Raw genomic sequence first — 115,343 nt, 5'->3', positions numbered from 1 at the left:
AATTATTTACATGTGATACTATTTGAGTATCAAACCCAACATGGTCATCAATTTTAAATGAAATTGGCACATACCATAACTGCTTAGATTGTGTTTTAAAACCTGCTTTTAATCTCACAAAATCCTTTTCTGTTGTTAAAACGATGTCCTTTTGTTTCAATAGTTCCATTTCCGAAGTAGAAAACTCATGATGATCTTTAAAATTTAAATGTTCAAAATCTATTGACTTCGACTTTAAATACTCTAAAAACGGCAACGGATTAGCAATACCAGTAACCACAGTTATTTTTTCACCTTCAAATTGTTTTAGTGTTGATGCTTCATTTAAACTGAAAACAGTTTCAGAATACGAAATCGAACTAAAATAAACCTCCTGCTCTTTCAAAGGTTGAAGCTTTTTCTTAATGATTTCTTTTTCCGAAGATGATAAACTCACTGGACATTTTGTGACCAATATAATTTGTGCACGTTTAGCGCCAGATCTAGGCTCTCTAAGATTTCCTGTAGGTAAAACGATATCATCACTATATAAATCGTTATAACTCGTCAACAGGATATTAAAACTCGCTTTTACTTTTCTATGCTGAAAAGCGTCGTCTAAAAGAATAACGTCTGGCTGTTTTAATTTCAAAAGCTGCTCAATCCCATGTTGTCTATTTGCATCAACACTTACCGTAACATCTTTAAATTTACTATAAAACTGAAACGGTTCATCTCCTATCGATGTTGCAGTAGCCTTCTCATTTGCAATAATAAATCCAGAAGTCTCTCGCTTATAACCACGACTTAATGTTGCAACTTCAAATTGCGTTTTCAACAAACATATCAAATACTCAATCGTAGGTGTTTTTCCTGTACCACCTGTACTTAAATTACCAACACAAATAACCGGAAGTGAATAAGATTTAGAAGATTTCCAACCCAAATCATAGCATTTATTTCGTAGCCAAGTCACGAAATAGTAAATAGGAACGATTGGAAAAAGTATTTTTCTGAGTAGCTTCATTAGAACGAAGTTAATGAACTCATTTATATTTTTTGAATTATGGTGAAAATTAGCATTTTTTTTACCAATTGAAAAAGTTTAAATGAGTTCAATCATTTATATTTGTTTTTAAACTCAACACAAAAAATCATATGGTAGTTCAAGATGTCATAAATCACTTAGAAGCTTTAGCGCCTTTATATTATGCCGAAGATTTTGATAACGTTGGATTGCTCGTTGGTGATATAAACACAACGGTTTCTGGTGTTTTAGTAACTCTAGACACTATAGAATCTGTCGTAGATGAAGCCATTGAGAAAAATTGCAACCTTATCGTAAGTTTTCATCCTATCATTTTTAAAGGTTTAAAATCGCTTACTGGAAAAGATTATGTGGAGAGAACCGTTTTAAAAGCCATAAAAAACGATATAGCAATTTATGCTATTCACACGGCTTTAGACAATGCAATTAAAGGTGTAAACGATATTATTTGCAACACACTTGGTTTAGAAAACAAGAAAATACTAATTCCGCAAAAAGGCACTATAAAAAAATTAACGACTTATGTTCCCCTCGGAAATGCAAACACTCTAAGATCTCAACTTTTTAAAGCTGGTGCTGGCAACATTGGCAATTATGACAACTGTAGTTTTAATACAGAAGGTGTTGGAACATACAGAGGAAATGAAAATTCTAATCCAACCCTTGGCAAAAAAGGAGAGCTACATGAAGAGAAAGAGATTCAAATCTCTGTAACTTTTAATACACATATTGAGTCAAAATTACTCAAAACACTTTTTGAACATCATCCTTATGAAGAAGTAGCTTTTGAAGTCACTACACTAGATAATTATAATCAAAATATAGGCATGGGAATGGTTGGAGAACTTAAGAATGCTCAAGACACGGTGAAATTCTTAGCATTTGTAAAAGAAAAAATGAATGTACCCTTTATTAAACATTCCGAAATTTCAAAAAATAAAATAAAAAAAGTTGCAGTTCTTGGAGGCTCTGGAAGTTTTGCTATTTCTGCTGCCAAACGAGCAGGAGCAGATGTTTTTATAACTGCCGACTTAAAATATCATGATTTCTTTTCCGCAGAAAAAGAGATAATTCTGGCAGATATAGGACATTATGAAAGTGAACAGTTCACAAAAAACTTTTTAGTTGAGTATCTCTCAAAAAAAATCACTAATTTTGCAGTCGTTTTATCAACGACGAATTCAAATCCGGTAAAGTATTTATAATTATGGCAAAAAAAGCTGAAGCATCTGTAGAAGATAGATTAAGAGCATTGTATGATTTACAATTAATCGACTCAAGAGTGGATGAAATAAGAAACGTTAGAGGAGAACTTCCTTTGGAGGTTCAAGATTTAGAAGATGAAGTTGAAGGTTTAAATACAAGACTTGAAAAACTATCTGTAAACCTTGATTTAATTGATGATCAAATTAAATCAAAAAAGAACTTAATGGAAGAAGCGAAAGCTTTAATTAAGAAATATAGTGAGCAACAAAAAAATGTTAGAAATAACAGAGAATTTAACTCTTTAACTAAAGAAGTTGAATTTCAAGAATTAGAAATTCAATTGGCTGAAAAGCATATTAAAGAATTTAAAGTTCAAATTGATCAGAAAAAAGTTGTTATCGATGAGACTAAAGGTCGTCTTAAAGATCGTAAAACACACTTAAAGCACAAGCGTAGTGAGTTAGATGCTATCTTAGCTGAAACGCAAAAAGAAGAAGAAGCATTATTAAAGAAATCTGAAGATTTTCAAAAGAAATTAGATGACCGTTTAGTAAAAGCTTACTTACGAATTAGAAATAATGTAAAAAACGGATTAGCTGTTGTACCAATTGAAAGAGGTGCAGCTGGTGGTTCTTTCTTTACAATTCCACCACAAGTTCAAGTAGAAATTGGTTCTCGTAAAAAAGTCATTACAGATGAACATAGTGGAAGAATTCTTGTTGATGCTCAATTAGCAGAAGAAGAAAGAACTAAAATGGAAAAAATGTTTGCAAAACTGTAAGACATTAAAACATATTTCTTAAAAGCCTTTATCTCATTGATAAAGGCTTTTTTATTTTAGTAAAACTTTCACATTTTAATTTTTAAGGTTTATTAGTTTTAAACGACTATTTGAAAAAGAAAAACAATCTATGAAAAATATAATACCCACTTTAGCCATTGCACTTTTATTTAGTTGTCAAAATAATGCCCAAACTAATGACAAACAACAAGCTGTCATTAATGCAGACCCAATAGAAGTCCCTATAAAAAACGGAAAAGCTAAAGCCTACTTTGCAAGTGGTTGTTTTTGGTGTGTAGAAGCTGTTTTTGAAAGCGTTAAAGGTGTTGACGAATCTATAAGTGGTTATGCAGGCGGACATACAAAAAACCCAACTTATGAAACTAACAGTTATGGTCGCATAAAAGACCATGCAGAAGCTGTAGAAATCATATACGATCCTAAAGTAGTAAGTTTTGAAACATTGGTTGATGTATATTTTGCATCACAAAACCCAACACAAGTCAATGGTCAAGGTCCTGATAAAGGGTACCAATATCGTTCAATCATTTTTTATCAAAATGACGCTCAGAAAAAAATCATTGAAGAAAAAAAGGCTGCTCTAACTAAACAATTAAATGCCACTATAGCTGCAGAGGTATATCCTTTTCAAAAATTCTGGGTTGGAGAAGATTATCACCAAAACTATGAACGCCTTCATCCAAACCAAAGCTATATTAGAAATGTTTCTATCCCAAGATTAAATAGGTTTAAAGCAAAAATGCCAGAAGTACTTAAAAATAATCATTAAAGCTTAGTTGCCTTAATTTCAAAAATCAAAGGATATAATTTATCTTTAGTAACATAATTGCCAGATGTAGTTTCTACTAGATTTGGTAATACGTTATAAGGACTTTCGTCATATTCATTTAAATAGTCTATTTGTAATCCGGCTTCAACGAGTGCATTGATGACTTCACTCAAACCGTGATTCCAGCCATATTCTTTAGTTATCATTTTTGAGTTTTGGTCTGCATAAGTACCTTCATATTCTTCATAAATAGCGTCATCTTGCATGTAACCGTATCTCATAATAGGTGTATCGTCTAGGTAATCAAACATCCAAACTATAGGATGAAACTCTGCCATATAAAACGTACCTCCTTTTTTTAAACGTTCTGAAATCATTTTTCCCCAAGGTTTTAAATCAGGTAACCAACCAATCACACCATAACTTGTAAAAACAATATCAAAAGTATCTTTTACATGTTGCGAAGTATCAAGCACATTGCAACGAATAAAATCGGCATCTAAATTCAACTCTTCATTTAAAGACTTGGCTAAAGCAATCCCTTCATCACTCAAATCCACTCCAACACACTGTGCTCCCATTCTGCTCCAACTCAATGTATCCTGACCAAAATGACATTGTAAATGTAACAAAGATTTCCCTTTCACATCGCCAAGTGCTTTGAGTTCATATGACATTAACGATGATTTTCCATTTTTAAATTCTTCTAAATCATACATCTCACTTTTAGAGTGAACTTTCACTTTTTCATTCCAAGTTTCTCTATTAACTTCAAAATAATCTTTGCTCATAACTTTATATTTAAAACTCTAAAGTAATAATATCTTCGGAAACATGAAGACTTTCATACCTTTGCAAAAAAAACAAATGACACGATTACTAACTACCATTTGCTTCATTACACTTTTGGTATCTTGCAAATCTGATTCTAAAGACCAGAATAATGTAACAAATCCAATTTCCGAAGAGAAAAATAACACATCCCAAGAAGAAGAAAAATTGACTGTTGCCCAAGAAATTGGTTTTGCATACGGACTAGAAAACTGGGTTGAAGTAACGCAAGTTGATTTCACTTTCAATGTCGATAATGATGGGAAACATTTTGAACGTTCATGGAGTTGGAATCCAAAAACCGACGATGTAAAATTAACTTCAGGCAAAGACATTATTACATATAATAGAAAATCTTTGGATAGTGTATCATTACAAGCAGATAAAAGCTTCATCAACGATAAATTCTGGCTTTTGGCACCTTATCAAATTGTTTGGGATGAAGGGACAACAATTTCTGAGTTAACAAAAGAAATCGCACCTATAAGCAAAACTGAACTCAACAAAATCACCGTATTATACGCTAATGAAGGTGGCTACACACCAGGTGATGCATACGATTTTTATTTTGACAAAAGACACGAAGTAAAAGAATGGATCTTTAGAAAAGGAAACTCAAAAGAACCTACTATGATTACTACTTTTGAAAACTATGCCCATTTTAACGGAATCAAAATTGCAAAAGATCACATCAAACCACAAGGCAACTGGAAACTCTATTTTACTAATATCACTGTAAAATAAGCAACGCTTAAAAAAGTATTAAAATTGGCCGTTTTTTGTAATTAAAACATCCAAATATAGACTTACAGACGTATATATGATATAAAGAATATTCCGCATTATGCGTCTATATATATTCAAAGCGCTTCATCTACTTAGTTGAAGCGCTTTATTTTTTTTGTGAAACTCTTTTTAATCTTTATTAAAAAGTTTAGTTAAGCTTATCACGTTGAAGAACGGGATCTTATTTTTTTATAGATTTAAGCAACTGGTTTATTCAAATAAAAATACACTTTCATCACTTTAATTCCTCATTAATAATCCTTATTTTTATACACATATTCTAAAATCATAAGACATTGTCCAACTATAAATTAGGTCAAGAATTTGCACAACAATTAGACCAAAATGATGAGCTTTCAGTATACAGAACCCAGTTTCATATGCCAAAAGACGCAAACGGAAACGAACTCATCTACATGACAGGAAACTCTTTAGGTCTCCAGCCAAAAATCACAAAAGACTACATAAATCAAGAATTAGAAGATTGGGCAAATCTTGGTGTAGATGGTCATACACATGGTAAAAACCCATGGTTACATTATCACGAATTTCTCACCAAAAACATGGCTAATATTGTTGGTGCTAAACCAATAGAAGTTGTTGTGATGAATTCCCTCACAGCAAATCTTCATTTTATGATGGTGAGCTTTTACAAACCAACACCTAAGCGCTATAAAATTTTAATAGAAGCAGATGCTTTTCCTAGTGATAAATATGCTGTAGAATCGCAATTGCGTCATCATGGTTATGACGATAAAGAAGGTTTAATTCTTTGGAAAGCTCGCGAAGGCGAAGAATTAGCGAACTACGAAGATTTAGAAAACATCTTACAAGAACATGGTGACGAGATTGCTCTTGTCATGATTGGTGGTGTTAATTATTACACAGGTCAGTTTTTTGATTTAAAACGGATTGCAACACTTGGTCACAAACATGGTTGTGTTGTAGGTTTTGATTGTGCACATGGCGCAGGAAATGTAAAACTAAACCTTCACGATAGTGGAGCAGATTTTGCAGTTTGGTGCAGTTACAAATATTTAAACTCTGGACCAGGAAGTTTATCTGGCGCATTTGTTCATGAACGTCATGCACACAATAAATATCTAAACCGTTTTACGGGTTGGTGGTCACACAATAAGCAAACACGTTTTAGAATGCGTGATGATTTTGATCAATTACCAGGAGCAGAAGGTTGGCAACTTAGTAATCCGCCAATATTATCTATGGCAGCAATAAGAGCATCATTAGATGTCTTTGAAAAAGCCGGATTTGATAAACTTTGCGAAAAATCGAAACAACTAACTGGTTACTTTGAGTTTTTAATAAACGAATTAAACAACTCAGATATAAAAATCATAACACCTAGCAATCCAAAAGAACGTGGATGCCAACTCTCTATACAAGTTCAAAATGCAGATAAAAGCCTACATGACAAACTTACAGAAGCAGGAATTATAACAGATTGGAGAGAACCTGACGTCATTAGATGCGCTCCTGTCCCACTCTATAATTCATTTATGGATGTGTATGAATTTGTAGAACGATTGAAGAAGGTATTAGCAGTAAGCAGAAAATAAAAATCACATTGGGAACAACAAAAAAATCGAAAGAGTTCATCTCCCAAATCAATTCGGAGAATTGAAAACAGGTAAAACCACCTCGTCTTCATTCTAATAAGTGAGAATGAATCCACTCCTCCTTGATACTGAAACAAGTTCAGCACAACAGGAGGTGAATTAAAAATATCGCAATGACAAATAACATATGAGTAACAAAAAACAAAACATACTAATAATAGGTGCAGGACTCTGCGGAAGCCTCCTCGCATTACGACTAGGCCAAAGAGGTTACAACGTCACAGTGTATGAAATGCGTCCTGATTTACGTAAAACGGATATTTCCGCAGGAAGATCAATAAACTTAGCATTTTCAGATCGTGGAAATAAAGCGATCAAACTCGTTGGTTTAGAACAAAAAGTCAATGAACTTTGTATTCCTATGAATGGGAGAATGCTTCACGATAGAGAAGGCAATACGTTTTTATCAAATTATAGTGGTCGCGATTACGAGTATATCAATTCAATTTCTAGAGGCGAACTCAATAGCCTACTTTTAACCGAAGCCGAAAAACATGATAATGTTACGATCTATTTTAATAAAAAATGTAAGTCGGTAGATTTTGAAAACACTACAGCGCTTTTTCAAGATTATTCAACAAAAGATGAATTTGTAGAAGATGCAGATTGTATCATCGCAACAGATGGTGCAGGCTCTGCATTGCGTAAAAGTTATTACTTAGGTAAGAAATTCTTATTTAGTTTTTCTCAAGAATATTTAACTCATGGTTATAAGGAACTTTCTATTTTACCTTCGGAAACTGGAGACTACAAAACCTATAAAAATGCATTGCACATTTGGCCAAGAGGAGACTTTATGGTCATTGCGCTTCCAAATTTAGATGGCAGTTTTACAGTCACCTTATTTTTAAGTTATGAGGAAGGCGAATACAATTTCAACAACCTTACAACTCCAGAAATTGTAACCGAATTTTTCCAGAAGGAATTTCCTGATGCTTTAGAGTTGATGCCTAATTTAGTTGAAGACTTTTTTGAAAACCCAACAGCTCCCTTAGGCACAGTAAAATGTTCACCTTGGCATTATAAGGGAAACACCTTGTTGATGGGAGATTCTGCGCATGCAATTGTGCCATTTTACGGACAAGGGATGAACGCATCCTTTGAAGATGTTGTAGAGTTTGATCAGGTTCTAGATTCGCATAAAGATGCCGATTGGGAAACCATTTTTACAGCATACGAAAAAACGAGAAAAAAAGACACAGACGCTATAGCAGATTTAGCGATAGATAATTTTCATGAAATGAAAGACCATGTTGGTCAAGCCATTTTTCAAGAAAAACGAAAAATTGAAATGGCTTTAGAAAAGGAATTTCCTGAAGACTACTCCTCAAAATATAGTTTAGTTACCTTTAATGAAGACATAGGTTACAGAGAAGCGATGTTAAGAGGTAGAGCACAAGATAAAGCCATATTAAACATGTTAGCAGATGGAGTGATTTCTACTGAAGATGATATAAAAGATATTTTAGACAAAGTAAAAACAGAAACCGAAGCTATTTTAGAAGACGATAAAATTGCAGGACTGCGTTAATTTGTCATTCCTACTTTAACAGGAATAACAGAAAAATTAATTTATGAGATCCTGAATCAAGTTCAGGATGACAAAAAATAAAAAAATAATGAACGAAGGAACTAAAGTAACACCAAGAGGAGCCTATCCACACGTTAAACAAGTTGGCGATTTCATTTTCGTTTCAGGCACAAGTTCTCGTAGAGCAGACAACACCATTGCAGGTGTTGACATCATTGACGAGATGGGTACAAAACGTCTTGATGCTGAAGTACAAACTCGAGAAGTCTTAAAAAATATTGATACCAATCTTAAAAAAGTTGGAGCAAGCATAAAAGACGTCGTAGATGTGACTTCTTTTTTAGTAAACATGAATGATTTTGCAGGTTACAATAAAGCATATGCTGAGTTTTTTGATAAAGCAACAGGACCTACAAGAACAACAGTAGCAGTGCACCAATTACCACATCCAGATTTAGTGGTTGAGATTAAAGTGATGGCTTATAAGAAACAAAATAATTGATTAAATTTTTCAGACATATTCGCAAATCACTACTTTCTGAAAACAAATTCAGTAAATACCTACTTTATGCTATTGGAGAAATTATTCTTGTGTTTATTGGGATTGCAATGGCATTGCAGTTTAATAACTGGAATGAAACTAAAAAAATAAAAGAAAAAGAGCAACAAATTTTAACAGAGATAATTTCAGATTTAGAGTACACTTTAGAAGATTTAGATAGAGTCGTTAATACAAGAACAAACAATTTAAAAAGAACAATTAATTCTATTCAAACATTAATTAACGTTTTAGAAACAGATAAACCTTATCATGATTCTCTAGCATATCATTTTAGAGCTTCAAACGCATACGATGAGATTGATTTTAAAACCAGTGGTTATCAGTCGTTAGTTTCAATAGGCACAGACCTTATTGAAGACCCAGAACTTCGTTCAGCAATTGGAAAATTTCATACCTCATCTATAAACGACACTAAAGGTGGTTTTCAAGAAATTCATTTAGATTTCTACAGCTATATGTTAGACTATTACAGAAAAAAATTTACGTCAGTTTTTGATGAAAATTCTGTAGACAAATTAGTGCCCAATGATTTTGAAGCTTTAAAAAAAGACAAAGAATACATACAATCATTAAAAACCTTTTTGGGAGTAAACTTGCCTTATCTAGAAACCCTAAATAGGGTTACCACTGAAGCAAAGCAATTAAAAAAAGACATAGAAAATTATTTACCAAAGTGAATATAAAAAACTGCATCAATAGAATTTCACTCAACTCTTTAAACAATGATTAAATTTTTTAGACATGTTCGTAAATCTTTAATCGAAGACAACAAAATGAGCAAATACTTTAAATACGCTATTGGAGAAATCATTCTTGTCATTATTGGAATTCTGATGGCACTTCAAATCAATAACTGGAACGAAAATAGAAAAACCAAGCTCGATTTACACAACTCAATTTATGCAATGGTGAATGAACTGAATGAAAATATTCAATTTATGACCACAGAAAAAAACAATTTCCAAAATCGCGTAGATGGACTACAGAGAATTTTAGGTAATTCTGAAAGTGAAAATGATCTAAAATTTATGCTCAACTATTTTGCTCTAGATCTGAACTCCAAATCGTTTTCGAAAGTTTTTGAATTAATAAAAGAAAACAAACAGCTACAGTTTATTGACAATAAAGACTTGATTAAAAAAATAAATCAGTTTTACGAATACACATTACCAGACATGGAAGAATATACAAGTTGGCATGATGGCTTTGTAAGCAATAATATTGATCCTTACATATTAGAAAATATCCCTATTAAAAAAAATGGTGTTGAGCCTAGTATAGCAAAACGTCTATTAACAGAAGTAAAATTTAAAAATATTTTGTCCTACCAAAAGATATTTTATCAAGATTATATAGACTTCAATACAAGCAACATCAATGAAGCTGAGATATTAAAAAATGCAATTGAGTCTTATTTAGAAGAAATAAATTATGATCAAACTCAGTAAACATTAAATTAAAAATTACATCAAATAACCTTTAACTTGTCGTCAAGTAATAAAAGTTCAAATATGAACATTCAAAACTACATCAACGGAAATTTCCTTAATCCAATCCAAGACAATTGGATAGATAATTACAACCCTTCAAACGGTAAAATTTACGGACAAATTCCAGACTCAACCACTGAAGATGTTGAGAACGCATATATCGCAGCAAAGTATGCTTTTCCTAATTGGTCTCAAACCACTTTAGAAGAACGTAGTAGGATTCTCATTAAAATTTCCGAATTACTAGAAGCTAATTTACAGCGTTTTGCAGAAGCCGAAAGTAAAGATAATGGTAAACCAATCTCTTTAGCAAAGGCGGTTGATATCCCAAGAGCAGCGAGTAATTTTCGTTTCTTCGGAAATGCAATCACTCAATTTGCTAGTGAATCTCATGAAAGCGTTGGCCAACAAGCCATAAATTACACTTTGCGTCAACCTATTGGAGTTGTAGGCTGTATTTCTCCTTGGAACCTTCCACTCTATTTATTTACTTGGAAAATTGCTCCTGCGCTTGCTGCAGGAAATTGTGTTGTTGCAAAACCTAGCGAAGTTACACCAGTGACAGCTTACCTTTTAGGTGAAATTTGTAATGAAGCTGGCTTACCAAAAGGCGTTTTAAATATTGTTCATGGTCTTGGTGGCTCAACTGGTCAAGCAATTATTGAACATCCAGATATCAAAGCCATTTCATTCACAGGTGGAACAGCAACAGGAGCACATATTGCTAAAGTAGCAGCACCAATGTTTAAAAAATTATCTTTAGAATTAGGTGGTAAAAACCCAAACATCATTTTTGCAGATTGTGATTATGATGATATGTTAGCAACAACGGTTCGTTCTTCATTTGCTAATCAAGGTCAGATTTGTCTCTGCGGAAGTCGGATTTTTGTAGAACAGTCTATTTACAATAAATTTAAATCTGATTTCGTCGGAAAAGTAAAAGCCTTAAAAGTTGGTCATCCATCTGAAAAAGACACCAATATTGGAGCCTTGGTCTCTAAACCACATTTAGAAAAAGTAAAAGAATACATCCAAATCGCAAAAGACGAAAACGGAACCGTTTTATGTGGCGGAAATGAAGTTACGATAACAGATTATGAAAACGGATATTATTTAGAACCAACCGTTATAGAAGTACAAAGTGATGAGTGTAGAGTGAACCAAGAAGAGATTTTTGGACCAGTAGTTACCATTATGCCATTTACTGATGAAGATCAAGTATTACAAATGGCAAACAAAGTCAAATACGGACTCTCTGCAACCCTCTGGACAAACGACCTCAAACGCACCATGCGAATGAGCAACCAATTACAAGCAGGAATTGTTTGGGTAAACACGTGGATGATGCGAGATTTACGCACGCCTTTTGGAGGTGTAAAAGCTTCTGGAGTTGGACGTGAAGGTGGTTTTGAAGCCTTACGCTTTTTTACTGAGGCTAAAAATGTTTGTATTAAATATTAATAAAAAGAACCTAGAGTATAGATAAAAGAAAATAAACGTATTCGAACCTTCTATTTTCTATATTATTTTCTCTTACATCTCAAAAATATGAATCTAGAACTAAACAACAAACACGCATTAGTTTGCGGAAGCACAGCAGGAATAGGAAAAGCAACAGCTTTAGCATTAGCAGAAGAAGGCGCAATAATCACTTTAATCGCAAGAAACGAAGAGAAACTTAAAGCAACACTTGCTGAGTTACCTCAGCATAGAAACCACGATTATATTGTTGCTGATTTTTCTAAACCTATGGAATTGAAAGCAAAAGTAGAAGCTTACATAAAAGCTAATCATGGTTTTCATATTTTAGTAAACAATACAGGTGGACCAAAAGGAGGACCAGTTTTTTCTGCTGAAATCGACGAGTTTGAAAATGCGTTTACGCAACATTTAAAATGTAATCATGTGTTGGCACAAGCGGTTGTTCCGTTTATGAAAAGTGAAGGTTATGGTCGTATTATCAATGTGATTTCAACATCGGTTAAGCAACCTTTAGATGGATTAGGTGTAAGTAATACTATTAGAGGTGCTGTTGCCAATTGGAGCAAAACTTTGGCTAATGAACTTGGACAATTTGGAATTACAGTAAACAATGTGCTTCCTGGAGCAACTGGAACAGATCGTTTAGCAGAAATTATTAAAAACAAATCGGCTAAATCTGGAAACACAGAAGAAGAATCTGCAAATGCTATGAAAAGTGCAGTACCTGCAAAACGTTTTGCAAAACCAGAAGAATTGGCTGATGCTATCACATTTTTAGCGAGTGAGCGTGCTGGATATATAAATGGTATTAATTTACCCGTTGATGGAGGAAGAACAAAGAGTTTGTAAACATCAAAAAAATATAATTGAAAGCCTTTTGTCATCCTGAACTTGATTCTGGATCTCATTAAAGAAGATTCTTCATTAAGTGCGGAATGACAGATGCCGAAAATTCATTTATTATTCTTAATTTTATTGAATTGACGAATTTGCGTTAAGGATTGCAACGACATCCTTTTTTTGCTGCCATATATGGCAAAAAAAGATATAGTGAAAAGCCTGACCCTTTTTAGGGTAACGCCCAAAATATTAAACTATGAGTAAATTATTTCCGCCTATAAATTTTAAAGCTTGGATTGAAGAAAATCGTCATTTATTAAAACCACCTGTTGGAAATAAAGTGGTTTGGAAAGATGGTGATTTTATAGTTATGGTCGTTGGTGGACCCAACAATAGAAAAGACTATCACTATAACGAAACGCCAGAATTTTTCTATCAAGTGGAAGGCGATATGGTTCTAAAAGTGATTGATAAAGGCACTCCTAAAGACATTCATATCAAAGAAGGTGACATCTTTTTATTACCTCCTAAAGTACCGCATTCTCCTCAACGTGGCGCAAATACTGTTGGTTTGGTAATTGAATATCCAAGAGAAAAAGGTGTACAAGATGCGTTACTATGGTTTTGCGAAAATTGCACAACTAAATTATACGAGGAGGATTTTACTGTGAAAAATATTGAAACTGATATGCCAAAAATATTTGATAAATATTATGGAGATCAAGATAAACGTACTTGTCCAAATTGTGGTGAAATTATGCAACCGCCTCAAAAAGTGCAGATTGAGTAAGCTGTTAGCTGTTAGCTGTTAGCTGTTAGCTGTTAGCTGTTAGCTGTTAGCTGTTAGCGAAAATAAATTAACATTGGGATAATAGTTAAACATTATAAACATTCATGTCCCAAATCAATTCGGAGAATTGAACGCCAAGGCGAAGAATAGATAAAGAAAAGTTCCGAGAACAGGAGAATAATGTTCGACGCGGAATTTTCAAATCGGTTTTCAGTTTAAAAAACCGCAAAATTCCTTGGCTTGGTCTTGATTTTTTGGTTCGTTTTGCATCAAGGCAAAATGAACAGAAATTAATATAAACAACTAAATATTGCTACGTCTAAAGGCTGGCAATTACGCACACATGGAAAAACGTAAACTTAGAATAAATGGTCACTCTCACTTACTTCCTTATCCTGAGGAAATCCCACAATTTATGCAAGATAAAGGGATTTTTTGGGTTGATAAAGACAGGAAGTTTATGCTTCAAAAAGATTGGAATCGTCCTATTACTGATTCTAGTTTTTTCTTAAATGAAAAACTAGCTTGGATGGAACGTTTTAAAATTGACCATGCCGTTGTTCTCAATTTATCACAACTTTACGGAAATGGTTTACGTGTTGAAGAAATGAAGCAAGCATTACGTTTTCAGAATGATTTTAACGCTAAAGTACAACGAGAAAACCCTAGTAAGTTCACCTGTGGTTTTGTGGTACATCCTGGTTTTGTAAGAGGTGCTTGTTGGGAAATTGAGCGTTGTGTTGAAGAGTTAGGCATGCAACTCCTATGTTTACCAACCCATTATATGGATACTATTGGTACTTGGCGTTGTATTTTTGATGAGGAAAATGAACCAATTTTCGAATTAGCTAATAAATATAATTTAGCAGTTGAGATTCATCCTTATGATGGTGAGAAATTTATCAAATTAGAAAATACATCATGGCGTTTTCATCTCATATGGATGCTAGCACAATGTGCAGATGCTTATCACTTTTTAACTTTAAATGGTTATCAAGATAAATATCCAAATATGCGTACTTGCTTTGCTCATGGCGGACAATTAGCACAAATAAATTTAGGACGACGTATTCAAGGTTTTGATGGGAGACCAGATTTATTTGAAGGCAAAAGTCACCCAAGAAAAGCGGTTGGTCATAAAAACATATTTTTTGATACTTTAGTTCATGATACAGGTGGTTTAGAATTACTGATAAGAAATCAAGGTTCAAAACAAGTATTAATGGGACTGGATGACCCTTATCCTTTAGGTGAAATGGAAAGCGAAAAACAATCATCTTATCCTGGTAAAATATTAGACTTAGCAATTGAGCGTAAAATTATTACAGAAACCGAACGTGATGCGATCTGGGAAGACAATGTAATACAATGGCTCTGTGGTGATGACCAAGCAGCTAAAGATAAATTAGTAAAACGTATATTGGGATAATGAAAAAAGATTCCTTTTGGGATAGCTTTACAAATTACATGAAATTTAGAGCCATTGTTCCAGTTATTATTTTAATAGTATTGGCCATTGCTCTTATAGCTAAAACTCTATTTAATAAAATTATAGGTTAAACATTCTTTATGTACTTTTTACCTGAAAAACTAGATGATTATGTTGTTGCTCATTCTGAAGAAGAACCTGAGTTATTACAACAACTTACAAGAGAAACATATCAAAAGATATTGCAACCAATTATGCTTAGTGGACCATACCAAGGTCGTGTATTAAGTATGATTTCAAAGTTAATTCGTCCAAAAACTATTTTAGAACTTGGCACTTTTACTGGTTATGCAACACTATGCTTAGCTGAAGGATTACAAAGTGATGGAGAAATACACACTATTGATGTCAATGAAGAATTAGAAGATTTTCAGCGCAAATATTTTGATAAATCTGGATACGGATTACAAATCTATCAACATTTAGGAAGTGCTTTGGATATCATCCCTAAGCTTAATCAAACTTTTGATTTAGTATTTATTGATGCTGATAAGCCTAATTATGTTAACTACTTTAATTTAATCATTGATAAACTAAATCCTGGAGGTATTATTCTATCTGATAATGTATTATGGTATGGAAAAGTCATTGAACCTTTAGACGAGAAAGACAATTCTACAAAAGCAGTTTTAGAATTTAATACGCTATTAAAAAATGATAAGCGCATTGAAACAGTTTTACTTCCAATTAGAGACGGTCTTACAATTAGCAGAAAAATTTAATTCTAAGATACTTTTTCTAATTTAAAATCTGGAGTTTTTTTGTTTGATATAGCTCTCTGAATATGCTGAGAAATCGTTTGAAAAAACTCGTAGTTATCAAATGGCTTCGTAATTATATCATCATAACCAATAATTTTATAATCCACCTTTACTTGTTCAATATCTGCAGCTGTAAGTGCTATAATTGGTGTTTGAGTATCAAACTCACGAATAGCTTTTGTTGATTCATTACCACCCATTATTGGCATATTAATATCCATTAAGATCAAATCAAAACCTCCATCTTTATGAGCCTCTAAAGCTTCTTGTCCGTTTTTAGCAATCACACATTCATAATTTTCACGTTGCAATAAGTTTTGAGTTACGATTTGGTTAATCTTATTATCTTCTGCAACTAAAATTTTATATTTTTTGTTTAACGAGATTGCTTCACCTTTAGCTTTTGTAGTTTTTATAATTACAGTTTTTGTATCTCTATCTATATCAAAAGTTAAATCAAAACTAAATGTAGACCCCAAATCTATTTCACTCTCTACTTCTAACTGACTACCAAATAATTCTACAAGGTTCTTTGTAATTGGCAATCCTAAACCTGTGCCTTGATAATTTGTATTATTATTTTCATCTAATTGAGAAAAGTTTTCAAAAATCATTTTCTGTTTTTCTTTCGCAATTCCAGGACCATTATCTTCAATTTCAAAATGTAGGCTTACTTTATCATTAATGATATTTATTAGCTTCACTCTAACATCAATTTTTCCGTCTTCAGTAAATTTAATACTGTTGCCAATTAAATTAATAAGTACTTGAGATAATCTAACATTATCACATTTTATAAATTCTGGAATGTTCTTATCAACTGTAATTTGAATTTGATTATTTGTTTCTTCTAATCTATAATCAAAAGAATTAACTAAATTTTCAAGAAGAACTCTAATGTTTACTGAGACATTTTTAAGTTCTATTTTTTTAGACTCTATTTTACCAATCTGTAAAATATCATTTACAAGATTTAATAAATAATCTCCCGAATATTTTAAAGATTTGAGGAACTTACTATCTTTTTCACTTAAGTCATTATTTTTTAAAAGTAATGATGTTAAGCCAACAACACCATATAAAGGTGTTCTTAATTCATGAGTGACATTAGAAATAAAGTTACTTTTTAACTCAGAAGATTTTTCAGCATTATTCTTCGCTATTTCTAATTGTTCATTTTTAGCTTTAAGAATAGTACTTAACTTGCTTTTAGAATTATAACTCTTATACGTTGTTATTAAAGACACAAACAACAATATTAAAATGATTGATATAATGTAATTTATATTTTGAATTTTATTAGAAGCTTCTACTTGACGTAATCTATCACTATTTGCTATCTGTGCTGCATTTTTATAGTTTTCAATAGAAAACTTTGATTGCATAATCAGATTTTGAGTTGTTTTTTGCTCATTGAAAAACTCATCTTTATAATTATTATGAGTCAATAACGCATTGTATGCTTGACTGTCTTTTTCAAGCAACATGTATGTTGTTGAAAGATCTTTATAAATCTCAGTTAAAAGAGCATTTTTATCTTTAATATCTATTGAATTTCGGTTTTCTAACAATTTAGCAGCTTCTTCAAATTTAATACTTGCTGTACTGTATAATTCTTTAGCTACAAAGTATTTTCCTTGAACAGATTTCAATTTAGCAGTATAATAACCTTGATCAATAATATTATTTAGGTTCTCTTCTGCTCTCGATAAATAGATATGTGCTTGTCTAATATTATTAATATCTAAATATAATTGGGACAAGCTAATTCTAGTTTCAAATAATATTAGGTCTCTCTGATCAGTATTAAATTGATCACGAACATTGTCTTTATTTGCATATTTTAAAGCTTCTGTAAAATAGGGTATCGCAGCTGTAGGAGGCTCTTTATCCATTAATATTTTACCCAAATTCAAATTAGAACTAGCAATAAAATAATTATCTCCTATTTTTTCTGATACTGAAATAACATTTAAAAAACTTTCTTTAGCCTTATTTGGTTCATTCATGAAATCGTAAATTTTACCTAAAGTAAAATTAGCTTCAGAATTACCATAAATATCACCTACAGAGTCTGATAGTTTAATTGCTTGATTAAACAAATTGAAGGATTGTGCGATGTCATTATCATTATAATGACTTAAAGCTATAGAGTTTAAACTATCAATTTTATTGATAATTGCTCTTTCTGTTTGACTGAATGACAGGAGGGAACAAAACAGAAAACAGATGTGTAGGTTTGTTTTCATATTTGGTTTATGCTTATTTGGGATTACTAATGTATTCGTTACACTTTAACATGTGTTAATATTATCGTCTAAAAACCAATTTTTCAGGTTGAAACATCAAATCCACAAACAAATATCGTTAAAATACACCTTTAAACTAATTTATAAACCAGTAATTTTCAAAATAATTCTTAGTTAAAACTCTCAAAAGAAGATAAATACATAAATTTTGAACTATTATTACAATTGATTAAATACTCAAAATAAGAGCATACAATTGAATAAAAAAATGCAAATAAAAAATCCTCTCCATATCATGAAGAGGATTTTTAAATCAAAGACTATTTAATATTTATTGTACTGCTTGCCAAGCATCTATATTACCATAACCAAAATTACTATTTTTATAAGGATAGAATTCTGCAGATTGTTTCAATCTATTTAAAACTTGTGTTCTACTCCAACTAGGATGTCTTGCCCAAACTAGTGCAGCAATACCAGCTGTGGTTGCTGTTGCAACAGATGATCCTCCTGTATAACGTCTATCTCCATTATAAAACCCTAAAACTGGAGGCGCTTTACTCGTATTATTGTCACCTTCCATAATGATTGTGAAGTCTATCTTACTACCACTATGGCACGTTTCACAACGATCATAATTGCTACCATCATCAACTCCAGTTACAGCAACAGTTTCACTCATTGTTGCTGGAAAAATCACTCCAAAACCATTTGTAAAACTTGTTGAAGTACCTCCTGCAGCAAAGATTAGCTTATTTTTACTGTAAGCATATCTAACTGCATCTTTAATATTACCAATTGACCATATATAACCAATAGACATTGAAATAATTTTCACATCACTCCTATTACCTAATTGAGTTAAGGCTTTAGAAACACCTTTACGTTCATGATAATCATTTAGTAAAACATCTTCTGTAGCTCTATAAGCAACTAAATTAGAATTATAAGCAACACCTACTGGCATGCTATTATCATTTCTAGGAGAAGCCATTGTTGAAGCCATAGCTGTACCATGACCACATTTATCATGTGGACCATCATAATTACTTGACCACCACCAATTAGAATCTATGAATGTGCCATATTTTTGAACATAACGACCAGAAGAATACCCATCATTAAATCCAGATGAATTTAATAAGGTTTGTGAAGCAGAAACTCCAGTATCAATTAACCCAATAGTTACTCCAGACCCTGTAGTTAATCCCCAAGCTTGTTGAATATTGTGTTCATCAAAATTCCAAGATACTTGAGCATTGTTAGGACTTATAGTACTATAATGTGATGAATTTATATAATCTCCATTTTTATCACAGCCAGAACTTGAACGAGCATTTCCTTCATTATAAGTAAATAAGTTATACCCATTTGGCTCTAAATATCGAATACCATCACTTTTCCTTAAGGCTATGATTGTTTCAATATTTTCAACACCAACATCAATAACAGTTAAAATGTCTTGTTCAACAATTTTGAGATCACTTTTATCAATTTTCTCATTTTCTAAAACTAAACTTAGTATGCTATTTTTTTTAGCCTCTAATTCTGGATCTCTTGATTCACTAAAACTTTGACCTTCGTCACCATAGCCTATAGTCAATACATTTTGACCATGTACAACTGCGCTCCATAAAAAATGAGCATCTTCTTTACTCCAATCAAAATCACCAGTGGCTCTTATAGTTTCACTGATCCGATTATTGATTTCTTGGACTGTTAATGGGGCTTTAGGAAATTGAATCTCTTGAGATTCTGTTTCAATTATAGCATCTTCTTTAGAACAAGATACCATGGTAATTGCAAGAAGTAGCAATACCTTTAAGTACATTTTTTTCATTTAATATGATTTAGAATGGTTATTAATACTAAATGAACTTTAAAAAACTGTGTAAAATTTGTTTCTATTTCCTTTATATATCAATATAAAAAATAAGCGTAACTAAAGCTATGCATAGATTTTCTATCTCATCTAAAGAAAATATAATTCAAATTTATAACTCAACATTTTGAAATTCATTTAGTATGATTTTCTAAATATATTAAATTATTAAAAAATAATCGCAGTCAAATCTACCATTTTATCAAAATAAGTAGTTAAAATATAGGAATATTACAATTTAGGGCCTCTACTCACAGAACCAGTAAAGTCTTCTAAGTCGTCTTTGACTTTGTTGATTTCTTTTTTGATGTCTTTGGTAACATCTGTATCAATACCTTGTTTTTCTGCAGTTTTAGAAATCTCAGATTTAATATCACTTGTTGCATCTCTAAGCATACGCATTCCTTTACCCATACCACGAGCAATTTCTGGAATTTTATCTGCACCAAAAACCATAACCACGATGAGGAGTATAAATATCACCTCTGGAGTACCAATGAATAAAAATGTTGCTAACTGTATCACGATGCAAATATAACGAGTTGTTTACTATTAGTGATTATATTTTTTTATTTCTTGAGCTTGTCATGCTTTTTTCTTTTGATATAAACAAAATTTTGTAGGTGTTTAGACTGAAAAGAGCCGATATTTCTATCAGCTCTTTTGTTTTCAATACAGGCAATCATTACCCTTTTATTTTATTTTTGAATTTATCAAAATCACTTTCTTTAACTTCTTTTGGCCAAGAGTTATTTGATGTATCAATATCTGCAGTTTCTAATTTAGGATCAACTGTTATAGCTACAATTTCTTTTTCTGAAGCGATTGCTTTACTCACTTCATTATCATTAAATCTCCAAATTTGTGCTGGATAAGTTTCAGTTTTTGTTGTACCATCTGCATATGTAAATTCTACAATGATTGGCATCACTAAACCACCTGGTTTTTCAAATGTAATGTTATAGAAATACTTTGGTTGTTTGATTGTTTTACGTTCTTCCGCAGAAAAATTATCCATCATATATTCTTTTAAAGTAGGAGAATTATCAGCAGATGTACCTTGACGTAACTTTTCATCAAATTCATCACTACCTTCTTCAACAAGATAGACCCAATTTAAATCTTCTAAACTGCGATTATTAGTTGCCGCATAGTTTTTAGCATATTGGTTTGGTACTGATGACACATAATATTTTTTCACATCTTTTAATCCGATGTCAACCCAATCTGTAGTATAAAACCATCCTCTCCAATACCAATCTAAGTCAAATGCTGATGCATCTTCCATGGTACGGAAAAAATCTTCAGGTGTTGGGTGCTTAAACATCCAACGATGTGTATATTCTTTAAAGGCGTAATCAAACAACTCACGTCCCATTACCGTTTCTCTCAATATATTTAATGCAGTCGCTGGTTTTCCGTAGGCATTATTACCAAATTGATAGGTATTTAAACCCTTTGTCATAATTGGAGCAATACGATCTTGGTTTCCACCCATATATCTTGTGATATTCTTAGCTGGACCACGACGTGACGGATATGTTGCATCTCCTGTTGACAATGCATCAGGATACCACTCACCAAAATCCTGCTCAGCAACATACTGCATAAAAGTATTTAAACCTTCATCCATCCAAGTCCATTGACGCTCATCACTATTTACGATCATTGGGAAGAAGTTATGCCCTACTTCATGAATAATCACACTCATCATACCATATTTTGTACGATCGTCATATTTTCCATTCTCGTCTGGTCGTCCATAGTTCCAACAAATCATTGGATACTCCATTCCTTGACGTTTTGCATGTACCGAAATAGCTTTATGGTAAGGATAATCAAACGTCATACGAGAATACGTTTTTAATGTACTTGCTACTGCTTTTGTTGACCATTGTTCCCATAATGGGTTTCCTTCTTTAGAATATAACGATACAGCCATAACGTCTCGATCACCAAGCTTAACAGCCATCATATCCCAAATATATTTTCTTGAAGTTGCGAATCCAAAATCTCTTACGTTCTCAGCATAGAGCTTCCACGTGTTTTTCTTTTTAGAACGTCCTTTTTCTCTAATCTCTGCTTCTGCTTGTGTTGATATTACGACAGGTTCATCAAACGATTTTTTTGCTTTTTCGTAGCGTTTCATCATTTCGCTAGAAAACACGTCTTTTCTGTTCATTAATTTTCCTGTACCATCTAAAAGGTGATCTGCAGGAACTGTGATGTTCACTTCAAAATTTCCGAATGGTAATGCAAATTCATCTCGTCCCCAAAACTGAGAATTTTGCCAACCTTCTACATCATTATAGACTGCCATTCTTGGATAGAACTGAGCGATCACGTAATTTCTATTTCCGTCAGGAAATAATTCATAACCAGAACGTCCACCATCTGTAACATGATTATTAATTTGGTACCACCATTTGATGTTAAAAGAGAATTTATCTCCTGTTTTCATTGCTTTAGGCAGATCAACACGCATCATGGTTTGATTAATCGTGTGTGATAACGCTTTACCGTCTGTACTGGTAACACTTTCTATATTAAATCCTCCATCAAAACTTTCACTCATGTAAGATGATGCGAATCTACTAGCAGATTGTGCAGGTGTTATACGACTTGTATTAATGTCTTTTGAGGGTGAATCTTTTTGTCTCACATTTTGATCCAACTGAACCCATAAATATGTTAATTCATCTGGAGAATTGTTTGTGTATGTAATGGTTTCATAACCACTTAAAACCGCAGTTTCATCATTAATTTCAAGGTCCATTTTATAATCTGCTTGCTGTTGATAGTAAGCAGGTCCTGGCGCTCCAGATCCTGTTCTAAACATATTAGGCGTTGCAAATTCATCATAAAGTTGTTTAAACTTGTTTTGATTAGTGTGACCAGGCTTTCGTACTTCTTGCTCTTGAGCCACTACATTTAAAGATATAAATGCAATTGATAAACAAAGGAATTTTAGTATTCTCATAGCTATAATTAAAAGGGGAATTTATTTAAAATTTAAGTGTTGATTTTTATCTTCTGTAGTAAATATTAAGTTACTTGCTTTAGAATTTATTTTTGTCTTTACGACGTTTTTTTGCTTCGGAAATAGATCAAATAGAACCGTATTGCTAATTTCAATAGTATTAATAGCATCTACATTTTCAATTTCTAAGTAACACGCAACTTGATCGTTCTCATAGTCTTTACCAATAAAAATAAAAGAGACTTCTTTGGTATTGATTTTAATTTTAAGTTTTTGCTTTAAATACGTTTTTATAAAGTCATCAACTGTTGATTTTTCATCAATTGCAGTTAAATTTATGTCTTTATCAAAACGCTCTTGTAAGGTTAACTCAAGGTCATCAACATCTATTCTTGTAATTATCTGAACAGATTTTTTCTCCTTAACATATTCTATTTGTGTTACACTCACATAATATTTATGAGCAACAGATATAAAAAATGGGAAAATAATAGCTAATAAAGTGACCTTTATAGAATTCATATCAATCAATAAGCTGTAAATGTAGCTATTTCGTGAAAATTTTAATTCTTAAAAAATGTTAATTAATCCTAAATTACTAATCTTGAGATTCTATACCTTCATTAGGATTCATATAGAGCTTTTGCAATAGAAACTCATAGATTTCGAAATTATTATCTGTTTTACAAAGCGCTTCAAATTTAGGATCTTCGGCTACGTAATAGAAAAATTCGGTTTTTAGATGCTCTTCTATCTCGTAATCTTCAAAAAGCATTTTTGAAAATTCAGATTTAACTTTGTTCATACACTCTGTTTGCTCTTCTAACTTTACTGCATTTTTTAGCATTTTAGTTCGACCAGAAATCTTATTCAATATTTTATGAATATTAATGCCAATAAATAATGGAGCAATAACAATACTCTTCCCTGCATCTGCTTCATATAGTTTTCGTTCTTTTTGAGTTTTAGGTTTTCCCGTGTAACCAGGAATTCCAACATCATAAAAATTAATGTCACGTTTAGCATCACTATTTCCAATATCTAAGAGTAAATCTCCGGTTAAGACTTTACCCACAATCACCTCATCTAATTCATTTACTCTGTCTTCTAGTTGTATAGAAAGAAAGTCTAGTTTTAAAATAGTTTCAGTTATAATAATATTTTGGGGTATGTATTGTATACTAGAAATAAGAATAGTATCATTTAATCTTGCTGGCACAACAAACTGGCCTTTATCGTTAGTAATTGTAAATTCTTGAGCAGTGATATTGAGAATATGAATGCTCCCAAGATCTGAACTTGCAGTCACCTGACCTTTTAAATCAATAGTTTGTGCATCACAGAAGACGCAATTTAAAAGTATGAAACCTAATGTTAATATGTCTTTAATCGTTTTCAAGGTGTAGTTTGAAGGCTTCTAATTTGTCTTTTAAAAACTGTAGCGTAATCATATCATTACCTAAATCATATATATCTTTAAAAGTAGGATCATCTCCACAAAATAAAAAATATTCATTTTGCATTATTTCGCTATACATATCATCTTCAAAAATTAACTTAGAATATTTGGCTTTAGCTTCTTCAATAGCAATTGCTAACTCTTCTCTTGCAATTTGCGTTTTTAATTGTTTGGTGCGACCACTAATCCAGTTTAATAATGGGTTTAAAGGCACGATTCCGCCTCCTGTTTGTGCTTCATACAAACGTCTTTCTGTTTGCGTCTTTTTTGGACCTGTATAACCAGGAATACCTAAGTCATAAAAATTCATCTCTCTTTTAGCATCACTATTTTCAATATCTGTCATCAAACTTCCGGTTAACACCTTACCTACTACAACTTCATCTAGTACGTTAATGTTTTCTTCAAGATTAATAGTTACCGCTTTAGTCTGCATTATAATATCTGTAATCAAAATTTCTTTTGGCACATATTGAACTCCTGAAATCACTAGCGTATCATTGATTTTTGCTGGAATCGTAAACTCTCCTAAACTGTTAGTAATTGTAAATTTACTTGCTGTTTTGTTGATAACATGAATCCTATCAAGATCGCCATCTGCAATAATCTTTCCATTGACATCTTTGGTTTGAGCTAATATTTCCGAAGAAAAAACAATAATTAAAAAAAGAAGAAAACACTTAATTCTTATCACTATTCATTTTTAAAAATTCTTTACTCTTTGTATTTAGAACCTCTAAAAACTCTAATTCTTTACCGTAGTTTAAATGAGAGTAATCAAAATCTACATCATCTTGTACAAATCTTATAAACTCTTCAACTCGATGCTCAGGAATATTAAAATTATCTATGATAAACTCAGATCCAAAGTAATATTTAATGGCACTTACGGGAACATCTGGCACACCTGCAGTCTTTTTGTCTTTAACTTTAGACCTAAATAAAGGCAATAATAATTGATCAACAACATTTACAATATTTAAGCCATTAACCATTGTTGTAGACTGTGAGTGCATCGTTTTATTTTCAATCCCAGAACGTGGATCATCTACAAACTCATACTCATCACTTTTTTTAATCCCGAAGTAAAGCGCATCTAATTTTGGATTAAACGTTTTTACTGTAGCGACATCTTTATCTAACTCGCCAGACAATCCTTTAGTTAAAACCAATATTTCATCAAGCTTATTAATTTCTTCAATTAAAAAAACGCGCAAACGTTTAGATTGCATGATGGCTTCTGTAATTTTTAAATCAAAGTTTTGATATTGTAAGGCTCTAAATTCTATGAGGTCATTTAAACCAATCTCAATCGTAAATTCGCCAATTTCATTTGTAATCACACCTTTGTTTGTGGTAGTATTAAATACTGTAATCGCATCTACATCCTGACCTTCTACAATGATTTTACCATCAACTTTTATGCGTTTAGATATTTGTGAAGTCATCGTAAATGACACAGAAAGCAAAAGTAATAGTAGTAGTTTTTTCATAGTTTTTAGTTTAGATATGTAAATAAAAGATTTGAAACCTTAATTTTGTAATAAAGCCTTTTTAAACTTTTGTTAAATTAAGTTTTATACTATTTACCAATTAAAATTACAATAATAAAATGCGTCTTTTTACTTTATATTTTAGTTAAAAAAGAAACCGTAACTTAAGCTATGCTTTAATTTTCAATTTCATCTAAAGAAAAAATTCATCGTTTTTTTTACAATAATTTTAAATGATAACTGGTATTACATAAATTTACAAAAAATCGCCACCAATGAGAAATATTATTATAGCAAGTACATCAACAATTCATGGAGGAGAATCACTAGATTATTTATTGGATGAACTTCGTGTTTTTTTTAAACATACTTCGGAAATTTTATTCATCCCATACGCAAGACCTAGTGGAATAACTCACGATGAATATACTGCCAAAGCAAACGTCGCTTTTAATAAAATTGATAAAAAAGTCATTGGTATTCATGAGTTTGAAAATCCAAAAGAAGCTATAAAAAACGCCAAAGGAATTTTTACTGGAGGCGGAAACACCTTTGTTTTAGTCAATCAACTCTACAAAAACGATTTAATTGACACCATAAAAACCGAAGTTAAAAATGGAACGCCATACCTTGGCACAAGTGCAGGGAGCAATATTTGCGGACTCACAATGAACACGACCAACGATATGCCAATTGTGTATCCTCCAAGTTTTAAAACTCTTGGGTTTGTACCTTTTAATATTAATCCGCATTATTTAGATCCAGATCCTACTAGTAAACACATGGGAGAAACACGCGAAACTAGAATTAAAGAGTTTCATAAATTTAACACACAACCTGTTGTTGGCATTAGAGAAGGAAGTTGGTTAGAAGTAAAAGGGGATGCCATAACTTTAAAAGGCACTTTAGATGCTCGTATTTTTGAATATGATAAAGCTCCTTATGAGATTGAGACAGGAAGTTTATTGAGTGGATTGAAATAAAAGATATAAGTCAAATTGATAAAATCATTCTATAAACTCTTAAAACAAATTGAACATAGACCAGCATTGTATACTGGTCAAAGCACATTAAAAAGTTTACACACATATTTAAGTGGCTACAAACAAGCATTAATAGATAATAATCTGACTCAATATGATGACCAACATGATCCATTCTTCGATTGGGTTGCAAATAAGTTAGGATTTTATGAATCTACAGCTGGATGGGCAAACATGATTTTAGCAGTAACCATTGGTTTAGATTCAAAACGTGTTGATTGGAATAACTTCGACTCCAAAGTCACAAGAGAACAACATGAATTGTCATTTAAGAAGTTTTATGAATTACTTGAAGAATATATTAATGAGTAAATACATCCATAAAAAAAGCCTCATCTATTAAGATAAGGCTTTAAGAGCGAGAGACCAGGTTCGAACTGGCGACATTCAGCTTGGAAGGCTGACGCTCTACCAACTGAGCTACTCTCGCATTCTGGGCGCAAATATAAAATAACTTTACACTTTTACAAACCCTCACGCAGATTTAAATTAAAACTTCTTTAAAAAATGATAGCCTAAAGCTCCAAAGCCTTTATTATAGTAAAATTTATGTGAAACGTTCATTTAATAATTCTTCGGAAACGTTATAACTCGTAAGCTCTTGCACCAAAGGAATAATCTCATTAATTCGAGATTTTTCGAGAATCTGAAATTGGAATGACATCACTATTAATTTCGAGTGAAGATAAATAATTTTGATTAAGTTTGATTCGTTCAATCACTAAGTACGCTGAGAACCTAACAAAGCTGGCACACATTGTGTAATTATAAAACTATCATGAAAAGACGTAAATTTTTAAAAGGCACTTTAGCATTTGGATTGGGATTGGCCATATTTCCGCAGCTATCATTTCAAGGCTCTAATTCTGCTATATTATATGATGAATTAATTGGCAAAGGTAACCCAGACTTATATGGAAATGGTTACAAATTGCGACGAGAAGCTTATGATTCGTTTTTGGAAATGAGTAAAGAAGCACTAAAAAGTGACATTATAATACAAGTTGTGTCTAGTTATAGAAGCTTTGCGCATCAAAATAGAATTTGGGAACGTAAGTACAAACAAAATATTAATAACGGATTAAGTCCTCAAGAAAGCATAAAAAAGATCATAGAATACTCAACCATACCAGGAACATCAAGACATCATTGGGCAACAGATATTGATCTAATAGATGGAAATGTATCGCAACCTAGTAATGTTTTAAATCCTAAGCATTTTGATGGCAATGGTTGTTTTTCAAAATTTAAAATCTGGATGGATGAACATGCAAATACCTTTGGTTTCTATTTAGTGTACACAAACGAAGCTAATAGAAAAGGTTTTAAATATGAGCCTTGGCATTATAGCTATAAACCATTGTCGCAAGGCTATTTACAAGCCTATCAAAAGCTTGATTTGAGAGATATTATCATTTCTGAGCAATTAATAGGGTGTGATCATTTTTCCGAAGAATTCATAACAAATTACCAACACGAAAATATTTTGGATATAAATCCAGAACTTTTGTAAATTTATAAACACTAATTATCACAATCATGAGAGGAAAGAATTTCAAAATAAGACTACTTATAGGTGCTGCAATCGCCTTGTTTTTTATTGTAAAACGATGTAGTCAAAGGGAAGAAAACCCATATACAGGACGTATGCAAACCATATCTATGACGTCTACTGAAGAAATTAATATTGGTCTTGCGAGTGCTCCAAAAATGGCACAACAGCATGGTGGATTACATCCTAACAACCAATATCAAGCTATGGTTGATGATATTGGTAACAAACTAGTTAACAATAGTATTGCCAGAGAAACACCGTATAAATATGAGTTTCATCTATTAGCAGATCCCAATACGATAAATGCTTTCGCTTTACCTGGCGGACAAGTTTTTATCACCTATGCATTATTTTCTAAACTAGAAAACGAAGATCAACTCGCAGGTGTTTTAGGTCATGAAATTGGTCACGTTCTTGGACGTCATAGTGCAGAGCGTATTGCAGAAAGTGAATACTGGCAAGGTCTAGCTACAGCAGGTTCTGTTGGAGCAGATGCAGGAGGTTTAGTAAGTGGTATTGGTCAAAATACGTTATTAACCAATGGTCGTGATGATGAATTAGAAAGTGATGATTTGGGCGTTAAATTTATGCTTAAAGCTGGTTTTGACCCAGAAGAAATGATTGGTGTCATGGAAATCTTAAAAGCTGCAGCTGGCCCAAATCGTGTACCAGAAATGCAAAGTACCCATCCAGATCCAGAAAATAGAATAGAAAAAATTAGAGAATCTATCCAAAAATATAAAAACGCATCCTAATAAGATGCGTTTTAAACTAACTAACTCAAATAATTGCTTCTTAATTGAAGCTTTTTTTGTTAAGAATCTAAACCTTTAATATAGGCTAAAGCGTCTTTTGCATTAGAAGCTTCAGCATATTTTTGTGCTGTCATACCTTTTGCAGACTTCACGTCTAGTTTAGCTCCTTTTTCTACTAACAGTTTTAAAATATCTAATCTATTGTACTTTGCTGCATACATAGCTGGTGTTAAACCATTAGATTTTTTGTTGACGTCTTGACCTAACTCAATAAGTTTTGTAACTGTTTCTAAATCTCCTTTTACGATAGAGATGCAAAATGGGTCAACTGCTCTTTTTGTTACAGTTTCATAAGTTGAAGTTGTTACAATGTCATTTGTAGCATGTAAGGTTGTAAATGAAAACCCTAATGCGATTGCGATAATTACTGCTGATTTTTTCATGATGAAAGATTTTTAAATTAATTGATTGTTTTTTGATTTTGAACTAGTTTACCTGAGTTCATATTTAAAAGACGACATAAAACTCAAAGTGTTACACAAAAAAATTTTAATAACATTTATTTAACTGTTTACTTACAAATGTGTTAATAGTTTCTTAAACAAATACTTACAAGTAAAATCAGGTTAATTACAAGACTATTAATTATTACTTTATCATATTTTGTAATCTTAATTTATAGATAAGAACTATTAAACTTTTATCTTTGATTCACATAAAACTCTTATAATGAACAAGAAAGTTATTTTAATGATTCTTGATGGTTGGGGAATGTCTCCTGACCCAAAAGTCTCTGCTATTGACAACGCACAAACACCTTTTATAGACTCACTCTATCACAAATATTCTCATGCCACTTTAAGAACCGATGGCTTACACGTAGGTTTACCTGAAGGACAAATGGGAAATAGCGAAGTTGGACACATGAATCTTGGAGCTGGTCGTATTGTGTATCAAGATTTAGTGAAAATTAATCTAGCGGTTAAAAATGACACATTAAAGGATGAGCAAACACTTATTGATGCCTTCCAATACGCAAAAGACAATAATAAACCTGTTCATTTTTTAGGTCTTGTAAGTGATGGAGGCGTTCACTCTCATATCAATCATTTATTTGGTTTGGTGGATGCTGCTAATAACTTCGGAATAAAAAACTCTTACGTTCATGCTTTTACAGATGGTAGAGATGTTGATCCTAAATCTGGATTTGGATTTATTTCATCCCTTGAAACTCACATCCAAAACACGAATACTAAGTTAGCAACTGTTTCTGGACGCTATTATGCAATGGATAGAGATAAACGTTGGGAACGTATCAAATTTGTATATGATGCTTTGGTAAATGGTCAAGGTGAACAGTCTAAAAATTTGACACAAAGTATAGAGAACAACTACAAAAATGGTATAACCGATGAGTTCATTAAACCTATCATTAAAGTTGGTGATGATAATCAACCGCTTGCAAAAATAAAAGATGGCGATGTGGTTATATTTTTTAACTTTAGAACAGATCGTGGTCGAGAATTAACTGAAGCATTAACACAAACCGACTTTCATGAGCAAAACATGCACAAGTTAGATTTACATTATGTGACTCTAACTAACTATGATGCTTCTTATAAAGGAATTAAAACGGTATTTGATAAAGATAATCTTACCGATACACTTGGTGAGGTATTAGAACGAAACAATAAAACCCAAATTAGAATTGCAGAAACTGAAAAATATCCTCACGTCACATTTTTCTTTTCTGGTGGACGAGAAAAACCATTTAAAGGTGAAACCAGATTATTAAGAAATTCTCCAAAAGTAGCCACATACGATTTAAAACCAGAAATGAGTGCTTTTGAATTAACAGATGCGCTAGTTCCCGAACTTAAAAAAGGAGATGTAGATTTTGTTTGTTTAAATTTTGCAAATGGAGATATGGTTGGTCATACAGGAGTTATGGAAGCTGCAATAAAAGCTTGTGAAGCTGTTGACACTTGTGTAAAACAAGTTATTGAAACTGCTTTAGATAATAATTATACAACTATCTTAATTGCAGATCATGGTAACTGCGAGACTATGATAAATCCCGATGGATCTCCTAATACAGCGCATACAACTAATCCTGTTCCTGTGATTTTAATTGATAACGAAAAGCTAACAATTAAAGATGGTATTTTAGGTGATATTGCTCCAACGATTTTAAAACTTATGGGTATTGAACAGCCAAAAGCGATGACGCAACACGCTTTGGTCTAAATACTATCTAAAAATTGTATTTTTGCACCTAACAAAAACTCACTAATGAATTTTCAAGATAAACTTGTCATAGCCATTGATTTTGATGGAACTATAGTTGAAGATGCTTATCCTAAAATAGGCAAGCCTCGTATTTTTGCATTTGAAACTATGAAACGTCTCCAACAAGATGGTCATAGAATCATTCTTTGGACCTACAGATGTGGTTCTAAACTAGAAGAAGCTGTCGCTTTTTGTAAAGAAAATGACATTACATTTTATGCAGTAAATCAAAGTTTTCCTGAGGAGCAATATGACAATTCTGTGAGTAGAAAAATCTATGCAGATATTTACATAGATGATAGAAACATTGGTGGCATCTTAGGTTGGGGTGAAGTATATCAACTTATCACTAACGAAGAACCAAACATGAATATTCCAAAACAAAAAAAGGGATTCTTTTCATTTTTAAAGAAATAACATGATAATAGTTAAAACAAAAGAAGAAATTGAGTTAATGCGCCAAAGCGCACTCGTAGTTTCTAAAACTTTAGGTATGCTTGCAAAAGAAACCAAAGAAGGTGTGACAACAATGCAATTAGATAAACTCGCTGAAGATTTCATAAGAGCTCAAGGTGCATTACCTGGCTTTTTAGGATTGTATGATTGTCCGTCAACATTATTATGCAGTGTTAATGAAGCTGTAGTTCATGGATTACCAACAGAAACACCACTCAAAAATGGAGACATCGTTTCTATAGATTGTGGTGCATTAATGAATGGTTTCTATGGAGATCATGCCTATACTTTTGAAATTGGAGAAGTTGCACCCGAAACTAAGAAACTAGTACAAATAACCAAAGAGTCCTTATACGTTGGAATAAGAGAATTTAAAGTTGGTAACCGTGTTGGTGATGTTGGTTTTGCAATACAACAATATTGTGAAGCACAAGGTTATGGTGTAGTTAGAGAACTTGTTGGTCATGGATTAGGTCGTAAAATGCACGAAGATCCCGAAATGCCAAACTATGGTCGTAGAGGTCGTGGTAAAAAATTTATTGATGGTATGGTCGTGGCAATTGAGCCAATGATTAATGGTGGTACACACAAAGTAAGACAACTCAAAGATGGTTGGACTATCGTTACTCAAGATGGTAAACCTAGTGTGCACTTTGAACATGATATCGCTCTAATAGACGGTAAACCAGAAATTTTATCTACGTTTGATTACATACATGAAGCTCTTGGTATTACAAGTGATGAGGAAGCTGAATTTAAAAATCATGTACCATCTCATACCTAGTTTAAAAACCCTTGAAAAAGCTCTTTAAGTTTATTCTAAATACAATACCAAGACCTTTACTTATAAGGTTAAGTTATTTTGCTCGACCTATTCTAGTATTTTTTTTAAGAGGAGATAAGTTTACAGATCCAATTGACGGCAAGAGTTTTAAATCGTTTTTACCTTATGGCTACGGAAATCAGCGTAATAACGTCCTATCGCCTTCTACATTAAGTTTAGAGCGTCATAGATTGTTATGGTTATACTTACAAAATGAAACTAATTTTTTGTCTTCGGAAATTTTAACTGATAGGAAAAAAGTGCTTCACTTTGCACCAGAACAGTGTTTTTTGAAACGTTTTAGAGCACTTAAACATATAGATTATACTACAACAGATTTACTCTCTCCAATTGCAGATGTAAAAGCAGATATCTGCAATTTACCTTTTGAAGATAATAGCTATGATATTATTTTTTGCAATCATGTTTTAGAGCATATTCCTGATGACACTAAAGCCATGCAAGAACTATATCGTGTTATGAAACCAGGAGGTGTAGGAGTTTTTCAAATTCCACAAGATTTATCAAGAGCAGAAACCTTTGAAGATAATAGCATTACAGATCAAAAAGAGCGCGCAAAAATATTCGGTCAATATGATCATGTTCGTGTCTATGGTCGTGATTATTTTGATAAACTTCGAAGTGTAGGTTTTAAAGTTGACGAAGTGGATTATACTTCTAAACTTTCCGAAGAAAACATTGAAAAATATTGTTTAGCAAAAGGTGAGATTTTACCTGTGGTTTATAAATAGAACAACGACTATAATGACACAACAAATTATAATTGCTACAGGCGCCTTTTTTGGTATGTTATCTGTAATATTTGGTGCTTTTGGAGCTCATGCTTTAAAGAAAATCTTATCTAACGATCAATTACATAGTTTTGAAGTTGGTGTTAAATATCAAATGTATCATGCTATAGTATTACTCGCTATAGGTTTTAACTCGTACAGTATAAGCTCAGTAATTTATTGGTGTTTTACCATAGGAATTGTATTATTCTCTTTTAGTATTTACGGTTTAATCTTATCTGATGCTAAAGGGAAAAAATTGCGTTTTTTAGGCCCTATTACTCCAATTGGTGGTTTGCTTTTGGTTGTTGGCTGGTTACTATTACTAATTAATGCTTTATAAAATTTAGATTGTATTTTGAGTAGATGTTTCCGAAGTAAAACAAAAAAAAGCCGAGCTAAATCTAATTTTAGAACGACTTTTTATAACAACTGATTAATAGCATTTATTGGACACCATCAGTTTTAAAAAGTCACAAAATTATTCAGGAAAATTATTCAAATTTAAAGTCTCTAACGCATTGTTATCATTTTCAAAAATGATATATACTTTTAGTTCAGTGTGTGATTTTAAAAACTCGGTCACTTTATCGATTCCCATAGCTTGAAACGCAGTTGCATAAGCATCTGCAATCATACATTCTTTTGCAATTACAGATACACTCAAAATATTCGTTTTTGAAGGATAACCAGTTTTAGTATTGATAATATGTGCATAACGATTTCCATTCTCATCAATTTTAAACTTCCTGTAAGTTCCTGAGGTTGCCATAGCTTCATCTTTTAAACTTATAGCTTTATAAACAGATTGTTCGCCATCAAAACGAGGCTCATCTAAACCTACTCGCCATGCCGATTTTTTATCAATATTTTCACCTTTTGCTCTAATCTCTCCTCCTATTTCTACTAGATAATTTTCTATTGACTTACTTTCAAGAAATTCTCCTATGACATCTACTCCATAACCTTTTGCTATGGCATTAAATTCTAGATAGGTATCTAAAGGTTTATTAATTTTGAAACCATCTTTATAAGGAGCGATTTGAACTTTCTGAAATCCTACATTTAACATTAAGTTATTTATCGTAACACTATCTGTTAAAAACTTATTTTTATCTGCTCCAAAACTCCAAGCATTTACAACATTACCAATTGTAGGATCAAATGCACCTTGCGTAACAGCAAATACGTTTCTTGATGCTCGAAATACTTTATTAAAATGTTGGTCTAAAATCACATCTTCATTTCGATTTAATTTTGAAATATCAGAATCTGGAATATACGTGGACATTGATTGATTTACGATAGTAAACAAACTATCAAATTGCTTGGTGTAGTCGATTTCCGAAGCATAAATAACAGAATAGGATGTACCAAAAACTGGTCCAGATAGAGTTGTGTTACTGTTTTGACTGCCTGCCTTTTTCTCATTTTCACATGAGATAGCTATAAGTAGAATCGCAATTATTAAAAGTCGTTTCATTTAATTTAGATTGTGTTCTAAAACTTGTATTCCGTTGTATTCTATAAGATACTCTTCGTTTAAATAAATGGGTAGATCTTCACCATTTGGGTTCCCCAATCCAACTCCTGCGTATAATACTTTTGCGTCTTTTTCAAAGGCATGTTTTTTGAAAGTTTCCATCCAAATAACATCATAATTATTAGGGTTTTCTGGAAGTTTCACTGCTCTCACAATCACAAAAAAGTACTGACTATTTTTATCAATACACACAAATTGTGGATGTTTTTTCAGCTTACTATTAATTGCTATAAACTCAAAACCACGTTTTTCTAAATCTTTTCCAACATGGTTCATTGCCAAGTTGTGAAGTTCTTGTTTTGTTAAGATTTTACTCATGTTGCAAAGATACGAAGTTGAGTTCAAAATCTTCCGAAGAAAAAATTATGATGACATATTTCTAATGTATCGATGTACTAGTAAATAATCATAAATCATTATAGATGAAAAAGCATTTTTACATTTTAACACTACTCTTATTGGTTTTTAATTGTACTTCGGAAAATGATAGTAATGATCCAAATAATCTTAATCCATGTCCATTTTCGGTCACTATTTCATAAAATCGAAAGGATGACACATCTCTTGAATGGACAGAATTTATTGATATTGATGATGATGATGATGATGCAATAACTTCTAGATTAGGTAAAGCCCAAATCATTTTAACATTTGGAGATAATTAGAAACTTAGACTTTTAATAAAAAATAATTTAAACTATATAGTTATGAACTCAAAAATTATACCTCTTGCAATTACAGTAATTGGAGCTCTATGCTTTGGTGGTAGTTTCTTTTTATCTAATTCTTCGTCTGGAGATTTAGATGTAGAAATAGACAAAACTGCTTTTATAATGCCTGCTGTACATCGAGTGTATGCCAATGAAGATGCACTTAATGGTAAGTACTATCTTTTTAAAGCTAAAATCACTAATAATAGCGATGCAACTTTAGAAGATGTAACTGTTAAATATCGTATACCAGATTATATCGATTGGACAGAACTCACCGTTTCTGGAGAGATGTTTCCTGGTCAAACAATAGTCATCCCATGTTATCCGAAATTTAAAGATGAGATTACTCAAAAAACGACAGAATCTATTGAAAAAACAGAAATAGAAATCACTTGGGATGGTGCAGATGAAGATGATATCATTGAAGAAGAATTTTCTTTTAAACTCACCAATAGGAACGAATACGTTTATACAGGAATCAAAAAAGAAGAAATTAGTACAGGAGCAGATTTATTTGATAATGATGATTTGTTAGCGTGTTTTGTTACTCCAAATGATCCAATTGTGAAGTATTACACTCAAAACCTTCAGGAAAAGCTAATGAAAGGTGAGCAAGCAACTGTTAGCAAAGACCCAAAAGATGGTGTGAAATTTCTAGGTGGCATCTATGAAGCTACAGTAAAATCTCACATGGTATATAGTGGTACAAAAGGCATCCCACAATCGACTGAAGATATTAGCTCTATCGTACAACAAGTAAGATTACCTAGAGAAGTTATTACAGGTAATACTGGACTGTGTATTGAGTTAAGTTGTTTCTATGCTAGTGTATTATCTGCTGCAGGAATAGATCCTATTATTTATTTAATTCCTGGTCATGCATATCCTGGATTTAAAATGAATGGTCAATATTTTGCTATTGAAGCGACAGGAATTGGTGGTGAAAGCATAGGAGGTGTTTCTTCCGTAGAAAAAGCTTTTGAACAAGGCCAAAAACAGTTACAAGAATTTATACAACGTAAAAATGCTGGTGATTCTCGTTATGTTGCTGTAGATATCCATGCTTTAAATCAAGATGGTGCAACTGCGATGGATTTAAAAGACAATGACTTTATGCGTAAAAAAGTAGATGATATTGTTGCATCATGGTCTGGAGGCAAGCCTGTTAGAACTATAGATAACAACAGACAGAAAAACAATGACATCACGATACCAAATACACCTTTGGTTGCTAACAACACATTGTCATTTCCAGTGCCAAGTGGTTGGTCAACAATGATGCGTCCTGTACCTCAAATACCAATTCTTACTGCTCAAGTAGTAGCACCAGATCAATTAACAACAGTTAGTATTTATGATATTCCTGTTGCTAATTCACAGCAAGCGCTGTCTACTCTTAATCAATATTTTCTTGGATTTGGGTTAGAAATGCAATATCAAATTAACGGTAATTCTATATCTGGCCAAACGTTTTCTATGGATGGCGTTTTTAATTGGGTAGGAAAAACGATTAGAGTAAATAACGGAATTAGAATTGTTGCGGTTGGAGCTCCAGATTATGCCTATAATCAAAACTCAAATATTATAAACCAAGTGTACAATAGCATTAGATAATTAAAAAATAGCAATATGAAAACGATAACAACTTTTATAATAGTCATTGCAATGTCATGGATTGGACATTCACAGCAATTAAGTCAAAAAATTGAAATGAAACTTGATGAAATAGGCAACGCAACTCTTAATATTTCATCGACAATGAATGCATCTCAATGGCAACAGTGGAATGGCACTTATGGTTCAAATCCTTCGGCATTAAAAAGAGACATGGAACGCAGTATGCCAGCTTTTATAGTTGATGACTTTAAATTAGAGAAAGATGATATGAACCGTTCATTTAACTTGAGCTTAAAAGCCTTTGGTGTTTGTAAAATTGATAAACGTGGACGATGGATTATGGATACAGACAAAAAAGAGGTGCAATTGACAGAGCTTAGTGATCGCAAATATATGATTGTTGCTAGTCCACCAGAATTTGGAGGCAATTTGCAACAAACTACTATTATTGAGTTTCCTGAAACTGCCAATAATATTAAGGTTGATAAGGATTCCTTCGGAAAAACAATATTTGAATTTAAAATGGATAATCCTTCTTCTTCATTTAATCTATTGCGTTGGTCCGGACTAGCACTAATGATTGTTGGTGGAGGATGGTTAGGAAAAAATGCATTAGCAAAATAGTTTTGATGACATAATTTAAATAAAACGATGCTAAAGTAATAAAGGTAGTTTGACGTTTAAAACTTGATTTAATAGTGTAGTATTTGTAGAAAAACAAAATAGTCGTATATTCCTGTTGACTAGCTATTAACATGAGGGAAGCCTATAATATTGATCACCAACTACAACTTATAACCGCTATTAAAGACAATAATTCTATTGCTTTGAAAGCGTTCTACACGTCTAATTATCCAAAAATAGAAGCACTAATTTTAAAAAATAGTGGTTCGCAAGATCATGCTAAAGACATTTATCAAGATGCGTTTATCAGCATGTGGAATAACATAAGAAATGAGTCTTTTGTACCTCAAAATGATACAGCTTTGCAAGGTTATTTATATCAAATCGCAAAGAATAAATGGATGGATGTTTTACGATCAAAACGTTTTAAAACTACACAATCGTTAACTGAAGAACGTACATTATTTTTAAAACAAGATGACACTATTGAAGATGACGATCATGACAAAAAATTAAACATAACAATGACTGCTTTTAAGGACTTAGGTCAGCCTTGTAAAGATTTATTAAAGACCTTTTATTTTGATAAGAAATCATTACGAGAAATCGCTTCAGATTTAAACATTGAAGAGACTTCTGTTCGTAACAAAAAGTACAGATGTATGGAAAAATTAAGAGCAACTGTATTAGCCTTTAAATCATAAAAATTGAAAAATAATAGCAACATATCACAAGAATTATTAGAAACCATTGAGCGTTACTACAAAGGAACAATGCCTAAAGATGAACGTACTTCTTTTGAATTAAAACTTGCCGAAGATCAAGAGTTCAAAGTATTAGTTGAAGACATCAAAACTTTAATTTTAGGTATTGAAAACCAATCTCTAAAAGAACAACTGGACGTTTTTCATGAGGATTTGCCTAAAAAGATTTCCGTAGAAAAAAGAAGAGTTGGCGCTTTTCCACATTTAGGAAAATATGCAGCAGCTGCAGCTATTTTATTAGCAATAGCTTTTTTATGGGTTTATAGTGTACCTCAAAACGAACGTTTATATGCTAAATATTTCACTCCAGATCCTGGTTTACCAACTGTAATGAGTAGCAATTCTAATTTTGAATTTTATGATGCTATGGTAAATTATAAGCAAGGTGAGTATAAAATGGCTATTGATAAATGGGACGTTTTAAAAACAAAAACTCCAAATAATGATACACTTAATTACTTTTTAGGTGTGGCGCATTTGGCTAACAAAAATGAAACAACTGCTATTGATTTATTAAAACAAGTAACTCAAAATTCTAATTTCGCTTTATCTGATGAAGCCTTTTATTATTTAGGTTTAGCTCAATTAAAACAAGGCAACATAGATGATGCCAAAAAGAATTTAAAACATTCTAAAACAGATAACAGTAAAGCCCTTTTATCTAAACTTAACGATTAAAAATACTTATTAGTTAATGTGTTGATTATGAAACAATTTAAACATTGTATTAGGATAGCTATATCTATATCTATGCTTATCGGGTTACATTTAAAGGGATCCTCTCAAAATAATGAGATCTCTAAAACTAACGTATTAGACTCACTGATAGCTAAAAAAGAATTTATTAAAGCCGAAGCTGTACTTGTAAAAAACATCAAGCAACTAAAACAAAAAGAACACTTTCAAGAGCTTACTAGTTACATCTACTATGTTGGAAAAATTAGTTTGAATCTCGATGGTAAGGATACAGCTGTAAAAAAAACAAAGGACTTTGCGAATAGCATTACCGAAGCTACAGACTCCTTAACAGTTTCCAGACAAAAACATCTTATTTTGTCTAGATTTTATGCTCATTTACGTGATTACAGAAGCGCTTCAGAAGAAAACATGTTAGCGCTTGAAGACACAAATAAAATGACTGATGCGACTGGAGATTTATTCGGGATAATTCATCATAATTTAAGTATTGATTTTAGGCGTTTAGGAGAGATAAAAAAAGCAACATGGCACAGTAAAAAATCACTTGAATACTACTTATCATACCCTAAAACCGACAAAATTAAAATTTTAGATGCTTATAATTCTTTAGGAGGCAGAATGTGGGATATCTATAAAATAGATAGCGCTTTATACTATTTTAAAAAAGGAGACAAAATAATTGATGACCTTGAGAAAACTCCTATGAATACTTATTATCATAAAGCAAAAACACAATCTAATATTAGTTCAATCTATTCGCTTCTAGGTCAACCAACAGAAGCATTAAACTACAATGAAAAAGCCATAAAAAATTACATGAATTTTATTAGAGCTGATTCAAAAGGAAATGATTTTTACAAAGAAGAAGCTCGACTATTCTTATTTATGACCATTGAAAATTATGCAGATGACTTTACTAAGCAAGGTAATTACAAAAAAGCAAAAGATTTAATAGAATATGTTTATGAGCAAAAGCTAAAATTTTTACCTGCAAATGATACCGAAATCGCATATACAAGTTTGCAATTAGGTCATATTTATTTACAATTAAAAGACTATAAAATTGCTGAAGATTTATTTGATAAAGGTTTAGAGATTTACACTAACAATGAGCAAAAGAATGATTTAGGAATCGCAGATGCTTACTTTTATAAAGGTAAAGTAAACGATTTTTATAAAAACATAAATCTCGCTAGGGAGTATTATGAAAAAAGTAAACGGTATTATGAAAAAGTCTTTGGGGATGATTACGATGAATTTTATCTAAATGCCATGTTAACCTACTCTAACTTTTATTCAAAAAATGGGTATACAGATAAAGCCATTGAAATAGCTAAACAAACGTACACATATGTTGTAAATAACCAAGGCGAAACAACCACTTTAGAATACTCACAATTGGTAAACTTAGCAAATATTTATTATGATTCTAAAAACTATAGTGAAGCTTCAATTCAAATACATAAAGCCTTAGATTTAATAGAGAACTCAAATTCTTCACAATCAAACAAATTAAATGCTTTAAATGTTAGTTTAAAAAAACCAATGGCTTTATTGCTTAAATCTAAGGTAGAACTACAATTACAAACTAAGAAAGATTCTATATTTCTAAAAGAACAATATTTAAATCTTAAAGAAGCAATTTCCATTTTAGAACAACAAAAAACTATTGTAACAGAAGATCAAAATGTATCAATAATTGTAGAAGATAACAACCAGTTATTTGAGTTTTCAAAGAAAATCACCTTAATGCTCTACAAAGAAACTAAAAACCCTAAATACTTAAACGACATATTAAGTCTTCATGAATCTAAACTTTACAATAAAATAAGGCAACAACTTAATATAAAATCTAACTTTTCTTCTACCAATATTCCTAATGAAGTTATAGAACAAGAAAAACAGTTAAAAGAGGCTCTCAATTCTGCATTAAAAATTGAAAACGGTTTAGAATCTTTCTTTAAAGCAAATACAGATTGGACTCATTTTCTAGAGACCATTAAAATAAATTACCCAAAGTATTACGCTTTAAGATATGCTTCAATATCAAAGTCCATAAGTGATTTCAATTCAGATTTCCCTAAAAATACATCTGTAATACGATATGTATTTATAGATGATTTATTGTATGCTTTTAATATAGAAAAAGACAAAATCAAAGTACATGATATCGATGTTGTGGCATTAAATAAAATATTAATAGCTAAAGAAAATGAAACAGGACTTATTGAAAATAACTTGAATTCTAACCATCACTTATACCAAATATTATGGCAACCATTTGCAGATGAAATCACTAATGAAAATTTAATTATTGTACCAGATGGCGAACTATTTAATTTAAGTTTTGAAGTCTTAACTCCTACTAAAACAAAAACATTTAAAGATTTAGCTCAACATAGTTTACTTAATACATACAACATATCATACAATTACAGCTTACTACTAATTAACAAAAACAAAACACCAAAATTCTTCGAAAACAATTTTATAGCTTTTTCACCAGAGTTCAATGATCAAATGAAATCCAATTACAAAACTGCCATTACAGATTCGGTATTTCTAGATAAAACATATTTAACATTATTACCTCAACCTTTTAGTAAAGACCTAGCACAATCCTCATCTAAAATTTTTAACGGCACATCTTTTATTAACGAAACTGCCTCTAAACAAGTATTTTCAAAAGAAGCCAAGGAGCATAAAATTATTCATATTGGTACACATGCAGAATCTAATAACGTATCTCCAGAATTATCGCGACTCATATTTGCAAAAACTATAAATGATACTATTTCTTCGGAAGACAATTCGCTTTATACCTATGAAATCTATAACCAAAATTTAGCGTCTAACTTAGCAATTCTCACAGCTTGCGAAACTGGAAAACCAACATATCAAGCTGGTGAAGGTATGATCTCATTGGCACATGCATTTAATTATGCAGGAAGCGAAAGTATCTTAACGAGCTTATGGAAAATAGATGAAAAATCAAGTGCTGAAATTACAGCACACTTTTATGGTTATCTCAAAAATGGCTTGGCTAAAGATGAAGCCTTACGCAAAGCCAAATTAGATTATTTAGCTACAGCACAAGGCAGAACGTTAGCTCCTCAATATTGGGCTGGTTTGGTGTTAATTGGAGATACTAATCCTATCGAGTTAGATAGTTCTTCTAACTTAATCTTCTGGTTAAGCATTTCTGCTGTGTTCCTAATTTTATTGGTAGTTATAATAAGAAAAAAACGTAAGGCATAAAAAAGAGTTTTCAGTGAACTGAAAACTCCTTTTTAAAAATAAACCTGCATTAAAATTCCCTAAAAATTAATAGCAATCAAGCTTATTAACTAATCATCGAGATACATTTAAAATGTGAGCATAAAAAAACCATCATTTTCATGATGGTTATATTTTACTATCTCTTTTTAGTTAGAAATCATAACTTTTTTAATAATGGTTTGATTTGATGTTTTGTTATTAATATTTAAAAAATACATACCAGATGTTAAGTTGCTCGTTTTAATCACTGTATCTGTAGATGTAAACTCGCCTTTTTTAACAGTTTGACCTAATTGATTGATCAAATTCCATTCTGCATCAAGCGTATATTCAGTTTTTATATGTAATACATCTTTAGCTGGATTAGGGTAAATGCTTAACATTTCCAAAGCGATAAAATCATCATCACTCAACGTAGCTCCAGGACCAAGAAGGTAGATGGATTCATCTTTTATTTCTACGGAAAAGATAACGAAATTACCACCATATTCTGCTGCAATAGTTTCTGGTAAATTACTAGTATTAAGCGACGTAGAAGATAGAATTTCAAATACGGCATCATTAGCTGGTAAATAGCCTAAAATCACATTAAAATCGCCATCAATAACAGCATTACTTTGTACGACTACTCTATCATATTGTGTACCAACGGTTGGTCCATCAATCTCAATATTAATGGTTGCATCTGCTCCTGTAGTGAGATTTCCTGCAATAGTCAAAATACCTGGAGAACTGCCTGGAGACATTTCAGAATTAACGATAAAACCATCTGGCAAATCAATACTACCACTACCTCCAATATTAGAAAAAGGACCTTGAATGTAACTTTGATTTATTGCCAATGTTCCTATTTCACTAATAATATCTGAATTATTAGTGAGACCTGTTAAATCTATTGTTGAAGTACCTGTGCCAGCTGTTTTTGTAATACCGTTAACACCTTGAATATTAAATAAATGATTTGTTCCGCTATCATAACCTATCGTAATATTATCTGCATTAATATTATAATTGACAAAATTAAAAATTCTAATTCTACCATTATTGATATTCAAATTACCTTGATTGTGATCTATATTTGATTGAAATGCCCAAATCTCAAAGTCATCTTCCATTTCTTTTAAACCTGGACCATCTAAAACTAAACTACCATAATTAATTAATAGCGATTGCACATTGGTATCTTGTTTAGAAATCTCTCCTGCATTCCAAATTATTGTTCCACCAATATTATTATTTATTGAAGAGTACATTGACAAATCTCCATTAATAATTAGTGTATTTCCACCTCCAACTATAATTTCTTTTGCACTTGTTGTTCCTGCTCCATTAGTATATACGATATCTCCAGCTCCAGGCATATTGATATACACAATATCATTTGCTGTTGGAACACCAAAAGGATCCCAATTTGAAGGATTATCCCAAGCACCATTACCTGCTTCGCCATCCCAAGATTTAGCAGACGAGTAATTAACATCTGTTACTGTGTAATAAATACCATCTGCTTCACATTCTACACCAAATGAAACTTCAATACCACCAGCTTGATTTTCTGGCACAAAAACGGTTGTTGCTGTACCACATGAACCTTGAGCACCTTCAATAAGTTGAAATGAATCTCCAATTTGAGGTCCAAAACCATTCATGTAAATAGTCATAAAACCGTTAAAATAATAATTCTCACCACAACTAATTTTGTCAAATATGCTAATTTCATTGATTGACAATTCAATTGTACTTGTAACATCTACAATAAAATCACCAGATAGAGAAATATCGCCTTGAGCAAAGAGCGTCGCAAAATTTCTAAGTTCTAATGTACCGTAAGTATCAAATGACGTCCCTTGATAATAGACAAAGCCACCATCAATTAAAATATCATCTCCAAATTGAGGCACATCAAAATAAGACCAATTATAGGGATCTTCCCAACTGTAACCATCACCATTACCAGTAAATTCGTTTTGCGTAAGAGCAGTCATTGAGACACAAAAAAGTGTCATAATAAGTAAAATTCGTTTCATAATTAATAGCATTTATATGTTTGTATATAGCTACATCGAAACGATTTTAAAATGTGAGCAAGGTTTTAGAAATTATTTAAATCGCACAAACTTTGCACGATCAAACGTATAATTAGAAACAGGAATCACAGCATCATTTTCTAATTCATACCAAGGTGAAATTGTAGCGTCTTCTAGATTTTTAACTAAATGCACACTTTGAGCAGGTGTATTGCCTTGAAATAACACATACAGTTTATCACCATGCTCATTTACAACTTCATCACCTATCATTACAATATGGCCTGGAGAACCACCTTTAATAAGCATATCTCCTATTTGTAAATCATTAGCGTCTATAGATTGGAGTTCATTATAAAGAGATAATGTACCTGAATACATGTAGATTAAATTAAGGTATTTGTAGAAGTTTTCTTCGGAATGACTTGCGCTTGCGGTTTTATGAAAGCTTACTTTATTGCCATTAATTTTTGGTCGATAACCTTCAGCATATTTTTGCCATGAGCAATAATGTCCAGACGTAAAATTGAAGCCTATTTCGTCTTTTCGGTTATTTTCCCAAAGGTATTCACTTCTAATTCTAATGAGTGCATCTGCACATTGTTGCAATCCGTTTTTTGGCACTGGGATTTCTAAAATCCCAATGTGACCTCCTTGCCAGAAATATTCAGAATTATCATAATTTATAATTTTACTACCAAAAGATTTCAGTTTATAGTTCCGAAGATAATCTTCATAACTCCCTTTTTCATAAATAACACGTTTATACCCTTCTGGAATATTAACTCTAGACGCTATTGTTACACTATCTTTATTTATAAGGTTTGGAGTTTCTATACTTGCTTTGACACTATTTACTGCTTTTTTCACAGGTTTAAACTGAAATACTAATACTACAAGTGATGATAAAATTAGGAGGACAAGTACGGTTTTCTTCATAATTAGAATAACGCAAAAACTAATGATTTTCGTATTTAGACTTTTAATTAAAGCTCGTTATTATAAGATTTTTTAATCAATTCTGCCTTACTATTAATTTCTAACGCTTTGTAGATATTTTTAATATGACTACGAACTGTGTCAAGGGACACAAACAAATCATTGGCAATCATTTTATAACTTTTACCGTCTACGATACCAGCAACAATATCCTTTTGCCTTGGTGTCAATACATCACTGTGATTGTGTTTTGGCGCAAAACTGTTTATAATTTTTCGAGCAATTGAAGGTGACATATAGGATCCTCCATTATTAACGACTTCTACAGCTTCAAGAATTTTTTTGAGTGGTGTTTTTTTAGATAAATAAGAACATGCTCCAGCACACAACGCTTTATAAATACTATCATGATCTTCAAATGTGGTTAACATGATGATATCTACTTTTGGTAGTTCGTTTAAGATAAGCGGAATGCCTTTTATTCCAGACATTCCTAATAAATTTATATCCAGAAGTATAATGTCTGGCACGTTTTCCGAAGACAAAATAACTTTAATAAAATCTTCTACTGAAGCCGAAATTTGCAAACAATCTATATGAGGTTGCGCATCAAAGAAGTCGTTCAGACTTTCCTGAATCAATTTATCATCTTCTATAATTGCTAACTTTATGGTATTCATGTTTGACATAATCGTTCCCATGTAAAGTTAAAACAATTATGTAGCTTGGGCAATCACATTAAAATGTGGTTTTAAAATTGAAATGGTAAATGTAGCTGTACTCCAAATCCATTTTCTTTTTGAAAATCCAAATTTCCTTTTAATTTTTCGGCACGCATTGCCATATTAGACAATCCCAAACCAGTGGATTTGTAGGAGTCTTTTTCACTTCCATTATCTTTAATAACTATTTGACATCCCTTTGCTTGATTACTAATGGTAATGTTAACATTTGAAGCGTCAGAATGTCGCAACACATTAGTTATCGCCTCTTTATAAATTAAAAATATATTTTGTTTGGTTTGCGCTGGCAATTTTTTGTTAGGATTTTTAATATTAGAACTATCTATTTGAAAAGAAATTTCTTTTGGTAATAACAACTCTTCTGCAAGTTCATGCATGCGCTCAATTAAATCTTTAATTGTTTCTCTTCTACTATCAATACTCCAAACCAAATCACGCATTTGTGAAATGGCATTTCTACTAATACCTGCAATTTTTTGAAGTTTAAATTTATCACTTTCGCTAGCATTAATTTCCATGAGTTCGGTTTGCATCGCAAGACCAGAAAGCAATGAACCAACATCATCGTGTAAATCGCTTGAAATTTTAGTACGCAATCGCTCCATGGCCAACGCTTGTTGAAACCGATATCTAAAAATGGAATACATCACAGCTATTATAGCTAACATAACAAGCAATATAAACCACCACTTTTTATAAAATATTTGACGCACTTCAATTGGAATCGATAATATTGAGGCGCTTTCATTCCCATGAGAATCTGTCCCTTTGACTTTTAATACATAATCACCTGCTGGCAATTGGTTATACCTAATTGATGAAGTATTACCTTGATAAAACCATCGGTCTTCTAAACCTTCTAATTTTGTGCTGTAGGTGTTTTTGTTATTCTGAAAATAGCTTGGCATTGTCCAGTTGATCTCAAAATACTGATCGTAAGGGGATGCTATAAACTCCTTTAATTCTGTTTGAGCATAATCATTAACATAACTTTGCTTTGTAATACTGTTATATCCAGAAATTCCTAAAACCTGAATATCTGGTGGTCTTACAGATTCTTGAAGCATTATAGGATTGAAAACGTTAATACCATTCATACCACCAAAATAATACAAGCCTTGGCTATCCTTAAAAAAGGATGAATAATTAAATTCGTTGTGTGATAAACCATCTTCGGTATAAAAATTCTGAAATTCCTTGGTTGTTTTATTAAACAATGACAATCCGTTATAGGTGCTAATCCATAGTTTATCATCTCCATCTGGTATAATACTAACTACGTTATCATCTGATAAACCTTCGGTTTTGGTATAACTTGTTAACGTCTTTCCATCTGCCGCAATATGTTTTAGTCCGCCTCCATAAGTGCCAACCCATAAACTGCCATCAACATCCTCTTCAAGGCATAATACAGGATGCTTACCAAATTGAGGTGTTGAACTCATATTATATGATTTCAATATATTTCCGTTAAGGTCAATCTTTAATACACCATCATTTCTTGTTCCTATCCAAACGTGATTTTGATCTTTGTTTTCTTCAAAAAACATAAGATTCCTGATGTTATCATTTTCTGATAAATTATTAAAAACAGAATAGCTTTGTTGAGTTATAGGATTAAAAACAGTTAAATACTCTAAAGTAAAACCAAACAATAAACGTCCATCACTTAATTTCAATAGCGCATTTGGTCCATGAATATTATTTTTATTATTAAACTGGTCATAAATTTGAGTAACTCCTGTTTTTAAGTCTATTTCACAAATACCATTACCTATAGCATACGCATGAGTTTTTGCATTATTAGTAACCAAAAAACTTGCATCGTACTTTAATGAAAGAGGGGTTCCTGATTTGGTTTTTAACGACAAGGAATCTATCTGACCGTTTTTGGTTTTATACCACAATTGATGTTTGTTCTCACAGAGTGAAAATATGCGTTGATTAGCATCTTCAAAAATTCCACGCATTGAATTTCCCCAACCATCATTTTTTGATTTAAAAAAAGTTAAAAATAACTGTTTCTGAGTTTTTACCTTAAATAAACCATTGTCTGTAGCTATCCAAAGCAAACTATTTTTATCTATATATAGATTTTTAATTTTAGAATAGTCTAGTTTAGATTTCAACAAGTTTGTATAATCTGTGAAATTACCTTCAGTATCCATACGATACAACGCATCATCGCCTGCAAACCAAATATTTCCTTCATCATCTTCTATAGCGCGACGTATAATCTCGCTTGTTTCAAAAATAATTTTAGAGATTTTTTCATCTGCATTGAAAATATAAATTCCACCACTTGATGGCGGGAAATAGTATTGTATGTTGTTGCGATCAAAAAAATGTTGCACATAATGTATAAAGTCACCATTCCAATCGTAGGTATCCAACACATGATGTTCTAATAATTTGCCTTCAGGTGTATATTTATTTGTACCTCTTGTAGTTGTCCACCAAACAAATCCTTTGCCATCAAAAGTTAAGTTGTTAAAAATGTATTTATATCTATCAACCGAAGCAATGAGATTAAATTTTCCGTTTTCAAATTTTTTCAAATACAGTTTTGACAAATTCTTTTCCACCTTCCAATAGTCATCGGTTACTATCCAAATAGTCTTGTCTGGCGCTTTATAAATATCTAGAACACGCTCTTCTACATTATGTTTTTCATTATAGGATATAATAGAATCTTTAGTGATTTTAAGTTGAAATAATTTGTCATTTGCTAAGTACCATATCGAATTGTCAACATCATCATAAAGCATATTTGATGTTATAAAATCTTCTTCAAGAAAAAAGGGATTTTGAGCATTACTAGTGTATGCCTTAAACTGATGACCATCATATCGGTTGAGACCCTGTGTGGTACCAAACCACATCAATCCTTTTTGGTCTTGGATAATATTAGACACATCTCTAAACAAGAGACCATCTTCGGTAGTAAGAATATCTATTTGAGATGGATTTTGGGTATAGACACTGTAGCATACCAAGAGCACGCACATTTGCATAACAAAAGTAGACAGTGATTTAATAAGTTCCAATTGAAATTAAATTAATAGCTGTCTCAAATATACAAAAAGTTAGATGCCAATACCACATCAACATGTGATTGACAATTAGTGATTACAATCTTAACTTAGCTAAAGTTAAATAACACACTTTTTATAGGTGTTTTATTAGACGAATTCCTTTCTCCCTAGAATTGAATTTTTTTTAATTGACATGATTAATAGCAACTCATATAACAGATTTCATTATTGCAATGGATTTGAAACATAGCAATGATTATCAATATATAATTATATCAATTTTTAAAATCAATTTTCATGAAAAAAATAGGCGTTATTGGTGGTTCTGGTTTTATAGGAAGCCATATTACCAAACAGTTTTTAGACAATGGATATGAAGTCAAGGTCTCTACTAGAGATTTATCAAATCTTAAAAATTACCAACATTTAAGTGAGTTGAATAATGCAGAAAACTTAAGTTTTTACGAGTTAGATGTTACAGATAAAAGCCGATTAGAAAACTTTGTAAAAGATTGTGATATTGTTATTCATTCAGGAACTCCTTTTCAGTTAGATGTAGAGGATCCGCAAAGAGATTTGTTTGAACCTACAATAAAAGGAACAGAGAATTTCCTAGAGGTTATTCAAAATTCATCACAAGTAAAAAAGGTGGTACTTATTGCTTCAGTTGCTGCTTGGAACACTAATTTCCCTTTACCAGCAGGACATAAATCTGCATCAGATCAATTTAGCGAAAATGATACGCCTTTTACAAGTGAAGACAGTCATCCTTATGCACAAGCTAAATTTATTGCTAACCAAACGGTCAACGATTTTATTAAAAAACACCCAAATCTAGACACAGAAATCGTAAGTGTTTCTCCAGTTATGGTTATGGGTAAATCACTTTCAAAAAGAGAAGATTCTACATCAACAGGTATCCAATTTTTGTTCAAAAATAAGATTGCGCCAAATCCTTTTATTCAAATGTTTTATGATGAAGATGTTACTATGGCAATTGTAAATGTAAAGGATGTAGCAATTAGCGTTTATAAAGCGGCTACAATTTCTGGATTGCATGGCAAAAATTATTTGTTGTCTAGTGAAACGTATCCAGTATCTGATGTGACCTTGATGTTAAATAATGAGTTGCCAAAGCATGCGGCAGAAATCATATATCAAAACCAATTAGCAGAACGACAATTGGGTGTTCCGTTTCAATCTGTACAATCCACTTTAAAAGAATACAACACATAAATATTAAATCATGAAAAACGAATTAAAAAAATGGTCAAAACCTGAATTGAAGATTTATATCCTTTTGCTCTGTGCAAAGATAGATCAAGAGGAATCTGAAGAGGAAATCGCTTTAATTAAGTCTAAAACTGATATAGAAACCTTCAACAACATATACAATGAATTTTGTTGTGATGAAGAAGATGGTTGTTTCGAGAAGATAGAAGATGCGATCAACGAACATGAATATTCACCAATAGAAATTCATGAACTTAAAAAAGAAATTCTGGCTGTCTTCCATGCTGACCACAAATTTGGAGCAAGAGAACAGTACTTAGAAAAAGTATTTGATAATATTTTATACTGAAATTTTAAAGATTCAAAATATTTAAAACAACCAACATGAGTAAATCAAATAACAATAACACAATTGGCAAAACCGCTTTAATAGCCTTATCAATACTTACAGGCTTATTGATATGTTATTACGTCATCAAAAGTGCATTCCCAATGCTAATACCAACCGAAGAAGTTTACGGATCGTATTACTTCACTAGAGTATTTTGGGTGTTTCCTCATATTGTTTTAGGCATCGTCGCTACTATTATTGGACCTTTTCAATTTATACCAAAAATTCGAAATAAATATTTAAAAATACATCGACAATTAGGACGTATTTATATCATATCTACAGTTTTATCAGGAATATCTGGTATGTATATGGCAGCTACTTCTGGTGTTAATTTACCATATACAGTTGGTTTATTTGTGTTAGGTGCCGTTTGGTCAACATCTTCAATATTGGCATTGATATCAATAAAAAATAAAAAAGTGAACTTACATAAAGATTGGATGATTCGTAGTTATGTGATCACATTTGCTTTCGTCACATTTAGGTTTGTAGAAGATATTTTACACGCATTGGAAGTTGGAACTGACGAAGAAATCTTAGTCTTAATGAGTTGGGCATGTTGGGCAATTCCATTATTTATTGCTGAGGTTTTTATACAAGGAAGAAAGATTAATAACAAATAAACACTAAACAAAATGAACACATCAAAAATTTTCACTCTTCTACTAATATTTATTATTTCTACATCATTTTTTAATTGTGAAGAAAAAGTCAAAACAGAAATCACAAAAGAAAAACCTGACACTACTGAACATAAACAAGTAAATGAAACACCAGAATACTTCCTACTTCGTCCAGAAGTTGAAAAAGCCTATGGTTATTCTCATGCAGTAAAAATTGGTAATTCAATTAAGGTTTCTGGAGCTGTTAGTATGGATGACGAAGGCAATCCAACTGCTGTTGGTGATTTTGAACAGCAAATGAAAAATTGCTATTCAGATTTAGATAAAGTTCTAAAACATTACGGATGCACTTTTGACGATGTTGTGGTAGAAAATGTATTTACAACAGATATGTCTAAATTTTTAGAGTTTGCTGGTTACCGAACTGAAATCTATAAAAAGCAATTCCCAACGGGTTCTTGGCTTGGAGTGACAGAATTAGCTGTTCCAGAATTTATGATAGAGATAGAATTGGAAGTACATAAAAGCAATTAAAATCTAAAAAATAAAAAGTATGAATTTTTCGAATAAAAATGACAAACATAAAACAGAAAACAAAAACTCTGTAGGTATACCAAATAAATTATTAGTCACACTTGTTCTAGTGTTTATGATAAACTTGGTGTGTATTGGTCAAAACAAAAACATCGATAACAATATCATCTACAAAACTGGAAATCCAGCAGATTGGCCAGCTGAATTAGATGCGGTAATTGCAGCACCAGATAATCATAATATTCTATTAGAAAATGACCAAGTGCGAGTTTTAGAAGTTACTTTGGCACCAGGAGAAGTAGAAAAGTTACATCATCACAAATGGCCAAGCACGCTTTATATACAAGAAGCTGGCGATTTTATAGATTCTGATGGCGAAGGCAATATTATTTTTGATTCTCGTAAACTACCTGAGCCTTTACCAATGCCTTTTGTCATGTATAAAAACCCAGAAGCACCACATACAGTGACTAATTTAAGTAAAACTGCAACGATAAGACTTATTAGAGTTGAAATGAAAACCGCAACAACTAATCAAAATTCTCAAATCATTGACGGACTTTACAAAGCCTTTGAAAAAGGTGATATTCCTGCAGCACTTGGAGCAATGGATGAAAATATCGTTTGGAATGAAGCCGAAGGAAATGCACTTGCAAGTGGCAACCCTTATATTGGTCCAGATGCCGTTTTAAATGGTGTCTTTGCAAAACTACCAAATGACTTTGATAATTTTAGGTTAGAAAATATTGTTTTAACCGAAATGAGCAACAACCAAGTACTCGCCACATTACGTTATAAAGCGACTTCTAAACACAATGGTAAAAAATTGGATGCTCAAGTGGCTCATTTATGGACGGTTTCTAACGGAAAAATTACAGCATTCCAACAATATGTAGACACCAAACAGCTTGATGAAATGATGAAAAAATAAATAATTTCACAAAAGTTAACTCTTAAAAAGGTTGACTTTTTTTTAAGTTTTAAACCAATGATTAAATTCTTTAGACATATTCGTAGAAGTGTCATTTCCGAAGGAAAAACAAAAAAGTATCTGCTTTATGCTATTGGCGAAATTATCCTTGTGGTTATTGGTATTCTCATAGCCTTACAAATTAACAATTGGAATGAGGATAAAAAAAATTCTAAACAGGAAAAGGAAATTTTATCGCAATTATTGTCTGAGTATGAAAGCAACTTTAAACAAATAGAAACTAAAATAAGTTTAAGAAATGGTATGATGAAATCTTGTTTTACCCTTCTAAATTACATTCAAAACCGTCGAGAAAATTTAAGTGTTGATAGTATTGATTATCACTTATCTAATATTCTACTAAGACCTACTTTTGATCCTCAATTGGGTGTTAGTAATGAACTCATAAACTCTGGTAAACTTTATTTACTTAAAAACTCTACATTACGAAATAGGCTATCATCATATTCAAGTTTTTTAGAGGAACTTAAGGAAGAAGAAGACGTTTTATTACAAATTACCGAAGAACAATTCTTCCCTTTCTTAATAAAGCACTATCAAATTGGTGGTATAAGTAAACAATTTTTATTTGATGACAACTTAAGGTCGAAACTAATAATTGGTGATAAGCTAGGTGATTTTTCGGAAATTAAGAAGTATTTCAAATCAGACGGAAATTTTGACACTCTTTTAGCGCATCCAGATTTTGAAGATGAAGTCATTAGAATCTTAGGACTAACGCCTTACACTAACGAGCAAGCTATTGGTGTTAAAGATAAAACTGCTGAAATTATTCAACTCATTAAATCTGAAAAGAAGAAAGACCAATGATTAAATTCTTTAGACATATTCGTAGAAGTTATATTTCCGAAGGAAAAACAAAAAAGTATCTGCTTTATGCCATTGGCGAAATCATTCTCGTAGTTATTGGTATTTTAATTGCCTTGCAGATTAACAATTGGAATGAAAACAAAAAAGGAAAACAATTAGAAGATAGTTTCTTTAGTAATATTCTTTTAGATCTCGAAAAAGACGAGCAAAAACTGAATTATTATAAAAAATTCCATACCCAAAGAATGACACTTTTAGACACGTTGTTGACCTACGTAAGAAATCCACAAAACAAAATGGGTATCGAAAAATTTGGAATGTATATAGAACCGCTCTACTATAACGAAAATGCAACTAACTATTCTGCTACGTTTGAGTCTGCTAAAACCTTGGGAGCTTTTAACTCTTTTAATAAAAAAGAATTACTAAAAAGTTTGGCGCAATACTACGCAGATTTCATATTAATTAAGGCGCAATTCGATTCATCACGACGCTTTGTAGAAAGTCAGTTAGAGCCTTTCATGGCAACGATACCAGAAAGTTATATCACAACAAATACTGGAAATCTGGTAATACAAGAAGAAGATGTTCAAGGTTTTTATGACAAAATAGCTGCAATTAAAGATACTCGTAACCTTACTATAGATTATGAAAGCTTAATGCAAGATCCAAGATTTGAAAATTATCTTATTGGTGATATGGGAAGAACTTCTAATACCTTAGGAAAAATAGGACAAAGACTTACAGCTTTAAAGCAGATTAAAAAACAACTGACTGATAATGATTAAATTTTTCAGACATATTAGAAAAACCATGGTAAAAGAAAACAAGACAAAAAAGTATCTGCTTTATGCCAGTGGCGAAATCATCCTCGTTGTTATTGGGATTTTAATTGCATTGCAGATTAACAATTGGAATGAGAACAGAAAGAATAGAAGTTTAGAACATATATTTATATCGAGACTTCTGGATGATATTAAGGAGGAGGAATCATTCATTCTAACTTATATTGATTACAATAACAAAGTTAGGGATTTCACAAAAAGAGTTAATGAGCATTTTATAAATCCAGAATTAGCTCTTAAGACACCCAAACAAAGTCTGATTGATTTTTACCAAGCCAGTCAATATTCTGATGTTAGACAGACAGCTTCAACTTACAAAGAACTTAACACTTCTGGACAAATAAATCTCATAAGGAATGACGATTTAAGAACAGCCTTAATCAGTTTTTACGAATTAGATTGGTCAAACTCGAACATCTTTAACCATCCAAAAAAATACAGAGAAAATTTAAGAAGCCTTATGCCAAGTGACATTCAAAATAAAATTAGAGCAAATTGTGGTGACATATACATTAAAACAAAAAGTAGTATCGCTGTTAAACTACCAAATAATTGTCAAATAGAGCTTAATGATGACATTGCTAAAATTGCATTAAAAAATTTATTAAATGATTCTGAACTTAAAAAAAATCTGAATTTTCTTATTGGAAACATACATTCAAAACTTGGATTAGTAAAAAACATTAAAGGAAAATTAAAAGAATTAAAGATTGAATTAGAAGAAAATAAGCAATGATAAAGTTCTTAGACATATTCGTAAAAGTGTTATTTCCGAAGGAAAAACAAAAAAGTATTTACTTTATGCTATTGGTGAAATCATTCTCGTAGTTATTGGAATTTTAATTGCATTACAGATAAATAATTGGAATGAAAATAGAAAAGCAAATGCAGAGTTACAGCAGATAAAACAAAATCTAGTTCAGGAATTTGAAGCTAATCGCGAAGCATTAAAAAGCACGTTGGGTCAAGTGTTATTTACAAAAGATGGAAGTTTAGAGAATCTATCACATATAGGTTTAAAAGACACTTCGTTTTCTGAACAACAAATCAATATAATGATTGAAAAGGCATTATACTTTCCGACTTGGAAACCAAGTAATTTCACAATGAATGAGCTAAAAAATACGGGAAAGCTCTCATTGCTGAAAAACGAAAACTTAAAGCAATTACTTTTTGAATGGGAAACTGAAATAGAAAAGATTGAAGAGTGGAATCGAAGGGTTGAAAAAAGCTCGCAAGATATTATAGATTACATAAAGTTAAAGGGTTCATTACGAAACCTAAATTTCAAAAGAATTAAAACGAAGCCATCAAATTTAGACATTAATAATAGGGATTTATTGCATGACATAACCTTTGAAAATCTATTAGATGAAAAAGCATTATATTCTCAATTTATGGAAAGTCAACTTAAAAACACCAGTGTTATAATTGAAAACATTATAAGAGAGACGATAAGCCAATGATTAATTTTTTTAGACACATAAGACAATCAATGATAAAAGAAAACAAGACAACTAAATATTTACTCTATGCCATTGGTGAAATCATACTTGTGGTTATTGGGATTATAATTATGCTTCAAATTAATAATTAGAATGAACAACACAATGAAATAAAAACAGAAAAGCAATACGTTTCAGGATTAGTTGAAAATCTTAAAACTGAGTAATACAATAACAAAAAACGCCATCCCAAAACTCAAATTATTAATCTATGATACTAATGAAATCATTATCTTGCGCGAAAATGATTTGAATGAAAATTAGTATTTTAATTCTCACAATATTACTTATAAGTTGTAAAAATCAAAACACATTACCAGACCCTCTAGAAGCTGGCTGGAATAATGAAGCTGTATGTGAAGTGGTTGAAGACAATGATAATTTAAGGGTTCTAAAATGTACTTTTGCACCTAATGTAGGTCATGAGAAGCATTATCATAATCCGCATTTTGGTTTTACACTAGCAGGAAGTAAATTTAGAATAAAAGATACCACAGGAACCAGAGAAGTTAATGTCCCAACCGGTTATAGCTTTAGTAACGCTGAAATTTCAACTCACGAAGTACTCAATATTGGAGATAGTACAGCAGTCTTTTTAATTATGGAATACAAATAACGCTATGGACGGATTTAACATTATAATGGTTATTGCCATAATCCTTTTTGCACGATTAGGTGTGAGACTAGTGACTGGTTATATTAAAATGAAAAAGGAAGACAAAAAAGATGCTGAAGAAGATGTATAAATCTGTTACAACAAGATTTTAGTTAAAACACAAAAACCAACTCTAATTGAGTTGGTTTTTGTGTTTTATATGACTTAAATATATTAGTAATATGTATACTCATATCGAGTCGCTTGTCCAGAAGTACCATCTGCATCTGTATAGGTACGTTCTAAAGATGTTGGAAAATTACTTGAATTAAACTCGTAGCTATAGGCAATTGTTCCGATTAATTCATCTGTTTCTGCATTATACTCATTAGCAGTATTGATATTATTAATCGTTGAAAAACCATATAATTTTCTAAACGCATCAGGCTTAATATTAGCATATGAATGATTCTTATCATCATAAGTATACGTCAAATAACTAGGCGTCCAGAAGTAATCACTATTCTCGTAGCGAATCATATTTCCGTTAGCATCATATTCTAATTCTTCAGTGTTTGAAAAACTTGATACATCTTCACAAGTATTAAATTCTGCATCTTCTTCATAATAATGAGTAAACATACTTACGTATTGCGAGCTGTTATATTCAAACTCAATTTTATCTACTTCAGGATCATCAAATGATGATGTTTCATTATCATACGTAATATCTTGACATATACCAACTATGACATTATTTTCATATTCTAGATAATCCACTTCTGTTCTAATATCGTTGAATGGATCTGTTTTTACTTCAGTAAACGAGATCATTCTATCATTAGAATCATAATCAAACGTTGTAATTGTCATACCATAAATAGTCACAGATGTCAATTTTGTTACATTTCCGAGTGTATTATATTCGTAATCAAATTGTTCGTCAACAGTTCCTGCTGCTGTTAATTTTGTAACTGTTTTAATAAGTGTTCCGCTTCCACCTCCTCCTGGTGAACCTCCATCACTACTATCATCTGATGAGCAAGAAAAAACAGCAAGTGCTAGGGCAATTATAAGTACATGTTTCATAAAGTAAATTAAGTTAAATTTTAACAAATATAGACTAATGATTGAATAAGACAAATACTACAAAATAAATCTTTGTTTTGCCTTAAATCAAAAAACCAACTCATATTGAGTTGGCTTTTTCTTTTTATAATTATTTGAAGTCTATCCTCCAAAGTCATCAAATCTAATGTGCTCATCTGGTATCCCAAAATCTTCACCCATTTTTTGTACCGCTTGGTTCATTAATGGAGGACCACAGAAATATAATTCGATATCTTCTGGTGCTTCATGCTTAGATAGGTATTGATCTATTACAACTTGGTGAATAAACCCTGTAAAACCATCTCCTGATTCATCATTAATATCTGATTTAACTTTCCAATTATCTTGTTCCATTGGTTCTGATAAGGCCAAATAGAATTTAAAGTTTGGAAAATCTTTTTCTAAAGCTCTAAAGTAATGGATATAGAATAACTCTGCTTTAGAACGTCCACCATACCAATATGTTACTTTACGATTCGTTTTTAAGGTTCTAAATAACTCATATAAATGAGAACGCATAGGTGCCATTCCTGCTCCACCACCAACGTATAACATTTCACTATCAGACTCATTAATGAAGAATTCTCCATAAGGTCCAGAAATAGTTACTTTGTCACCAATTTTTTGGTTGAAAATATAAGATGAAGCAACTCCAGGATTTACATCCATCCAACCGCCTTTAGCGCGATCAAAAGGTGGTGTTGCGACACGTACATTAAGCATAATTTTTCTTCCTTCGGCAGGATATGAAGCCATAGAATAAGCTCTTTCAACTAGTTCTTCGTTCTTCATTACTAAAGGCCATAAACCAAACTTCTCCCAGTCTGCTTTAAATTTATCTGGTTCTCCAGGATGATCTTCTGGGTGAGCTGAAACATCCATATCAGAATACTTAATTTCACAATTAGGTATTTCAATTTGAATATATCCACCAGCTTTATAGTTCATATCCTCAGGGATTTCAACTACAAATTCTTTAATAAACGTTGCTACGTTATAATTTGAAACTACAGTTGCTTCCCATTTCTTGATACCAAATACTTCTTCAGGTATGGTAATTTCCATGTCCTGCTTTACTTTCACTTGGCAAGATAAACGAGCACCTTGTGCTAATTCTTTTCTACTAAAATGAGGTGTTTCTGTTGGTAATGCTTCACCACCACCAGAAAGGACGTGACATTCACATTGAATACATGTTCCACCACCACCACAAGCAGATGGTAAGAATATTTTTTCTGCTCCTAAAGTAGATAGTAATGTACTTCCTGATGCAACTTCTATTTCACGTTCACCATTAATCTTAATCTTTACTGGACCAGATGGTGATAATTTTTGTTTTACAAACAATAACAAACTAACAAGTATCAATGTTACAAGTAAAAACGCTGCTACTGTTGCTAAAACTGTTCCTAATGTTCCTGCTGCTAAAATCATACTACTCTTCTCTTTTAGTGTTATTAGCTAATTCTGAATTATTATCAGTTGATTTTACTTGAACTTCAACTGTTTTTTCTTCTGTTGTTTCTTCATCACCACCAGTTAACATACCTCCAAAACTCATAAATCCGATAGCCATTAAACCTGTAATAATAAACGTAATTCCTAAACCTCTTAATGCAGGTGGTACATTAGAATATCTAATTTTCTCACGAATAGCTGCAATAGCTAAAATAGCTAAGAACCACCCTATACCAGAACCTATCCCGTAAGTTGTAGCCAATCCTAAAGTTGCAATTTCTCTAGATTGCATAAACAATGAACCACCAAGAATGGCACAGTTTACAGCAATTAATGGTAAGAAAATCCCAAGAGAATTATATAATGAAGGAGAAAACTTTTCTACTACTATTTCTACTAATTGTACCATCGTTGCAATAGTTGCAATAAACATGATAAATGATAGGAAACTTAAATCATAATCTACATATTCAGCTCCTAGCCAAGATAAGGCACCTGGTTGTAACACATATTGATCTAATAACCAGTTTAGAGGTACTGTAATTGCTAATACAAATATTACAGCAGCACCAAGACCTACTGCAGTAGATACTTTTTTAGATACAGCAAGGTAAGAACACATCCCAAGGAACGTGGCAAACACCATGTTGTCTATAAATATTGATTTGAAAAATAATTCTAAATGTTCCATATTTTTATATCTTCAGTTTGCAGTTATCAGCATATTATCAAATAAGTACTGATTTACTGCACACTAATTTTTAGTCTTCTATTAAGTCTTTATTTCTACTACGTTGAACCCAAATAATGATTCCTACTACTATTAATGCCATTGGTGATAATAACATAAACCCGTTATTTTCATAACCAAAAGCATATAAACCTGTAGGTCCAGTTTCTGGACTACCAATTGGATCTCCTAATACCTGAATACCTAATAATGTTCCAGATCCTAATAGTTCTCTAAAGAATCCTACTATAATAAGTATAACTGCATATCCTAAAGCGTTACCAATACCATCTAAAAATGATCTCCATGGTCCATTACCTAAAGCAAAAGCTTCAAAACGTCCCATAATGATACAGTTGGTAATAATTAACCCAACAAATACAGATAGTGTTTTACTTAATTCATAAGCAAAAGCTTTTAGTACTAAATCCACAATAATTACTAAAGTTGCAACAACAATTAATTGCACGATAATTCTAATTTTTGAAGGAATTATATTTCTCATTAAAGAGATTACTACGTTACCAACACCTAATACAAATAATACAGATATTGACATTACTATAGAAGCTTCGAGCTCTGCAGTAATTGCTAAAGCAGAACAGATACCTAATACTTGAATAGTAATTGGGTTATTATCTGCTAATGGATCTTTTATTAGAGCTGCGTCTTTTTTTGAAAGTAGTCCCATATTAGTTAGCTTGTTTTTTTAAGTTATCAAAATAAGGCTTATAAAGTTTCAAGTCACTTTTAATCATTGCTGAAACTCCATCACCAGTAATAGTAGCACCTGCAATAGCATCTACTTCATTATCAGTTTTATCATTATTTACAGGATCTGCATTTCCTTTAGCAACTGTGATACCTTTAAAAGCACCAGACTCAGTTAACAAATGCTCACCGTAGAAATCATCCATAAAGTAACGTTGCTTGATATTAGCTCCTAAACCAGGTGTTTCTCCTTTATGGTCAAAATATGCGCCTTGTACAACCATGTTTTCATCAATAGCAACATATCCCCAAATCGCATCCCAAAGTCCTTTTCCGTAAATTGGAGCGACATACACTGTTTTGCCTTCTTTATTTTTACCAATAAATAAAGGTAATTTTCTAGCTTGACCACTTTTAGCATTTGATTTTTGCTTTTTTACATCAATCAAATAAGGCTCTTGTCCGTTATTAGCATCCATATACTCTTGTCTGGTCAATTGACTTGTTATCTTACCATTTTCAACTTCGAGTACCATTTGCTCAGAAACATTATCTAAAAACAATTTAGGAGCTTCTTCCGTAGATACAAAAACCGCACTACTCTCATCATTATTATTTACACCCATTGCATAGAGAATATTTTGTTGTTTCTCCAAACGTTGGTTTTCAGCGATTGTAGGTTTTAAAGATGACGCTAAGTATGCCAACAATGAACCAACAACTAATACCATTACTATGGCAAATATTATGGTGTATGAATTTTTATCTGTTCTCTTTTCCATCGTTAAGCAGTTTTAACTTTTAGACGTTTTAATCTTTTCTTTACATTTCCTTGTACCACATAGTGATCTATTGTTGGTGCAAACACATTCATTAATAGAATGGCTAACATCACACCTTCTGGATATGCTGGATTAAATACACGAATCATAATTGAAATAAATCCAACTAAAAATCCATAAATCCATTTTCCTTTATTGGTTTGTGAAGCTGTCACAGGATCTGTAGCCATAAACACAGTACCAAAAGCAAAACCACCAATAAGTAAGTGATGCCAAAATTCTGTACTCATTAATCCGTAAAACTTACTAGATTCTGTAATCCATCCAGAACTCACAACAGCATTAAATATTAATCCCATTGCTAAAGCTCCTAATACAGAAGATAACATGATTCTCCAACTTCCTATCTTAGTAAAGATTAAGAATACACCTGCAAGTAATATTAACAGTACTGAAGTTTCTCCAACTGAACCAGGAATTAGACCATAAAACATATCCATGATGTCATATCCTACTTCTTTATTTTGTGCTAAACTACCTAAAATAGTTTCTCCAGAAATAGCATCTAAATTTTCTCCAGCTGCAATTGCTTTATCTCTAGCTACTGCACCATGAACCCAAACTTTATCTCCAGACATCCATGTTGGATAAGCGAAGAATAAAAAGGCTCTAATAGTTAATGCTGGATTTAAAATATTCATTCCTGTACCACCAAAAACCTCTTTACCAATTACTACACCAAATGCTACAGCTACTGCAAGCATCCATAATGGCGTGTCAATTGGCACGATTAAAGGCACTAACATTCCTGTTACTAAATATCCTTCTTCTACTTCGTGTTTATTTTTCATAGCAAAGAGAATCTCAATTGCTAAACCTACTCCATAGGATACGATTACTAGTGGAAGCACTTTCCAGAAACCAACCATAAAGTTATCCATAGTCCAAAAGGTTGAATCTAAACTAAAGAAACCTCCTGTTGCTTGTTGAATTTCTCCAAAAGCTAAGTGATGTTGATAACCAGCGTTAAACATACCAAAAAGCAAACATGGTATCATTGCCATGATCACAATATTCATTGTACGTTTTAAATCATCGGCTGCTTTAATGTGAGTTCCATTGTGAGTGGTCTCATTAGGTAAGTATAAAAACGTGTGTATTGCTGAAAATGCAGGCAACCACTTTTTGTCCTTATTCTTTTCTCTAAAATTATGTAAGTTATTTTTTAAACCCATCTTTTATTTGTTTCATTTTACTTCGGAAATAGGACAATTTTGAAGTCTCGTCTATTTCCGTAGAAAATTTAATAATTATCCAATTTCTTTAAGCATTAAGTCTAATCCTTTTCTAATAATATCTTGATGTGGTTGTTTAGACACACAAATAAATTCTGTTAATGCGAAATCTTCTGGTGCAACTTCGTACATTCCTAAAGCTTCCATTTCATCTAAATCTTCATATTTACAAGCTTTAAGAATTTGCATTGGATAAATATCTAATGGAAATACTTTTTCATAAGATCCTGTAACTACAAAAGCACGATGCTCACCATTAGTATTGGTGTTTAATGCATATTTTTTGTTTGGGTTCAACCATGAAAATGTTAATGCTCTAGATGTCGAAATTTTATTAAAAACTGGTTTGTTCCAACCAAAAAATTCGTAATCATCACCTTCAGGAATTATTGAGATAAGGTTGTCATAAAAACCTAAACTTCCATCTGGTTTTAACTGTTTTCCTGACAGCACATTTCCGGAGATAATACGATCATTCCCATCTTTATCAACACCATTATCATAAACCATAGTAGCAACTTCACTACCAATAATCGTTTTGAAATATCTTGGTTTTTTCACTGAAGATCCTGCAAGCGCAACAATACGCTCTGCATTAAATTTACCAGTAAGCAACAATTCTCCAATAATCACTAGATCTTGTGCATTAACCGTCCAAACTGTTTCTCCTTTATTAACAGGATCTAATTTGTTGATATGTGTACCAACATTACCTGCTGGATGTGGTCCAGATACGTTATGAATTGTAGCGTCATTCATATTTGCTAATGGAGAGTTGTTAGACCCAACACCAATATGAACTTGGCCTTCTGTTAATTTTGATAAAGCAGATACTGCTGCTTGTAACGCTTCCTCTTTTCCTGTAAGTACAAAATCTAAATCTGCAGCCAATGGCGCAGTAGAAATACCAGAAATAAAAATCGCTTTTGGAGATTTCTCTGGGTTTGCAATCACATCATAAGGTCTTTGCTTTATAAAAGCCCAACATCCTGAAGCTAACAAATGTGCTTTAGTTGTTGCTGCATCAGAATTCATGTCAAATTTCCCAAAGTCTTTATGAGACTGAGGTTTATCTGCTTGAATTTTAATAGCATCAATACGACGTCTTGGTCCTCTTTGAACTTCAATTATTTCTCCAGAAACAGGTGAAACAAATTTCATAGCTTCTACATCCTTATTATGAAAAAGTATATCTCCTGCTTTTACACGAGTACCTTCTTTGGCAATAAGTTTTGGAATAACGCTATGAAAATCTTCAGGTCTGATAGTGCAGAAATTACTTATAATAGCTTGTTCTACTGTTTTATCAGCTTCGCCTACAAGTTTTATATCCAGACCTTTTTTAATCTTAATGTCTTTTGACATACGCTTTATATTGAAATTAGTTGTCTAAAAATCGGTGCAAAAATACGAATAAATTGAGTAATATGATAATGAGGTTTTTTAAGTTTATTATTTTTAAGGATTCTAAATAAGTGAAACAATATTAAGGCATAGATTTTGTTTATCTTTACGTATCAAACTATGATTAATGATTAAGAATATCTATTTTTTTCTACTAGCGACTTTAATTTCTGTTCAAGGTTTTTCTCAAACTGCAGAAATCAATCCACCAGATTATATAAAAACTGTCACTTTTAAAAGTCGCACCTCTTCTCAAGGTCAATTACCTATCATTCGTTTAGGTGAAGCTTTTAATTTAGAATTTGATGTGCTCTCAACAGATGAACCAGATTTTTATTATACGATTGAACATTATAATTATGATTGGACACAATCTAATCTGGTTAAAATGGAATACATGAAAGGCTTTGATAATTATAGAATTGTCAATTATGAAAACTCATTTAATGCGTATCAACTCTATTCTCATTATAATTTACAAATCCCAAATGAGCAAACTCGTGGTTTAACAAAATCTGGAAACTATATTATCTCTATATATAATGAAGATGAAGAGATTGTTTTTACTAGAAAATTTATGATTTACAAAGAGCAAGTAACCGTTGGTGTAGCTGTAAAACGTCTTAGAGATGTAAAACATATTGAAAGCAAGCAAAGTGTTGATATTGTTATTAATTCTGGAAGTTTAAATTTAAACAACCCAAAACAAAACGTTAAGACATTAATTATTCAAAACAATAACCTCAACACTGCCATTACAAATGTGAAACCTCAATACACCATTGGTAAAGAGCTCATTTATAAATACACGAACGAGACCGCATTTTGGGCCAGTAATGAATACCGGTTTTTTGAAACTAAAGATGTACGTGGTGCAAATGTTGGTGTTCAGTTTATTGATTTAAAAGACATCTACGAAAGTTATCTATATATTAATAGTCCACGAGACAAGAGACCATATACCTACAATCCAGATATTAATGGTAACTTTTTAATCACTGCATTAGACACCGAAAACGTTAATATAGAAGCAGATTATACTAATGTTCATTTTGCATTACGTCAACCACAATTAACAGATGGCAGCTCTATTTATGTCTACGGAAATTTTAACAACTACGCACTCAACGACCAAAACAAACTCACTTTTGATACCTCTGAAAGGCTTTACCAAACCACAATAAAGCTCAAACAAGGTTTTTACAACTACAAATATGTTGTTGTTGATGCTAAAGGACATTTAGATGAAGGTAGAATTAGTGGTAATTTTTGGCAAACCGAAAACAACTACAAAGTGCTTGTGTATTATAGAGATTTAGGAGCTCGTTATGATGAACTTATAGGATTTGGAGAAGCATCATCGGTAAATATTTCTAATTAATCTTTAACGATTAACTCCTTAAACGTATCATAAGTCAATTCTCTTTCAATAAAAGATTGAGAGGTTTCATCAAAAGACACACAATTCTCAATTGGTTTTGCATACAAGTGTAAACTCATAGATGCACCTTGACTACTATTTTTTAATTTATGAAATCCAATTTTATCATTCATGAATGTGAGTTGATTTGGCTTTATGTTACGAGCACCAACTTCACGCAAATACTGGTTAGCATCTAAAGTAAAATAAATTTCTTCCATTTCCCCTTCTAATAAATACACCCAACAGTCCTCACCATCATGACCATGAACAGCTGTTTCTTGTCCTTGATCCCAACACAATAAGATAAGTTCAAAATTTTCATCTCTAAATAAACAATTTCTTGTGTAGCTTTTGCTAGACCAACTCTCAAAAGGTGAAAAATCTATGGTTTCAAAATCAAAAGCATTTAGAATAGCGTTGTAATCTTCAATAGAAGATTGCGACAATAATTGTATTAAATTTTGAATGGTCTCAGAAGATTTCAATAGATATAATTGATTTTTAAAGGGATTATAATAATTTGTCGAGAAAATAAGGATAAATTTACAAAAGCCAAAATTAAAGAATTACGTTAACACATGCTTAAAGATCTTAAATTGTTCTCAGAACTTGTGGAATATCTCATTTCCGAAGAAAAAAACAATCCTGTTGCTACGCCAATTGACACGACATCTTTATATGAAACATTAGATCTTAGTTTAAATGACGATCCAATTATTGACGAAGATTTTACAAAGACATTAAAAGACATCATAAAAAGCACGCCAAAAACGGCTTCCACTTCCTTTTTTAACCAATTATTTGGTGGTCGAATTGACAGAGCTACGCTTGGTGATTTATTGGCAGTGATGCTCAATAATAGTATGTACACTTATAAAGTTGCAGGTCCACAGGTTGGTATTGAAAAAATCATTCTCAAAACCATTTGTGAGATGATTGACTATCCAGAAACTGCAGATGGCACCTTTGCTCCAGGAGGCTCAATGAGTAATTACATGGCTGTTTTGATGGCTAGAGACAACTACAATCCTAAAGCTAGAAATGAAGGTGTCACAAATAAAATGACTCTTTACACGTCTCAAGCTTCACACTACTCCATCGCTAAAAACGCATCGTTTATTGGTGTTGGTAGAAATCAAGTAAGAGCTATAAAAACAAATGACAAAGGCGAAATGCTGGCAACAGATTTAGACCAGCAAATCTCTAAAGATATTGAACAAGGTTACCAACCATTTTTTGTAAACGCAACTGCAGGCACAACAGTTTTAGGTGCTTTTGACAATGTCATACAAATTAGCAAAATATGTAAAAAACATGATGTGTGGCTGCATTTGGATGGTGCATATTGTGGTGCAGTAATTTTTAGTGATGACTACAAACATTTAGTAAAAGGGATAGAACACACCAATTCTTTTAGCGTCAATGCTCACAAAATGTTAGGCACACCTCTTGGTTGTTCTATTATTGTAACGAGAGATAAAAAACATTTATACCAATCGTTCTCCAATGAGGCAGAATACCTATATCAAACAAACGATGATGATTTTAACTTAGGAAAAACCTCTTTACAATGCGGTCGTAGAAATGACGCGTTGAAACTGTGGACCTTATGGAAATCTGTTGGAAATAAAGGACTAAAAACCATCGTAAACCATCAATTTAATATGGCCAATGTTGCAAGAAATTATATCAATCAACATCCAGATTACACCTTATATAGTTTTGATAATTCTATTTCTGTGTGTTTTAATTACAAAAACATACCTGCTAATAAATTATGTACAGGTTTATATGAAAATGCGGAACTAATGGTTGGTTTCGGAAATTTTAAAAATCAAGAATTTGTACGAATGGTTACCATTAATAGCCTTTTACAAGAAAAAGATATCATCAACTTCTTTACTAGAATCGAAAAATTTGCGAGCTCATCCGATTTTTAAAACAATTTATCGATAGTAGACTCTAAAAGTGTTAAAAATTTGCATTATTCTGAAAAAGTAGCCATTTTAGTAGAAAAATTACCCTATTTTTGTAGGCTATTGCTCAAATTGAATGGTACAACAAGTTACAAGTGGAATTAAAATATCTGTCGAAACATCTTTCGAAGGCACATTTTATAAAAATTATAAAGTGCATTTCGCCTTTGGTTATAAAGTAACGATAGAAAACCAAAGTAAAGATTCTGTTCAATTAAATTCTAGACATTGGAAAATCCTTGACGCTTTAAATAATGAAGAAATTGTTGATGGTGAAGGTGTCATTGGTAAGAAACCAGTTTTAAAACCTGGCGAATCTCACACCTATAATTCTGGTTGTCTTTTAACATCTCCTTTTGGTGCTATGCAAGGTCATTATAATATGATAAACTTCACAAACACCAATAAATTTAAGGTGATTATTCCTTCTTTTAAATTGAGTGCTCCTTTTGCTCTAAACTAGTAAGCTCAGTTCAAAATTTGATTGTATTTCTTTGTAGTTTCTAAAAAGATTTAGTCCATTATATTCAAACTGAATAACAATTATTAGGGTGTTCTCAGATTAGAACCTTCAAACACTTTTAAGTAGTTAAATTTATAGACAACATTATGCTGTTCAATTTTAAAAAACAGACAGTTAGAATCATGGCAAAACGTATAATCTTGTTGGGTATCAAATCCTGATCTTGAAATTTCATAGATACCATCTACATCAATAGTTCCGTAGGGAGAAATTCGCCTGTAACGATATTGAGTAGCATGATTAATGTTGTGCAACTCAAACCACGCTCCAGAACCAATTCCTGGCAACCATTGCGCATTAGAACTTAGCATGTCTAATGACTTAGGATGCAGGTTCCCAATTAAATTTGGTTCATACGATTTTAAACGATCTAAAAAACAACGTAAATTCTCAGATTTTGGAGAGCCTTTAAATTTTGATATATCACCTTTCTCACTAATACAATACGCTCGTTTTTCAGTATCAGAAAGCAACACATTGCCTACAGTACTTGGTGTAAACCATTTCGATTTAATTAATTTTTTACGTATCCTATCATCAGTCACCGAAGCAATTAAGGTCTCAGTCACAAAACGTGAACAATTGCTAGTCTCTTTCTGAAACACTGCATACTTAACGAAATATTGTTCTTGTAATGTATTAATATAAGCTTTAGCTTTTTGGTAGTTTACTGTCTTACATACTGACGCAACCAATTTACCTTCACCATGCGTCAACCTAGAATTGGTTGCTAAAAACTTTAGAATGTCATCAAGGTTTTTAATGTTGTTATTTTCAATTTGAGCACGTAAAGGAAAGTCTAATTCAAAATCTGTTTGCTTACTTCTAACTCTTCCGCTAGACATTGGCGACACATAACGTCCAAAATCATAATATTCTAAAACACCAGTATCTTTATCAATAAGAACTAAAGCTGCATGACCAGCACGCACATACCCTTTTTTACCAATACCAATATACCTCAAATAAGACAAAAACCGTTCATCAGGAATTTTGACAATCGTGTCAGGATAAGCTAAGCTAATTATAATACCGCTATTCATACGAGATTTAAAGTTGACTTTGTCTATTTTACAAAGGGCAACTTACAAAAAATTACTCATTTTTTTAACCTTGTTTTAATACTTGGCAATTCATTAGTCGCCAAAAAATCGTAACTTTGCAGCTTCAAAATAATAACCAAATTATAAATATATATTAAGATGGGAAAAGGATTTTTCAATGTACCAGTAGCTATAAATGAACCTGTTAAATCGTATGCTCCAGGATCTCCTGAGCGTGATGCAGTTTTAAAAGCTTATAAAAAAATGTTTAATGAGACTATTGATGTACCAATGTATATCAATGGAAAAGATGTAAAGACAGGAAACACAAAAACCATGTCTGCACCTCACGATCATCAACATGTTGTTGGAACTTACCATTTAGCCGAAAAGTCTAATATCGACGATGCTATTGCTACAGCTTTAGAAGCACGAAAAGAATGGTCTCAATTACCTTGGGAACAACGTGCAGGTATTTTCTTGAAAGCTGCCGAGCTAATCGCTGGTCCTTACAGAGCAAAAATAAATGCAGCAACTATGATTGCGCAATCTAAAACGGTTCATCAAGCAGAAATTGATGCGTCTTGTGAGTTGATAGATTTTTTAAGATTCAACGTACAATTCATGACAGACATTTATCATGAGCAACCAGATAGTACAAGTGATGCATGGAATAGATTAGAATATCGTCCGTTAGAAGGATTCGTATATGCTGTTACACCATTTAATTTTACTGCTATTGCCGGAAACCTTCCTGCTTGTATGGCAATGATGGGTAATGTTGTTGTTTGGAAACCTAGTGATAGTCAGATATTTTCAGCAAAAATCATTATGGATGTTTTTAAAGAGGCTGGAGTTCCTGATGGAGTTATTAATGTTGTATTTGGTGACCCAGTAATGATTACAGATACAATAATGGATAGTCCAGATTTTTCTGGATTACATTTCACAGGTTCGACTTACATCTTTAAAGAACTTTGGAAAAAAATTGGAAATAACATTCACAACTACAAAACATATCCAAGAATAGTTGGAGAAACTGGTGGTAAAGATTTTATTGTAGCTCATAAAAGCGCAAACCCAATTCAAGTAGCAACTGCTATTTCTAGAGGTGCTTTTGAATTTCAAGGTCAAAAATGTAGTGCAGCCTCAAGAGCATACGTTCCTTCAAATATGTGGGACACTGTAAAGAAACGTGTTATAGAAGATGTGAAGTCTTTTAAAATGGGTTCTCCAGAAGATTTAAGTAACTTTATCACTGCAGTAATTCATGAAGAATCTTTTGATAAATTGGCAAAGTTTATTGACCAAGCTAAAAAAGATAACGATGCCGAAATTATCGTTGGTGGAAATTACGACAAAAGCAAAGGATACTTTATTGAGCCTACAGTTATTGTAACAAGTAATCCTAAGTACACAACAATGTGTACAGAATTATTTGGACCTGTAATGACGATTTACGTTTATGATGAAGACAACTATTCTGAAACATTAAAACTCGTAGATAAAACAAGTGAATACGCATTAACAGGAGCCATTTTATCAACAGATAGATACGCTATACAGGAAGCTACAAAAGCATTACAAAACTGTGCTGGAAACTTCTATATTAATGATAAACCAACAGGAGCAGTTGTTGGTCAACAACCATTTGGAGGCGCAAGAGCTTCTGGAACAAATGACAAAGCAGGAAGTGCTCTTAACTTATTACGTTGGGTATCTCCTAGAATGATAAAAGAAACATTTGTAACTCCTACAGATTATCGTTATCCGTTTTTAGGTTAATTGATAACTAATTTATTTAAAAATCCTCAAACTTAACAGTTTGAGGATTTTTTTTGCCTTTCAACCTAAAACATTAAATAACATATAATTAACTAAATCAAACTTTGTATATTGTTAACCAATATTATTTAAATTAATCCACTATGAAAAAACATTACATTTTACTTTTATTAGTATTCCCTTTTCTAATTCAAGCTCAAACTGTTGAGTTTGAATCCACACTTACAGCTGATTTATCTGGCTATGCTGGAATTCCTCAATTTGCAGGTTTAGGTGAGTATGAAATATTTTTAGACACAGATAATGGTGTTCTTGACAAACCAATAATTCTGTTAGATGGTTTTGATCCAGGAGATACGAGAACCATACCTGGTATCTACAGTTTATTAGATTTTAATGGCACTAGTGGTGCACAAAATCTTGCAGACCTTGTAAGAGCAGAAGGCTTTGACCTTGTCATTTTAAACTTTCCTCAGTATTTTAAGTTAGCAGATAACTCATTGTTAAATATTGATGATGCTACAGATGTTAACTTAGACTTAGTTATTGACGAAGCAGATTATCCAGGAAGTACTTTGGTTGATGGTGGTGCAGACTTTATGGAACGTAATGCAATGCTATTAGTCGATTTAATTAACACACTAAACACAGACAAAGTTGGTGATGAAGACTTGGTTATAATTGGCCCAAGTATGGGTGGATTAATTTCTAGATTTGCATTAAACTATATGGAAGCGAATTCTCAAGACCACGAAACAAGACTTTGGATTTCTTTTGATTCTCCACATCTTGGAGCTAATGTTCCTCTAGGATTTCAACATCAATTTAATTTTCTAGCATTTGGGTTAGGTGACGACTTAAATATTGTTGAATTACAACCAATCGTTAACGGACTTTTAAAATCTCCAGCTGCAAGACAATTGCTAATAGATCATTTTGAATCACATTTAGCTTCTGGTAGTGATGTAGAATTTGATCCTACAAAACTGTTACCTGAATCACATCCTTACAGAGCAACTTTCCTAGGAAACATAGGAGGATATCCTCAAAACACGCGTAATGTATCTATGATTAATGGTAGTGGTATTGGTACACCTTATCAATCTACTGCTAGCACACCTGTAACTCCAGGATTTGTTGTTATTGCCGACACGTTTGATGTTCCCGACTCACCATTGCCAACGACAGCTCAAATAGGTATCAATTTGACACCTGCAACCGTAGACAATAGTCAACTAATAAGTAAAATATTAGTACAAGTTAATTTCTTCGGAACTATAGACCTTGTTGATGTAGAAGTAAATGCTCAAGCACCTTCTTTTTCTGATGGTGTTGATGCCGCTTCTGGTGGGCTTTTTGACCTTGGTGGATTTACTGAAGATCTAGGAACAGAAGGATTAATTGGAGACTTTTTAACCGCAATACAACTTGATAAATTTAGCTTTATTCCTTCTGTAAGTGGTATGGCATTAGAGATTACTAATAGCGAAGTTGATTGGTATCATGATATCAATTTAGGAACTCCTGGAAGCTCTGGAGACACAACCAATAATACACCATTTGTAAATTGGTATATGCCAGATGATAATGAAAATCATGTAGAGTTAACAGAGCAAAATGTGGCTTTCGCTTTAAGTGAAATTATGCCAGAAACATTATCTAATGTTGACTTTGAAAATTTTGCTACTCTTAAAATTGAGAAAAACCCAATTGATAACGAGTTAACTATACTAAGTAATAAGGTTGTTGACAATGCTACAATTTCATTAGTTGACATCACAGGTAAAATGGTATATCAATCTATTCAAACTTTAGATAGACGATTAACTGTACCATTACATTTAGATTCTGGGATGTACATACTTAATATTGAAACACAAAATAACCTTAAATATAGAACTAAGGTTATTGTGAGGTAAATCACATTTAATTATAAATCATAAAAAAGAGACTGGAATTATTCTAGTCTCTTTTTTTTTCTGAAATGTTCTATTCTGAAATAGGCCTACTCTAAAACTCAAGGATACTAAAACTAATACAATTAATCTAGGTTAAACGTGCCTTAAAGAATTACTATCATTTATTAACTAGCAACCATTTAACCTAAGTGTAATCAACAAAAAGAAGATAAGCTACGTTAGGTTAACTTTAATCTAATCACGACAATTGATAAACACAATCTTTTCTAAAAATAAGAATTGGTTAGAACGAAGAACTTTCAGCAAAATTCAAAATAAGAACATAAAAAAAACCTGAACTATATCAATATAGTTCAGGTTTTTAAATATTTATTTTAATCCTTTAATAATCTGTTAAGATTAATTAGAATTAGATATTAGTCAAAATCTTTAACTTCTCCTAAATCTGCTTTTTGAACATTTAATACTTTATTATCAGTTCCCACTACAAAAGCAACAAGCTCTAAATTAGCAGTATTTTGAACACTTGCCGGAACGGTTACAGAATAATTAGCAACAAAAGTACTTCCTGTAGCTGCATCAGCAAAAGGTATAGGATCACCATATACATCTGTAAATGTTGTTCTAGCAGTATTATCATGTACAAAATCCTGTATAGGATTTCCTTGTTGGTAATAAGGACTAGAAGGATCTCCATTGTAAAAATTAATTTGAGGATATACTAATCCATCTTCTAATAGATACACTACAATTCTGTTTTCTGAAGTGATTTTTAAATCATAATGTACTTTTACTTCAGCAGTTATTGTATTACCAGAAATAGATGAGCTTATTGCTAGTCCCATATTTTGTCTATTATTTAATAAAGCTGCTGGTTGAGCTGTAGATTCATTCCAATTAATGGTTCTATTAACTCTTCCTGAAGGAAAACCAGTAATATTAAAAGTATTTAATAAAGAAGTAATATTTGGAAATGGCATATCATTATCATCATGTAATGCTACAGGTATAATGTTACTATTTGATGCAACTGCTTGTTCTAAAGCGTATGCCAATCTAGGGCAATATTGACACCAAGTACCAGTATAATCTTCAACCATTACTTTAGTAGTATGTGTTGACTCAACAGCTTTTAATTCAATCGTATTAGATGTTAATGTGCTTCCGTCTTCTAATTCATAAGTTGCTACAACATTATAAGTTCCAGGATTTGCAAAAGTAACTGGGTTTGTTACTACTCCTGTATCTGCAGTTAATGTTGAATTAACAGTGACTTCGTTACCTAAATTTGTAACTACCAATAATGATGCTTGACCATCATCATACCAAAAAGAATCGGTAGTAGATGACAATGTTATAGAAGTTGGTACTGGTATTGGTTGTACAGTAATTGTAGTTGTACTTGTTAAACCACCACTTGTTGCAGTAACCTCAAAGCTACCTGCAGTACTAAATGCATAAGGATTAGAAATTACAGTTCCTCCAACTTTTAACTCAGAACTTGTTGTTACATTAGCTCCTAAATTGTTTGTCACTGTAAAAGTAACAGATTCTCCCGCAAAAACAGTAGAAGGATTTCCAGTTACTGTTATTGAAGATGCAGCACCTCCATCATCTGAGCCTCCACAAGCAAAAGCAAAAACCACAAAGGTTACTACTGCTAATTGTTTTAAAATACTTTTAATTTTCATTTCGGAATGTTTTTTGATTTAGTTAATTTAAAGTCAGACTGTCTCACCTTTTTTTTAATAGCCAGCAATTTATGATTTTATTCTTAAAATTTTTAAGAATAAAACACTAATTTTAACAAATAATTAAAAATCCACCTAATGAAACAACTTCTCTATTTACTACTATTTACTTTGAGTTTTAATCTTTCAGCTCAAGAAAATTTACCTACCGCAGAAATCAAAACCTTAGACGGTAACACCACAACACTAGAAAAAATAAGCAAAGACAACGACCTAATCGTAGTTTCTCTTTGGGCAACTTGGTGTGTACCTTGTAAAAACGAATTAGATGCAATAAGCGAAGTCTATGTTGATTGGCAAGACGAAACTGATGTTAAATTATACGCGATTTCTGTAGACGACTCTAGAACAGTTAGTCGAGTAAAACCTTTAGTAAATGGAAAAGCATGGGATTTTACCATATTATTAGATACAAATAACGATTTAAAAAGAGAATTAGGAGCAGCTACAGTTCCACTCACATTAATAATTAAGAACGGCAAAATTGTTTACAGACATTCAGGATACACTCCAGGCTCTGAAGACGAACTTTTTGAAGAAATCAAAAAACACTCCTAAACCTAACTCTAATCTAATCAACCCTTAACATGAAAAAAACTACGGTTTTATTTTTGCTAATACTTCCTATATTAAGTTTTGCACAAGAAACAGAAAACGAAAAAAAAACTAAATTTGATCAATTTTTAAATAACTTAACAGGTAGTTTTGAGACTAATGCTCAATGGTATGTTAATGATGATGTTTTAGGAGACTTTAGTGATCCTATTCCAGAATTTGACTTAGAAAACAAACATTTAAGAGCAAATAGTTATTTAAGATTAGATTATAATTTTTTAAAGAACTTCACAATTGGCTTACAAGTAGAAAGCTATGAACCTTTACCCTTATTAAGTTACTTTCCAGAATACAAAGGAACAGAGTTATCTAATTATTACATCAATTTTAGAAATGAGAAACTAGATATTACAGCAGGTCATTTTTATGAGCAATTTGGTAGTGGTTTATTATTAAGGGCTTTTGAAGAAAGACAATTAGGACTAAATAATGCTTTAAGAGGTGGACGTATAAAATACATGCCAACCAACTACTTAAATTTTACAGCCTTATATGGAAAGAACAGAATTGGTTTTGAACATTCTGAAGGCGATGTATTTGGCTTAGATGCTAATGTAGATTTAAAAGAAGTATTAGATATTGAAAGCTTATCTAGATTTAACTTTGGAGCAAGTTACGTTGGTAAGAGTGAAGATTTCACGCCTCCTATTGATGAGTTTGACCCAGAAAACACGTTTGACGACAGCGACTTTCCAGAATTAATTAATTCTTTTGCATTTAGATTTGATGTTGACTTTGGTAAATTATTTGTAAACACAGAATATTCTTTAAAAGGCAAAGACATCTCTTATACGTCTGCATCTGTAGGTCAACCTGAAATTATAGAAGGCAAATATTTTGATGGTAGTGCATTATTGTTCACCACAGGATATACAGTTAAAGGTTTTGGAATTTCTAGTACGTTTAGACGATTAGAAAATATGGCGTTTTTCTCTGATAGAAATTTAGTAAAACCAGGAAATAACCCTTTTGGAATGGGTAGTATTAACTTCACTCCTGCTTTAACCAAACAGCAAGATTACTCATTGTCTAATATTTATTTATATCAAGCACAAGCACCTCTTACTATTCAAAATTATGGAGGACAAGCTGGAGAAATTGGCGGACAAGTAGATATGTATTATTCTTTTAAAAAGGGATCAACAATTGGCGGTAAATATGGTACAAAATTAACAATGAACATGTCGTACTGGTCACTTTTAGACGCTACTTTTGACCAAGACAATTCGGCTTACACTAGTGAGTTTTTAAAATTTGGTGAGAAGCTTTACAGAGATATTAATTTTGAAGTTAAGAAAAAGTGGTCAAAAGACTGGAGCACTGTATTCTTTTACCAAAACCTGTCAATAAACAAAAACTTAGCCATTGAAGGATCTTATATTCCTGATGATAAACAAATAAAATCTAATATCATTGTTGCAGAAGCTACAAGGAAATTTAGCAAAGGACGATCAGTGCGACTCGAATTACAACATTTATCAACTAAAGAAGATAGAAAAAATTGGGCAGGAGGTACATTAGAATATGTTGTAAATCGAAACCTATCTTTTTACGCAGCAGATATTTATAATTATGGTAACGATATTGACGAAGAGCAACTACACTACTATAATTTTGGAGGAAGTTACACAAAAGGAGCAACTAGAGTAGCACTTAACTACGGTAGACAACGTGGAGGATTATTTTGCGTTGGAGGTGTATGTAGAATTGTACCAGAAAACGTAGGTTTATCTTTAAACTTAACAACAGCATTCTAATTGATAACAACATAAAATCAAAAAAGCTTCATGAGATTCATGAAGCTTTTTTTATCCGCGATATTTTATTGGTAAATGCACCACCTTTTTAGTCTCAAAGAATTCTTCTTTAAAATAATCTTCAAGATTATAAATTGTTGCTGTTTGGTATGGTTGTAATTCTTCAGTAAGATCTCCACCTTTGAGGTATAAAATACCGTTTTTAAGCTCGTGTTTTTGAGTTTTTGCAATTTTACCTTTTACCCAATGAACAAAAGTTGGCATTGCAGCCACTGCTCTACTTACTATAAAATCAAACTGCTCATCAATCTCCTCTACTCTACTATGTGTTGTCTTAACATTTGTGAGACCTAAACCTTCAACAACTTCATTAACAACCTTTAATTTTTTAGCAATACTATCCACCAAATGAAATTGACATTCTGGATGTAAAATAGCTAATGGTATTCCTGGAAAACCACCACCTGTTCCAACATCTAAAATATTAGAACCAGGTTTAAACCTAATCACTTTAGCAATACCCAAAGAATGTAATACATGACGCAAATACAACTCGTCAATATCTTTACGAGAGACCACATTAATTTTTAAATTCCAGTCTTTATAAAGGTCTTCTAATTTTTTAAACTGAAGGATTTGTTCTTCGGTTAAATCAGGAAAATAATGTTGGATTAGCTTCATTTTTTAAGATTTTGACAAAAGTATGTATTTTTAAGTGGATATTTTTAAGATTTAATTATACTTCACACAGCTTTTATTATTTATCTTTGTAAGTAATATGAAAATGTGATTTATCACGTTATATTGAAAATTAATAGCATGAGTAAACAAACTTTAACCTTCTCTAGAACAGATTCTGCAAAATTCTTCAGAACACTAAACAAACGTGTTAATGACTATTTTAAAGAAAATAATATAAAAAAAACAGGAAACTGGAAGCTTTACATCAAAGCTATAGTAATGTTCACATTGTTACTTGGTCCTTTAGTGCTCTTATTGACAGTTGAACTACCTATTTGGTTACAAATCATCAGTATGATGGTTATTGGTATTGGTATGGCAGGTGTTGGTATGAATGTTATGCACGATGCTAATCATGGTTCTTTTTCTAGTAAAAAATGGGTAAATAAATTAATGGGAAGCAGCATACATATATTAGCTGGTAACGATTATAACTGGAAAGTACAACATAATGTATTACACCACACATATACTAATATTCAAGGACACGATGAAGACATTGATGCTGGAAGAATAATTCGTTTTTCTAAACACTCTAAATGGTTGAAAATTCATCAATATCAAAAATATTATGCCTTCTTATTATATGGTTTGTTAACTGTAAATTGGGCAATCACAACAGATTTTAAACAAACGTATCAATATCTTAAAAGAAAACTCTCTTATGGAGAATTTCCTAATCCTGCTACACAATGGACTAAATTAATTATAGGTAAAATACTATATTATTCTATTTGGGTAGTATTACCTATAGCTTTAGGTTACGCTTGGTGGCAAGTTTTAATAGGATTTCTAATTATGCATTATACAGCTGGTATTATTTTAAGTGTCGTTTTTCAATTAGCACATGTGATGCCAAATACCGAAATGCCTTTACCAGACGAAAATGGTACCATGAAAAATACTTGGGCTATACATCAATTATTTACCACATCTAATTTTTCTCCTAAAAGCTGGATAGTAGAATTTTACACTGGAGGATTAAATAGACAAGTAGAACACCATTTATTCTCAAATATAAGTCATGTTCATTATAAAAATATTGCAAAAATTGTAAGAGAAACAGCTCACGAGTTCAGTTTACCTTATAACGAATACAATTCTATTTGGACAGCTATTGGAGAGCATTACCAACAACTAAAAGAATTAGGTAAAAAGCCTAGCATGGCTTAATACAATTTCTAGCTTAAAATCAACTAATCACATACAATGACACAACTTTCAGAGAGAGTTCTCAACATGGCAACATCTGCAACATTAGCAATGGCTGCCAAAACTAGAGAGCTAAAAGCAGAAGGAAAAGATATTATTGGCTTAAGCCTGGGAGAACCAGACTTCAATACACCTGATTACATTAAAGACGCAGCTATTCAAGCAATACATGACAACTATAATTCATACACTCCTGTTGATGGTTATGTAGAATTAAAAGATGCCATAATCAACAAATTTAAACGAGATAACCATCTTAATTATAAGCACTCGCAAATAGTAGTATCTACAGGAGCTAAACAATCATTAGCCAATATTGCTGCGGTTATGCTTAATAAAGGAGATGAAGTAATTTTACCTTGTCCATATTGGGTGAGTTATAGTGACATCGTTAAACTTAACGAAGGTGTTCCTGTAGAAGTAAAAACATCTATAGAAAACGATTTTAAACTCACACCTCAACAATTAGAAGCTGCAATCACACCAAAAACGAAAATGATTTGGTATAGCTCTCCTTGTAACCCAAGTGGATCAGTTTACAGTAAAGACGAGTTAAGAGCATTAGCAGATGTACTTCAAAAACACCCAAATATTGTAGTTGTTTCAGATGAAATTTATGAGCATATCAATTTTATTGGTGGTCATGCAAGTATGGCGCAATTTGATGATATGTTTGATAGAACTGTAACGGTTAATGGTGTTTCAAAAGCCTTTGCTATGACAGGTTGGAGAATTGGATATATTGGAGCTCCCGAAACTATTGCAAGAGCTTGTACTAAAATGCAAGGTCAAATTACAAGTGGTGCAAATTGTATTGCACAACGCGCTGTAATTACGGCTTTAAATGAGTCGCCATCTCGAGTACAATTCATGATTGATGAGTTTAAAGTAAGACGAGAATTAATTCTTGGTTTATTGAGCGACATCGAAGGATTTAAAACAAACGTACCAGAAGGTGCATTTTATGTGTTTCCTGATGTGTCGCATTTCTTCGGAAAAACGCTCAAAGGACAAAAAATAGAAAATGCTACCGATTTTTCGCTCTATTTATTAGAACATGCAAATGTAGCAACTGTAACAGGTGTTGCTTTTGGTAATCCAGACTGTATTCGTATTTCTTATGCAGCATCGCAAGAACAAATTATTGAAGCGATAAAGAGGATTAAAGATGCTGTGAGTTAAACAGACATACAATCTAAAAACTATAATAAGACCTTTCAGAAATTAAAAATCTGAAAGGTCTTTTCTTTTCATCCATACTGGATTCTATAAAACCAATACAAAACAATTGATCCTACAATAATCCCAATAATTATTTTCTTGATGAGTAGTCGTCTATTTCCTCTTTTCGTTTTTATTCTAATACGTCTCAAAACATGAGGTGATACTTTAGGCATAACATATTGTTTATACCCTAAAGGTTTACTAGAGACTCCATTCATTTTTGTAAATGGTTTGCGTTTTCCGTTTTTTAATAATTTTCTATTATTATTAATTGTAGTATTCATTGATCCTATTGAGCTCATAATATCTTTTTTTTATGCCGAAATATCTTCCAGCAGTCCAACCGTTAAAATTGAAGTATATCAAACCTTTCGAGATAAAAAATATGCCGAAAACGTATTGAATAAAAATGTAAAAGATAATATGAGGAAACGCTCAGTAATATCAGTTAAAAAGGTCATTTATAGTCTAACTATAATATAAAGCCAAGAACTATGGCAAAAACAGACAATTTTAAAAGTGTTTCGATACTTGAAGTGAATTGATATTGTCTGCCTTTTATGCGTTGCTTAATACCAAAGATTGATTTTGAATTTGCATGATGTAAATTACATGCTACAATAGACTTGTAATTAGAATTTAATAAACCTTGAGGTCTAACAAATTCGGTTTCTAATCTAGGTTTAGGTGAAGGCTCTAATTTTTGTGATGTTAATACTAATTCCATGATTGATTGATTTAATTGGTTATACAAATAAGACGCACATTCAAACAAAATGTTACAAGCTATTCATTTTATAACCCCTTAAAAACCAATGTGAAATTCTCGAAATACCTATAAATATTAATATTTCCGAAGAAAAAATATTTTAAAAAAAAATTAAAATCTTATCTATTTCTCCAGAAAAAAGGAGTCAATAAAATCAAAACTGTGAAGAGTTCTAAACGACCAATAAGCATCAAAAATGCAGACCACCATTTTCCTAAAGCTGGCAACTCAGCATAATTATTAACTGGCCCAAAATTACCTAGAGCAGGACCAACATTACCCAAACTTGAAGCCGATAAACCAATTGCAGATTCAAAATCTATATGCATCATAGAAAACACCAATGCGCCAACTATAAAAGATAACATATATAGAATAAAGAATCCCAAAATATTAAATACAATGTCTCCATTTACCGCTTTTTTATTATAACGAACAGGCAATATAGCATTTGGATGTAATGCACGTTTAAATTCTAGAAATCCATTTTTTATCATAATCATGTGACGCACAACTTTTACTCCACCTGATGTACTTCCTGCTGAACCTCCTAAAAACATGAGCCCAAAAAAGAACACAACCAAAAATGGTGTCCATAATGTGAAATCTGCAGTGACAAAACCAGTGGTTGTTATCACAGAAATTACTTGAAAAAGTGCATGTCTAAAAGATGCTTCGGCTTTTCCTAAAACCATAGGATGATCAATTGTTGAGATTGAGAAATCTGCTCTAAAGTAGATAATAAAAGCAGCGATAATTGTAAATAATGCTATGAATTTAAAATACAATTTAAACTCTTCATCGAAGATTGCTTTCTGTATTTTCCCTTTGAAAGCAAAGTAACTTAGTACAAAGTTTGTTCCTGCTAAAAACATAAATACGATGATAATATATTGTATTACCGGTTGTCCGTTCCAGTAGGCTACACTTGCGTTTTTGGTTGAAAACCCACCAGTTGACAACGTACAGAGTGAATGATTTATAGCATCAAAAAATGTCATTCCCGCAACTTGAAGCAAAATAGTTTCGGCTGCTGTATAACCAAAATAGATAAGCCAAAGACGTTTTGCAGTATCTGTAATTCTAGGATGTAATTTATCTGCGTTAGGTCCTGGAGCTTCAGCTGCAAAAAGCTGCATACCTCCAATCCCTAGTAATGGTAAAATAGCAATGGCAAGAACGATAATTCCCATACCACCAATCCAATGTGTCATACTACGCCAAAACAAAATCCCTTTTGGTATGGCCTCAATATCATTTAAAATAGTAGATCCTGTTGTCGTATAACCAGACATCGTTTCAAAAAACGCATTTGTAAATCCAGGAATAGATCCAGAAATTAAATAAGGTAATGTACCAGTCAATGTCATGACAATCCAACCAAAAGCTACTACAAGATAACCATCTCTTTTATTGAGAACTTTTTTATGCTTTTTAGTTGAAAACATTAAAGCAACACCCATCAAAACAACGATAAGACCCGAAGACAAGAGTTCTAATGTTACGCCATCTTCATAAATAAGACTTATGATAGTAGACAATAACATGAATCCTCCATTGAAAAGACATAACAACCCGAAAAAATGAAAAATGATTTTGTAGTTAAGTTTCATGTGTTCGTTTATAATTTTTATTAAAAGTCACATGGTTCATTCAAAGAAAATTTATCTTTATCCTTACAAATATAGAATGAATGGTTCATATGGTCGTTAATAATTTTTTTTGATGGTCATAAGAAACATTCAAAGAATAGGCAAATAGATCATTTATAATATGGATTGAATGTTTCATGTCTTAAAATTAGAAAAAGAAACGTTCTACTTGAGTTATAGATCTAGGTAAAGAACATACAACGACCTTATCTCCCATTTGGATCTGAAAATCTCCTAACGGAATAAGTCCAACATCATCACGAATCACACCTCCAATAATTGCTGATCGTGGAAAATCTAAATCTTTAATTTTCTTTTTGGTAATTTTAGATTGAGAATTAACATCAAACTCCAATAACTCGGCATTCATATTGGTTAGTTTAGTCATCGCAACAACTTCACCACGTCTTATGTATCTAAATATATTATTTGCTGCAAGAAGTTTTTTGTTGATTAACGTATCAATACCTATAGATTGAGATAATTGATAGTAATCCATATTTTCAACCAATGCGATTGTTTTTTTAACGCCTTTTGATTTTGCTACAAGGCAGGACATGATATTGGTTTCAGAATTTCCTGTAACCGAAATAAACGCATCCATACCTGAAATATTTTCTTCATCAAGCAACTCTACATTTCTACCATCACCATTTATCACTAAAGCGTTTGATAAATCATCTGCACATTCAAAAGCAACTTCACTATCTTTTTCTATAAGCTTAACTCTAAATTTACTTTCGCAAAGGTCCTTGGCTGTTTTATAGCCAATTTTACTTCCGCCTAAAATCATGATATTTTTAAGCTCTGTTTTTACTTTTCCCGAAAGTTCAAATAACTCTTCATCACCACCTTTAGAGGTCATAAAAACAACTTTATCACCTTCTTTGAACTCTGTATCTCCTCTAGGAATAATTGTATATTGAGTCCCAAAACGTTGTATAGCTATAGGTAAAAAGTGTAACTCTGGAAACACTTCTGCAGCTTCTCTTACCGTTTTACCTACAAAACTTGCAGTTCTTGATAATCGCAAACTAAGCATCGTTAGCTTGCCTTCTTCAAATTCATAGGTATCATTAAATCCATATTGATTTAGAAGTAATTCTATTTCTGAGGCTGCTAAAATTTCTGGTGAGATTAATTCATCAATTCCAAATTTTGCAAATCCTATATCGTCCGTTTCATCTAAAAATTCAGAATTTGATATTCGAGCAATGGTTTGTTTGGCTCCTAATTGTTTTGCAAGTACACAAGCTGTAATGTTTGTAGTTTCCGAAGATGTTACAGCGATAAATAAAGCAGCTGTATTAATTCTAGCATCTCTTAAAATTGCAATTGAAGTCACATCACCTTTAATAACTCTAATATCTAAGTGATCGCTTGCATAAGCTAAACTATTTTTGTCTGTATCGATTAATGTAATCTCTTGAGACTCGTATGATAAAAGCTTAGCTAAATGAAATCCTACTTCACCAGCACCTGCAATAATTATTTTCATAGAAAATTGTATTCAAAAAAAATATAAACCTGAGTTCGATCTAAGGTTGCAAATATACTACTTTATTATGTCATTGATATCCTTGTAAATTAATGCAGATATTATTTTAAGCTATTTGATTTAAGTATATTTGCAAAAAAAGAAATGTCCTCAAAAGTAACTCCATACAAGGATAGTGATTTGAATAAAAAGCAACAAGTCGCTCAAATGTTTGATAATATATCAAAAGAATACGATGGTTTAAATCGTGTTATTTCTTTTGGAATAGACATCAAGTGGCGAAATAAAGTTGTTGATATTGTATCGAAAACTAATCCTGAACGTATTTTAGACATTGCAACAGGAACTGGCGATTTAGCCATTAGCCTTGCAAAAACTAATGCTAAAGAAATCATTGGATTAGACATTAGTGATGGGATGTTAGAAGTGGGTAGACAAAAAATAAAACATAAAAATTTAGACAACCTCATCTCTATGGTTGTTGGAGATTCTGAAGACTTACCTTTTGAAGACAATAGCTTTGATGCCATTACTGTTGCTTTTGGTGTTAGAAATTTTGAAACGCTAGAAAAAGGACTTGCAGAAATTCTTAGAGTCTTAAAACCTAACGGAACATTTGTCATCCTAGAAACTTCTGTACCTACAAAAACACCTTTTAAACAAGGTTATAAATTCTATACAAAATATGTGATGTCAACGATTGGAAAACTCTTTTCAAAAGACCAATCTGCTTACTCATATTTATGTGAATCTGCATCTGTTTTTCCTTATGGTGAGGTTTTAAACAATATTTTACGTAAAATTGGGTTTATTAACGTGCAAGACAATCCTCAAACTTTAGGTGTTGCAACAATTTATACAGCATCTAAAGCGTAAACGTTTTAAAGTCATTATCGTAATTTATGAAGAGAGTACTTATCATTTTAACTTTATTAATAGCATCGCAAACTGCATTTGCTCAACTTTTTAGTAAAGAAAAAATAAAGAATATTGAAAATTTTGATAAACAAAGAGTGTCTTGGGGTTTTTACCTTGGACTCAATAGTTATGATTATCAATTTAATTACGAACAAGACAAACCAGATATATTAGTAGAAACCAGTATGGGATTTAGTGTTGGTTTAGTATCTAACCTAAGGCTTAACGACTATTTTGATCTGCGTTTTGAGCCTGGTTTATTTATAACCACAAGAAATTTGCAATATGATCCTGCTTATTTTGCAGGTTTAGAATCTACAAATTCTGATTTATTACGTGAAGTCAAATCTACCTATGTTCATTTTCCTTTATTACTAAAAGTATCAACCAAACGATTTAATAATATTAAACCTTTTATTATTGGCGGATTTTCTATGGCTTTAAACTTATCTAGTAACGAAGAAAACCCAGATGATAATGCTGCTGGACAATTTAGAACTAAGAAAAACGTGTTGTTTTATGAGTTAGGCTTTGGAGTAGATTTATACAATCAATGGTTTAAATTCACACCTTCTATTCGTGGTGTATTTGCTCTAAATGATGAATTAGTGAGAGATGAAGATCCTAATAGTCCTTGGACAAGTAATGTAACGACTATGAAAACGCGTGGTGTTTTCTTGAACTTTACGTTTCAGTAATTTTAGTTTTCAGTCTCAGTCTCAGTCTCAGTTCTTACTCACACTTACAAAAAGCGCACTACTAGACACAAATTAATAGTTCACAAATCGTTCTCTTTTTTTCTTCGGAAAGTTGAAACCTTCAAGTTTTAGCAATAACAAACTATTATAGCTTACCAGTTAAATACTTTAAAGTACAATGACATAACAATTCTCTTTTCAGAAAAATGACAACTGCGACTGTAACTGAAAACTAATACTTAAAAAACATAAATCAACCGCTTTGCCTTTCTAAATTAAAGACCAAAACTGAGACTGAGACTGAGACTGAAAACTATTCCCTTTTAAACTCACTCAATACAATTGAAGTCGCAGTGGCTACATTTAAACTTTCTGTTGCTTTTAAATCTCCAAATCGTGGAATACATAGTTTTTTAGTAACTAATTTTTCAATCTCTTCAGAAATGCCGTTTGCTTCATTACCCATAACAATGATTCCTTTGTCTGGTAATGTTTCAGAATATATGTTGTTTCCATCCATAAATGTTCCGAAGACATCATTTTTATAATCACTTAAATACGCTTGTAAATCAACATACTGAATATCAATTCTAGCTAACGATCCCATAGTTGCCTGTACCACTTTAGAATTATAACAATCTACGGTTGCATTACTACAAACCAATTTTTTAATTCCAAACCAATCGCAAAGTCTTATGATAGTCCCTAAGTTTCCTGGATCACGAACATCGTCCAAGGCTAAAATCAATCCGTTGGGTTCTACATGTTTTTTCTTCGGAATATAAAATACAGCAAGAGCCCTATTTGGAGATTTTAAATTACTGATCTTTTGAAGTTCTTTTTCTGAAATAATTATTGTTTCTGCATTAAAAATAGCTTCCGTAGAAAATAATAGATGTAGTTTAAAACTTGAGTTTAAAAACTCATTAATGCCTTTTATGCCTTCAACAACAAATAATTGTTCCTGCTGTCTAAACTTTTTTTGACTTAGGCTCGTAATTAATTTTATATGACTCTTGGTTAGCATTAAATGGTGTGTATTTTTGTGATTTTATTACTAAAATACAAAGTAATACTTTTTTGGCTTATTATTTGTTATCCTAACATCTTTAGAAGATAATAAAATCAGTAAATTTGGATAGATTTTAAATGCAAACATCCACACCTTTGAAATATACCGTTTTAAGACTATTAATCTTTAGTTTGATATGCACGACATTCTCATGCGATGTTATGAAGCGTGTTAAAAAAGATGAGCACTTATTAGTAAATAATACGGTCTTAGTGAATGAAAAAACCACATCTACAGAGACTATAGAAAATCTACAATATCAAAAACCTAACGGCACACTTTTAGGAATCCCGTTACGTATCCATATTTATAATTTAGCGAGACCAAATATAGATTCTATTTTAAAAGCTAAAGTATTAGACAATCCACGAAAAGTGGCTTGGAAAACAAAATTACTTTCAGAAAAACAGTTTTACAGAGAATTGCAATCTAGAAAAAACTTCAATAATTGGCTTAAAAAAACTGGAGAAGCTCCTACAATTTATAATGAGACCAAAGCAGAAAAAACAGCTCTAGCTCTTAAAAAATATTATTTTAGTAAAGGATGGTTTGATGTAGAAACGTCTTTTGACACGAAAAAAGACAGCTCTCAAAAAGCAAGAGTTACTTATAATGTTAAAACAGGTAAGCCTTATATTTTAGATTCGATGAAATCTAGTATTAAAACACCTGCAATAGACTCATTATATAATTCTAAATTAAAAAAAGGTTCTTTAATCGCAACAGGACAGCAATATGATGAAACAAATTATGCTAATGAACGTGACAGACTAACAACGTTGCTTAGAAATTCTGGGTATTATTATTTTGGTCAAGACTATATCACCTTTGATATTGACACTGTTCGCACTAAAAGAAAAATAAATACCGATTTAATCATTGCCAATAGAGCAATAAGAAATGAAGATTCTGTAGCTCGCATCCCTTTTAAGGTCTATAAAATAAAAGATGTTAATATTTATACAGATTATAAAAATGAATATAGAGACTCTACAATCACAGATTCTGTAACATTTAAAAACTACAATTTATACAGTTATAATAAATTAAAATACAGACCAAAAGCTATTACAGATGCCGTTTTTATTACTAAAGACGATGTATTTAAAGATATAGACAGAACGAGAACGTATCGTTATTTAAGCGAGTTACAAGCATTTAGATATCCAAGAATTGACTACATCCCAAACGAGCAAGACTCGACATTAACTGCTAATGTGTATCTTATTCCGAAGAAAAAATTTGAGCTCACTAGTAGTTTTGAGGTGTTTAAAAGTAATATCCAACAAGTTGGTTTTTCTTTTAATGCTGGACTGTTAATTAGAAATATTTTTAGAGGTGCCGAAACTTTAGAAATCTCAGGAATTGGTTCTATTGGAGCTTCTGACGATGCTTCAAACACTAAAGATCAGTTTTTTGATATCAATGAGCTTGGTGGAAATATACGACTAAGTATCCCTCGATTTTTCCTTCCGTTTAAAACAGAAAAAATAGTTCCAAAATACATGTCACCAAGTACTAGATTTAATTTAAGTGCTACTAGTCAACGTAATATTGGATTAGACAAGCAAGCGTTTACAGGATCTTTAAATTACAATTGGTATCCATCGAGTAAAGTCACCAATAGTTTTGATTTATTAAATGTACAGTATGTAAAAAATCTTAATGTTGGTAATTATTTTGGTGTCTATCAAAATTCATTTTCAAGTTTAAATACGATAGCTCAAAATCTTGGAGTCATTGGTGAAGATGAAGAGCTGAGTGAAAGCGGCTCATTTGCTCCTGCAGATCTATTTATAGAAAATGTGGTAAGTGGTAATACCTCACTCTCACCAACAGATGATGATTATATCACAGTTAACAACATTAAACAACGTAAAGACCGACTTACAGAAGACAACCTTATTTTCTCATCAAGCTTTAATTTTGTAAAAAACAGGCGAGAAAATTTATTTGATAAAAACTTCTCTATTGTCAGATTACGATTAGAACTTGCAGGAAACTTGCTATCTAATCTATCAAATGTTTTTGGTCTTGAAAAAAATCAAGATGATAAATATGAAGTATTTGGTGTCCCATTTTCACAATATGTAAAAGCAGAAGTTGATTACGTAAAGCACTGGGATTTAGGTCGTAAAAATGAATTTGCTGTACGTAGTTATCTTGGAATTGCTATTCCTTATGGCAATTCAGAAAATATACCATTTGCTAAGAGTTTCTTTGCAGGTGGACCAAATGATATTAGAGCTTGGACTGCCTATAATTTGGGACCAGGAAGTTCATTATCAACAAATGAATTTAACGAAGCGAATTTAAAAATTACGCTGAGTGCAGAACAACGTTTCAATCTATTAGGACGTTTTAATGGTGCAGTGTTTGTTGATGCAGGTAACATTTGGAATGTATTTGACAATGTAGAAGACGAAGCAGCAACATTTGATGGGTTTTCTTCTTTAAAAGATATTGCTGTAGGCTCTGGTTTTGGAATTCGTTATGACTTTAGCTTCTTCGTATTAAGAGGCGATATTGGTTTTAAAACATATGATCCTTCTAGAACTTTGGGAGATCGTTGGTTTAAAGATTATAACTTTGGTAATGCCGTTTATAACATTGGAGTCAACTACCCTTTTTAACACCATTAGTTCTACATTTTTTTTCTCTTGTACTGAGCCTAATCAAAGTATCAAAAACGATAACGTTTGCGTAAATTTCTATGCCATGAAACTCTTAAAAACATCTGATTTTATGCAAAAATTACGTACTTTTGAAACTTAACATTCAACTAAAATAATCATGGGTCACAACATAAAACCAGGAGTTGCAACAGGAAAAGAAGTTCAAGCAATTTTTAAACTAGCAAAAGAAAAAGGGTTTGCTTTACCAGCAGTTAACGTTATTGGTTCTAATACCATTAATGCCGTTTTAGAAACAGCAAAAGCATTAAACGCACCAGTAATTATTCAATTTTCAAATGGTGGTGCTCAATTTAACGCAGGTAAAGGGTTAAGTAACGAAAACCAAAAAGCAGCCATTGCTGGTTCTATTGCAGGAGCAAAACACATTCACTTAATGGCAGAAGCTTATGGTGTTCCCGTAATTTTACATACAGACCATTGTGCCAAAAAATTATTACCTTGGATTGACGGTTTACTAGATGCTAGTGAGCAACATTTCAAAGAGACTGGTAAGTCACTTTACAGTTCTCACATGATTGATCTTTCCGAAGAACCAATAGAAGAAAATATAGAAATTTGCAAAACGTATCTCGAACGTATGAGCAAAATGGGAATGACTTTAGAAATAGAATTAGGTATCACAGGTGGTGAAGAAGATGGTGTAGATAATAGTGATGTTGATGAGTCTAAATTATACACACAACCAGAAGAAGTTGCTTACGCTTATGAAGAATTAAGTAAAATAAGTGATCAGTTTACTATTGCTGCTGCTTTTGGAAATGTTCATGGTGTTTACAAGCCAGGAAATGTGAAATTGACACCAAAAATTCTTAAAAATTCTCAAGAGTTTTTATCTAAAAAACACAATTTACCACACAACCATATTGATTTTGTATTTCATGGTGGATCTGGTTCTACAGAAGAAGAAATCCAAGAAGCAATTGGTTACGGAGTGATTAAAATGAATATCGATACAGATATGCAATATGCATTTATGAGTGGTATTCGTGATTACATGGGAGAAAAGAGCGAGTATTTAAAAACGCAGTTAGGCTCACCAGACGGTCCAGCATCACCAAACAAAAAATATTATGATCCTCGAGTTTGGTTGCGTAAAGGTGAAGAAGCATTTGTTGAGCGACTTAAAAAAGCGTTTGAAGATCTTAATAATGTAAATACTTTATAATCAAATCATTTATACTTTTGCAAAGCGCTAAAGTATATTGAATTCAATATTTTTTTGGGCGTTACCACAAAATTAAACTTTTTGTGTTTAATTTTGTGGTCAGGCTTTCCGCTATATCTTTTTTTAAAATTGGTTTTTAAATACAAAACCACCTTCAAAAAAAGGATGTCGCTTTAATCCTTAACGCATTACCGATTTAGAACACTTCTAATTTCGTATATTTAATATCGAAAATTAAAACTATGTCTTGGTTTAAAAGAAAAGAAAAAGGAATAACAACCTCTACCGAAGAGAAAAAAGACACACCCAAAGGGCTGTGGTACAAATCTCCTACAGGAAAAATAATAGATACTGAAGAACTTGAAAAAAACTTTTACGTAAGCCCAGAAGATGGTTATCACGTAAGAATTGGTAGTAAAGAATACTTTGAAATTCTATTTGATGACAATAAATTTAAAGAATTAGATGCAGGTCTTACATCTAAAGACCCATTAAAATTTGAGGATACTAAAAAATATCCAGACCGTTTAAAAGCGGCTCAAGAAAAAACAAAGCTTAAAGATGCTGTACGATGTGCTGTAGGTAAATCTAAAGGTAAAGATTTAGTGATTGCTTGTATGGATTTTTCTTTCATTGGTGGATCTATGGGAAGTGTTGTAGGTGAAAAAATTGCAAGAGCAGCAGATTACTCACTTAAAAAGAAAATCCCATTTATGATAATCTCCAAATCTGGAGGTGCTCGTATGATGGAAGCTGCATTATCTTTAATGCAATTAGCAAAAACATCCGTTAGATTAGCACAATTAGCAGATGCAGGAATTCCTTATATTTCTCTATGTACAGATCCAACAACTGGTGGAACAACAGCATCATTTGCGATGTTAGGAGATATTAACATTGCAGAACCTGGAGCATTAATTGGTTTTGCAGGACCTCGTGTTGTAAAAGATACAACAGGTCAAGAATTACCAGAAGGTTTTCAAACCTCTGAGTTTTTATTAGAACATGGTTTCTTAGATTTTATCACACAACGAAGTAAATTAAAAGATAAAGTCAATTTGTATATTGATTTGATTACAAATCAACCTTTACGTGGAGAGCCAGTAATTGAAGTGGCTACGAAATAAATATTAACCTCATACTTTTTTTTAAGTTTGAGGTTTTTTTATGCCTTCAACAAATAAATAGAAAAACAAGTCCCAACACCAACTTCACTCTCTACTTCAATCTTACCTCCTATGCTTTCGATATGGTTTTTTGTAATATACAAACCTACTCCTCTAGAATCATGGTGTTTGTGAAACGTACCATTGAGTGTAAATAATTTATTTTTATTCTTTTCTAAATTAATACCCTGACCATTATCTTTAATTTTTAAAATTACAAAGGCGTCTTTAGTAGTTGTAGTAATTTCAATTATAGGTGTCTGATTTGGAGATTTATATTTAATAGCATTAGTAATAAAATTTAGAATAATACTATCTAGATAGGCTTCAATTCCTAATATTAAAACATCTTTATCAACACGATTTACAATCTCACATTGTTCCTTTTTTGCAATAGCACTAATATTGTATAATGCCTTTTTGACGTAATCATAAAGACGTAATGTGTTTAAAGAATTGTATTTTTTAGGCTCATCTAATCTAATATCATTAAGATGCTGGATGGTCTCATCTAAATTAGAAATAGACTCCTTTAGCATTTTATAATTTTCATTGTTTTTAATAGCGGTAATATCTTCCTCTAAAAACTCAGTAAGCGAGCTTAAGTTACCAACGTGAGTTCTAATATCATGTGTCGCAATACGAGCAAAATCATTTAACTTTTCATTTTGCCCTTTCACAACATTCATTAAAAACTGTAAATGCCAATTTGCAGATTTCTGAGCAGATATATCAATGATTTGAGACACAAAATATAATGGCTTTCCTTCCAGGTCCTTAACTAATGACACAGATAAAAGCGTCCAAATAACATGTCCTTTTTTGTGGAAATAACGTTTTTCAGTTTGATAGTTATCAATCTCTCCTTCAGTTAATTGATGCATTGATTCCAAATCTGCATCTAAATCATCACGATGTGTGAGTGCCTGAAACGAAAAACTATAAAGTTCATCTTCAGTATAACCAAATAGTTCACAAATACTTTTATTTACTTTTAACCATTTTCCTTCTAGACTAACAATAGCAATTCCACCATGAGCATGGGTGAATATATTTTCAAAGAGCTTGTCTTTGACTAAACTCATTTTTTTAGGCATAAGTCATGAAGATCAATGTATTAATCTCAATAAAGTTACCAAATATATACGATTTTCCCTATAATTTAAGCTAAATAATAGCACTACAAAAAGTTTCAATTTTACTGTATTAGATATTATAAAAATTACTATATTTGCAGCCTGAAAGAACGACTTTCAGCGTACATAAAAATCATTTACAACAATATTAGCATGTATTTAGATCAAAAAGAAAAAGAAGCCATCTTTAAAAAACATGGCAAAAATGCACAAGACACTGGAACTGCAGAAGGTCAAATCGCATTATTTACTTACAGAATTAACCACTTAACTGAGCACTTAAAACAAAATCGTAAAGATTATAACACTGAGCGTTCATTAGTAAAGTTAGTAGGTAAAAGAAGAAGCTTACTAGATTACTTAACTAAGAAAGATGTCTTAAGATATCGTGCAATAGTTAAAGAATTAAATTTAAGAAAATAACATCAAAGAGGCTTCGTGCCTCTTTTTTTTTATACAATAAACTCTTGCGATTGAGTATAATAATCGTAAATAAGAAGCTTGATCCTGAATCTCGATAGCTATCGGGACGGGACAAATAGTTTTTCATTGGTCACACGACATCACATGTCACACAACAACTACAACAACACAACGACCATTGTTTAACAGTATTCTAGCGAGCAATAATGCGTTAGAATTAGAATTAAAAAATTTATGATTCCAAAGGTATTTAGAGAGGTCATTGACCTTGGTGACGGTAGAGAGATTTCTATCGAAACTGGAAAATTAGCAAAACAAGCTCATGGTAGCGTTGTTGTGCAATCGGGAAAATGTATGTTATTATGTACAGTTGTTTCCAATTACGAACAGAAGGATTTAAACTTCCTTCCGTTAACAGTAGATTACAGAGAAAAATTTGCTGCAGCAGGTCGTTATCCTGGAGGTTTCTTTAAAAGAGAAGCTAGACCAAGTGATGGTGAAGTTTTAACAATGCGTTTAGTGGATCGTGTTTTACGTCCATTATTCCCAAAAGATTATCATTCTGAAACTCAGGTGATGATTCAATTAATGTCTCACGATGAGAACGTTATGCCAGATGCTATGGCAGGATTAGCAGCTTCGGCAGCTATTCAATTATCAGATTTCCCTTTTGAATGTCCAATCTCTGAAGCTAGAGTTGGTCGTGTAAACGGTGAATTCATTATCAATCCAACATTTGCTCAATTAGCAGAATCTGACATCGACATGATGATTGGAGCTTCTGCAGATTCTGTAATGATGGTAGAAGGTGAAATGGATGAGATTTCTGAAGAAGAAATGGCAGAAGCTATTAAGTTTGCTCATGAAGCTATCAAAGTACAATGTGCTGCTCAAGTAAGATTAGCAGAAGCATTTGGAAAGAAAGACACTCGTGAATACGAACCAGAAAGAGAAGACAAAGATTTAGAGAAGAAAGTGCATGACTTGGCATATGATAAAGTGTATGCTATTGCAAAAGCTGGATCATCTAAACATGAAAGAAGCGCTGCTTTTCAACAAATTAAAGAAGATATAAAGGCGACGTTTTCCGAAGAAGAATTAGAAGATTACGGTGGATTAGTATCTGATTACTATAGAAAAGCTGAAAAAGCTGCCATTAGAGATTTAACCTTAAACGAAGGGTTGCGTTTAGATGGCCGTCAAACTGACGAGATTAGACCAATTTGGTGTGAGGTTGATTATTTACCATCAACACATGGTTCTGCAGTTTTTACACGTGGAGAAACTCAAGCTTTAGCGACGGTAACTTTAGGTACTTCTAGAGATGCTAACCAAATAGATATGCCATCTCAAGAAGGTGAAGAGCGTTTCTATTTACATTATAACTTCCCTCCTTTTTGTACTGGAGAAGCTAGACCAATTCGTGGAACATCTCGTAGAGAGGTAGGTCATGGTAACTTAGCGCAACGTGCATTAAAAGGAATGGTGCCAGATGATAGTCCTTACACAGTAAGAATTGTATCTGAAGTTTTAGAATCTAACGGTTCGTCTTCTATGGCAACTGTTTGTGCTGGAACAATGGCATTAATGGATGCTGGAGTTCAAATGACTAAGCCAGTTTCTGGTATTGCAATGGGATTAATTTCTGATGTAGAATCTGGAAAATACGCTGTATTATCTGATATTTTAGGTGATGAAGATCATTTAGGAGATATGGATTTTAAAGTCACTGGTACTGCAGATGGTATCACAGCTTGTCAAATGGATATTAAAGTTAAAGGATTATCATACGAGATTTTAGTAAATGCTCTAAAACAAGCTCGTGCTGGTCGTTTACATATCTTAGAGAAATTGACAGATACTATTGCTACACCTAATGCAGATGTAAAAGAACATGCTCCTACTATGGTTACAAGACGTGTTCCTAACGAATTTATTGGAGCCTTAATTGGACCTGGTGGAAAAGTAATACAAGAAATGCAAAAAGAAACTGAGACGACTATCGTTATTAACGAAGATCCAGTGACTGAAGAAGGTATAGTTGAAATTTTAGGTGTTGGTAAAAAAGGTATCGAAGCTGTAATGGCAAAAATAGATGCTATATTATTTAAGCCTGAAGTTGGTAGTGTATACGAAGTAAAAGTGATCAAAATGTTAGATTTTGGTGCTGTTGTTGAGTATGTTGAAGCTCCTGGAAATGAAGTATTATTACATGTTTCTGAATTAGCTTGGGAACGTACAGAAAATGTTAGCGATGTTGTTAATATGGGAGACGTTTTTGATGTAAAATACTTTGGTATAGACAAACGTACGCGTAAAGAGAAAGTATCTCGTAAAGCTATTTTACCAAAACCAGAAGGTTATGTAGAAAGACCACCAAGAGATGATAAACGTTCTGGTGGACGTGATAACAGAGGAAGAGATAATCGTGGACGTGATAATCGTCGTGATGATCGTAAACCTAGAGAAGATAAGAAGGAAGATTAATTTCTTTTCATCATAATTTAAAACCTCAAATGGAAGCAATTCTGTTTGAGGTTTTTTTATGTTTTTTTCTTCGGAAACGTTAAAACGTACCTGATTATCATAATTAAATATTAAAAAAAATCTAAACACATAGAGCAAACGTAAATCTAGAAACATAATAAAAATAAACATCTAGATAACTACATGAAATCTAAAAAAATTACACCTATAACAGTAGAGCTAGCTACTGATAAAAAAACTGGTCTATTATCAAATAAGTTCCAATCCATCCAAAATCGATTTAATATTGATTTACATGAGCGCTCAACACGTCATAATTTGAGTGTAATTGTCAGTTCATTTATATTAATGAGTATTGGAGTTTATTTTTTTAGTGTATTTCGCAGTGATTTTAATATTCTAAATACTGTTCAACTAACTTCTTTTTGGGGAACTGCTTTTGTTATAAGCACTGCTACCCTATTTATTTATAAAGCATTAGTGTTTTTATTTATGTTTTATAAATTTTTAAAATATAAACCAGTAGCATCAGTTACCGACAAAGAATTACCATCCATAACTGTGATTGTACCTGCTTATAATGAAGGTAAACAAGTTTGGGATACATTAATGAGTTTAGCAGAAAGTGATTATCCGCATCACAAAATAGAACTGTTATCTATTGATGATGGTAGTGTAGATGATACTTGGGAATGGATGCAAAAAGCGAAACAACAATTAGGAGAACGTCTAGTCATTTTGCAACAACCAGAAAACAAAGGTAAGCGTCATGCACTTTATAGAGGTTTCAATTTAGGGTTGGGAGACATCTTTGTTACTGTAGATAGTGATTCTATTGTTAATAAGGACACGTTGAGACATTTGGTGAGTCCTTTTGTTACAAATGAAGATTGTGGTGCAGTTGCAGGAAATATTAGAGTTTTAAATAATAAAAAGGCAATGCTTCCAAAAATGCTGGATGTTAGCTTTGTACTGAGTTTTGAATTTGTACGATCTGCCGAGAGCAGTCTAAACTCTGTACTTTGTACACCTGGAGCTCTAGCAGCTTATCGCAGTACAGCTGTTCACAAGTGTTTACCAGAATGGATCAACCAAACGTTTATGGGAAAACCATCAGATATTGGTGAGGATCGTGCCATGACCAATATGATTTTAAAACAAGGTAAGCATGTCCTTTTTCAAAAAAACGCGGTTGCGTATACTAATGTGCCAGAAGAATTTACTGGACTTTATAAAATGTTTATAAGATGGGGACGAAGCAATGTTAGAGAAAATCTAGCAATGGCAAAATACGTATTTACTAATTTTAGAGAAGGTAAGACATCTGGAATTAGATTGTTATTTGTAAGTCAGTTTTTAGAAATGTTAATGTGTTATCCGTTTTTATTAATCATGCTATTTTTTATTGCTACACATCCTCTATTATTTTTTGGATCTACATTTATGAGTATCTTAATTCTTTCTAGTTTTTCAGTGATTTTCTATTCTAATAGTTATAAAATTTCAGAATCTATTTGGGCATATTCATATAGTATACTTTATACATTTGGATTATTTTGGATTACGCCTTATGCTATTGCTACTGCAAGCAGAAGAGGTTGGTTAACACGTGGATTACCAGAACAAAAATTAGCATAAATCATTTTGATTTGTGACATCTCTAAAGTATTCACATTTCCGAAGAAAACAATTGAAGCCTATTGAATCTTATAAATTCGATAGGCTTTTTTTTATATATTAAAATTTTTATTCATTTGAACGCAACCTTTTTCGAGTATCAAAGACTATAGGGAAACAAGACGATATGAGAACCTTTCATTTTTCCCTTTTTGCGCTACTGATTTTAGTAACTTCTTGTTCGTATGATCTAGATGATAACCTTTCTGCAGATATAGATATTAATACTGTAGAAGTTATACGATCAGATTCTGACCTGTATGATTATATAGAAGACATCACAAATGATGAAGCACGACCAGACCAAAGCATTGCGTGTATTGATTTTACCTATCCATTAACGCTTTTTGTTTTTGATGATACAGATGTGTATGTATCGACCAATTACATTATTGATGATGAGCAATTTAGTTCGATACTTGATGATTTAGGCACAGACTATTCTATAAGTATAAGTTTTCCTATTACAAGTACTTTAGAGTCTGGTGAAGAACTTATCATCAACACTACAGATGAATTAAAAGTCGCTATTGACAATTGTCTTAACGAAGAAGAAATAGTAGAGTGCAATGCATTTATTCAAAGCTGTACATTGAAAATTGGTTATAGCTATAATTATGAAAACCCTTATTTAGGTGGTTATTTTTATGAAAATGATGGTTTTACGACATTAAATATTGGAGAAGACCTTTTATTTGGTTCATGGTCACCTTTAATTATTGAAAACGAATTACATATTAATATCAATTTAATTGACGATACCGAAATTGGCACGTTTTTCAATTTTGACTGGAAAGTGACATTTGTAGACGAAAACACATTATCATTATCTTTTGAAGATAGAGAACTCATTCTAAATAGGAGATGTGATACCAATTTCACTGACTGCGGAAATTTTATTTTTGAAGCATGTGAACTTAATGAAAACGAAGGCATTTCAGAATTTATACTAAATGACTATACCGAATGTATTTTTGATACTTTAGAATTAGATGAGGAGTTACCAATATCTTTTTACGAAACCGAAGAAGATGCTCAACAAGAAATAAACGCAATTATCGCTGATGACGTGTATTTAAATTCCGAAGCACATCAAATCATCTACGTGAGAATTAATGAAATACTTGAAGTAAACGAAGATGAAGAAACTAATGAAGAAGATCCAATATCATATTTTGTAATGATTACTTTATCTTCGACTAACTGTGACTAATCATCATAGAAATAACAACCAAACCAATAAATGAACAATATTAATATGAAAAGAAATTAAATTATAAATGTTGGTAGAAGACTATTTTATACATTGTCAACTTAACTACATCAAATAATTTAGAACAAAAGAATCTATTTGGATTTAGAAGAAATTATAAAAGCCTGCAAACGCAATAAACTAAAGGCACAAAGTCAATTATACAAACGGTATAAGGATGACCTGTATATCTTATGTTTAAAATATTGCAAAAACAAAGAAGAGGCGCAAGACAATCTTCAAGATTCTTTTCTTGACATCTTTGATAATATTAAAGCCTATAAAGGTACTGGCTCTTTTGAAGGTTGGATGAAACGGATTACAATTTACAAAGCCATAGATAAGTATAAAAAAACACAACCTATCAATATAGAAATTAATGATGCTATTTTAGAAGATACGTCTATTGATAGTGAGATTATAGAAGTGATTCCGTTAGATGATATTTTAAAATACATACAAGAATTACCAACACAATATCGTATGGTATTTAATCTCTATGAATTAGATCAATATAGTCATAAAGAAATTGCTCAAATGCTAAATATTAGTGAAAACACATCAAAATCAAACCTACATCGAGCAAAGCATATATTAAAACAAAAAATATTAAATGTCAACCCTTTAATATCAAAAACAACAATTAACAAATGAAAACTAATCAAGACATAGGATCTGCTTTTAAAAAGAAACTAGAAGACTTACATAATAGTCCTGATGATTTCGTTTGGGATGACATAGAAAAGAAACTTAAAAAGAAAAGAAGACGCTTGTTATTTTGGTATTTTACTTTTGGTTTAGGAATCCTGATAGTATCCTTATTTATATTTAACCCTTTCAACTCTTTAAATGAAAGTCAACATCATAATCTAAATACTCAGGAGCAACCTCTAGAATTAGTAGAGCAAGAGACTGAAATTAAAACTTCAGCTAATGCGAATTTTAAAGTCGAAAATAATGAAGATGCAAACATTATAAGTGACACAAATTCAACGTCTAATTCAAATTTAGAACATAATAATTCTAATCAACAAACTCATACAAATTCAAGTACTAAAAATCAATCATCAACCACTAATGTATCTGCAACTATAAATTCTAAAACACAAGATAATGTGTCAAAACAATATAATTCGAATTCTAAAAACGCACTTCAAAATCGTGTTACTTCAGAAAAGCAACAACTAGATAATGTAGTAGTAAACAAGAACAAAATTGATACAATCTCACAACCTTCTATGGTGTCTATTACAGAAACTAAAGCTTCTAATAGTTTAAACGGTTCAATTTCTAATAATCAAACAGCTTTAAAATCATCACAATCAACTACTCCAACAAGAGACAAAAATGCTTTAGCAGAAAGCAGTATAGAAAGAGCAAAAGATTCTTTATTGAATATTGACAATGAGGTTTTAGCAATTTCCGAAGACAAAGAAAAAATAGAAGAGGCTCTAGAAAAAGACGAAAAAGTAAAAGATAGCTTACCAGAAAGAAAGGTGAGATGGAGTATTAATCCGCAATTAATTCAATCCAACTATGGTGCTTTTAAAACAAAGACAACAGATAATACATCCACAAATTATGGGATTTTGTTAGGTGTTAGAATGACCAAAAATACGTTCTTAAGGTTTGGTGTAAAAAAACTAGACTTAATGCAAACTGTTGATGATGTCCCCAATTCTGTGAGCTTTTTAGAAATTCCGTTGGAAGTCAAATATTTTTTTAGAGATAAAAATTTCAATCCATATCTAACAGGAGGTATTAGCTATTTTATGTTTGAAAGCAGCAGTTCTGACAATCCAGTTAATCTAGAATATGGTGATCATTTTTCTTTAAATTTAGGATTAGGTTTGGAGCACAAATTATTTGACAGGTTTTATATCAATTTAGAGTCTAATTTCAACTATCAAATCAAACCAATAACTTCAAATATTAATTATACACCTTACATTTTCTCAATAGGTACTGGGATTGATTATAGATTTTAACTTAAAATAAGACGCATTCACTTGCATATATCACAGATTTTCAGTATATTATCCGTTATGATACATGCAGACAAAGAGAAGTACAAAGACATTTTAGAAGATTCAGTAACGTATTTAGAACAACACGGTTTTGAAAACATCAAAGCAGATAGCGAAGGCTATGAATCACCAAAGTCATACTCAAAAAAAGGGAGTGATATTTCAATAACACCAGATATTGTAGCGACAAAAGAAGGTGCGAAACACTATTTTGATATTAGCTTAAAAAGCGAAGAGCCAAAACTTCTTAAATCTAAATGGCTATTTCTTAATACGTTATCAGCTTTAAAGTCTTCACATTTCAGATTAATAACCACAAGAGGTCATTATAAGTTTACTGAAGAAATGCTTGATGACATCAATCTCAACAACAAAAAATTAATCAAAATTTAATTTATTTTACTTTTTTTGTAACATTTTACGTACTTAGTACGTATAACTATGTAGTACATTACTTTTACCCAAATTTAAAAGCACATAATTAAATGAGACAACTTAAGATTACAAAGCAGGTTACCAATAGAGAAACCGCGTCTTTAGATAAATATTTACAAGAAATTGGAAAAGTTGATTTAATAACTGCAGATGAAGAAGTTGAATTAGCTCAACGTATTAAGGCAGGAGATCAATTAGCATTAGAGAAATTAACTAAAGCAAATTTACGTTTTGTAGTTTCTGTTGCTAAACAGTATCAAAATCAAGGCTTAACACTACCAGATTTAATTAATGAAGGTAATTTAGGTTTAATTAAAGCTGCGCAACGTTTTGATGAAACTCGTGGATTTAAATTTATTTCTTATGCTGTATGGTGGATTCGTCAATCGATTCTTCAAGCTTTAGCTGAGCAATCACGTATAGTTCGTTTACCATTAAACAAAATTGGAGCTATTAATAAAATTAATAAAACCTTTGCTTTTTTAGAGCAAAGTCATGAACGTCCTCCAAGTCCAGAAGAGATTGCTAAAGAATTAGATATGACCATTAACGATGTTAAAGAGTCATTAAAAAATTCTGGACGTCACGTCTCAATGGATGCGCCTTTAGTACAAGGTGAAGATTCAAACCTTTATGATGTATTACGCAGTGGTGAGTCTCCTAATCCAGATAGAGAATTATTACATGAATCTTTACGTACGGAAATTGAACGTGCATTAGAAACGCTAACACCTCGTGAAGCTGACGTTATTAGATTATATTTCGGTCTTGGTAATCAACATCCAATGACTTTAGAAGAAATAGGAGAAACGTTTGAATTAACTCGTGAGCGTGTAAGACAGATTAAAGAAAAAGCAATTCGCAGATTAAAACACACATCTCGAAGTAAAATATTAAAAACTTATTTAGGTTAATTTCTATAAGCTCAGTTACCGAGCTTTAATAGTAGAATTTAATTTAAATCCATATATTTGGTATGTAATTTTATGATTGAAATTACGACTAAATTACGACAACAACAGTTACAAAACATAACTGTTCGTTTTTTGATTGATGAAAGAACCCAGAGCTGATTACTCTGGGTTCACTCATTTTATAACTTTTCTAACTATTTAATAATGCGTTTTTGCATTTCGTAACAGTTCATGACTTTTTGAATAATAGTGTTACATTTGACACATGCTAAAAACTATTTGTTATAAGAGTAAGGTAAAGTCTACTCTGGATATTATGGATTTCGAAACGTTATTCTTTGAAACACAAACTAAGAATGATAGTCATAACATTAAAGGTGTTTTAGTCAAACAAGAGAATACCTTTTTTCAGATAATAGAAGGTGAGTCAATAATCTTGGATGCGCTGTATCTAAAAATAAAAAATGACTTTAGACACACCAATATTATAGAAATATTAAATACACCAATCTCTCAGTTAAGTTTTGAGGGATTTGACACAGGTTATGTAGTAATAGACCATGTTGATGCACTATATGGTTTACAAACATATATAGATAGTTTGAAACAAAATAATGTTGAAAACAGTGCTCTCTTTTTGGAAATTATTGAAGACCTATTGACTACTCAATAATAAAAACATTAGCTTTGTAGATACAACACAAAAATTAAAAAAAATGTCTTCAAAATTAATTGCACCCTCAATGTTAGCTGCCGATTTTGGCAACCTCCAACGTGATGTAGAAATGGTTAATAATAGTGAAGCAGATTGGTTTCATATAGATGTTATGGATGGTCATTTTGTACCAAATATCTCTTATGGATTCCCAGTTATTGCAGCTATGAAAAAATATGCAACAAAACCATTTGATGTACATTTAATGATCGAAAAACCTGAGCGTTATATTGAAGAATTTGCAAAAGTTGGAGCAAATATCATTACAGTACACCATGAATCTACTGTACACCTTCATAGAACATTAAGACAAATTAAAGATGCAGGTTGTAAAGCTGGTATTGTACTTAACTTAACAACACCTGTTTCTGTTCTTGAAGACATATTACCTGAGTGTTATATGGTTTTATTAATGTCTATCAATCCTGGTTTTGGTGGACAAAAATTTGAAGACATCACTTATAAACGTGTTAAAAAGCTTCGTGCGATGATTAATGAACAAGGCTTAGACACTAAAATAGAAATAGATGGTGGTGTAACAGACAAAAACATCAAACAATTAGTAGATGCTGGTGCAGATGTATTTGTAGCTGGTAGTCATGTGTTTAAAAGTGATAACCAAACAGAAACTATAAAGCGTTTAAAAGTATTAGCTAATAGTTAATCTATTCTTCAGAACTTCCATAACCATAACCATAGCCATAGTTATACGAATAACCGTAAGACCTGCTTGCTCCTACTCCATTAATCACATAAGCCATATTCTTAATCTTACCAGAATCTGATAAATTCTTAGAAAAATCCAATAAATTTTTCTCAGTATGCTCTGCTCTTAAAAGGTAAATTGTGGCATCAGCATGTTTCGAAATTAATAGTGTATCTGTTACCAAAATAGTTGGAGCTGTATCAATGATGATATAATCATAAAGATGTTTAGCTTCTTCGAGTAGTTTTTCAAATCTACCGTTGGTCAATAATTGAGTTGGATTTGGAGGTATATCACCAGATAACAAAATCTCATGATTCACATGCTTTTCAAAACCTTTAATAACTAAGTTTTTCCAATCAATTGATTCATCGTGTAAATAATTAGATAAGCCTTTACGATTTTTATCTTCAGAAATATAAGTATGTATCTGAGGGTTTCTTAAATCTGCTCCTACAAGAAGTACTTTTTTATTAATACTAGATAACGCTAATGATAAATTGATCCCAACATAAGTCTTTCCTTCTCCTTTAATTGTAGACGTACAGTAAATGACTTTACCAACATGGTCTTCACCTGTTGGAATAATATAGTTAACATTTGCACTTAATATTCTGAAAGCTTCAGATTGCACAGATCGATCTGTAGGATTATCAAATACTAGGTTTTTATCTTTTTTAATTTTAGGTAGTTCAGCTAGAATCGGAATATTACCAACTCTTGATGTGACATCATCCTTACCTTTAATTTTAGTATCAAGAAGATTTCTAGTGTAGATAGCACCAAATGGCAAGAATAATCCGGCAACTATAGCAAATAGATATATATTTTTAGAACTAGGAGAAATTGGTACACCACTTGATAAAGCATCTTCAACAACCTTAATAGAAGGCTCTGTAATTGCTAAATTAATTGCAGATTCCTCTCTCTTTTGTAATAAAAACAGGTATAGAGTTTGTTTAATTGCTTGTTGACGTTCACGTGATCTTAATAACTTTTCTTTTTGAGGTAAACTTGAAACTTGATACGCATACTTTTGGTTTTTCCTTACTAATTGTGACTTAGTTGCTTTCAATTGGGATTGATAAGCATCCATTGACAAGTTTATATTTTGCTTAATATTGGAAATCTTATCATTTAAAATTTGAACAGTAGGATTATTTTCACCTGCACTTATTACAAATTTATCGCGTTCAACAACAAGGTTATTGTATTGATCTATAAGGCCGTTGACGTTTGAATTATTCAAACCAATATTTTGAGGAAGCAAATCTGATTCTGAATTAGTTTCGTTAATCGTCTCATCAAGCATTGAGGATAACGTTAATTGGTTCTCAATCTCAAACACTTGATTCTCTGAAATTATTTTTTCACCAATTCCTGAAGCTGCATCAGATTCTATATTAATAAAATTATTAGACTTCTTAAAATCTTTAATTCCTACTTCTATTGAGTCTAATTCTAATGCTAAAAACTTAAATCGTTCATCAATAAAATCAATAGTTCGTTCAGACACCTGTTGTCTATCTTTAACACCATCTTCATTAAAAATCGCAACAACATTGTTAACTATTTTACTAGCTAATGCCCTGCTTTGGCTAGAATAACTCAATGTCAATAAATCACTATCTTTTCCTAACTTACCTACATTAATTTGCGACTTTAATTTTCTGGTAGCACTTGATACTGGCATTAACCTAAGTATAAAAGTCTTTCCTATCAACGATGAAACATTAGATTTGTTTTCTAATTGTAATTCAAAAGGCAAATTGTGATTAATACCATATGAATTAAATTGTGGAATGGAAACAGCACTGTCAGATTGCCCTTTAAAAATTTTAAAACCATTCTTCTCAATAAGTATTCGATAGCTCATAAAATTTGTTATGCTATCGTTTGGTATTGTTTTTACAAATTTAAAAGGAAATTGATCCAATTGTGTTGTGAGCACATTTCCTTCTTCATAATACTCTGCTGTAAGGTTTAAAGATTTTACGACTTCTTCAATTATACGGTAAGACTTTATAATTTCAATCTCATTATCCAAATTTATATTTGATCTATTAAATATAAAAGCAGAAGATGGTAACTCTAAGCCTTTGGTTTTATTAAGAATCTTAATTTTAGCAGCCGAAGAGTATATTTTAGGAGTATATCTCAAATATAAATAGGCACCTAATAAAGCAAGTAAAACCCCTAATGCAAACCAATACCAATACCGAAAATATTTTCTAATTTCGTATTTTATAGTTTCACCTTGGTCATTCTTTTTAGGGATGAGGATATTTGATTCTTGACTCATAATTTATCTTGTAATAAGAACGACAGTTGTTAAAAGAATAGACACTACAGAAATAACTGTAGCTGTATTACCAACAAATCCTGCACTTTTCACTTTAGGATTATTAGGGTTAACCACAATGACATCATTAGGTTTAATTTGATAAAACTCACTATTTAAAAACTCTCCTGAAGTTAAATCAACAGTTGATATAATTCTATTTCCATCTACTTCTCGGATAATCTTAATATCTTCTCTTTTACCATTTATCGTTAAATCTCCTGCATATCCTAGAGCTTGTAAAAACGTAACACTAGTCTCTGTAAAGTCATAAACTCCTGGCGCACTTACTTCTCCTAAAACTGTTACTTTAGCATTTAACAAACGAACATTTACTGTTGGATTTTTTAAATGACCTCCTTCTTCCAATACAGATTTAATATGTTGTTCTAATTCAAAAACTGTTTTATTTTTTGTTGAAATAAGTCCAAGTTCAGGAAAATTAATAGTGTTTTCCTCAGTCACTAAATAGCCATTTAATTTCATAAGATCTATTGTAGCTCCAACTGATGATGACTTATTGTAAGGTAATGCTGTTTCTTCTATTAAAGCACCAACAGAAATCTTCAATATATCATTAGGTTGAATTTTTGGGCTAGAAAAATTTATTGAAGTATTATTGAAATCTTCCAAATCTTGTAAATACAAAACTTCCTTTTTAGATGCACAAGAGCTAAAAAATAATAAAATTAAACACAAACGTAGAATAGACTTCATTAACATGGTTTTAATAAGGTACAAATATAAGCTCAAATATAGGAAAGACAAAAGTTAGCAAATAATAAGTTAATCTAGCTTATTATTCAAAGATTCTGGAATCCATTTTTTCATAATTAACCAATTATAAATAAAGAGTGAAGAATATAAAAACGTTCCAACCAAAACCATTAAAAGAAACTGTAATATGGTATCTAAATGACCAATATGATATACAAAAGCAATTAATAATAAGTTTAGTATAACAATGTAAATTGTAGTTTGAGCATGAGAAAACCCTAATTTTAAAAATCTATGATGAATATGATTTTGATCTGCAGTAAATGGACTTTTCTTCATCAGCACTGGTCGTATAATAAAGACTCTTAAGGTATCTAAAAGCGGAAAAAATGCGATAGCCAATGCTAATACTGGTGCAGATTCAAAAAATACTGATTTAGGGTTAAGCTCTGTAGTATTAATGAAACGCACAGAACAAAATGCAATTAAAAACCCAACGATCATAGAACCCGTATCTCCCATAAATATTTTTTTACGCTTAGAAAAATTCAAACGTAAAAACGGAATTATAGCACCAATACCTCCAACAGTTAATGTTGACATTGTAATATCACCAGTTTTAATAAACAAAAAAGCAAACGAAGCAAAACCTGCAACAGCCAAACAACCTGCAAGTCCATCTACTCCATCAATAAGATTATAAGCATTGATAATTAAAACGTAAACAAAAAGAGTAAATAATACTGAGAACCAATATGGTAGAATTGTAATTCCAAAAACTCCAGACAAACCCAATATTCGAGTATCTGTAAAAAGAATAAGTAAAGAAGCAGCCAGTAGTTGTCCAATAAACTTTTTTCGAGGTGACAGTATTAATAAATCATCTTTCAAACCTAAAAAGAATAGTATCGTCATACTCCCTAATACTAACAATAAAATTTTCGTATCTAATAATGCTCCTATAGATGTAATAACAACAGCAAGACTTATAAAAATCCCAACACCACCAAGGGTTGCTGTTTTTCTATCATGGACACTCCTATGATCTGGCTCGTCCATTAATTCCTTTGCAATTGCCACATTAAAAATGGCAGGAAAACTAGTAAGAGACACTATAAAAGCAATTGAAAAAGCTAAAAGAAGCCAGAGCTCCAAATAGTCTATTGGATTAAAATTCTTGAGTAATTCTTGTATCATAATTAAAAAATAGCTCTCTTATATTGACTTATAAACATAAATGAGAGCGTGCAAATATACATTATACGGATTTGTTATTAGTAAAAAAACGCCAAAAACCAATAAGCTAGGGACTAAATACGAACATAAATACTATAGAATTGAAATAAGATTAATCTCACAAATCATAAATCTATCAATAAGTTGAGAACTTATTTTTTAAACCACTGTGGGATTTTAGACAAATTCTTCATGACGATTACACTCAAAGGAAATGATAAGTGATTCGTTCTCGCTGCTTTCAAATCTTCTTTTGTTTTCCTGATCAGATTTTTAAGACTTTTATTACTAGCACCTCCAACTCGCATTTTTACTACTGTCTTAGGCAAGTAGTGAAATGAGTATTTAGAACTAGTAAAAATTCTTAGTATAAAATCATAATCTGCTGCAATTTTATATGCTAAATTAAAATTCCCAAGAGTTTCATAAACTTTTCGATTTAAAAACAAAGTAGGATGTGCTGGCATCCATCCACGTTTTAAAAGCTTAGGCTGAAATGGTTGACTCGTCCAGTTTCTGATCACAACATCTGGATTCTCAAAAGACACGTAATGTAAGTTTCCGTAGACACCATCTACTTTATGATTTTTAAAAGCTTGTACAATTTGTGAGATACACTCATCATCTGCTAGAAAATCATCTGAATGTACAAAACCAACAATATCACCTGTAGCTTTCTCGATTCCTTTATTTAAGGCATCATAAATCCCTTTATCTGGCTCTGATGTCCATGTAATGTTTGGAGAGTCTTTAGCTTTTGATTTTATGAGATCAACAGTGTTATCGCTTGAATTTCCATCTACAACAATGTATTCAATATCTGTATAAGTCTGGCTTAACACAGAATTCATACAAAACTCCAATGTCTTTTCGCTATTGTAGGTCGCAGTAATTAAAGATACTTTCATTTATTTTGTAATCGTTTTAATTCCTTAAATTTAGTATCAATCATCCATTCGTAAGTCTTTCTAAGCTTACAAAATGTATAACCTGCTCTTCCATTCAGAAATCCACCTCTAAGAATATAAAATGCAATAAATACTAGTGTTGGCCTAAAAGGCAATCTATAACTTAATCGCTTTTGAGCCTTTCGTTTTAAGATAGGGTCTTTAGAAAATAAATTTTTAATATGCAAAGGCTCTGTTATTTCTCCTATCATTTTTTGAGCTTCCATTTCAGAGTAGCGATTATGCTTATCAAACCACCAGGTCAAACCTTTGTTGAAAGGGTAATGTATAAGATGTTCTTGTAATAAACCTTCAGAACCTGTTGTGATGTATTCTTCATTAATCTCTCTAGCAACTGTGACACATCCATTTTTAAACAAACGAGGAAACCAAGTTGGATAACCACTACTCTGCTTTATCCATTTATCCTGAAACATATCTTTACGTCTCACGCGATACATGGTATTTTCATTACCAATTGCAACCGCATTTAAAATTTCAGCTTGTAAATCTGAAGTCACAATTTCATCTGCATCCACCATTAAAATCCAATCACAAAATTCTGAAACAGTTGCTAACGCAGCATTACGCTGACTTGCATAATTATCAAATTTACGTTGTATTATAGTTGCATTAAATGATTTAGCGATTTCTAAGGTTTGATCTGAACTATAAGAATCAAATACGATTATAGCATCCACAAAACTGAGTGCTTCTAAGCATTTTGCTAGAATATTTTCTTCGTTGTATGTTAAGATAACTGCACTAATCATTAAAAACCCTGTCTTTTAAGAATTTAGCTGGATTACCTCCAACGATAGTCCAAGGCTTTACATCTTTAAAAACGCAAGCTCTTGCACCAACAACAGCACCTTGACCAATGGTTACTCCCATCCCAATATAAGCATCTGCACCAACCCAAGCCTGATCCTCAATGATTATGGGCTCAAATATTAAAGGGTTGCTTTTTAGTGTTATATTATGAGATGCACTACACAAATAAGCTTTCTGAGAGATAGTGGTATGTGCTCCAATGCTAATGACAGCTACATTATAACAATCAACATCAGGAGCTAAGCAAGCATATTCTTTCATAATTAAATTCCATGGTGCCCAAATTTTCACAGAAGAATAGACATGAGCTTTTGGATGTAGTTTAGCTCCAAAACATCTTAGTAAAAATAATCGCCAAGGATTAAAGATACTAAGAAAAAAAGGTTTGAATAGAATGAGATTAACCAAAATCCATGCAGCTCTACCTATTTTATTTTTTCGGCCTAACCAATTCTCATATTTAGAAAGGTCTACTTTTAATTCACTCATTACTTACTTATTTTAAATGCACAAAGGACGGTAATTCTTTAGTTTTAGAAAGAATCCATTCATAAAAAATTGTCATCATTTCACTCACTGCTTTCTTAGAGTATTTATTTTCTACTAAAGCCCTTCCGTTTTTGCCCATTTCTAAACGTTTGGTTTCATCTAAACTTAAAGCCTCAGCAATTGTATGACTTAAAATTGATAACTCACTATCTATCCACCATCCACAATGTTCAGTATTTAATTCTTCCCAAGGTGTCCCTTTGGATGCAATTACAGGAATTTCTCTTGCTAAAGCTTCTGGTACTACCATTCCAAAATTTTCACTTTTACTAGGTAATACTAAATAACTTAATTGCTGCATAACCTTTTCTTGAGCTTTACCAGATAAAAATCCCGTAAATGTAATATTATCTATGTTGTGAACTTTAATTAAGTTTTTGAGTTGTTCAACATACACCTCATCACCATCTCCAATGATTACTAATTCTGCATTTTGTGTTGTTTCTTTTGATTTCGCCCAAGCTTCAATCAATAATTCTAAATTTTTTATTGGAGCTAATCGACCTAAAAAGCCAATTTTACGATGGGTTTGTTTAGATTCTATTTTACTAAACGCATTAACATCTATCGCGTTAGGAATCACAGCTACAGGTTGTGTTAGCCCAAATTCTCTTAAATACATCATTTCTTTAGCACTAGTAGCATGAAATACTGTGGCTTTTACTAAATCTTTTTTCTGAAATAAGCCTAATGCCAATTTTTTAAACCATTTAGATTTTTTTAGGCCTTCAGGATATAACATACCATGAGCTGATATTACATAAGGCTTACCTTGTTTTTGTGCGCTTACTGCTGCTGCATGTGACGCATATTGCCAAAGTGCGTTTGTGTGATATAAATCATAATCGCTATGTGTTTCTAACCACTCTTTTAGCTCCTTAGAATAGCCATATCTTGGGCTTTTAGGAGGTGTTAGAATCTTCATGAAGGATTCTCTACTTATAATCTCATCATCAGCCTCTGCATCAAAGGTTAGTAAATCTGCTTCAACATTATTGTCTTGCAATCCTTTTAGTAAATTATAGGTACAGGTTGTTGGACCTCCAGATTTTAATCCCATTCCTGATATGACTTGGAGCACCTTCATTAATTCTCTAATTTTAAAATGTAACGTTTCACAATCATCTACCTATTTTCATCAGGATTAACATATTGTTTTCTTTTGTACCACCCAAAAAACGGACTCATAGCTCCATTTATGATAGCTTTAAATTCTGAAGGTGACGAAAACTGCACTAAATTTCTATACACAAGACCATCATTACGTTTATTATAATAATTTCCTGGTATTGAACTGTAAAGTATTTTATATCCTGCATTATCACAAAATTGTAGTACACGATCTGAAAAATAACCAATCGGGAAACATATTTCATTAACCTCTTTTTTCAGAAAGTCTTCTAAATATGTTTTAGACGCTATTAGTTCATAGTTTAAATCTTCATCATTGAAAGACGTTAAATTTTCGTGTGCATAAGCATGTGATTCAAAAATAAAGCCCAAATCTTGGAGTTCTAAAATTTCCGAAGTACTCATATAACCTTCTTGACCAATTAAGCTAATGGCCAAAAAAATGGTTGGTCTTAAGTTGTGTTCTATAAAATAATCTTTGTTGTCATAAATACCTTTAAAACCATCATCAAAATTAATCTGAATTTCCTTAGTCTTATTCTCAATTTTTGCAACAGGTGAATACCCTTCGGCTTTTAAGATTTGGATATGTTGCTTAAACACGTCCATTGAAGTAGACATATCTGTATACCGTTTTTTAGGCGAATGCACATCATGGTAAAACACAATTTTGCTTTGCTTGTTAGCATTTAACTTTCCGCTTAAAACAAAAGCAAGCTCTTTAATTTTGTGTAGCATGTCTTAATTAACTGAATTTTGAGTATTAATATTCTTCTCTAACTGAAATTTCTCCCAAGGCGGTAATGGTCTGCTACCTTTATTTTTATAATGAAAATTGATAATGTCAATTAAATATTGTGCTACTTTATCACCTTTTAGATAATTACTATACTCTAAAATATAGTCTCTATCTATAGTATTTTTATCTGTTATAGTTTGCTCTATTATATTTGTGAGTGATTGCGATTTATTGACGTTAAACACATGTCCAATCTTATCGTTAATAATCAAAATTGATGCACCACATCTATCACTACAAATCACTTTTAACCCAGAAGCTATTGCTTCATTAATTACTGCTCCCCAGCCATCCCATCGACTAGGCAAAACTAACATGTGATACTGCTGTAATAAATTTCTTAATTCTAGATTGGATTTAACACCTTTAAATTCAACATTATTATTTAAATTTAAATCGTTTACCAGTTTTTTAAAAAACACATCTTCCACAAGATCTCCATAAATATCTAATTTAAATTTTCCCTTATCCGAAGATTTTAGAGCTTCTAAAAGCACATCTAAGCCTTTTGCTTTTTCGACACGACCCACAAATACTAATTTCAAAAGTTCATTATCTAAATTCTTGATAATTTTAGTTTCAGTATCTTGAACCGCATATAAAAACGGATAAAAATTCTTAATTTCTAAACCACATTCTACATACCACTTTTGAGTACTTGCTCCAGATCCCAAAACAAGGTCATAATTTTTTAGAAACTTTCGTTCTATAAAAAATGAAGCCAACCTCCTAGAAATTGCTCGTAAACCTAACGTATTTACAGATTCGGTTAATAAAATTCTATTGACATTAAGATTTAAACTTTCTTGAAATGCTGAGAAAACCATTGGTATTGATCGTATACCAGAAAAAACATGAAAGCTATTACTTTGGTTTTCAAGTAAAATCTCATTTATTGTTTTATTACTGGGATTAACAACGAGGGAAAAATTGGATAATTTAGGCACTTTTGAATGCCAACCTTGTTCCTTAAGTTGTTGACTTAATTCTTCTTCAACCACCAAAACAAACTCACCAACCTCTTTTGATTTTGCCAAATATTCAAAGTATGGCAATTTATGTTGGCTAATAATGTTCTCCCAATAAACTATCCTCATAATTAATAAATGATTACCTCTTTTTCTTCAATTCTATTTTTCACAACACCTAGTAGTAGCCAAATATAAAAAAACATAAAATTACCAGAAGCCAATATATATCCTTCTACAATCAAATGTATTGTAAAAAAAAACAGCATTGCAAAAAGTAATTTACTTTTATTAGATGCATCATTTTGATTATACAATTTTTTAAAATAAACTAGAAAAAGAAATATTATTGGAATTGCTCCCAAAATTCCTAGTTGTGCAAATAAAACACCCCAACTTGTGCCTGGTTCTATTTGGCCATTTTCAAAATTTATTGACCCTTTATTAGAAGAAGCAAATCCAATCCCAATTACTGGAGATTGCTCAAATTCTTCATAACGATAACCCCATAATTCACTACGAGAAGCAAAGTTATCACCTTCCTCTTGTGCATACTCATTCTTTTTATCAATATTAGCAGTATAAGCACCCCAAAATGGAGCTGTTGACACAAGAAGCAATACAAGAAAAATACCAATTTTAATTAGTTTGCTTAAGTTTCTTCTAAACACAAGTACTAATAATACAAATGAAGAAACTACTCCTCCAATTAGTGAGCTTCTAGAGCCTGTTAACAGTAATGTGTACAAACATATAATTACAATAGCAACACAAATTAAAAACACTTTACGTTTAATATTTTGCTGACTCCCTTTCCATAGAGCCATCAACATCACAACACCTGCTATTGGTCCTAAAAGCATAGAATGAGACGTTAAACCTTGATACATATCTGATCGTCCAATTCCAGGAAATCCTCCTGAGACATTTCCTATAAAAGAAAGTATTACAACAATAATTAACAGTAGATTGGTATATTTAAAAACATAAGTTCTCACCTCTGAAAGTGCGTTACTAAAAAACCACGGACTTAATAAGCAAAAGATTAATAGAAAGGATATAAAGCGTTCTTCTGCTTTAAAATAGGATGGTATGGTATTACCTATAAGACTAAAAATTATAGCAAGTATAAAAAAGCTTAATATCCCATCAAACCTTGGTTGTTCTCTAACTATAGTAATTACAAAAACAAGTCCGAACAATGCATAATACACTGGCATAGGAAGTCCTGGTGTTACAGTAATAATATTATTTACTGCTATAATTCCTAAAATTAGACCTATTTTTTTATACACTATTTAATGGCTTTAAAAAACGTAAATAATCACTTATAAGTGCGTTTATTTCAATTGATTTAACAAGTTGTTGAGATGTTCTATTTTTATAATAGGCATCAATACAGGTTACTAGATCACTAACACTTTTGGGCTTAATAAGCCATTTATCTTTGTCAACTTCTGGTATAAGTTCTGCAATACCTTGATCCTTTACAGCAACAAATGGCACACCACAAGCGTAAGCTTCGGTATAGACACAACCAAATGCTTCATAATAGGATGGCATCACATACAAATCTAAGGTATTATAAAATGTATTTAATTCTTGATGTGTTACTTCTTGCTGAAATGTGACATACGATTCTAATTGATTTGAAACTACATAAGC

General features: G+C 31.8%; 109 protein-coding genes and 1 tRNA gene (2 of these 110 only partly in view). 63 read left to right on the top strand and 47 right to left on the bottom strand.

Translation table 11 applies throughout. The annotated features are described in order from the left end of the window. Positions 1-1,006 carry the 5' portion of a tetraacyldisaccharide 4'-kinase gene (gene lpxK / locus WNY78_RS03240; RefSeq protein WP_342871740.1) on the bottom strand. Its footprint begins 5 nt before the window's first position, so 1,006 of the gene's 1,011 nt are visible here — the first part of the coding sequence; the start codon lies at positions 1,004-1,006; its stop codon lies off the left edge, out of view. A 131-nt stretch (positions 1,007-1,137) separates the two neighbouring features. On the opposite strand from lpxK, the gene WNY78_RS03235 reads away from it, so the two are divergent. The 3 genes from WNY78_RS03235 to msrA all read left to right on the top strand — a co-directional run bounded on the left by WNY78_RS03235 (position 1,138) and on the right by msrA (position 3,804). Beyond that, positions 1,138-2,232 (top strand): Nif3-like dinuclear metal center hexameric protein, encoded by a 1,095-nt coding sequence (locus WNY78_RS03235; protein WP_342871739.1) that lies wholly within the window; start codon positions 1,138-1,140, stop codon positions 2,230-2,232. Between the two features lie 2 nt (positions 2,233-2,234). Continuing rightward, on the top strand, positions 2,235-3,014 hold the full coding sequence (locus WNY78_RS03230) for a hypothetical protein (RefSeq protein ID WP_342871738.1): 780 nt from the start codon (positions 2,235-2,237) through the stop codon (positions 3,012-3,014). Positions 3,015-3,144: 130 nt separating this feature from the next. After that, positions 3,145-3,804, top strand: a complete 660-nt coding sequence (gene msrA / locus WNY78_RS03225) for a peptide-methionine (S)-S-oxide reductase MsrA (protein WP_342871737.1) — start codon at positions 3,145-3,147, stop codon at positions 3,802-3,804. Here the strand turns inward: msrA and WNY78_RS03220 are convergent. Further along, the gene (locus tag WNY78_RS03220) at positions 3,801-4,595 is read right to left on the bottom strand and encodes a class I SAM-dependent methyltransferase (RefSeq protein ID WP_342871736.1); all 795 of its coding nucleotides are present in this window, start codon (positions 4,593-4,595) and stop codon (positions 3,801-3,803) included. The two genes, msrA and WNY78_RS03220, sit on opposite strands and share 4 nt — an antisense overlap. Before the next feature lie 76 nt (positions 4,596-4,671). Here WNY78_RS03220 and WNY78_RS03215 point away from each other — a divergent pair, with 76 nt between their 5' ends. From WNY78_RS03215 to WNY78_RS03165, 11 genes are all read left to right on the top strand, one after another. Continuing rightward, positions 4,672-5,379: a hypothetical protein gene (locus WNY78_RS03215; RefSeq protein ID WP_342871735.1), complete on the top strand. Its 708-nt coding sequence runs from the start codon at positions 4,672-4,674 to the stop codon at positions 5,377-5,379. Positions 5,380-5,717: 338 nt separating this feature from the next. Further along, on the top strand, positions 5,718-6,998 hold the full coding sequence (gene kynU / locus WNY78_RS03210; RefSeq protein WP_342871734.1) for a kynureninase: 1,281 nt from the start codon (positions 5,718-5,720) through the stop codon (positions 6,996-6,998). A 187-nt stretch (positions 6,999-7,185) separates the two neighbouring features. Next, positions 7,186-8,589 carry an NAD(P)/FAD-dependent oxidoreductase gene (locus tag WNY78_RS03205; RefSeq protein ID WP_342871733.1) on the top strand — a complete coding sequence of 468 codons (1,404 nt, stop codon included), beginning with the start codon at positions 7,186-7,188 and terminating at the stop codon, positions 8,587-8,589. 88 nt (positions 8,590-8,677) lie between these two features. Further along, positions 8,678-9,091 (top strand): RidA family protein, encoded by a 414-nt coding sequence (locus WNY78_RS03200; protein WP_342871810.1) that lies wholly within the window; start codon positions 8,678-8,680, stop codon positions 9,089-9,091. Further along, entirely contained in the window at positions 9,088-9,828 is a 741-nt protein-coding gene (locus WNY78_RS03195; RefSeq protein WP_342871732.1) for a DUF6090 family protein, read from the top strand. The genes WNY78_RS03200 and WNY78_RS03195 overlap by 4 nt, the downstream gene beginning before the upstream one ends. A gap of 45 nt (positions 9,829-9,873) precedes the next feature. Continuing rightward, positions 9,874-10,599, top strand: a complete 726-nt coding sequence (locus WNY78_RS03190; RefSeq protein WP_342871731.1) for a hypothetical protein — start codon at positions 9,874-9,876, stop codon at positions 10,597-10,599. Positions 10,600-10,662: 63 nt separating this feature from the next. Next, complete coding sequence (locus WNY78_RS03185; RefSeq protein ID WP_342871730.1) at positions 10,663-12,102, top strand: aldehyde dehydrogenase; 1,440 nt, start codon at positions 10,663-10,665, stop codon at positions 12,100-12,102. Between the two features lie 87 nt (positions 12,103-12,189). Then, positions 12,190-12,972: an SDR family oxidoreductase gene (locus WNY78_RS03180; protein ID WP_342871729.1), complete on the top strand. Its 783-nt coding sequence runs from the start codon at positions 12,190-12,192 to the stop codon at positions 12,970-12,972. A gap of 247 nt (positions 12,973-13,219) precedes the next feature. Then, positions 13,220-13,753: a 3-hydroxyanthranilate 3,4-dioxygenase gene (locus WNY78_RS03175; protein WP_342871728.1), complete on the top strand. Its 534-nt coding sequence runs from the start codon at positions 13,220-13,222 to the stop codon at positions 13,751-13,753. Positions 13,754-14,096: 343 nt separating this feature from the next. Beyond that, complete coding sequence (locus tag WNY78_RS03170) at positions 14,097-15,182, top strand: amidohydrolase family protein (protein ID WP_342871727.1); 1,086 nt, start codon at positions 14,097-14,099, stop codon at positions 15,180-15,182. Between the two features lie 140 nt (positions 15,183-15,322). Then, positions 15,323-15,964: an O-methyltransferase gene (locus WNY78_RS03165; protein ID WP_342871726.1), complete on the top strand. Its 642-nt coding sequence runs from the start codon at positions 15,323-15,325 to the stop codon at positions 15,962-15,964. Between the two features lie 2 nt (positions 15,965-15,966). Here the strand turns inward: WNY78_RS03165 and WNY78_RS03160 are convergent, their stop codons facing one another. From WNY78_RS03160 to WNY78_RS03125, 8 genes are all read right to left on the bottom strand, one after another. After that, positions 15,967-18,252 carry an ATP-binding protein gene (locus WNY78_RS03160; RefSeq protein WP_342871725.1) on the bottom strand — a complete coding sequence of 762 codons (2,286 nt, stop codon included), beginning with the start codon at positions 18,250-18,252 and terminating at the stop codon, positions 15,967-15,969. A 331-nt stretch (positions 18,253-18,583) separates the two neighbouring features. Beyond that, positions 18,584-20,092: a S8 family serine peptidase gene (locus tag WNY78_RS03155; RefSeq protein ID WP_342871724.1), complete on the bottom strand. Its 1,509-nt coding sequence runs from the start codon at positions 20,090-20,092 to the stop codon at positions 18,584-18,586. Positions 20,093-20,365: 273 nt separating this feature from the next. Further along, positions 20,366-20,659, bottom strand: coding sequence for a twin-arginine translocase TatA/TatE family subunit (locus WNY78_RS03150; RefSeq protein WP_342871723.1), 294 nt, complete (start codon positions 20,657-20,659; stop codon positions 20,366-20,368). Positions 20,660-20,819: 160 nt separating this feature from the next. Then, positions 20,820-23,114, bottom strand: coding sequence for a M1 family metallopeptidase (locus WNY78_RS03145; protein ID WP_342871722.1), 2,295 nt, complete (start codon positions 23,112-23,114; stop codon positions 20,820-20,822). Positions 23,115-23,135: 21 nt separating this feature from the next. After that, positions 23,136-23,636, bottom strand: coding sequence for a DUF6702 family protein (locus WNY78_RS03140; RefSeq protein WP_342871721.1), 501 nt, complete (start codon positions 23,634-23,636; stop codon positions 23,136-23,138). Between the two features lie 76 nt (positions 23,637-23,712). Beyond that, positions 23,713-24,513: a hypothetical protein gene (locus tag WNY78_RS03135; RefSeq protein WP_342871720.1), complete on the bottom strand. Its 801-nt coding sequence runs from the start codon at positions 24,511-24,513 to the stop codon at positions 23,713-23,715. Next, on the bottom strand, positions 24,500-25,267 hold the full coding sequence (locus tag WNY78_RS03130) for a carboxypeptidase-like regulatory domain-containing protein (protein ID WP_342871719.1): 768 nt from the start codon (positions 25,265-25,267) through the stop codon (positions 24,500-24,502). The genes WNY78_RS03135 and WNY78_RS03130 overlap by 14 nt, the downstream gene beginning before the upstream one ends. Next, positions 25,254-26,066 (bottom strand): hypothetical protein, encoded by an 813-nt coding sequence (locus WNY78_RS03125; RefSeq protein WP_342871718.1) that lies wholly within the window; start codon positions 26,064-26,066, stop codon positions 25,254-25,256. Before WNY78_RS03125 ends, WNY78_RS03130 begins: the two co-directional genes overlap by 14 nt. Before the next feature lie 275 nt (positions 26,067-26,341). Between WNY78_RS03125 and pepE the strand changes: the two genes are divergently transcribed. Together pepE and WNY78_RS03115 are read left to right on the top strand one after the other, a co-directional pair. Next, positions 26,342-27,049 (top strand): dipeptidase PepE, encoded by a 708-nt coding sequence (gene pepE, locus WNY78_RS03120; RefSeq protein WP_342871717.1) that lies wholly within the window; start codon positions 26,342-26,344, stop codon positions 27,047-27,049. A gap of 15 nt (positions 27,050-27,064) precedes the next feature. Next, the gene (locus WNY78_RS03115) at positions 27,065-27,421 is read left to right on the top strand and encodes a hypothetical protein (RefSeq protein WP_342871716.1); all 357 of its coding nucleotides are present in this window, start codon (positions 27,065-27,067) and stop codon (positions 27,419-27,421) included. Between the two features lie 45 nt (positions 27,422-27,466). Here WNY78_RS03115 and WNY78_RS03110 read toward each other — a convergent pair. Further along, a tRNA-Gly gene (locus WNY78_RS03110) sits at positions 27,467-27,539 on the bottom strand. Between the two features lie 348 nt (positions 27,540-27,887). Between WNY78_RS03110 and WNY78_RS03105 the strand changes: the two genes are divergently transcribed. Then, positions 27,888-28,622, top strand: a complete 735-nt coding sequence (locus WNY78_RS03105; RefSeq protein ID WP_342871715.1) for a M15 family metallopeptidase — start codon at positions 27,888-27,890, stop codon at positions 28,620-28,622. A gap of 26 nt (positions 28,623-28,648) precedes the next feature. Further along, positions 28,649-29,419 carry a M48 family metalloprotease gene (locus WNY78_RS03100; protein WP_342871714.1) on the top strand — a complete coding sequence of 257 codons (771 nt, stop codon included), beginning with the start codon at positions 28,649-28,651 and terminating at the stop codon, positions 29,417-29,419. Positions 29,420-29,478: 59 nt separating this feature from the next. Here WNY78_RS03100 and WNY78_RS03095 read toward each other — a convergent pair whose 3' ends face one another. Then, the gene (locus tag WNY78_RS03095; protein WP_342871713.1) at positions 29,479-29,862 is read right to left on the bottom strand and encodes an ankyrin repeat domain-containing protein; all 384 of its coding nucleotides are present in this window, start codon (positions 29,860-29,862) and stop codon (positions 29,479-29,481) included. Between the two features lie 286 nt (positions 29,863-30,148). Here WNY78_RS03095 and gpmI point away from each other — a divergent pair, with 286 nt between their 5' ends. The 5 genes from gpmI to WNY78_RS03070 are packed head-to-tail and all read left to right on the top strand — an operon-like array spanning position 30,149 to position 34,121. Beyond that, positions 30,149-31,666: a 2,3-bisphosphoglycerate-independent phosphoglycerate mutase gene (gene gpmI, locus WNY78_RS03090; RefSeq protein ID WP_342871712.1), complete on the top strand. Its 1,518-nt coding sequence runs from the start codon at positions 30,149-30,151 to the stop codon at positions 31,664-31,666. Between the two features lie 45 nt (positions 31,667-31,711). Further along, on the top strand, positions 31,712-32,125 hold the full coding sequence (locus WNY78_RS03085; protein WP_342871711.1) for a hydrolase: 414 nt from the start codon (positions 31,712-31,714) through the stop codon (positions 32,123-32,125). A 1-nt stretch (position 32,126) separates the two neighbouring features. Next, positions 32,127-32,948, top strand: a complete 822-nt coding sequence (gene map / locus WNY78_RS03080; RefSeq protein ID WP_342871710.1) for a type I methionyl aminopeptidase — start codon at positions 32,127-32,129, stop codon at positions 32,946-32,948. 11 nt (positions 32,949-32,959) lie between these two features. Further along, positions 32,960-33,739, top strand: a complete 780-nt coding sequence (locus WNY78_RS03075; protein ID WP_342871709.1) for a methyltransferase domain-containing protein — start codon at positions 32,960-32,962, stop codon at positions 33,737-33,739. Positions 33,740-33,752: 13 nt separating this feature from the next. Further along, a complete protein-coding gene (locus WNY78_RS03070) occupies positions 33,753-34,121 on the top strand; it encodes a DUF423 domain-containing protein (RefSeq protein ID WP_342871708.1) in 369 nt (122 codons plus the stop codon). A 138-nt stretch (positions 34,122-34,259) separates the two neighbouring features. Here WNY78_RS03070 and WNY78_RS03065 read toward each other — a convergent pair whose 3' ends face one another. The 3 genes from WNY78_RS03065 to WNY78_RS03055 all read right to left on the bottom strand — a co-directional run bounded on the left by WNY78_RS03065 (position 34,260) and on the right by WNY78_RS03055 (position 35,964). After that, positions 34,260-35,261 (bottom strand): FAD:protein FMN transferase, encoded by a 1,002-nt coding sequence (locus tag WNY78_RS03065; RefSeq protein ID WP_342871707.1) that lies wholly within the window; start codon positions 35,259-35,261, stop codon positions 34,260-34,262. Continuing rightward, positions 35,262-35,639, bottom strand: coding sequence for a Na(+)-translocating NADH-quinone reductase subunit F (locus tag WNY78_RS03060; protein ID WP_342871706.1), 378 nt, complete (start codon positions 35,637-35,639; stop codon positions 35,262-35,264). It lies immediately after the preceding gene. A gap of 118 nt (positions 35,640-35,757) precedes the next feature. Then, entirely contained in the window at positions 35,758-35,964 is a 207-nt protein-coding gene (locus WNY78_RS03055; RefSeq protein ID WP_342871705.1) for a hypothetical protein, read from the bottom strand. A gap of 64 nt (positions 35,965-36,028) precedes the next feature. Here WNY78_RS03055 and WNY78_RS03050 point away from each other — a divergent pair, with 64 nt between their 5' ends. The 5 genes from WNY78_RS03050 (at position 36,029) to WNY78_RS03030 (ending at position 42,996) form a co-directional block, all read left to right on the top strand. Beyond that, entirely contained in the window at positions 36,029-37,648 is a 1,620-nt protein-coding gene (locus tag WNY78_RS03050; RefSeq protein WP_342871704.1) for a hypothetical protein, read from the top strand. Positions 37,649-37,663: 15 nt separating this feature from the next. Then, positions 37,664-38,275 (top strand): hypothetical protein, encoded by a 612-nt coding sequence (locus WNY78_RS03045; RefSeq protein WP_342871703.1) that lies wholly within the window; start codon positions 37,664-37,666, stop codon positions 38,273-38,275. 131 nt (positions 38,276-38,406) lie between these two features. Continuing rightward, positions 38,407-38,979 (top strand): sigma-70 family RNA polymerase sigma factor, encoded by a 573-nt coding sequence (locus tag WNY78_RS03040; protein WP_342871702.1) that lies wholly within the window; start codon positions 38,407-38,409, stop codon positions 38,977-38,979. 3 nt (positions 38,980-38,982) lie between these two features. Beyond that, the gene (locus WNY78_RS03035; protein WP_342871701.1) at positions 38,983-39,717 is read left to right on the top strand and encodes a tetratricopeptide repeat protein; all 735 of its coding nucleotides are present in this window, start codon (positions 38,983-38,985) and stop codon (positions 39,715-39,717) included. A 27-nt stretch (positions 39,718-39,744) separates the two neighbouring features. Then, a complete protein-coding gene (locus tag WNY78_RS03030) occupies positions 39,745-42,996 on the top strand; it encodes a CHAT domain-containing tetratricopeptide repeat protein (RefSeq protein ID WP_342871700.1) in 3,252 nt (1,083 codons plus the stop codon). 167 nt (positions 42,997-43,163) lie between these two features. On the opposite strand, the gene WNY78_RS03025 is transcribed toward WNY78_RS03030, so the two are convergent. From WNY78_RS03025 to WNY78_RS03010, 4 genes are all read right to left on the bottom strand, one after another. Then, the gene (locus tag WNY78_RS03025; RefSeq protein WP_342871699.1) at positions 43,164-45,044 is read right to left on the bottom strand and encodes a T9SS type A sorting domain-containing protein; all 1,881 of its coding nucleotides are present in this window, start codon (positions 45,042-45,044) and stop codon (positions 43,164-43,166) included. 72 nt (positions 45,045-45,116) lie between these two features. Continuing rightward, the gene (locus WNY78_RS03020; RefSeq protein ID WP_342871698.1) at positions 45,117-45,983 is read right to left on the bottom strand and encodes a DUF4846 domain-containing protein; all 867 of its coding nucleotides are present in this window, start codon (positions 45,981-45,983) and stop codon (positions 45,117-45,119) included. A gap of 47 nt (positions 45,984-46,030) precedes the next feature. Further along, positions 46,031-46,663, bottom strand: coding sequence for a response regulator transcription factor (locus tag WNY78_RS03015; protein WP_342871697.1), 633 nt, complete (start codon positions 46,661-46,663; stop codon positions 46,031-46,033). Positions 46,664-46,734: 71 nt separating this feature from the next. After that, entirely contained in the window at positions 46,735-49,734 is a 3,000-nt protein-coding gene (locus WNY78_RS03010; RefSeq protein WP_342871696.1) for a two-component regulator propeller domain-containing protein, read from the bottom strand. A 324-nt stretch (positions 49,735-50,058) separates the two neighbouring features. Between WNY78_RS03010 and WNY78_RS03005 the strand changes: the two genes are divergently transcribed. The 11 genes from WNY78_RS03005 (at position 50,059) to WNY78_RS02955 (ending at position 57,442) form a co-directional block, all read left to right on the top strand. After that, on the top strand, positions 50,059-50,997 hold the full coding sequence (locus WNY78_RS03005) for an NAD-dependent epimerase/dehydratase family protein (protein ID WP_342871695.1): 939 nt from the start codon (positions 50,059-50,061) through the stop codon (positions 50,995-50,997). A 10-nt stretch (positions 50,998-51,007) separates the two neighbouring features. Beyond that, complete coding sequence (locus tag WNY78_RS03000) at positions 51,008-51,343, top strand: hypothetical protein (RefSeq protein ID WP_342871694.1); 336 nt, start codon at positions 51,008-51,010, stop codon at positions 51,341-51,343. Positions 51,344-51,378: 35 nt separating this feature from the next. Beyond that, positions 51,379-52,011: a DUF2306 domain-containing protein gene (locus WNY78_RS02995; RefSeq protein ID WP_342871693.1), complete on the top strand. Its 633-nt coding sequence runs from the start codon at positions 51,379-51,381 to the stop codon at positions 52,009-52,011. Between the two features lie 12 nt (positions 52,012-52,023). Beyond that, complete coding sequence (locus WNY78_RS02990) at positions 52,024-52,545, top strand: RidA family protein (RefSeq protein ID WP_342871692.1); 522 nt, start codon at positions 52,024-52,026, stop codon at positions 52,543-52,545. Positions 52,546-52,564: 19 nt separating this feature from the next. Then, positions 52,565-53,476 carry a nuclear transport factor 2 family protein gene (locus WNY78_RS02985; RefSeq protein WP_342871691.1) on the top strand — a complete coding sequence of 304 codons (912 nt, stop codon included), beginning with the start codon at positions 52,565-52,567 and terminating at the stop codon, positions 53,474-53,476. 57 nt (positions 53,477-53,533) lie between these two features. Next, positions 53,534-54,346, top strand: coding sequence for a DUF6090 family protein (locus WNY78_RS02980; protein ID WP_342871690.1), 813 nt, complete (start codon positions 53,534-53,536; stop codon positions 54,344-54,346). Further along, positions 54,343-55,134, top strand: a complete 792-nt coding sequence (locus tag WNY78_RS02975; RefSeq protein WP_342871689.1) for a DUF6090 family protein — start codon at positions 54,343-54,345, stop codon at positions 55,132-55,134. Before WNY78_RS02980 ends, WNY78_RS02975 begins: the two co-directional genes overlap by 4 nt. Positions 55,135-55,159: 25 nt before the next feature. Then, positions 55,160-55,927: a DUF6090 family protein gene (locus tag WNY78_RS02970; protein ID WP_342871688.1), complete on the top strand. Its 768-nt coding sequence runs from the start codon at positions 55,160-55,162 to the stop codon at positions 55,925-55,927. A gap of 232 nt (positions 55,928-56,159) precedes the next feature. Beyond that, positions 56,160-56,657: a hypothetical protein gene (locus WNY78_RS02965; protein WP_342871687.1), complete on the top strand. Its 498-nt coding sequence runs from the start codon at positions 56,160-56,162 to the stop codon at positions 56,655-56,657. A gap of 292 nt (positions 56,658-56,949) precedes the next feature. After that, positions 56,950-57,312, top strand: a complete 363-nt coding sequence (locus WNY78_RS02960) for a cupin domain-containing protein (RefSeq protein ID WP_342871686.1) — start codon at positions 56,950-56,952, stop codon at positions 57,310-57,312. A gap of 4 nt (positions 57,313-57,316) precedes the next feature. Continuing rightward, entirely contained in the window at positions 57,317-57,442 is a 126-nt protein-coding gene (locus WNY78_RS02955; protein ID WP_342871685.1) for a hypothetical protein, read from the top strand. Positions 57,443-57,525: 83 nt separating this feature from the next. On the opposite strand, the gene WNY78_RS02950 is transcribed toward WNY78_RS02955, so the two are convergent. The 7 genes from WNY78_RS02950 to WNY78_RS02920 form a co-directional block, all read right to left on the bottom strand. After that, on the bottom strand, positions 57,526-58,380 hold the full coding sequence (locus WNY78_RS02950; RefSeq protein WP_342871684.1) for a hypothetical protein: 855 nt from the start codon (positions 58,378-58,380) through the stop codon (positions 57,526-57,528). A 141-nt stretch (positions 58,381-58,521) separates the two neighbouring features. Beyond that, positions 58,522-59,835 (bottom strand): NADH:ubiquinone reductase (Na(+)-transporting) subunit F, encoded by a 1,314-nt coding sequence (gene nqrF / locus WNY78_RS02945; RefSeq protein ID WP_342871683.1) that lies wholly within the window; start codon positions 59,833-59,835, stop codon positions 58,522-58,524. Position 59,836: 1 nt separating this feature from the next. Further along, positions 59,837-60,550, bottom strand: a complete 714-nt coding sequence (nqrE, locus tag WNY78_RS02940; protein WP_342871682.1) for an NADH:ubiquinone reductase (Na(+)-transporting) subunit E — start codon at positions 60,548-60,550, stop codon at positions 59,837-59,839. A 70-nt stretch (positions 60,551-60,620) separates the two neighbouring features. Further along, positions 60,621-61,280: an NADH:ubiquinone reductase (Na(+)-transporting) subunit D gene (locus tag WNY78_RS02935; protein WP_342871681.1), complete on the bottom strand. Its 660-nt coding sequence runs from the start codon at positions 61,278-61,280 to the stop codon at positions 60,621-60,623. A gap of 1 nt (position 61,281) precedes the next feature. After that, complete coding sequence (locus WNY78_RS02930; RefSeq protein WP_342871680.1) at positions 61,282-62,082, bottom strand: Na(+)-translocating NADH-quinone reductase subunit C; 801 nt, start codon at positions 62,080-62,082, stop codon at positions 61,282-61,284. A 2-nt stretch (positions 62,083-62,084) separates the two neighbouring features. After that, a complete protein-coding gene (locus WNY78_RS02925) occupies positions 62,085-63,317 on the bottom strand; it encodes an NADH:ubiquinone reductase (Na(+)-transporting) subunit B (protein WP_342871679.1) in 1,233 nt (410 codons plus the stop codon). Between the two features lie 75 nt (positions 63,318-63,392). After that, positions 63,393-64,742: a Na(+)-translocating NADH-quinone reductase subunit A gene (locus WNY78_RS02920; protein WP_342871678.1), complete on the bottom strand. Its 1,350-nt coding sequence runs from the start codon at positions 64,740-64,742 to the stop codon at positions 63,393-63,395. Between the two features lie 166 nt (positions 64,743-64,908). Between WNY78_RS02920 and WNY78_RS02915 the strand changes: the two genes are divergently transcribed. Beyond that, complete coding sequence (locus WNY78_RS02915) at positions 64,909-66,162, top strand: type IX secretion system plug protein domain-containing protein (protein ID WP_342871677.1); 1,254 nt, start codon at positions 64,909-64,911, stop codon at positions 66,160-66,162. Here the strand turns inward: WNY78_RS02915 and WNY78_RS02910 are convergent. After that, positions 66,159-66,689 (bottom strand): cysteine dioxygenase family protein, encoded by a 531-nt coding sequence (locus tag WNY78_RS02910; RefSeq protein ID WP_342871676.1) that lies wholly within the window; start codon positions 66,687-66,689, stop codon positions 66,159-66,161. The two genes, WNY78_RS02915 and WNY78_RS02910, sit on opposite strands and share 4 nt — an antisense overlap. A 93-nt stretch (positions 66,690-66,782) precedes the next feature. Between WNY78_RS02910 and WNY78_RS02905 the strand changes: the two genes are divergently transcribed. After that, positions 66,783-68,144, top strand: coding sequence for an aminotransferase class V-fold PLP-dependent enzyme (locus tag WNY78_RS02905; RefSeq protein ID WP_342871675.1), 1,362 nt, complete (start codon positions 66,783-66,785; stop codon positions 68,142-68,144). 112 nt (positions 68,145-68,256) lie between these two features. After that, entirely contained in the window at positions 68,257-68,643 is a 387-nt protein-coding gene (apaG, locus tag WNY78_RS02900) for a Co2+/Mg2+ efflux protein ApaG (RefSeq protein WP_040281349.1), read from the top strand. An 83-nt stretch (positions 68,644-68,726) separates the two neighbouring features. Here apaG and WNY78_RS02895 read toward each other — a convergent pair whose 3' ends face one another. After that, positions 68,727-69,746: a DUF6695 family protein gene (locus tag WNY78_RS02895; protein WP_342871674.1), complete on the bottom strand. Its 1,020-nt coding sequence runs from the start codon at positions 69,744-69,746 to the stop codon at positions 68,727-68,729. A gap of 159 nt (positions 69,747-69,905) precedes the next feature. On the opposite strand from WNY78_RS02895, the gene pruA reads away from it, so the two are divergent. Both pruA and WNY78_RS02885 read left to right on the top strand, forming a co-directional pair. Further along, positions 69,906-71,531 (top strand): L-glutamate gamma-semialdehyde dehydrogenase, encoded by a 1,626-nt coding sequence (gene pruA / locus WNY78_RS02890; protein ID WP_342871673.1) that lies wholly within the window; start codon positions 69,906-69,908, stop codon positions 71,529-71,531. 143 nt (positions 71,532-71,674) lie between these two features. After that, complete coding sequence (locus WNY78_RS02885; RefSeq protein ID WP_342871672.1) at positions 71,675-73,450, top strand: T9SS type A sorting domain-containing protein; 1,776 nt, start codon at positions 71,675-71,677, stop codon at positions 73,448-73,450. Positions 73,451-73,866: 416 nt separating this feature from the next. Here WNY78_RS02885 and WNY78_RS02880 read toward each other — a convergent pair whose 3' ends face one another. After that, on the bottom strand, positions 73,867-75,141 hold the full coding sequence (locus WNY78_RS02880; protein ID WP_342871671.1) for an Omp28-related outer membrane protein: 1,275 nt from the start codon (positions 75,139-75,141) through the stop codon (positions 73,867-73,869). A gap of 138 nt (positions 75,142-75,279) precedes the next feature. Between WNY78_RS02880 and WNY78_RS02875 the strand changes: the two genes are divergently transcribed. Then, a complete protein-coding gene (locus WNY78_RS02875) occupies positions 75,280-75,759 on the top strand; it encodes a TlpA disulfide reductase family protein (RefSeq protein ID WP_342871670.1) in 480 nt (159 codons plus the stop codon). 29 nt (positions 75,760-75,788) lie between these two features. Beyond that, on the top strand, positions 75,789-77,573 hold the full coding sequence (locus tag WNY78_RS02870; protein ID WP_342871669.1) for a DUF6029 family protein: 1,785 nt from the start codon (positions 75,789-75,791) through the stop codon (positions 77,571-77,573). 51 nt (positions 77,574-77,624) lie between these two features. On the opposite strand, the gene rsmG is transcribed toward WNY78_RS02870, so the two are convergent. Further along, complete coding sequence (gene rsmG, locus WNY78_RS02865) at positions 77,625-78,254, bottom strand: 16S rRNA (guanine(527)-N(7))-methyltransferase RsmG (protein WP_342871668.1); 630 nt, start codon at positions 78,252-78,254, stop codon at positions 77,625-77,627. A gap of 138 nt (positions 78,255-78,392) precedes the next feature. On the opposite strand from rsmG, the gene WNY78_RS02860 reads away from it, so the two are divergent. Together WNY78_RS02860 and WNY78_RS02855 are read left to right on the top strand one after the other, a co-directional pair. Next, entirely contained in the window at positions 78,393-79,487 is a 1,095-nt protein-coding gene (locus WNY78_RS02860) for an acyl-CoA desaturase (protein WP_342871667.1), read from the top strand. Positions 79,488-79,523: 36 nt separating this feature from the next. Beyond that, complete coding sequence (locus WNY78_RS02855) at positions 79,524-80,708, top strand: pyridoxal phosphate-dependent aminotransferase (protein ID WP_342871666.1); 1,185 nt, start codon at positions 79,524-79,526, stop codon at positions 80,706-80,708. A 68-nt stretch (positions 80,709-80,776) separates the two neighbouring features. Here the strand turns inward: WNY78_RS02855 and WNY78_RS02850 are convergent, their stop codons facing one another. The 4 genes from WNY78_RS02850 to trkA form a co-directional block, all read right to left on the bottom strand. Next, complete coding sequence (locus WNY78_RS02850) at positions 80,777-81,052, bottom strand: hypothetical protein (RefSeq protein ID WP_342871665.1); 276 nt, start codon at positions 81,050-81,052, stop codon at positions 80,777-80,779. A gap of 170 nt (positions 81,053-81,222) precedes the next feature. Next, positions 81,223-81,477: a hypothetical protein gene (locus WNY78_RS02845; protein ID WP_342871664.1), complete on the bottom strand. Its 255-nt coding sequence runs from the start codon at positions 81,475-81,477 to the stop codon at positions 81,223-81,225. A gap of 161 nt (positions 81,478-81,638) precedes the next feature. Next, entirely contained in the window at positions 81,639-83,132 is a 1,494-nt protein-coding gene (locus WNY78_RS02840; RefSeq protein ID WP_342871663.1) for a potassium transporter TrkG, read from the bottom strand. Between the two features lie 187 nt (positions 83,133-83,319). After that, positions 83,320-84,669 carry a Trk system potassium transporter TrkA gene (trkA, locus tag WNY78_RS02835; protein ID WP_342871662.1) on the bottom strand — a complete coding sequence of 450 codons (1,350 nt, stop codon included), beginning with the start codon at positions 84,667-84,669 and terminating at the stop codon, positions 83,320-83,322. A gap of 144 nt (positions 84,670-84,813) precedes the next feature. Between trkA and ubiE the strand changes: the two genes are divergently transcribed. Continuing rightward, positions 84,814-85,545: a bifunctional demethylmenaquinone methyltransferase/2-methoxy-6-polyprenyl-1,4-benzoquinol methylase UbiE gene (gene ubiE / locus WNY78_RS02830; protein ID WP_342871661.1), complete on the top strand. Its 732-nt coding sequence runs from the start codon at positions 84,814-84,816 to the stop codon at positions 85,543-85,545. A gap of 26 nt (positions 85,546-85,571) precedes the next feature. Further along, entirely contained in the window at positions 85,572-86,285 is a 714-nt protein-coding gene (locus WNY78_RS02825) for a porin family protein (RefSeq protein ID WP_342871660.1), read from the top strand. Between the two features lie 313 nt (positions 86,286-86,598). On the opposite strand, the gene WNY78_RS02820 is transcribed toward WNY78_RS02825, so the two are convergent. Next, entirely contained in the window at positions 86,599-87,312 is a 714-nt protein-coding gene (locus WNY78_RS02820) for an RNA methyltransferase (protein ID WP_342871659.1), read from the bottom strand. Between the two features lie 122 nt (positions 87,313-87,434). On the opposite strand from WNY78_RS02820, the gene WNY78_RS02815 reads away from it, so the two are divergent. From WNY78_RS02815 to accD, 3 genes are all read left to right on the top strand, one after another. After that, a complete protein-coding gene (locus WNY78_RS02815; protein WP_342871658.1) occupies positions 87,435-89,990 on the top strand; it encodes a BamA/TamA family outer membrane protein in 2,556 nt (851 codons plus the stop codon). Between the two features lie 160 nt (positions 89,991-90,150). Next, complete coding sequence (fbaA, locus tag WNY78_RS02810) at positions 90,151-91,218, top strand: class II fructose-bisphosphate aldolase (protein WP_342871657.1); 1,068 nt, start codon at positions 90,151-90,153, stop codon at positions 91,216-91,218. Between the two features lie 242 nt (positions 91,219-91,460). After that, positions 91,461-92,345 (top strand): acetyl-CoA carboxylase, carboxyltransferase subunit beta, encoded by an 885-nt coding sequence (gene accD / locus WNY78_RS02805; RefSeq protein ID WP_342871656.1) that lies wholly within the window; start codon positions 91,461-91,463, stop codon positions 92,343-92,345. Positions 92,346-92,383: 38 nt separating this feature from the next. On the opposite strand, the gene WNY78_RS02800 is transcribed toward accD, so the two are convergent. Continuing rightward, entirely contained in the window at positions 92,384-93,469 is a 1,086-nt protein-coding gene (locus WNY78_RS02800) for a PAS domain S-box protein (protein ID WP_342871655.1), read from the bottom strand. Positions 93,470-93,673: 204 nt separating this feature from the next. On the opposite strand from WNY78_RS02800, the gene rpsO reads away from it, so the two are divergent. The 10 genes from rpsO to rpe all read left to right on the top strand — a co-directional run bounded on the left by rpsO (position 93,674) and on the right by rpe (position 104,114). Beyond that, positions 93,674-93,943 (top strand): 30S ribosomal protein S15, encoded by a 270-nt coding sequence (gene rpsO, locus WNY78_RS02795; RefSeq protein WP_342871654.1) that lies wholly within the window; start codon positions 93,674-93,676, stop codon positions 93,941-93,943. Positions 93,944-94,177: 234 nt separating this feature from the next. Then, positions 94,178-96,430: a polyribonucleotide nucleotidyltransferase gene (locus WNY78_RS02790; RefSeq protein ID WP_342871653.1), complete on the top strand. Its 2,253-nt coding sequence runs from the start codon at positions 94,178-94,180 to the stop codon at positions 96,428-96,430. 183 nt (positions 96,431-96,613) lie between these two features. Further along, complete coding sequence (locus WNY78_RS02785; protein ID WP_342871652.1) at positions 96,614-98,068, top strand: glycosyltransferase family 2 protein; 1,455 nt, start codon at positions 96,614-96,616, stop codon at positions 98,066-98,068. A gap of 166 nt (positions 98,069-98,234) precedes the next feature. Then, positions 98,235-99,320 carry a hypothetical protein gene (locus WNY78_RS02780; RefSeq protein ID WP_342871651.1) on the top strand — a complete coding sequence of 362 codons (1,086 nt, stop codon included), beginning with the start codon at positions 98,235-98,237 and terminating at the stop codon, positions 99,318-99,320. A 138-nt stretch (positions 99,321-99,458) separates the two neighbouring features. Continuing rightward, positions 99,459-100,013 carry a sigma-70 family RNA polymerase sigma factor gene (locus WNY78_RS02775; RefSeq protein ID WP_342871650.1) on the top strand — a complete coding sequence of 185 codons (555 nt, stop codon included), beginning with the start codon at positions 99,459-99,461 and terminating at the stop codon, positions 100,011-100,013. Further along, a complete protein-coding gene (locus tag WNY78_RS02770) occupies positions 100,010-101,347 on the top strand; it encodes an outer membrane beta-barrel protein (RefSeq protein ID WP_342871649.1) in 1,338 nt (445 codons plus the stop codon). The genes WNY78_RS02775 and WNY78_RS02770 overlap by 4 nt, the downstream gene beginning before the upstream one ends. Before the next feature lie 57 nt (positions 101,348-101,404). Then, on the top strand, positions 101,405-101,779 hold the full coding sequence (locus tag WNY78_RS02765; RefSeq protein ID WP_342871648.1) for a hypothetical protein: 375 nt from the start codon (positions 101,405-101,407) through the stop codon (positions 101,777-101,779). 92 nt (positions 101,780-101,871) lie between these two features. Continuing rightward, positions 101,872-102,735, top strand: a complete 864-nt coding sequence (locus tag WNY78_RS02760; protein WP_342871647.1) for a sigma-70 family RNA polymerase sigma factor — start codon at positions 101,872-101,874, stop codon at positions 102,733-102,735. Positions 102,736-103,000: 265 nt separating this feature from the next. After that, the gene (locus tag WNY78_RS02755) at positions 103,001-103,408 is read left to right on the top strand and encodes a BLUF domain-containing protein (protein ID WP_342871646.1); all 408 of its coding nucleotides are present in this window, start codon (positions 103,001-103,003) and stop codon (positions 103,406-103,408) included. 43 nt (positions 103,409-103,451) lie between these two features. Continuing rightward, positions 103,452-104,114, top strand: a complete 663-nt coding sequence (gene rpe, locus WNY78_RS02750; protein WP_342871645.1) for a ribulose-phosphate 3-epimerase — start codon at positions 103,452-103,454, stop codon at positions 104,112-104,114. A gap of 1 nt (position 104,115) precedes the next feature. Here rpe and WNY78_RS02745 read toward each other — a convergent pair whose 3' ends face one another. From WNY78_RS02745 to WNY78_RS02695, 11 genes are all read right to left on the bottom strand, one after another. Continuing rightward, complete coding sequence (locus WNY78_RS02745; RefSeq protein WP_342871644.1) at positions 104,116-106,458, bottom strand: polysaccharide biosynthesis tyrosine autokinase; 2,343 nt, start codon at positions 106,456-106,458, stop codon at positions 104,116-104,118. Between the two features lie 3 nt (positions 106,459-106,461). Next, the gene (locus WNY78_RS02740) at positions 106,462-107,214 is read right to left on the bottom strand and encodes a polysaccharide biosynthesis/export family protein (RefSeq protein WP_342871643.1); all 753 of its coding nucleotides are present in this window, start codon (positions 107,212-107,214) and stop codon (positions 106,462-106,464) included. A 69-nt stretch (positions 107,215-107,283) separates the two neighbouring features. Next, positions 107,284-108,411 carry an MraY family glycosyltransferase gene (locus WNY78_RS02735; protein ID WP_342871642.1) on the bottom strand — a complete coding sequence of 376 codons (1,128 nt, stop codon included), beginning with the start codon at positions 108,409-108,411 and terminating at the stop codon, positions 107,284-107,286. 191 nt (positions 108,412-108,602) lie between these two features. Beyond that, positions 108,603-109,358: a glycosyltransferase family 2 protein gene (locus WNY78_RS02730; protein WP_342871641.1), complete on the bottom strand. Its 756-nt coding sequence runs from the start codon at positions 109,356-109,358 to the stop codon at positions 108,603-108,605. After that, positions 109,355-110,170 (bottom strand): glycosyltransferase family 2 protein, encoded by an 816-nt coding sequence (locus WNY78_RS02725; RefSeq protein WP_342871640.1) that lies wholly within the window; start codon positions 110,168-110,170, stop codon positions 109,355-109,357. Before WNY78_RS02725 ends, WNY78_RS02730 begins: the two co-directional genes overlap by 4 nt. After that, positions 110,163-110,720 (bottom strand): DapH/DapD/GlmU-related protein, encoded by a 558-nt coding sequence (locus WNY78_RS02720; protein ID WP_342871639.1) that lies wholly within the window; start codon positions 110,718-110,720, stop codon positions 110,163-110,165. The genes WNY78_RS02725 and WNY78_RS02720 overlap by 8 nt, the downstream gene beginning before the upstream one ends. Before the next feature lie 7 nt (positions 110,721-110,727). Further along, entirely contained in the window at positions 110,728-111,867 is a 1,140-nt protein-coding gene (locus WNY78_RS02715) for a glycosyltransferase (protein ID WP_342871638.1), read from the bottom strand. 38 nt (positions 111,868-111,905) lie between these two features. Next, a complete protein-coding gene (locus WNY78_RS02710; RefSeq protein ID WP_342871637.1) occupies positions 111,906-112,649 on the bottom strand; it encodes a polysaccharide deacetylase family protein in 744 nt (247 codons plus the stop codon). Between the two features lie 3 nt (positions 112,650-112,652). Beyond that, positions 112,653-113,807: a glycosyltransferase gene (locus WNY78_RS02705; protein WP_342871636.1), complete on the bottom strand. Its 1,155-nt coding sequence runs from the start codon at positions 113,805-113,807 to the stop codon at positions 112,653-112,655. A 2-nt stretch (positions 113,808-113,809) separates the two neighbouring features. Then, complete coding sequence (locus WNY78_RS02700) at positions 113,810-114,973, bottom strand: O-antigen ligase family protein (protein ID WP_342871635.1); 1,164 nt, start codon at positions 114,971-114,973, stop codon at positions 113,810-113,812. After that, positions 114,966-115,343, bottom strand: partial view of a glycosyltransferase gene (locus WNY78_RS02695; RefSeq protein ID WP_342871634.1) — the 3' portion only. It continues 777 nt past the right edge of the window; only the last 378 of its 1,155 coding nucleotides appear in the window; its start codon lies off the right edge, out of view; the stop codon is at positions 114,966-114,968. The genes WNY78_RS02700 and WNY78_RS02695 overlap by 8 nt, the downstream gene beginning before the upstream one ends.

Source organism: Psychroserpens sp. AS72, assembly GCF_038900375.1.
In the GTDB taxonomy this organism is placed as follows: domain Bacteria; phylum Bacteroidota; class Bacteroidia; order Flavobacteriales; family Flavobacteriaceae; genus Psychroserpens.
The sequence above is the reverse complement of the archived record's forward strand: the minus strand, read 5'-3'. Positions and strand labels throughout refer to the sequence as shown.

Excerpts from the sequence above, each read along its gene's own strand:
- pruA (WP_342871673.1), top strand. The coding sequence starts at position 69,906 with ATGGGAAAAGGATTTTTCAATGTACCAGTAGCTATAAATGAACCTGTT.
- WNY78_RS03065 (WP_342871707.1), bottom strand. The coding sequence starts at position 35,261 with ATGAAACGACTTTTAATAATTGCGATTCTACTTATAGCTATCTCATGT.
- gpmI (WP_342871712.1), top strand. The coding sequence starts at position 30,149 with ATGAACAAGAAAGTTATTTTAATGATTCTTGATGGTTGGGGAATGTCT.
- WNY78_RS03140 (WP_342871721.1), bottom strand. The coding sequence starts at position 23,636 with ATGAATTCTATAAAGGTCACTTTATTAGCTATTATTTTCCCATTTTTT.
- rpe (WP_342871645.1), top strand. The coding sequence starts at position 103,452 with ATGTCTTCAAAATTAATTGCACCCTCAATGTTAGCTGCCGATTTTGGC.
- WNY78_RS03085 (WP_342871711.1), top strand. The coding sequence starts at position 31,712 with ATGAATTTTCAAGATAAACTTGTCATAGCCATTGATTTTGATGGAACT.
- ubiE (WP_342871661.1), top strand. The coding sequence starts at position 84,814 with ATGTCCTCAAAAGTAACTCCATACAAGGATAGTGATTTGAATAAAAAG.
- WNY78_RS02730 (WP_342871641.1), bottom strand. The coding sequence starts at position 109,358 with ATGAAAGTATCTTTAATTACTGCGACCTACAATAGCGAAAAGACATTG.
- WNY78_RS03055 (WP_342871705.1), bottom strand. The coding sequence starts at position 35,964 with ATGATTTGGGCTTTACCTAATCTAGAAGTTATTGCATCATCATCATCA.
- WNY78_RS03105 (WP_342871715.1), top strand. The coding sequence starts at position 27,888 with ATGAAAAGACGTAAATTTTTAAAAGGCACTTTAGCATTTGGATTGGGA.
- WNY78_RS02875 (WP_342871670.1), top strand. The coding sequence starts at position 75,280 with ATGAAACAACTTCTCTATTTACTACTATTTACTTTGAGTTTTAATCTT.
- WNY78_RS02955 (WP_342871685.1), top strand. The coding sequence starts at position 57,317 with ATGGACGGATTTAACATTATAATGGTTATTGCCATAATCCTTTTTGCA.
- WNY78_RS02710 (WP_342871637.1), bottom strand. The coding sequence starts at position 112,649 with ATGCTACACAAAATTAAAGAGCTTGCTTTTGTTTTAAGCGGAAAGTTA.
- WNY78_RS02715 (WP_342871638.1), bottom strand. The coding sequence starts at position 111,867 with ATGAAGGTGCTCCAAGTCATATCAGGAATGGGATTAAAATCTGGAGGT.
- WNY78_RS03045 (WP_342871703.1), top strand. The coding sequence starts at position 37,664 with ATGAAAACGATAACAACTTTTATAATAGTCATTGCAATGTCATGGATT.
- apaG (WP_040281349.1), top strand. The coding sequence starts at position 68,257 with ATGGTACAACAAGTTACAAGTGGAATTAAAATATCTGTCGAAACATCT.
- WNY78_RS03015 (WP_342871697.1), bottom strand. The coding sequence starts at position 46,663 with ATGAATACCATAAAGTTAGCAATTATAGAAGATGATAAATTGATTCAG.
- WNY78_RS02885 (WP_342871672.1), top strand. The coding sequence starts at position 71,675 with ATGAAAAAACATTACATTTTACTTTTATTAGTATTCCCTTTTCTAATT.
- WNY78_RS02880 (WP_342871671.1), bottom strand. The coding sequence starts at position 75,141 with ATGAAAATTAAAAGTATTTTAAAACAATTAGCAGTAGTAACCTTTGTG.
- WNY78_RS03030 (WP_342871700.1), top strand. The coding sequence starts at position 39,745 with ATGAAACAATTTAAACATTGTATTAGGATAGCTATATCTATATCTATG.
- WNY78_RS02840 (WP_342871663.1), bottom strand. The coding sequence starts at position 83,132 with ATGAAACTTAACTACAAAATCATTTTTCATTTTTTCGGGTTGTTATGT.
- WNY78_RS02755 (WP_342871646.1), top strand. The coding sequence starts at position 103,001 with ATGCTAAAAACTATTTGTTATAAGAGTAAGGTAAAGTCTACTCTGGAT.
- WNY78_RS02930 (WP_342871680.1), bottom strand. The coding sequence starts at position 62,082 with ATGGAAAAGAGAACAGATAAAAATTCATACACCATAATATTTGCCATA.
- WNY78_RS02995 (WP_342871693.1), top strand. The coding sequence starts at position 51,379 with ATGAGTAAATCAAATAACAATAACACAATTGGCAAAACCGCTTTAATA.
- WNY78_RS03190 (WP_342871731.1), top strand. The coding sequence starts at position 9,874 with ATGATTAAATTTTTTAGACATGTTCGTAAATCTTTAATCGAAGACAAC.
- nqrF (WP_342871683.1), bottom strand. The coding sequence starts at position 59,835 with ATGATTTTAGCAGCAGGAACATTAGGAACAGTTTTAGCAACAGTAGCA.
- trkA (WP_342871662.1), bottom strand. The coding sequence starts at position 84,669 with ATGAAAATAATTATTGCAGGTGCTGGTGAAGTAGGATTTCATTTAGCT.
- WNY78_RS03205 (WP_342871733.1), top strand. The coding sequence starts at position 7,186 with ATGAGTAACAAAAAACAAAACATACTAATAATAGGTGCAGGACTCTGC.
- WNY78_RS02720 (WP_342871639.1), bottom strand. The coding sequence starts at position 110,720 with ATGAGTGAATTAAAAGTAGACCTTTCTAAATATGAGAATTGGTTAGGC.
- WNY78_RS03165 (WP_342871726.1), top strand. The coding sequence starts at position 15,323 with ATGTACTTTTTACCTGAAAAACTAGATGATTATGTTGTTGCTCATTCT.
- WNY78_RS02985 (WP_342871691.1), top strand. The coding sequence starts at position 52,565 with ATGAATTTTTCGAATAAAAATGACAAACATAAAACAGAAAACAAAAAC.
- WNY78_RS03010 (WP_342871696.1), bottom strand. The coding sequence starts at position 49,734 with ATGTGCGTGCTCTTGGTATGCTACAGTGTCTATACCCAAAATCCATCT.
- WNY78_RS02790 (WP_342871653.1), top strand. The coding sequence starts at position 94,178 with ATGATTCCAAAGGTATTTAGAGAGGTCATTGACCTTGGTGACGGTAGA.
- WNY78_RS02725 (WP_342871640.1), bottom strand. The coding sequence starts at position 110,170 with ATGATTAGTGCAGTTATCTTAACATACAACGAAGAAAATATTCTAGCA.
- WNY78_RS02915 (WP_342871677.1), top strand. The coding sequence starts at position 64,909 with ATGATTAAGAATATCTATTTTTTTCTACTAGCGACTTTAATTTCTGTT.
- WNY78_RS02765 (WP_342871648.1), top strand. The coding sequence starts at position 101,405 with ATGATACATGCAGACAAAGAGAAGTACAAAGACATTTTAGAAGATTCA.
- WNY78_RS03170 (WP_342871727.1), top strand. The coding sequence starts at position 14,097 with ATGGAAAAACGTAAACTTAGAATAAATGGTCACTCTCACTTACTTCCT.
- WNY78_RS02990 (WP_342871692.1), top strand. The coding sequence starts at position 52,024 with ATGAACACATCAAAAATTTTCACTCTTCTACTAATATTTATTATTTCT.
- WNY78_RS03050 (WP_342871704.1), top strand. The coding sequence starts at position 36,029 with ATGAACTCAAAAATTATACCTCTTGCAATTACAGTAATTGGAGCTCTA.
- WNY78_RS02850 (WP_342871665.1), bottom strand. The coding sequence starts at position 81,052 with ATGAGCTCAATAGGATCAATGAATACTACAATTAATAATAATAGAAAA.
- WNY78_RS03100 (WP_342871714.1), top strand. The coding sequence starts at position 28,649 with ATGAGAGGAAAGAATTTCAAAATAAGACTACTTATAGGTGCTGCAATC.
- WNY78_RS02745 (WP_342871644.1), bottom strand. The coding sequence starts at position 106,458 with ATGAGTCAAGAATCAAATATCCTCATCCCTAAAAAGAATGACCAAGGT.
- WNY78_RS02925 (WP_342871679.1), bottom strand. The coding sequence starts at position 63,317 with ATGGGTTTAAAAAATAACTTACATAATTTTAGAGAAAAGAATAAGGAC.
- msrA (WP_342871737.1), top strand. The coding sequence starts at position 3,145 with ATGAAAAATATAATACCCACTTTAGCCATTGCACTTTTATTTAGTTGT.
- WNY78_RS02815 (WP_342871658.1), top strand. The coding sequence starts at position 87,435 with ATGCAAACATCCACACCTTTGAAATATACCGTTTTAAGACTATTAATC.
- WNY78_RS03235 (WP_342871739.1), top strand. The coding sequence starts at position 1,138 with ATGGTAGTTCAAGATGTCATAAATCACTTAGAAGCTTTAGCGCCTTTA.
- WNY78_RS03185 (WP_342871730.1), top strand. The coding sequence starts at position 10,663 with ATGAACATTCAAAACTACATCAACGGAAATTTCCTTAATCCAATCCAA.
- WNY78_RS02980 (WP_342871690.1), top strand. The coding sequence starts at position 53,534 with ATGATTAAATTCTTTAGACATATTCGTAGAAGTGTCATTTCCGAAGGA.
- WNY78_RS02960 (WP_342871686.1), top strand. The coding sequence starts at position 56,950 with ATGAAAATTAGTATTTTAATTCTCACAATATTACTTATAAGTTGTAAA.
- WNY78_RS03145 (WP_342871722.1), bottom strand. The coding sequence starts at position 23,114 with ATGAGAATACTAAAATTCCTTTGTTTATCAATTGCATTTATATCTTTA.
- WNY78_RS02905 (WP_342871675.1), top strand. The coding sequence starts at position 66,783 with ATGCTTAAAGATCTTAAATTGTTCTCAGAACTTGTGGAATATCTCATT.
- WNY78_RS02855 (WP_342871666.1), top strand. The coding sequence starts at position 79,524 with ATGACACAACTTTCAGAGAGAGTTCTCAACATGGCAACATCTGCAACA.
- WNY78_RS03155 (WP_342871724.1), bottom strand. The coding sequence starts at position 20,092 with ATGAAAAAAATGTACTTAAAGGTATTGCTACTTCTTGCAATTACCATG.
- WNY78_RS03180 (WP_342871729.1), top strand. The coding sequence starts at position 12,190 with ATGAATCTAGAACTAAACAACAAACACGCATTAGTTTGCGGAAGCACA.
- WNY78_RS03025 (WP_342871699.1), bottom strand. The coding sequence starts at position 45,044 with ATGAAACGAATTTTACTTATTATGACACTTTTTTGTGTCTCAATGACT.
- WNY78_RS03040 (WP_342871702.1), top strand. The coding sequence starts at position 38,407 with ATGAGGGAAGCCTATAATATTGATCACCAACTACAACTTATAACCGCT.
- WNY78_RS02820 (WP_342871659.1), bottom strand. The coding sequence starts at position 87,312 with ATGCTAACCAAGAGTCATATAAAATTAATTACGAGCCTAAGTCAAAAA.
- WNY78_RS03095 (WP_342871713.1), bottom strand. The coding sequence starts at position 29,862 with ATGAAAAAATCAGCAGTAATTATCGCAATCGCATTAGGGTTTTCATTT.
- WNY78_RS03005 (WP_342871695.1), top strand. The coding sequence starts at position 50,059 with ATGAAAAAAATAGGCGTTATTGGTGGTTCTGGTTTTATAGGAAGCCAT.
- WNY78_RS03220 (WP_342871736.1), bottom strand. The coding sequence starts at position 4,595 with ATGAGCAAAGATTATTTTGAAGTTAATAGAGAAACTTGGAATGAAAAA.
- WNY78_RS02740 (WP_342871643.1), bottom strand. The coding sequence starts at position 107,214 with ATGAAGTCTATTCTACGTTTGTGTTTAATTTTATTATTTTTTAGCTCT.
- WNY78_RS02845 (WP_342871664.1), bottom strand. The coding sequence starts at position 81,477 with ATGGAATTAGTATTAACATCACAAAAATTAGAGCCTTCACCTAAACCT.
- pepE (WP_342871717.1), top strand. The coding sequence starts at position 26,342 with ATGAGAAATATTATTATAGCAAGTACATCAACAATTCATGGAGGAGAA.
- WNY78_RS02970 (WP_342871688.1), top strand. The coding sequence starts at position 55,160 with ATGGTAAAAGAAAACAAGACAAAAAAGTATCTGCTTTATGCCAGTGGC.
- WNY78_RS02785 (WP_342871652.1), top strand. The coding sequence starts at position 96,614 with ATGAAATCTAAAAAAATTACACCTATAACAGTAGAGCTAGCTACTGAT.
- accD (WP_342871656.1), top strand. The coding sequence starts at position 91,461 with ATGTCTTGGTTTAAAAGAAAAGAAAAAGGAATAACAACCTCTACCGAA.
- WNY78_RS03160 (WP_342871725.1), bottom strand. The coding sequence starts at position 18,252 with ATGAAAACAAACCTACACATCTGTTTTCTGTTTTGTTCCCTCCTGTCA.
- WNY78_RS02895 (WP_342871674.1), bottom strand. The coding sequence starts at position 69,746 with ATGAATAGCGGTATTATAATTAGCTTAGCTTATCCTGACACGATTGTC.
- WNY78_RS02950 (WP_342871684.1), bottom strand. The coding sequence starts at position 58,380 with ATGAAACATGTACTTATAATTGCCCTAGCACTTGCTGTTTTTTCTTGC.
- rpsO (WP_342871654.1), top strand. The coding sequence starts at position 93,674 with ATGTATTTAGATCAAAAAGAAAAAGAAGCCATCTTTAAAAAACATGGC.
- WNY78_RS03230 (WP_342871738.1), top strand. The coding sequence starts at position 2,235 with ATGGCAAAAAAAGCTGAAGCATCTGTAGAAGATAGATTAAGAGCATTG.
- WNY78_RS02825 (WP_342871660.1), top strand. The coding sequence starts at position 85,572 with ATGAAGAGAGTACTTATCATTTTAACTTTATTAATAGCATCGCAAACT.
- WNY78_RS03215 (WP_342871735.1), top strand. The coding sequence starts at position 4,672 with ATGACACGATTACTAACTACCATTTGCTTCATTACACTTTTGGTATCT.
- WNY78_RS02870 (WP_342871669.1), top strand. The coding sequence starts at position 75,789 with ATGAAAAAAACTACGGTTTTATTTTTGCTAATACTTCCTATATTAAGT.
- WNY78_RS03000 (WP_342871694.1), top strand. The coding sequence starts at position 51,008 with ATGAAAAACGAATTAAAAAAATGGTCAAAACCTGAATTGAAGATTTAT.
- map (WP_342871710.1), top strand. The coding sequence starts at position 32,127 with ATGATAATAGTTAAAACAAAAGAAGAAATTGAGTTAATGCGCCAAAGC.
- WNY78_RS03020 (WP_342871698.1), bottom strand. The coding sequence starts at position 45,983 with ATGAAGAAAACCGTACTTGTCCTCCTAATTTTATCATCACTTGTAGTA.
- WNY78_RS02770 (WP_342871649.1), top strand. The coding sequence starts at position 100,010 with ATGAAAACTAATCAAGACATAGGATCTGCTTTTAAAAAGAAACTAGAA.
- rsmG (WP_342871668.1), bottom strand. The coding sequence starts at position 78,254 with ATGAAGCTAATCCAACATTATTTTCCTGATTTAACCGAAGAACAAATC.
- nqrE (WP_342871682.1), bottom strand. The coding sequence starts at position 60,550 with ATGGAACATTTAGAATTATTTTTCAAATCAATATTTATAGACAACATG.
- WNY78_RS02800 (WP_342871655.1), bottom strand. The coding sequence starts at position 93,469 with ATGAGTTTAGTCAAAGACAAGCTCTTTGAAAATATATTCACCCATGCT.
- WNY78_RS02860 (WP_342871667.1), top strand. The coding sequence starts at position 78,393 with ATGAGTAAACAAACTTTAACCTTCTCTAGAACAGATTCTGCAAAATTC.
- WNY78_RS02735 (WP_342871642.1), bottom strand. The coding sequence starts at position 108,411 with ATGATACAAGAATTACTCAAGAATTTTAATCCAATAGACTATTTGGAG.
- fbaA (WP_342871657.1), top strand. The coding sequence starts at position 90,151 with ATGGGTCACAACATAAAACCAGGAGTTGCAACAGGAAAAGAAGTTCAA.
- WNY78_RS02920 (WP_342871678.1), bottom strand. The coding sequence starts at position 64,742 with ATGTCAAAAGACATTAAGATTAAAAAAGGTCTGGATATAAAACTTGTA.
- WNY78_RS02975 (WP_342871689.1), top strand. The coding sequence starts at position 54,343 with ATGATTAAATTCTTTAGACATATTCGTAGAAGTTATATTTCCGAAGGA.
- WNY78_RS02760 (WP_342871647.1), top strand. The coding sequence starts at position 101,872 with ATGAGACAACTTAAGATTACAAAGCAGGTTACCAATAGAGAAACCGCG.
- WNY78_RS02935 (WP_342871681.1), bottom strand. The coding sequence starts at position 61,280 with ATGGGACTACTTTCAAAAAAAGACGCAGCTCTAATAAAAGATCCATTA.
- WNY78_RS03175 (WP_342871728.1), top strand. The coding sequence starts at position 13,220 with ATGAGTAAATTATTTCCGCCTATAAATTTTAAAGCTTGGATTGAAGAA.
- WNY78_RS03200 (WP_342871810.1), top strand. The coding sequence starts at position 8,678 with ATGAACGAAGGAACTAAAGTAACACCAAGAGGAGCCTATCCACACGTT.
- WNY78_RS02780 (WP_342871651.1), top strand. The coding sequence starts at position 98,235 with ATGAGAACCTTTCATTTTTCCCTTTTTGCGCTACTGATTTTAGTAACT.
- WNY78_RS03125 (WP_342871718.1), bottom strand. The coding sequence starts at position 26,066 with ATGAAAAAACTACTACTATTACTTTTGCTTTCTGTGTCATTTACGATG.
- WNY78_RS03070 (WP_342871708.1), top strand. The coding sequence starts at position 33,753 with ATGACACAACAAATTATAATTGCTACAGGCGCCTTTTTTGGTATGTTA.
- WNY78_RS03060 (WP_342871706.1), bottom strand. The coding sequence starts at position 35,639 with ATGAGTAAAATCTTAACAAAACAAGAACTTCACAACTTGGCAATGAAC.
- WNY78_RS02705 (WP_342871636.1), bottom strand. The coding sequence starts at position 113,807 with ATGAGGATAGTTTATTGGGAGAACATTATTAGCCAACATAAATTGCCA.